Raw genomic sequence first — 115,343 nt, 5'->3', positions numbered from 1 at the left:
CATATTGATAGAGCCAGTCGGTGCGCTACGTCCATAGTCGGTACCGGAAGGACCTTTGATTACTTCCACCTGTTCGGTATTGAAGGTGTCGCGCGTGACGCTGCCAATATCACGGATACCGTCGATATAAATACTGTTCGAGGTATCCGCACCACGCATGTAAACCGCGTCACCGGTGCTGGAGTTACCGTTCTCACCGGCGAAAAATGCGCCAACGCCCGGGACGTTTTTCAGCGCGTCGGTCAGATTTGTTGCGCCTTGATCCTTAATCACCTGCTCAGAAATCACCGTCATGGTGCGGGTTGTATCCGCCACCGGACGGGAGAATTTCGGGTCGGCAGACTGTGTTGGGGCGTACAGCGAAGGTTTGGCCGCTTCAACGACCAGAGTGTCTTCTTGTTTTTTATCCTGGTCGTCCGCAGCGACAGCCTGAGCTATAGGGGACAGGCCAATGCACAGACCGGCAAAAAAAGTCAGTGAGTGAAAGCTACTGGACGGCAAGTTGCGATTTTTATCCATGTTAATGAGTGACTTATTATTTTTTGAGTGGACGGTTTCACTCGCGCGAAGGGACATCTCTATGGATGTTATACCCTGCAGGTCTCGCGGAAATGAATGTGTAATTGATAATGATTTTGATAAGCATTACTAATCAGTGCGACGTTTTAGCATTCATTAATTCAAAAATAAATACATTTATTTACATTGGATTCAAAATGCCAACATATTGATTACAAATTGAACTGCAATGAAGTGAACAGCGCGCAGAAAACTGCATTCGGGATGAATGCAGTTGGGCTGAGAAGGGGTTACTTATAGATGGTTGCGGTGCCGTACATCTGATTTTTACCGCCTGCAGAATTAACGACAAAGCCTTTTGCGCCTTGCTCTTTCGCTTTCTCCGCCAGCTTGTCTTCCAGGTCGCTCAGATTAGAGGCGCCGGTAGCGGATACGGTGCCGGAAGCATGTAGCTGACCGGTTGCAGGGCTAGTGTTGGGCTGTGCAGCAAAGGAGGCAAATGTCATGCCGGAAAGTACGGTAGCAGCAAGTAATGTGAGGCATTTCTTCATGGTGATGTCCTCTGAAAAACAACAGGTGTGCCTGATAAGTTTAGGTCGTCAGCGGATGACATTTACCGCAAAAAATTGGTGATGAACTGTCTGTTTTTTGAACAATCAGCAAGGCGTCAAACAGGTGTAAAAAATCAAATTTCCTTGTTGTGTGTGTTTACCGCGTGGCGTTATGCGGGTATCTTACGCCGCTGTTAAAAGGAGAATGCTATGTCCGCCCAGAAACCGGGATTACACCCACGCAACCGCCACAATGGCCGTTATGATCTTGCGACTTTATGCCAGGTTACGCCCGAGCTGACGCAATTTCTCACCCTCACGCCAGGCGGCGAGCAGAGTGTTGATTTCGCGAATCCGCAGGCAGTAAAGGCGCTCAATAAAGCACTGCTGGCGCATTTTTATGCGGTGAAAAACTGGGATATTCCAGATGGTTTTCTGTGCCCGCCGGTGCCTGGTCGTGCTGACTACATACACCATTTGGCCGACCTGTTGGGTGAAACCAGCGGAACCATTCCGGCAAATGCGAGCGTGCTGGACGTGGGAGTGGGGGCAAACTGTATTTATCCACTGATCGGCGTGCATGAATATGGCTGGCGATTCACGGGTAGTGAAACCAGTAGCGAAGCGTTTAACAGCGCTCAGGCGATCGTCAACGCCAATCCGGGATTAACCCGTGCTATTCGTCTGCGTCGCCAGAAAGATGCAATGGCAATCTTCAACGGCATCATTCACAAAAATGAGCAGTATGAAGCCACATTATGTAACCCGCCATTCCATGATTCTGCGGCCTCAGCCCGTGCCGGAAGCGAGCGCAAACGCCGTAATCTGGGACAGGACAAAGACGATGCGCTGAACTTTGGCGGACAGCAGCAGGAGCTGTGGTGTGAAGGCGGTGAAGTGGCGTTCATCAAGAAAATGATTGCTGAAAGCCAGGCCTTTGGTCGCCAGGTGATGTGGTTCACCACGCTGGTGTCGCGCGGTGAGAACTTGCCTCCGCTGTACCATGCATTAACGGATGCGGGCGCGGTGAAAGTGGTCAAGAAAGAGATGGCCCAGGGACAAAAGCAGAGTCGCTTTATTGCCTGGACCTTTATGGATAACGATCAGCGTCGTCGTTTTATGGCGCGTAAACGCTAAAGCGTTGGCTCGGTTGGCGGTAGCGGTTCGCTTGCCGCCGACGCAGGGCCATTCCCTGGTGCAGGTAACACTTGATACGTCTGTACCGGGGCGCGTATGTTGGCCAGATCGAAGTATTTCTTCACCTGGCTGTCGAGCGCAAAACGTACCGTCCACTGCTTCAGCGGCAAGGTGGTAAACGAGACCCGTAGCGTGAATGCCGTATTGGTTAATCCTACAATCCCGGCAAACGACGGCTCGCCGATAATCAGCCCGCGAATATCATCTTTTTCCATCACCGCAGCAACCGCGTCTTTCAACGCCTGATTTGCTTTATCCGCATCCTCATGGCGGTCTACGTCGTAATTGGCGACGACCGATCCAATTCCACGCACAAAGTTGGCGAAGGTCGTTATTGATGACCAGGGAATGATATGGTACGCCCCGGTGTCCTGACGCACGCCCACAGAACGAATGGACATTCGTTCAACCGTACCGGTGAGTGGACCGATGGTCACCAGGTCGCCGGTGTTCATGCCATTTTCAAACTGAATAAAAATCCCGGTAATAATATCTTTTACCAGCGTTTGCGAGCCGAAAGAGATTGCCAGCCCCAGCGCCCCGGCCCCGGCCAGCAATGGGGCGATATTAACGCCAATTTCCGACAGCACAATCATGATGGTGATCGTGCTGATGATCACCGCCAGCGCGTTGCGAAACAGCGTCAACAGGGTGCGGGTACGAGCGCTGGGTAGCGGGCGTCCGTGAATATCGGAAGCCAGACGATTTTCAATCAGGCTGGCAAGGATCGTCCAGCCGATGGCGGAGAAGAATAAAATCAGCGCGATACGGATCAGAATATCCACCGTTTTTTCTCCTGCGCCGTAATGCAGCCAGTTCCAGAAGTCGAACAGTCCCCAGGCATTCAATAGCAGCATCACCGCAACGCACACCGTCAGGATCCTTGCCACGCTTAACGCCGTCGACAGCCAGCCATTCAGCCGCTTTTGGAGTTCCGGATAGCTGCGCTGGGTGTGTGGCGAAAGGGTAATAGTTTTGGCTATCCAGCGGGAAAACATGCCGGAAACAAAGGCGGCAATTCCAATGATTACCAGGCTGCGCAGCGTAGCGCCCATCATGAATTTCAGGCTGTTGCCCGGATCAAACAGCGAAAAGAAAAACAGCACAATGAAGTAGGCACTGGCCAGCCAGTGCCATACCAACGCAAAGGCGCGGATAAACAGGCTGAAAAAAGCTAACGATCTTTCTGCCAGATTCTGTAAATGCAGCGTTATCTCTTTCTTATTTCTGAAAATCAGGTACAGCGCCCATAGCGTGATACACAGCATGATGATGACGTTGGCCATCGCGCCGACCTGCACATTGACCTGATTGGAGATAATGGGAACGGCAACTATAAGCCCGTAACCAATCAAACTGCTTAATGAACTCAAACGCCGATTCCAGTAGCGCGCACCGGTATCCTGAATGTTAAACGGACGCAGTTCGGCCACCGTTGGGCAAAATATCAGACGCAGAATGGCTTTGAAGAATTCAATCAGGGCAAAGGCATTGAGAAACAGGCTTTGCTGAAAGGCGATGGTGCGACTGCCGGCGTTCATTCTGTCGCTCAGTATCTGCCCGACAAACAATGTCAGCGCCAGCAGAAGCAAATCAATAATGAATGCGCCAACGATCATCGCCGGAAGCTGCAGCCAGTTGCTGCGTTCGCGGTTTTTCCGCCGCGCCCATTGCCCCATTTTGCGATACAGCGGCAGCGCGCACAGGCGGATCAGCCAGTAAAACCCGAACACTGACGCCGCCAGCATTAAAAAATGAGTCAGGGCATTGGTGAATGTTTGCGGGTTAAAGGTCTTGTGCGGTGCATCGGTAATATTGCGATAAAGCTGGGCAAAGCGGCTGGAGAGCGCCTCACCGTAGTGCCGGGTGACATCGGTGACGTTTTCCAGCACCGTTTTTTCTTCCGTTAACGTGGGTGGGACGATCGTGGGCACCGGTTCGGCTGGAGGGGTTGTCGCTACTTTGCGTAATTGATCGATCAGTTCCTTCCGCGAGGTGTCATTTTCCAGCACATCAGCCAGTGCGCCGTAGGCCGCTTTCTTCTGTTCAACATCTGGCTCCTTTGCCGGGGCGGTTTGTGCGTTGGTTGACGTTGGCGTGGTGACGCCAGGTATCGTCACTGCCTGAGTCGGAAGACTCAACAGACAAACAAAGATGAACAGGATCCAGCGCATGACTCCTCCCATGAGAAAATAAATTCAAAAGGATAAGTATAGATGTCAGGGCGGGAGGGAATTGAAATGAGAGGATTCTGGTGAAAAACCTCCCTTCGGGCGAAGGGAGGTTGAGCTATCAGGAAACGTGCTGCAAGAATTCCTGTAAGCGTTGGCTGGGTGGATTTTCAATCAGGGCCTGCGGATTACCGTCTTCGGCAATTCGTCCCTTATCAATGAAAATCAGGCGTGAAGCCACTTTTTCGGCAAAGCCAATTTCGTGGGTCACAATCACCATGGTCATCCCTTCTTCCGCCAGGTCCTGCATAACTTTCAGAACTTCATGGCGCAGTTCCGGGTCGAGTGCTGAGGTTGGTTCATCAAACAGCATCATTTTCGGTTTTACTGCCAGCGCACGGGCGATAGCCACACGCTGTTGTTGACCGCCGGACAGTTCAGAAGGGTAGTGATGTGCACGTTCGGCCAGACCCACTTTTGCCAGCAGCTCTTTCGCCAGTTTCTCGGCCTGTTCTTTATTCGCCCCGCGTACGCGCTGCGGTCCGAACATGACGTTTTCCAGTGCCGTCAGATGTGGGAACAGGTAGAACTGCTGAAACACCATTCCGGCTTCCTGACGGATTAAGCGCTCGTCTACCTTCGGATCGTTTACTTTCAGACCATCGACGATCAGATCGCCGGAGGTTATCTCTTCCAGCTTGTTAATGCAGCGCAGCAGGGTAGATTTACCGGATCCTGACGGCCCGATAATCACCACGACTTCACCCTGCTGAATGTTCAGGTCAATATTGTGCAGCACCTGGGTTGGACCAAAGTGCTTAGAAACGTTTTTAAATTCAATCACAGGATTTTCATCCTTCTTTCCAGACGACGCAGAATGAAGCTCAGCACCAGCGTAATGATCAGATAGAACACCGCAACGGCGCTCCAGATTTCCAGTGCGCGGAAGTTACCGGCAATGATTTCCTGGCCCTGACGGGTCAGTTCAGCGACGCCAATGACAATAAACAGCGAGGTATCTTTAATGCTGATGATCCACTGGTTGCCCAGCGGCGGCAGCATACGACGCAGTGCGAGAGGTAAAATAACGTGGCGGATAGTCTCTGTGCGTGAAAGTCCAAGCGCCAAACCGGCTTCGCTGAACCCTTTATGGATTGAGAGCACGGCACCGCGGGTGATTTCCGCAATATAGGCCCCGGAGTTGATCATGATGGTGACAACGGCGGCGCTAAAGGGGTCAATGCGTAAATCGTTAAATGCCATTGGCAGAGCGAAGTAAATAAACATTACCTGCACAACGATTGGCGTACCGCGAATGACTTCGATAAACACCAGCGCAACGTGGTTGGCGATCCAACCGCCGAAAGTTCGCGCAAACCCTGCTGCAAGTCCGATTATCAGACCGCCAGCCAGACCGAGGACCGAGATCCACAGGGTCATTTTGGCGCCTTCAATCAAAAGCGGGATGGCGGGCCAGATGGCACTCCAGTCAAACTGCATATGTCGTTCCTGTTACCGTGGTGTAAATATTCAAATGCCCGTTTTGCCGGATGTGCTGTGCTTATCCGGCCTACAGGTCTCAAAAATCCAGGCGTAGGCCCGGTAAGCATCACGCTACCGGGCAACGCTGCCGGTTATTATTTAGGTTCAGTACCGAACCATTTTTTGTAGATTTCGTTGTAAGTACCGTTCTCTTTCAGCGTTTTCAGCGCGCCGTTCACTTTCTCACGCAGGTCGTCGCTGCCTTTCGGGAAGGCGATACCGTACTGCTGGGCTTCCAGCGATTCGCCTACAGCTTTGAACTGACCATTGCCTGCTGTTTTGATGAAGTAAAGAATGTTTGGTGTGTCGTGCAGTACAGCGTCTGCGCGGTTGGTGCCCAGTTCCATATATGCGTTATCGATATTCGGGAACTGACGCAGGTCTTTGGTTTTGATATTCGCTTTCGCGTAATCAACGGAACCGGTGCCGCTCTTAACTGCAACGACTTTACCATCCAGATCTTTTACGCTTTTGACGTCGTTGTTATTCGCTTTCACCATCACTAACAGACCGCTTTTGTAGTAGCCGTCGGAGAAGTCGATCGCTTTTTTACGCTCATCGGTGATGGTGATACCTGCCAGTGCCAGGTCGATATTTTTGGTTTGCAGAGCCGGGATGATGCCGCTGAAATCCATCGGTTTCAGTTCATAATCCAGTTTCAGTTCTTTGGCCACGGCAGCCCACAGATCCACATCAAAACCAACGTATTTGTCACCCTGTTTGAATTCAAACGGTACAAACGCGGTGTCGGTTGCGACAACCAGTTTTTTGTCTGCGGCATGGGAGGACACCGCAAAAGCCAGGGTAAGTGCAGCCAGTGAAACTTTTAATACAGACTTCATAGGATTTCCTTTTATATCCACGGGGCGATCCCCTGCGAGAACATATGGCTTAATGAAAAAATCGTGCCAATTTTGCAACTCATTGTTTTAACAAGAGGGTGTCTCGTTTCTCTGCACAATAAGTAGGGCATAGCGAATAATCTGCACTGTTTTGGGGCACTCATTTGGTGCGAACCAGTCACGGTGCAAACGGTATGACTATTTAGCGTAAAAATTGTTGATAAAACAATCTTTCGTTAACGATTGTGTGAGGTGATTATTACAAATAATTTACTTTGGAGTGACGAATGATCAATGTTATGCACCATAGATGTGCAAAACCCCCGCCGGAGCGAGGGTTATATAGGTAATTCTTATGTCTGCTGTTACTCAATGTTGGCTTCGATAAACCACAGGAATTTATCGAGGTCGCGAGAAGCTGCGGTAAAGATATCCGCGGTATCTTCGTCTTTTGCTTCGCTGATAGCTTTACGTACGCTGTTTGCAACTACGGCATAACGTTCGGCCAGCTCTTTTAAGTGGTCCTGTACGCTATGGATATCCAGCGGGTAACTTTTCAGAGGCGTTTTGCTGTTAATAACCTGAGTTGTGCCCAGTGCCACACCGCCCAACTGTACGGCGCGTTCAGCCATGGTGTCGAGGTGATCGGTCAGAGCTGTACGGAAGCCATCCAGCATTTCATGTACTGCAATGAAGTTTGCACCGCGCATGTTCCAGTGAGCCTGTTTGGTGATCAATGACAGGTCAATGAACTGGATTACTTGCTGATTCAGCAGTTCTACGGTCGCTTTCTTTTCGCTATCAGACACATCGTTGCGGGTATAAAGGAGGGCGGATGCTTTTGTTTTTACCAGTTTCGCGGTACTCATATTTTCATATCCTCTTGATATTTATGTCCCAACTCTTCAACGGAATTAAGTATAGCGCTAAATTTGGATTTTTGTTTCCGGTGTTGCCTATCACTTTAATAGCGAAGACGAGGGTGAATATAAAATATCAAATAAAATCAATGTGATGAGTGTTTTGTTACTTGCGTGGTGTTATTTTTATGTTAATTTTAAGATTAAATGAAATATGCGGATGAGAAAATTATATTTATTAGAATTATTATCACGCAGATTTACAATTGGATATTCTGCATGATTATGCAAACCATGCAGAATATTACGTGGTTAATTCACGTCGACTTGTTTTATTTGTGGCTCTTTACGAATAGTGAGCGTAGAGCCCATTGATGCGACAATAATGGCGCCCAGAGCGAGCGTCTGGATAAGCGTCAACGTTTCACCGAGGAAGATCATTCCGGAAACCGCTGCCAGCGCGGGTTCCATGCTCATCAATGTACCGAAAGTACGCGTAGGCAGGCGCGTCAACGCAATCATCTCCAGCGAATAGGGAAGCGCAGTAGAGAGGACTGCAATGGCCAGACCTAACGGCAGAATGGACCAGTGCCACAGGGCATCTCCGGCCTGGAGTGTGCCGATTGGTACAAATACCAGAGCTGCAATGAATGACCCTACTGCGACGGTCGCAGGACCGTGTTCCGCGCCGGCTCGCTGCCCGGTAAGAATATAGATGGCCCAGCAGGCGCCAGCCCCCAGTGCCAGCGCTGCGCCGGTTAAATCTACGTGAGAAACGTCCTGACCCAGAGGCAGCAGGAACCAGAGCCCGAGTACTGCCAACGCAACCCAAATGAAATCCACCGGGCGTCGGGATGAAAACAGCGCTACCGCGAGCGGGCCGGTAAATTCCAGCGCCACGGCGATTCCCAGTGGGACGGTTTGGATAGACAGGTAGAAAAGATAGTTCATCCCGCCCAGAGACAGGCCATAAAACAGTAGCGGCAGGCGTTGTTCTTTGGCGAATCGTAAACGCCAGGGCTTAAAGAAAGCGATAAGGATGAGCGTGCCCAGCGCAAGGCGCAGCGCGGTAACGCCCGGCGCACCGACGAGTGGGAACAAAGATTTTGCCAGTGATGCTCCGCTTTGAATGGAGGACATAGCAATAAGCAAAACCAAAATAGGCAACCAGACTGGCGCTTTACGTGACAACCCCGGCATCCTTTCTCCTGTCAAATGATGATTACACGTCTCCATCTGTGCCACGCTTCAGCATTGTTCCGACGCAGATGATTTTATGTATAGAAAAGTAAAACAGCGAGTGTAATGGAATTACGCTCAACTGGTTGAGTATTCGTTGAAAAAAAAATTGCTCAGTTCCGTACAATGGCATGAAAATGATGGATTAATAATCTGTGTGATTAGGAATGTTCTGGATGAATGTGCCATATTGTGCGCGCAATAATGGTATTTTCAGTTGAAAAAGTGATGTTAATTGAAAGAGATAGCGGGTTTTTGAAATGTTCTGTTACATGAAAGACCCCGTTAGACATCGCGAATCGCAAAGAGTTTCCCATCAATTTTTGGTATATTTAAAACTTAAGATTTACTTGAAGCACATTTGAGGTGGTTATGAAAAAAATTGCATGTCTTTCAGCACTGGCCGCTGTTCTGGCTTTCTCCGCAGGTACTGCTGTAGCTGCTACTTCTACCGTTACCGGTGGTTACGCTCAGAGCGATGCTCAGGGCGCAGCGAACAAAATGAACGGTTTCAACCTGAAGTATCGCTACGAGCAGGACAACAACCCGCTGGGTGTTATCGGTTCCTTCACTTACACTGAAAAAGATCGTACCGATGCTTCTGGCGACTACAACAAAACCCAGTACTACGGCATCACTGCTGGTCCGGCTTACCGTCTGAACGACTGGGCAAGCATCTACGGTGTAGTGGGTGTTGGTTACGGTAAATTCCAGAACGCAGCATCTCCGGCTGACAACCACAGCACCAGCGACTACGGTTTCTCTTACGGTGCTGGTCTGCAGTTCAACCCGATCGAAAACGTTGCTCTGGACTTCTCCTACGAGCAGAGCCGTATTCGTAGCGTTGACGTTGGCACCTGGATTGCTGGCGTGGGTTACCGCTTCTAATCACTTCGGTGATATGAAAAATCCGCCTCTTGGGGCGGATTTTTTTTGCGTGTAATGCAGGAAGGAATGTCGTTGTAGGCCTGATAAGCGCAGCGCATCAGGCATCGGTAGCAAAATGCCTTATCCGGCCGACAACGTATTATTTGGTTGAGAAAATATCGGTACCCAGATGGTTGTAATCCACCTTCTGCAGTTTGAAGTTGGTGATGTACACCGGCCCGGCTTTTTTCTCTGAGATAAAGCGGTAGTTGTTGGTGATTTCTTTTGCGCTTATCCCCGTCCACTGCGAGAAAAAGCTGAGGAAATCATTGGCGGAGCGACGGGCTTTAATCACCCGATGCGCTTTATCATCGCTCGACAGCACCATGAAAGGCACCTGGAAATTCTGCTGGAACTGATCGTCATGCGCCAGGTACTGCACCTCTTTTCCCCGCTCTTTAAACGCGAGGCCATGATCGGAGAAATAGACCATCGAGAAGCTATTACCGCTGTTACGTAACTGCTCGTAAAGCTGGCGCAGCAGGTCATCCGTTTGCGTCATGGTGTACAGATAACAAGATGTCTCTTTTGACTGGACGAAAGTCTCGTATTTACCCTGCGTTCGGTCACAGGCCTGCGGATGCGAGCCCATTAAATGCAGCACGATGAGCTGTGGCTGGGTGCGCTCGGTTGCCAGCACCTGGGCAGTCATCTTCAACAGCGCTTCGTCACGGGTGTTTTTATCCGCTTCGAAGTCACCGCTTTTGAGGAACTGAACCTCATCAGCGCGCTTCGCAATGCTGGCGATGGCCGTATCGTATTCACCAATCTGTCCCTGATTGGAAAACCACCATGTCTGAAAGCCCGCGCGGTTAGCCAGGGTGACAAAGTTATCCTGGAACTGGGGTTTATTATCCACTACCCGATTAAGCGTTAAGCCGAGCGATTTTTGCGTTGAACCGCTGGCAGCAATGTAATCCGCAAAGATATAGCCGTTAACGGAGCTGGCAAACGGGGTGTTATCCCAGTGACCGCCAAACGCGCCTAACGCATCGCGGCGGGCGCTTTCACCGATTACCACGACGTAGGTGTGATACTTCGGTTTAACGGCGGTTACCGTCCAGCTGTCTTTTACGCTCGACAGTTTCGCCATACGCTCTTGTTCGTCGAGCACTTCGTTGTTATTGACGATAACGTCCTTGGCGAAACGGAAAACCGGATAGCCAGTGTCTTTCAGCTTGAACACGCCGCCCCAGGCCAGGTTTTGTACCGGGGTAACAAAGAATGCGACAACGCTAAACAGCAAACAAATGCTGTCGAACTTATTCCAGCTGCGCTGCTGCACATCTTTTTTACGGCGTACGGCGATAACGCCAAGGGCAAAAATAAACACTCCAACCAGATAACTGTACCAGGGGAAGATGGTCAGGATCTCGGTTGACTCTTCCATATTGGTTGAGTGCAGCGCCAGCAAGGTGTTGAAGTTCGGTGAGCCGTAAGCCTGGCCGAACGGAAAGTACATTGCTGCAATGAGTGAGCAAATGCCAATCAGTGCTTTCTGCGCGCGCGGCGCGCTACGCCACAGCAGCATCAATATACAGGTGAAAGCAACGCTATAGAGCAGGCTAAGCGGATAGCCCAGAGCAAGGTTTATTAGCAGAGACTGTAAGAAATAGAGGCCAGTCCACGGACTAATTGCCCGGCTACGAGCAATGATTGAATCTTTGAGGGTTAAATTCATATGCCACTGTTACAAAAACGCCATGTGCTTACCCTGGCGCTAAGGGTCATTGCCTGCCTGAGAGAGCGAGAAGAGGGATAGGGTCCGCATCCGCGAGCCGCAATATACGCAGGGCTGCGAAAAGATAGAGTGTGCGCAAGAGAAGGTCAACTACTACAAAGAAATTGTTTTGCGAGGGACGTGGCAAAACTGACAAAAAGAAGGGTTATTGAGACGAAAACCACCACCGTACCCGAATGACGGCAGGAAAATGAAGCGGCGTACCGCGACGCCGCATTATTTTTCTGAAGGTTTATCCTGCTCTGGTTTGCTGTTAATCATGTCACACAGCATAGAGATCAGCATCAACCGTACTTTAAAGGGAGAGTGACTAAACACGCGTATACACCTCTTAAATTCATTCATGTAAACCTCCTGACTTCACAATCCCATCAGTCCTTGAGGGATGTCTTTATTATATACAGATATAGCACAGGCTATATTATATAGCTATTGCTAAAACGTTAATTTTTTGTGCCCACGCAACTCTGGTTTACAATGAGCGCTCTCTAATCAGATGCCGTTAACGCGTCACAGTAACGAGGAAGCAGAATGAGTCGTCGCGCAGGTATGCCAACAACAAAAAAAGTGACGCAATTGGTGAATGTCGAAGAACACGTTGAAGGATTTCGTCAGGTCCGGGAGGCGCATCGCCGCGAACTGATTGATGACTACGTAGAGCTGATTTCCGATCTCATTATTGAGGTGGGTGAAGCGCGCCAGGTGGATATGGCCGCGCGACTTGGGGTTTCCCAGCCGACGGTTGCTAAAATGCTTAAGCGCCTTGCTTCAGTCGGATTGATTGAAATGATCCCGTGGCGTGGGGTGTTTTTAACCGCAGAAGGTGAACGACTAGCCCAGGAGAGCCGGGAACGTCATCAGATTGTGGAAAATTTCCTGTTGATGTTAGGCATCAGCCCGGAAATTGCCCGTCGCGACGCGGAGGGGATGGAGCATCACGTCAGTAAGGAAACGCTGGAGGCTTTTAGCCGGTTTACGCAACAGCAAGGAACTGGCTCTGAATGAGTTTTCCTTTATTACGTGCCTTACAGCGCGATCGCTTTTTCCAGCTGTTAATCATCGTTGGGGTTGTACTGAGTCTGTTCACGCCATTTACGCCCCGGTCCTGGCCAGGGGCAATTGACTGGCACACGATTATCACGCTTAGCGGGCTGATGTTACTGACCAAAGGCGTGGAGCTAAGCGGTTATTTCGATGTGTTAGGGCGCAAGATGACCCGCCGCTTCAAAACAGAGCGCCAGCTGGCGATATTTATGGTGCTGGCGGCGGCGTTGTTGTCGACGTTTCTGACCAACGACGTTGCATTGTTTATTGTTGTTCCGCTGACCATCACCCTGAAAAAATTATGTGCCATTCCGGTGAATCGCCTGATTATCTTTGAGGCGCTGGCGGTAAACGCCGGATCGTTGCTCACGCCAATAGGTAATCCGCAAAACATTCTGATGTGGGGACGCTCAGGCTTATCGTTTACCGCGTTTACCTGGCAAATGGCGCCGCTTGCGGGGGCCATGATGCTGACGCTGGTGGTGCTGTGCTGGTTCAGTTTCCCGCATAAAGCGTTGCACTATCATACCGGTACGCGCGCGTCTGACTGGCAACCACGCCTGGTATGGAGCTGTCTGGCGCTGTATATCATCTTCCTGGCGGCGCTGGAGTTAAAGCAAGAGCTGTGGGGTTTGGCGATTGTGGCGACAGGGTTCATGGTACTGGCGCGTCGCGTGATCCTCAGCGTGGACTGGACGTTGCTGTTAGTGTTTATGGCGATGTTCATTGATGTGCATTTGTTGACGCAGCTCCCGGCCTTGCAGGGGATTACCCACCAGATTGGCACGCTCTCAGCGTCGGGACTTTGGTTGACGGCTATTGGCCTGTCGCAGTTTATCAGTAATGTGCCCAGTACGATTTTGCTGCTGAACTATGTCCCGCCGACGCTGTTGCTGGCCTGGGCGGTTAATGTGGGCGGCTTTGGTTTGTTGCCGGGATCGCTGGCGAATCTCATTGCGTTACGGATGGCAAACGACCGACGGATCTGGTGGCGTTTTCATTGGTATTCGGTACCGATGCTGATATGGGCGGCGCTGGTGGGGTATGGTTTGCTGCTGTTGATGTAATTGATGTGATGTGCCGGATGGCGGCTGGCGCCTAATCCGGCCTACTGCGTTGGTAGGCCCGATAAGCGTAGCGCCATCGGGCATATATAGCAGATTAGTTCAAACGAACCGGCATACCTGAACGGTTCTGTACCGCCTGCTCAACGACGGCCTGATCGACGTCAGACTGACCGGTGATGCTGGTAATGCTCTTGGTCAGGGTAATCGGTACGATTTCTCCGCCTTCGAACTGTGCTTCAGTCGTAGACAGTGGGTTATGTACTTCGATGTAACGGCTGCCGTCTGGTTCGGTAGTGGCTTTTACCGGCTCATCGATAAACTGTACGCGGGTGCCGACTGGCACATTTTCAAACAGGAATTTGATGTCGTCGTTACGCAGACGCACGCAACCGTGGCTGACGCGTAAGCCTACGCCGAAGTTAGCATTGGTGCCGTGGATAGCATACAGGCGACCGATATACAGCGCGTACAGTCCCATCGGGTTATCCGGACCTGCCGGAACAACGGCTGGCAGCGGTTCGCCCGCAGCGCGGTATTCCGCATGCATTTTCGCCGTTGGCGTCCAGGTTGGGCCCGCTTTTTTACGTTCTACTTTGGTGGTCCAGTTGATTGGCGTGTCTTTGCCCAGCTGGCCGATACCGATCGGCAGAACAATTACGGTGTTGGTGCCTTTCGGGTAGTAGTACAGACGCATTTCAGCGCTGTTGATAACAATACCTTCATGCACGGTATCCGGCAGGATCAACTGCTGAGGAATGTTCAGCACGGTGCCGCCTTTCGGCAGGAAGGTATCCACGCCCGGGTTGGCTTCCAGCATGTTAGACAAACCCATCTGATACTCTGCCGCAAAATACTCCAGCGGTTGGGTGTTGCCTTCAGGAATAGTAATGACCTGGTTTTGGCCAATCAAACGGCTACCATCAGTCGGCAGCGGGTACGTGACGGCTGAAGCGGTATTACAAAAACCAACTATTGCGAGTGCCGCCGCGAAAAGCGTTGTTAATTTCATATTCATATTCATGTATGCGAGATTCAGTGCCAGGCAGGCTAGTGGGTTGAGATTTATGTAGTGTTGGGCACGCATTATATGTGCAATCTGAGCAACAAGGAATTCGGATGTGTACTAAATCACATTTTTTTCCTTTTGGTTTCACTTTTTCCCTTCCGCATGAAGACGCGATCTTCTTGCAGACTTATGGCATAATAAGCGGTTTGTCACATATTTCTTTCTCTTTCAGGATACGCCAGTGTTAGTTTCCAGCAACGTCACCATGCAGTTCGGCAGTAAGCCGCTGTTTGAAAATATTTCCGTCAAATTTGGCGGCGGCAACCGTTACGGCCTGATTGGCGCGAACGGTAGCGGTAAATCCACTTTTATGAAAATTCTCGGCGGCGATCTCGAACCGACGCTGGGCAACGTTTCCCTCGATCCTAACGAGCGCATTGGTAAGCTGCGCCAGGATCAGTTCGCCTTTGAAGAGTTCACCGTGCTCGACACCGTGATCATGGGTCACGCTGAACTGTGGGAAGTGAAGCAGGAGCGCGATCGCATATACGCTCTGGCCGAGATGAGCGAAGAAGACGGCTATAAAGTTGCTGACCTCGAAGTTCAGTATGGCGAAATGGACGGCTACTCTGCGGAAGCGCGTGCGGGTGAACTGCTGCTGGGCGTAGGTATTCCGGTAGAACAGCATTACGGCCCGATGAGCGAAGTCGCACCCGGCTGGAAGCTGCGTGTGCTTCTGGCACAGGCGCTGTTCTCTAACCCGGACATTCTGCTGCTCGACGAACCAACGAACAACCTGGATATCGACACCATCCGCTGGCTGGAGCAGACGCTGAACGAGCGTGACAGCACCATGATCATCATTTCGCACGACCGTCACTTCCTGAACATGGTCTGTACGCACATGGCGGATCTGGACTACGGCGAACTGCGTGTTTATCCGGGTAACTACGACGAATACATGACGGCGGCAACCCAGGCGCGTGAACGTCTGCTGGCCGATAACGCCAAGAAGAAAGCACAGATTGCCGATCTGCAATCTTTCGTCAGCCGCTTTAGCGCCAACGCGTCTAAATCTCGACAGGCGACTTCTCGTGCGCGTCAGATTGATAAGATTAAGCTCGACGAAGTGAAGGCATCCAGCCGTCAGAACCCGTTTATCCGCTTCGAACAGGATAAGAAACTGTTCCGTAACGCGCTGGAAGTGGAAGCGCTGGCGAAAGGTTTTGATGAAGGCCCGCTGTTTAAAAACTTCAACCTGCTGCTGGAAGTAGGGGAGAAGGTTGCCATCATTGGTGCCAACGGCGTGGGTAAATCCACCATGCTGAAAACGTTGGTTGGCGACTTGCAGCCGGACAACGGTACCGTTAAGTGGTCTGAAAACGCCCAGGTCGGTTACTACGCGCAGGATCATGAATACGAGTTCGAAAACGATCTGACCGTTTTCGAATGGATGAGTCAGTGGAAGCAGGAAGGCGATGATGAGCAGGTAGTACGTAGCTTCCTTGGCCGTCTGCTGTTCAGCCAGGACGATATCAAGAAACCTGCGAAAGTGCTCTCTGGTGGTGAAAAAGGACGCATGCTGTTCGGTAAGCTGATGATGCAGAAACCGAATATCCTGGTTATGGATGAACCGACCAACCACTTGGATATGGAATCTATCGAATCGCTGAACATGGCGCTGGAAATGTACCAGGGCACGCTGATCTTCGTTTCTCACGACCGTGAGTTCGTCAGCTCGCTGGCAACCCGCGTGATTGAAATTACGCCGGAACGCGTAATCGACTTCACCGGTAACTACGAAGATTACCTGCGTAGTAAAGGCGTCGAATAATTATCCCGTCGTTCTCGTGTTACAGGTGTGATGGTTGCACCTGTAACACGGGATACTTAGGGATAAGGGTATATAAAATTAAACAATCCCCAGCGCGCGTTTGCCGTGGATATTCAAATCCTCCAGCGTGAAGCGTCCTTCCCAGTTAGTTTCATAATCCTCCCGTGGAAAATCACCCGGCGACGCACCTTTTTCCAGCGCGGCCTTCACTTTGTGGGCGTAGGCCAGATTCTTTTCGCACATCGGTGCGGCAGGAATGTACATCACGTTACCCCAACCCTGCTGATTTTCCACCGGTGCGACGGAGTGAATCACATCACAATGCCACCAGACGGAGTCTCCGGCGTCCAGTTGTGGAATGCTGGTTAACGCTTCAATCAGCAGAGGATGCCATTGCGTGGAAATCGGCAGCACCCGGCCGGGCGCAACGCCGCAAAGTTCATCTTCTGGCACATCGTCAAGCAATGGGCGTAACAGCACATACGCCATCGCTTCAGGGATAGGGACCACATGCAACAATCCCTGACCTGGCAGCATATCGGACAGTGCAGTCCAGCCCTGGAAGGTACGGAATACCGAACATTTGGTGGTGTTATCCACCGTGTACTCTTCTACCTCAGTGCGATGCGCCGCCTGCCACGGATCGTAATCTTCCAGCTTGCCATTGAAAACATGAGCAAAGACCTGCTGATATGCCGGAAGAAGCCAGCGTTCCAGCGCGCCGGAATCCGTATGCGCGCCCAGCCCTTTAGACGTGGTTCCCGGCGGTCGACGGCGAATGCGGTCAGGGTAAATAACGCTGATATCCGGGTTAAACCATTGTTTACCTTCGCTTGTAAAGGTCCACAAACGATTGAGGAACGACTGTGCATTGGCCATTTCTTCACTCTGGCGGGCCTGCATCTGCGCCTGGGACCAGTAGATGGGGTAGATTTCAGGCCGTGATGCGCTCAGAGTACCGAAGAAATTATCGCCGGGTCCTTTATAGACGTCGTCAAAGTGGTTGCGGTCCAGATAGTCCAGCATTGAGCTGTCCCATCCGAGAGCCTGTTCGCGAGGGAAATGACCTTTAATGACTGCGCATCCGCGACGCTTAATTTCTTCACGCTGCTCTGCACTTACGTGGCCCGCTTTGATATCTGCATAAGATATCACCGGCCACACCGGGGCACCTTGCGCTTTGAGGGCGTTGATTTCCGCCACGCGGGTGGTGATAGCATCGCTCAACTGATTGAAGATTAACTGAACATCCCCAAGCTGTGCCCGCAGTTGCTGTTTCATCTGCCGGATTGCCGCTTTGTGATCGGCGGGTAGCGTGTCGCTGGTAAAAGTAAAAGCCATATCCACCTCGCATTAACTTTCATTCGAAACTTAACTAACTTACAAATGATAATATAAGTTAAAATTTAGTTAACGCAAGTTTAAAACTTGATGGAGTGAGCAAAATAGAAAAAGGGTGAAAACCGGGATGAGGGATACCCCGGTTGGCAGGATTAGACGTTAAAAGGGGAGGTGTTATCTAGCACAGCCTGAATTACGTTCAGCGCGCCCTGATGGTTATTGTCGTCGGTCTGATAGCGAGCAATCGCTTTGATATTCTCTGCCGCGTTGGCCATGGCGAAAGAGTAGTGCGCCATTTTCAGCATTTCCGCGTCGTTTCCGCTATCGCCAATGGCGACTACGTTTTGCGGTGACAGGTTCCAGCGTTTAAGCAGGCGGCTGATCCCGTTGGCTTTATGTAGGCCCGGAATGATCAGATCGATAAACCCGAAGCCGCTGGTGACGGGCTTCATGATGCCGTCCAGCGCAGCATGCAGGTGATCGATAACCAATGGGATTTGTTGGTCCGGTAAATTTAGCGAGAACTTGAACAGCACATCGTCGATATCCTGATAATCCTTTACGGGTTTCAGGCGATGGTAGTGTTTTGACATCAATGCGACAAAGGACTCCGGCGCATTTTCGCTAACGTAAGCGCTTTGCAGCCCGCAAGCCACAAAGTTGAGCTGCTTATCTTTTAGCAGTTCACCAATGACAATACGGGATTCGTGGCGGGTAAGCTCGCCGTGAAACAGCTGCTTGCCATGCTCATAAACCAGCGCGCCATTCTCAGGGACAAACGATATTTCGTCTTTAAGCTCCGGGAAAAAGGAGATCAACTGGTAATACTGGTTGCCGCTGGCCACGACAAATTCGATATTTCGTTTTTTCAGTTCCTGATACTGCGCCATAAAACGTGCACGATCGTATTTCTTGGCGTCGTCGAGAAAAGTTCCGTCCATATCGGTGACGATAACTTTGATGGTCATAAAGATAGGCTCCTGGCGATTACTGCAACCAGAAACATTCTAATAACAATGTGACCTGTAGCACAAATTTAATTTCGAATGAAAGTAAAAAGCCGGGTAGTAGCTTCGCCTTACCCGGCTACGGGGAGAATCGTTGTAGGCCGGATAAGCGTCAGCGCATCCGGCAATGGGGAGGTTAGCGTGCCGGATGGCGGTGTGGAATCTCATCCGGCCGACAATATTGTTTACAGCATATGCTCAGTACGCGCGATGATGTCGTCTTGCGCATCCGGAGAAAGCGCAGTGAAGAAGGCGGAATAACCTGCTACACGGACCACCAGGTCACGATATTGATCCGGGTGTTTTTTGGCTTCCAGCAGCGTTTCACGGGAGACAATGTTGTACTGAATATGCCAGCCTTTGTGCTCTTCGAAGAAGGTACGCAGCAGGATCATCAGCTTTTGCTTATCGGATTCATTTTCCAGCGTGGCCGGGTTGAGCTTCTGATTTAACAGCACGCCGCCGAGAATCGAACCGGTCGGCAGTTTACCCACCGAACCAATTACCGCCGTTGGGCCGAGATGGTCCGTACCGGAAGCCGGGCTTGCGCCTTCTGCCAGCGGAGTGTGTGCTTTACGGCCATCCGGCGTTGCCATCGTTGCTGCGCCGAACGGCACGTTTGCCGAAATAGATGAGGTCCCGGCGTAGTAATTGCCGCCAACCGGGCCACGTCCGTAACGCGGATTATGATACTGTTTCAGTTCATCGATATAGGTCTGATAAGCGCGGGCCAGCAGCGTATCAACGCTATCGTCATCGTTGCCGTATTTCGGCGCGCCGTTGATCAGTCGTTGGCGTAACTGCTCATGGGTCAGACCGTCAAAATCATCGGCCAGCGCGGCGGCCAGCTGTTGTTGACCAATAGCGCCCTGTTCAAAGACCAGTTTCTTCACTGCTGCCAGGCTGTTACCGAGGTTGGCAATACCCACCTGCAAACCCGATACCCAGTCATACTTCGCGCCGCCTTGCTTAATGCTTTTCGCCCGTTCAATGCAGTCGTCTACCAGCGCGGAACACAGAATATCGTGCACGTTCTCTTCCAGCATGGTGTCGACGACATACTCAATTTCTATGGATTTACGCGTGTAGTAGCGGATCTGCGTATCCCAGGCATCCATCACTTCGTCGAAATTGTTGAAGTTACCAGCCGAGAGCGCTTTTTCCTGTGGCAGAAAGACTTTGCCACTGGTGGCATCGCGCCCACCTTCCAGTGCCGCCAGCATCACGCGGGCAAAGTTAATAAAGCTCATGCCGGTGCAACGGTAGCCCCATTTCCCGCCAACGGCGGTTTCGATACACCCAATGGCCGCATAGTCATAGGCATCCTGCGGTTCAATGCCCAACTTAATGAATTCCGATATGACGATTTCATCGTTGTTAAAGGCTGGCATCCCGAAACCGCAGCGGATCACCTGCACGCAGGCATCAAGGAAGTCATTACTCATCCCCGCGTGATAACGCACGCTCAGGTTTGGCTGCGTAGAACGCAGACGGCCGCAGGACTCCAGAATCGCGTAGGAGAGCGGGTTGACGGCATCCATCGGCTGGCCGTTGACCAGGTTTTGACCACCAATGGTCACGTTCTGATACAGCGGGCTACCCGCTGAGGCTTTCGAATGGGAGCCGGAACGGATTTTGTTCACTTCCAGCAGTTTCAACCAGCAGCTGTGCAACAGTTCAATAGCGTGCTCACGATCAAGACTCTGGTTCAGTTCAACGTCACGACGATAGAACGGATAGAGGTATTGATCCATACGACCGAACGACACCGAGTGACCGTTTGATTCAATTTGCAGGATCAGCTGGATGAAATAGCATAACTGCAATGCCTGCCAGAACGTTTTTGGCGGTTCATGGGCGATCACATCGCAGTTTTCCGCCATGGTCAGCAGTTCATCTCGACGGCTGGTGCGGGTTTCCATGGATGCCATTTTACGTGCCAGCGCGGCAAAGCGCTCGATGTGCAGACTGACGGCTTCCAGCACGATATCAATCGCTTTCAGGAACTGATCGCCATGGAGGTCTTCCAGACATGTCAGATTGATGCGGGAGCGACGTTCATCGACTTTGTGACGCAGGCCGTCGAGACCTTTTTCCAGCAGCAGCGGGAAGTTTACCGCCAGGTGTGCGTCGCCGGAGGTCATGTTACCTTCGGCTTTGATAATACCGGTTTCCAGCAGCCCTTTCTGCTCATCAGTGAACATCCCGTAGCAGCGATCCTGCACGGTTTGACCACGCCACCATGGGCACACCTCATGCAATACACGTTTGTTCTCTTCGCTTACCGCAAAGCCTGCGCCCGGTCTGTCGGCGAGGTCGTCGATCTCTTTTTCAATCCACGAGACGGTGTATTCCGGGAAGATAGGCGCGGCACGCACTTCGCTTGCCTGGTTACCAATGATCAGTTCGTCATGTTTGATCCAGATGGTGCGTTCCGCCAGATGATGGGCTAGCGCCAGTGCGCGACGTACCGGGATAGGCTTATCCAGGTGTTGCTGATACATCTCGGTATAGTGCTGGGCGCGCTCGGTACAAACCGGTGGTTTCACGATGTGGATCAGGGCCGTTTTATGCGCTTTGATACGGTCGCTGAGTGTGTCCAGTTTCAGAGTGGTCATGGCGATTATCCTCGTAGGGTCGCGGTTAAACCTTTAAGGCTGGCGTACTGCTGGGCAAATTCGAGCAGTGCTGGCGCATCAAGCGGTTTATCCGGTGCGTTGTAGGGTTGACTGAGTAAGTGGTATTTGTTGATGCCAAGGGTGTGGTAGGGCAAAAAATGGATCTCACCGACGTGAAGCTCATCGGCGGCAAAATCGGTAATGGCCTGAATAGCGGCTTCGTCTGCGTTGAATCCCTGAATCAGCGGTACGCGGATAATCATTTTTTTACCGGCGGCAGCCAGTTTTTTTAGATTTTCCAGTACGCGAGAGGCACGCCCATCGGTCCATTGTTTAAACGGCGCATCTGCAACGTGTTTTAGATCTGCCAGAAACAGATCGACGTCAGGTAATGATGGTTCAATATACTTCCACGGGACATGCAGACAGGTTTCCACTGCGGTATGAATGCCTGCGTCGTGGCTGGCTTTGAGCAAAGCAGCTGCCAGCTCTGGCTGCATAAACGGTTCACCGCCGGACAGGGTGAGGCCTCCGCCACTGCGGTCGTAAAACGGTTTATCTCGCAATACGGTCGCCATGATATCGTCCACGCTTTTTACCTCTCCGCAGACGGTTAACGCCTGAGTCGGACAGCAGTCGGTCAGTACGGTGAGAGCGTCATCGGTCAGTTTTTCGCGATGAATAAGTAATCCGCCCAGCGCCCGTTCAATCACCGCGGGTGCAGCCTGAGCACAGAGATCGCAACCGTCGAGGCACAAACGCGCGTCATATAGCAGGTCCTGCGTGCGGGCGCGGCTTTCCGGATTCTGGCACCACCGACAGCCCAGGGAGCATCCCTTAAGGAACACCACGGTACGAATACCGGGGCCATCATGCGTGGAGTAGCGCTGGATATTGAAAATCATAAGCGACCTCTTTTCTTTCGTATAAAGATTAAATTACTTTCGAATGAAAGTTATATTGACATGCGTCAACTAACCGTGAGGTTTCGCCGTGCTACCTTTTATTCATGCTAATTATTCGTTTGAGGAAAGGTTATGGAACTCTATTTAGATACGTCTGATGTTGATGCGGTAAAAGCTCTGGCGCGCATTTTCCCGCTGGCAGGGGTGACCACTAACCCGAGCATTGTGGCGGCAGGGAACCAGACGCTGGAAGTACTACTGCCGCAACTGCAGGAAGCGATGGGAGGGCAAGGGCGTCTGTTTGCTCAGGTGATGGCGACGACCGCCGAAGGTATGGTCAGCGATGCGCGTAAACTGCGGACAATCATTGCGGATATCGTGGTCAAAGTACCAGTGACGGCAGAAGGTCTGGCGGCGATTAAGCTTCTAAAAGAAGAAGGGATCCCGACGCTGGGTACCGCGGTATACGGTGCTGCTCAAGGGTTATTGGCTGCTCTGGCGGGTGCGGAATACGTTGCGCCATACGTTAACCGCGTGGATGCGCAAGGAGGGGATGGCATTCAGACGGTGGCCGACCTGCAGACGTTACTGAAAATGCATGCCCCGCACGCCAAAGTACTGGCAGCCAGTTTTAAAACACCGCGTCAGGCACTGGATTGTCTGCTGGCGGGCTGCGAGTCCATCACGCTACCGCTGGACGTTGCTCAGCAGATGATTAGCTCTCCGGCGGTTGATGCTGCCGTCGCGAAGTTTGAGCACGACTGGCAGAGCGCATTCGGTCGCACGTCGATCTGATGCTGTTGCCGGGTGGTGCTAACGCTTACCCGGCCTACGTTGGAGCCGTTGTAGGTCGGGTAAGCGTTAGCGCCACCCGACTTTTTTACTGCCCGCAAACCTCACACCCCGGGTTGCGCATCAGCTTCATTTCGCGAAACTGGCAGGTCATGGCATCGTACATGACGATTTTTCCGGATGCCGGTTTACCGTAGTTTGCCAGTAGCTTAATGGCTTCCATCGCCTGTAACGATCCGATCACGCCGATCAGCGGGGCCATCACTCCGGCTTCTACGCAGGTCAGGGCATTTTCACCGAACAGACGACTCAGGCAACGGTAGCAGGGCTCACCGTCCTGGTATGTAAATACGGTAATTTGTCCTTCCATGCGAATAGCTGCACCGGAAACCAGCGGGACTCTGGCGGCAAAACATCCGGCATTCAGCTGATTGCGGATGCTGACGTTATCCGTACAGTCCAGCACCAAATCGTGTTCGGTAATAAGCGCGTGAATCTCGCTATCGTCAAGCAGCGCATTCACCGGCGTAATGGCGATATAAGGGTTAATCCGCGCTAGCGCGTCACGGGCGGATAGCACTTTGGGTTGCCCGACGGTTGCATCGCTGTGCAGCGTCTGGCGTTGGAGGTTCGACACGGAGACCGTGTCAAAGTCGAGCAGGGTTAAATGCCCGACGCCAGCGCCCGCAAGGTACTGGGTTGCTGCGCATCCCAGTCCCCCCAGACCAACGACCAGTACCCGCGCATCTTTGAGCGCTTCCTGACCTTCGAAATCGAAGCCGCGCAGAATGATTTGCCGGTTATAGCGCATCATCTCCTGGTCGCTGAGTTCCGCCATTACAGGCCTCCAAACAGTGCGTTAAACGGCTCGACCTCAACCCATTCTCCGGCCTCAACGTTACCACGATCGCGCTCCAGCACGATAAAGCAGTTGCCCTGGCTAAAGGAGCTAAAAATATGCGAGCCCTGGTGTCCGGTGGTGGTGACTTCCAGTTCGCCTTCCGCGGTACGCTGCAATACACCACGTTGAAAATCCAGACGCCCTGGCGTTTTCTTCAGGCGTGAGGCTGTGCGCACGCGCTGGCGCGGAGGTAACCCACAGGCGGTGTTGCCGCTGAGTTTCGCCAGCAGCGGTTGCACCAGCTGATAAAAGGTGAGGGCCGCAGAAACCGGATTACCCGGCAGGCCGCAAAACCAGCTGTTGCTCAGTTTACCAAACGCGAACGGTTTACCGGGTTTGATGGCCAGCTTCCAGAAGGCAATTTCTCCCAGCTCTTCCAGAATGGTTTTGGTGTAATCCGCTTCGCCTACCGAAACGCCGCCAGAGCTGATGACGACGTCGGCCTGGCTGTCGGCTTCGATAAATGCGGCTCGCAGCGCGTTTGGATCGTCGCGAATAATTCCTAAGTTGATCACTTCGCAGCCCAGCTGCTGCAGCATCAGGTGAACGGTCAGACGGTTTGTGTCATAAATCTGCCCGTCGCCCAGCGGTTGACCCGGCAGTTGCAGCTCATCACCGGTGGAGAACAACGCCACGCGAACTTTGCGAACGACCGGTACTTCGGCAATGCCGAGCGAGGCCAGAACAGGAAGCTCGGCGGTTGTCAGACGAGTTCCGGTAGGGAATACCACCGCGCCGTTTGCTATATCTTCACCGCGCAGACGAATATTTTGTCCGCTGCGGACCTCGGCGGTAAAACGCACACCGTCGTCAGTTTGTTCTGTTTGCTCCTGCATCACCACCGCTTCACAACCGGCAGGCACCGGGGCACCGGTCATAATGCGGATGCAGGTTCCCGCAGGCCACTCGCCGTGGAATGGTTGACCAGCAAAGGCTTTGCCAGCCACCGCAAGAGGCTGGTCTGATTGTAAATCGGCTAATCGCACCGCATAGCCATCCATTGCCGAGTTATCGAATCCCGGCACATCAATCGGGGAGATGACGTCGGTGGCCAGAATGCGGCCAAAGCATTGAACCAGCGGCAGCGTTTCGACGGCGGTGAGTGGGGTAATACGCGAAAGCATCTGAGAGAGAGCCGTTTCAAGCGGCATCAGTCCGGCGGTAAATTCCATGAGAAGACTCCTGCGGGGCAAAATCGAATCCGCTCATTATGTCAGAAAATGGACGCGGACAGTATGCTACCTCAGGCTTAGGATCCGATCTGAGACAGGTTTTCTGCCAGAGAATAGCGCTACAGGAAAAATGCAGTATAGACTCATTATTTCTGCTTTTTTCCAGGAGGCTAAATGGCTGCGACTATCCCGAATTCAATTCGACAACAGGTGAATGCCGCCAGTGCACTGATTGCGCGGATTATAGAGGGCGACCTGGTTGCTGTTCATTTGTATGGCTCTGCTGTTGAAGGTGGCTTAAAGCCCCAAAGCGATATCGATTTACTGGTTACCATTAGGCTGCCACTGAATACCCGGCAAAGAAAAGATCTGATGCAGGGGTTTCTGGAAATATCAGCACCGCCTGGCAGCGTTGATAGCTATCGGGCGCTGGAAGTGACCATCGTGGTCTATTCACAACTTATGCCGTGGCAATTCCCACCGTCAAGAGAAATGCAATTTGGCGAATGGTTGCGTGACGATATTCGCGCGGGAATTGTTGAACCGAGACAGGTGGATCCTGATCTTTCGATCCTGCTGACCCAGGCCCGGCGCGTCAGCGTAGCGTTGTTCGGTGAACCCGCTGAGACGTTATTCAACGTCATCCCTTTTAGCGATGTCGTGCAAACGTTTCGGCATATCCTTGATATGTGGCAGAAACCGGGCGATTTAGAGGGTGACGAGCGAAATATCATCCTTACTCTGGCGCGTATTTGGTACAGCGTAGTTACGGGCAATATTGTCGCTAAAGATGAAGCCGCCTCCTGGCTTATACCGCAATTACCCGATGAGTATGCTGATACGCTGCAAGCCGCACGTGCAGAATACCTGGGGTTAACCAAAAAGAACTGGGCTGCGTCTATGCCATCTGTTGAACGCTTTGTGTTTTATGCAAAAAAACAGATTGCCGATCGGCTTGAATAATATATTCAACGATGTTGGAAGAAACTCTTTCTGTTTAACTCATCTAAATAACCTGATGGGATGGGGCGTGAGGTACGGGCCTTAACCTTTACATGACGTCTGCATCTTTCTATATTCAAAAATCGAATCAATAAGTCACAGAAATTCTGATATTTATAACCCCGGTACCTGCCACCTAATGGACGAAAAAAATGGGTAAAGCAGTCATTGCAATTCACGGCGGCGCAGGGGCTATCACCCGTTCGCAGCTGAGCCAGGAGCAAGAGTTGCGTTATATACAGGCGCTGTCGGATATCGTTGAAACCGGCCAGCGGATGCTTGAAGACGGTCGTAGCGCACTGGATGTGGTGACCGAAGCCGTGCGCTTACTGGAAGAGTGTCCGTTGTTTAATGCCGGAATTGGCGCGGTGTATACCCGTGATGAAACTCATGAACTGGATGCCTGCGTGATGGACGGTAACACGCTTAATGCGGGAGCCGTCGCCGGAGTCAGCCATTTACGCAATCCGATTCTCGCGGCGCGCCTGGTAATGGAACACAGCCCACACGTCATGATGATCGGTGAAGGGGCTGAAAACTTTGCCATTGCGCAGGGTATGGAGCGCGTATCAGCGGATATTTTCTCGACGCCAGAACGCTACGCTCAACTACTGGCGGCGCGAACAGCGGGTGAAACGGTACTGGACCATAGCGCGAGCCCGCTGGATGAAAACAACAAAATGGGTACCGTGGGGGCGGTCGCGTTAGATATGTTTGGCAATCTGGCGGCCGCAACATCGACCGGGGGGATGACCAACAAATTTCCAGGTCGGGTGGGGGACAGTCCGTTGGTCGGCGCAGGCTGTTATGCCAATAACGCAAGTGTGGCAGTCTCCTGCACCGGAACCGGGGAAGTCTTTATTCGTGCGCTGGCGGCCTATGACATTGCGGCGTTGATGGACTATGGCGGCCTGAGTTTATCCGAAGCGTGTGAACGCGTAGTGATGGAAAAATTACCGGCGCTTGGCGGCAGTGGCGGTTTAATTGCTATCGATCATGAGGGCAATGTCGCCTTGCCGTTTAATAGCGAAGGCATGTACCGCGCCTGGGGATATGCAGGCGATACGCCAACCACCGGTATTTATCGGGAAAAAGGAGATAGCGTTGCCACACAGTGATGAGCTTGATGCCAGCGACGTGCTGGCAGTCAGCAATCTGAATATTGCCTTTGAACAGGAACAGCAACGTGTCAGCGCAGTGCGTAATCTGTCATTTCGCCTGAAGCGTGGCGAAACGCTGGCGATTGTTGGTGAGTCCGGTTCAGGAAAGTCGGTAACGGCCTTGTCGCTGATGCATCTGATTGAACAAGCAGGCGGCGAGGTAAGCTGCGATGAAATGCTGCTGCGACGCCGCAACCGGCAGGTTATTGAGCTGGGTGAACAGAGCGCATCACAAATGCGTCACGTGCGCGGTGCGGATATCGCGATGATCTTCCAGGAGCCTATGACATCGCTCAATCCGGTGTTTACCGTGGGCGAGCAAATTGCCGAGTCTATACGCTTGCACCAGGGTGCCAGCCATGAAGAGGCGATGGTAGAAGCGAAGCGGATGCTCGATCAGGTGCGTATCCCCGAGGCGAAGGCGATTTTATCGCGTTATCCACACCAGCTTTCCGGCGGTATGCGCCAGCGGGTGATGATTGCCATGGCACTGTCGTGTCGCCCTGCGGTTTTAATTGCCGATGAGCCGACGACCGCGCTGGATGTCACCATTCAGGCGCAGATCCTGCAACTGATAAAAGTGTTGCAGCAGGATATGTCGATGGGAGTGATCTTCATAACCCACGATATGGGCGTTGTGGCGGATATTGCAGACCGCGTGCTGGTGATGTATCAGGGCGAGGCGGTAGAAACCGGCAGCGTTGAACAAATTTTTCACGCTCCCCAGCATCCCTATACCAAAGCGCTGTTGGCAGCCGTGCCGCAGCTTGGGGCGATGAACGGGCATGAGCTTCCGCGCCGTTTCCCGCTCATTTCATTGCACGATCCCAGTCATGTAGAACCGCAGACCGAGCAGGACACCGTGGTTGAAGGCGAGCCTATCCTACGGGTACGCAATCTGGTGACGCGTTTTCCTCTGCGCAGCGGTATTCTAAATCGCGTGACTCGCGAGGTGCATGCAGTGGAAAACGTCAGTTTTGACCTGTGGCCAGGAGAAACGCTCTCGCTGGTGGGGGAGTCGGGCTGCGGGAAATCCACCACCGGGCGGGCGCTGCTGCGCCTGGTTGAGTCTCAGCGTGGGGAAATCATTTTCAACGGACAGCGTATTGATACCCTTGCTGCCAGCAAGTTGCAGCCGCTGCGTCGGGATATTCAGTTTATCTTCCAGGATCCGTATGCCTCGCTCGATCCGCGCCAGACCGTGGGATATTCCATTCTGGAGCCGCTACGGGTACATGGGTTATTGCAGGGCGATGCGGGATCAAAACGGGTTGCATGGTTGTTGGAACGTGTAGGCTTGCTACCTGAGCATGCCTGGCGCTATCCGCACGAGTTTTCCGGCGGTCAGCGTCAACGTATCTGTATTGCACGGGCATTGGCGCTCAATCCCAAAGTGATTATTGCCGATGAATCTGTCTCGGCGCTGGATGTTTCAATTCGTGGGCAAATCATCAACCTGATGCTCGACCTACAGCGAGAATTGGGTATCGCATACCTGTTTATTTCCCACGATATGGCGGTGGTGGAACGGATCAGTCACCGTGTGGCGGTGATGTATCTTGGGCAGATCGTTGAGATAGGCACCCGGCGGGCGGTGTTTGAAAATCCGCAACATCCGTACACTCGCAAGCTGATGGCGGCAGTTCCGGTCGCCGATCCATCCCATCACCGGCCCCAGCGTGTGCTGTTGTCGGACGATATCCCCAGCAATATTCGTAAACGTGGCGAAGAGATTTCCCCCGTATCACTCCAGTTAGTTGGTCCGGGGCATTATGTTGCGCGTCCGCTACCAGAAAATGCGCTTTCGCGTTTATAACAGGCAGGCAGGGTTTAAGGAGAATAACATGACAAAAATTGTTGCTCGAAAATGGCTGGTTGCTGTGGGAGTGGTCTCTGCACTGGCCGCATCGCCTGGCTGGGCCGCCAAAGATGTGGTGGTAGCCGTGGGGTCCAATTTCACGACGCTCGACCCCTATGACGCGAATGACACGTTGTCACAGGCGGTAGCGAAGTCGTTTTATCAGGGGTTGTTTGGCCTTGATAAAGAGATGAAACTGAAAAATGTGCTCGCGGAGAGTTATACGGTTTCTGATGATGGGCTGACCTATACCCTTAAGCTGCGCCAGGGGGTGAAGTTTCAGGATGGAACCGACTTCAATGCCGATGCGGTAAAAGCTAACCTCGATCGGGCCAGTAACCCGGAAAACCATCTGAAACGTTACAACCTGTATAAGAATATCGATAAAACCGAAGTCGTCGATCCGTCGACGGTGAAGATTACGCTGAAACAGCCGTTCTCTGCCTTTATCAATATTCTGGCGCACCCGGCAACGGCGATGATTTCTCCCGCTGCGCTGGAGAAATACGGTAAGGAGATCGGTTTCCATCCTGTGGGGACCGGGCCGTACCAGCTTGATACCTGGAATCAGACGGATTTTGTGAAGGTTAAGAAGTTCGCGGGCTACTGGCAGCAAGGGCTGCCAAAGCTGGATACGATTACCTGGCGTCCGGTGACCGACAACAACACGCGTGCGGCCATGCTGCAAACTGGGGAAGCGCAGTTTGCCTTCCCGATCCCATACGAGCAGGCGTCGCTGTTGGCGAAGAACAAAAACCTGGAACTGGTGGCCAGTCCGTCTATTATGCAGCGTTACATCAGCATGAACGTCACGCAAAAACCGTTCGACAACCCAAAAGTGCGTGAGGCGCTGAATTATGCCATCAACCGCCAGGCGCTGGTGAAAGTGGCTTTTGCTGGTTACGCAACGCCGGCAACCGGCGTTCTCCCCCCGTCGATAGCCTATGCGCAAAGCTATACGCCGTGGCCCTACGACCCGGCGAAAGCGCGCGAACTGCTGAAAGAAGCAGGTTATTCGAACGGTTTTACCACTACGCTATGGTCTTCGCATAACCACAGTACCGCGCAGAAAGTGCTGCAATTTACCCAGCAGCAGCTGGCGCAGGTGGGCATTAAGGCTCAGGTTACAGCGATGGATGCCGGTCAGCGCGCCGCGGAAGTTGAAGGGAAAGCGCAGAAAGAGAGCGGGGTACGGATGTTCTACACCGGCTGGTCTGCTTCTACGGGTGAAGCTGACTGGGCGCTGTCACCGCTGTTTGCATCACAAAACTGGCCGCCGACACTGTTTAATACGGCGTTCTACAGCAATAAGCAGGTGGACAGTGATTTAGCGGCAGCGTTGCAAACTAACGATCCGGCGCAGAAAGCGAAGCTGTACAAAGACGCGCAGGATATTATCTGGAAAGAATCGCCGTGGATCCCGCTGGTGGTGGAAAAACTGATTTCGGCGCACAGTACCCGGTTGACCGGGTTCTGGATTATGCCGGATACCGGATTTAGTTTTGATGATGCGGATTTAAAATAAGCTATGCATTCGGCCCCGCAGCCCAGGGGCCGACGAAGGGAGCCTGATGCTTAACTATGTTTTCAAGCGCCTGCTGGGGTTGATTCCAACTCTGTTGATTGTTGCGGTGCTGGTATTTTTATTTGTTCACCTGCTACCCGGCGATCCGGCCCGGCTGATTGCCGGACCGGAAGCTGACGCCGAGGTTATTGAACTGGTGCGCAAGCAGCTGGGTCTGGACCAGCCGCTGCATGTTCAGTTCTGGCATTACATGACTAACGTGTTGCAAGGCGATTTTGGCACCTCGATGGTTTCTCGTCGCCCGGTATCTGAAGAGATAGCCAGTCGTTTTATGCCATCACTATGGCTGACTATTGCCAGTATGGCGTGGGCGGTATTGTTTGGTATGACGGCGGGGATCATTGCTGCCGTATGGCGAAATCGCTGGCCGGATAGATTAAGCATGACGCTGGCGGTCACCGGGATCTCGTTCCCGGCGTTTGCGCTTGGCATGCTGCTGATGCAGATATTCTCCGTTGAACTCGGTTGGTTGCCTACCGTGGGCGCAGACACCTGGCTTCACTACATCCTCCCGTCTATTACGCTGGGCGCGGCGGTGGCTGCGGTGTTAGCCCGATTTACTCGCGCCTCGTTTGTTGATGTGCTTAGCGAAGATTATATGCGCACCGCGCGGGCTAAAGGGGTGAGTGAAACCTGGGTGGTGTTAAAACATGGTCTGCGTAATGCGATGATCCCGGTGGTCACCATGATGGGACTACAGTTTGGCTTTTTGCTTGGTGGATCAATCGTGGTTGAGAAGGTGTTCAACTGGCCCGGGCTTGGGCGACTGTTGGTGGACTCCGTCGAAATGCGCGACTACCCGGTGATTCAGGCCGAGGTGCTGTTGTTTTCTCTGGAATTTATTCTTATTAACTTAGTGGTGGATGTGCTCTACGCTGCCATTAATCCGGCTATCAGGTACAAGTAAGGATGCGATTTTTTAACTGGCGCCGACAGGCGATTTTAAATGCGATGCCCCTTGTTAAGCCAGAGCAGATACGCACACCGTGGCATGAGTTCTGGCGTCGGTTCCGTCGACAGCACATGGCGATGGTCGCTGGGCTGTTTGTATTGCTCCTGATCATGGTAGCGATTTTTGCCCGCTGGCTGACGCCATTTGATGCCGAGAATTACTTCGATTATGACCGTTTGAATGATGGGCCGTCGATGCTGCACTGGTTTGGCGTTGACTCACTGGGACGGGATATCTTTAGCCGCGTGCTGGTTGGTGCGCAAATCTCGCTGGCGGCAGGAGTCTTTGCCGTATTTATTGGCGCGGCGATTGGTACGGTACTGGGTCTGCTGGCGGGATACTACGAAGGCTGGTGGGATCGACTGATCATGCGAATCTGCGATGTGCTGTTCGCCTTTCCGGGGATATTGCTGGCGATAGCCGTGGTCGCTGTGCTGGGCAGCGGTATTGCTAACGTGATCATTGCCGTGGCCATTTTCTCCATTCCAGCCTTCGCGCGCCTGGTGCGTGGGAATACGCTGGTGCTGAAGCAACAGACGTTTATTGAGTCTGCGCGCAGTATTGGTGCCAGCGATGCGACCATCATCTTCAACCATATTCTGCCTGGAACGGTCTCATCGATCGTAGTCTTTTTTACCATGCGAATTGGCACGTCGATCATCTCTGCCGCAAGCCTGTCATTTCTGGGATTAGGCGCACAGCCGCCGACGCCGGAGTGGGGGGCAATGCTTAATGAAGCGCGCGCTGATATGGTGATCGCGCCGCACGTGGCGATTTTCCCGGCGGTAGCGATATTCCTGACGGTGCTGGCGTTTAACTTACTGGGAGATGGTCTGCGCGACGCGCTGGACCCGAAGATAAAAGGATAAACCGTAGGCCTGATAAGACGCTTCAGCGTCGCCATCAGGCATTGCCGGATGCGGCATAAATGCCTTATCCGGCCTACGTTGGGTTACGCTAATTAAACGCGGGTGCCCCACAGATCGTATTCATCTGCGTTTTCGACCTTCACGCGGATGATATCGCCAGGTTTCACCTTGGTTTCACCATTCAGGTATACCGCGCCGTCGATTTCTGGAGCATCAGCCATGCTACGACCAATTGCGCCTTCTTCGTCAACTTCATCAACGATAACCAGAATCTCGCGGCCCACTTTCTCTTGCAAACGTTCAGCAGAGATCTGCTGCTGCAATTGCATAAAGCGGTTCCAGCGTTCTTCTTTCACCTCTTCCGGGATTTGATCCGGCAGGTCATTAGCGCCAGCGCCTTCTACCGGGCTGTATTTAAAGCAGCCCACGCGATCCAGACGCGCTTCCTTCAGGAAGTCGAGCAACATCTGGAAGTCTTCTTCCGTTTCACCCGGGAAACCAACAATGAAAGTGGATCGCAACGTCAGTTCAGGGCAGATTTCACGCCACTGCTTGATGCGCGCCAGCTGTCTGTCCACGGAGCCCGGGCGTTTCATCAGTTTAAGAATACGCGGGCTGGCATGCTGTAACGGAATGTCCAGATACGGCAGGATTTTCCCTTCCGCCATCAGCGGGATCACATCATCAACGTGCGGGTAAGGGTAGACGTAATGCAGGCGCGTCCAGATCCCCAGTTTTGATAACTGTTCGCACAGATCAACCATGCTGGTTTTGACCGGCTCGCCGTTATGGAAACCGGTACGATGCTTCACATCTACACCGTACGCTGAGGTATCCTGAGAGATTACCAGAATCTCTTTCACGCCCGCATCGACCAGACGCTTGGCTTCGCTAAGGACGTCGCCAATCGGACGGCTCACCAGATCGCCACGCATGGAGGGAATAATGCAGAACGTGCAGCGGTGGTTACAGCCCTCGGAAATCTTCAGATAGGCGTAATGGCGAGGAGTCAGCTTAACGCCCTGCTCAGGAACCAGACTCTGGAACGGGTTGTGTTTTGGTTTTGGCACATAGTGGTGAACGTGCTCCAGAACCTGTTCATAGCTATGCGGCCCGGTGATTTCCAGTACCTTCGGGTGGACTTCACGGATCTGATCGACTTTCGCGCCCAGACAGCCGGTGACGATCACCTTACCGTTCTCGTTCAGCGCTTCGCCAATTGCTTCCAGGGACTCCTGAACCGCACTGTCGATAAAGCCGCAGGTATTAACGATAACCATATCCGCGTCGTCGTAGCTTGGCACAACATCATAGCCTTCGGTACGAAGTTCGGTCAGGATGCGCTCAGAATCGACGAGGTTTTTCGGACAACCTAGTGATATAAAACCAATTTTTGCCATTTTCTTATACTGTACATTGCTCGTAATCGGGGGATTATACAGATGCCTTCACGGTACATCTATATCTGATCAGCATAAGACGGAGAGAATAAAGAGCGATACCTATAAAGAGTAGATCGGTTAGTGAAAGGTGTTTAGTGAGTCTAATTCCGGCTTTAAGTGCCGCTTCTTGGCTATAGACACTCATTATCGTAAATTTTATCTCGTCGAGCGTTACTAATGAGGTTAAATTTGAAAGATATTGTTTTGAAGTCGAAACTTGAAATGGCTAAAACTCTTTATGCTAATGGTGTGAGTTTATATTATATCTCACTTGCCACAGGCTTAAGTTGGCGTGTATTAATGACAGAATTAACGTTCATCGCCAGTCATGAAAATATTCGACAAAAAGCTAACGCTCACGTACCCAAACTTTAAATAATTCACCTGTCTATTACCATCCTACAAAATTTGAAAGGTAACGTTAATATGTATATTTCGCCACTTCCGGTCGCCACGGACTCTGATGTTGATAAACTTAGAGATGATATTGCTAATAAACTTTTATTCACTATTGGCAAAGATCCCGCAATCGCCACGAAACGGGAGTGGCTTAATGCGACGTTATATGCGGTACGCGATCGGATGGTCGAGCGCTGGCACCGTTCTAATCGGGCGCAATTCTCTCAGGATGCGCGCCAGGTATATTATCTGTCGATGGAATTTTTAATTGGTCGTACGCTATCCAATGCGTTGCTCTCTTTAGGTATTTATGACGAAGTCAGAAGCGCGCTGGAGGCAATGGGGCTTGAACTGGAAGAACTGATTGACGAAGAAAACGATCCCGGGTTAGGTAATGGTGGTCTCGGTCGTCTGGCGGCCTGCTTCCTTGATTCACTGGCGACGCTTGGGTTGCCGGGATGTGGATACGGTATTCGTTATAACTACGGTATGTTCAAACAAAATATCGTTAACGGTGTACAAAAAGAGTCGCTTGATTATTGGCTGGAATACGGTAATCCGTGGGAGTTCAAACGTCATAATACGCATTATAAAGTACGTTTTGGCGGGCGTGTTCAACAGGAAGGGAATAAAACCCGCTGGCTTGAAACCGAGGATATTCTGGCCGTGGCACATGATCAAATTATTCCAGGTTATGCGACGGACACGACTAATACGTTACGCTTGTGGAACGTGCAGGTGAATAGCGAAGTTAATGCGGGCAAACTGAATCAGCAGGCCGACTTTGCTACTGAAGTGGAAAACAAATACCACTTCGATCGTATCTCGCGGGTTTTGTACCCTGATGATTCCACCGATGCGGGGCGTGAATTGCGTTTACGCCAGGCCTATTTCCTGGCCTCGGCGACGATCCAGGATATTCTGAGTCGTCATTATCAGTTGCACAAAACATACGACAATCTGGCCGATAAAATTGCGATTCACCTTAATGATACGCATCCGGTACTGGCGATCCCTGAGTTGATGCGTTTATTGGTTGATCATCATCAGTTTAGCTGGGATAACGCGTTTGACGTGACCTGTCAGATTTTTTCTTATACCAACCATACGTTGATGAGTGAGGCGCTGGAGACCTGGCCAGTAGAAATGCTAAGTCGAATTTTGCCGCGCCATTTGCAGATTATTTTTGAGATTAACGATCGTTTTCTGAAGACCTTACAGGAACGTTATCGTAATGACAGCGATCTACTGAAACGTGTGTCGTTAATTGATGAGTCCAATGGTCGTGTGGTGCGTATGGCCTGGCTGGCGGTAGTTGTCAGTCATAAGGTAAACGGCGTGTCGGCATTGCATTCAAAACTGATGACCGAATCACTGTTTGCAGACTTCGCGCGTATATTTCCCTTGCGTTTCACCAACGTAACCAATGGTGTGACTGCACGTCGTTGGCTGGCGCTGGCGAATCCACCGCTTGCCAAAGTGCTGGACGAAAATATCGGTGACAGCTGGCGGACTAAATTAATGCAGTTGGGCGAGCTGAAGCAGTTTATAGATTATCCGTCGGTGAATGAGGCTGTGCATCGTGCGAAACGTGAAAATAAGCAGCGGCTGGCGCACCATATTGCCACCCACTATGGCGTGGTGGTGAATCCTGATGCGCTGTTTGATGTGCAGGTGAAACGCATCCACGAGTACAAGCGGCAACTCATGAATGTGCTCCACGTTATTACACGCTATAACCGGATTAAAGCCGCGCCGGATGCCAACTGGGTACCGCGAGTGAATATCTTTGCCGGAAAAGCGGCCTCCTCTTATCACATGGCAAAACAAATTATTCGCTTGATTAACGATGTGGCGCAGTTAGTCAATAACGATCCGCTGATTGGCGGCAAACTGAAAGTAGTATTTATTCCGGATTACAGCGTCAGTCTCGCTCAGCTAATTATTCCGGCAGCCGATCTGTCAGAGCAAATTTCCCTGGCCGGGACGGAAGCCTCCGGGACCAGCAATATGAAATTCGGTATGAATGGTGCGCTCACTATCGGTACGCTCGACGGTGCGAATATCGAAATGCGCGAATACGTTGGGGAAGATAACATCTTTATCTTTGGCAATACGGCTAATCAGGTTGAAACTCTGCGACGTGATGGCTATGACCCGAGGCACATCTTTGAAAAGGATGAGGAACTTCATCAGGTGCTGACGCAAATCGGTACAGGGGTGTTCAGTCCGCAGGAGCCAGGGCGTTATAGAGACGTGTTGGATTCATTGATTAACTTCGGCGACTACTATCAGGTATTGGCAGATTATCGCAGCTATGTAGATTGTCAGGATGCGGTGGATGAGTTGTATCGTACTCCCCGGGAGTGGACGACAAAAACCATGCATAATATTGCTAACATGGGGTATTTCTCGTCGGACAGAACGGTTCAGGAATATGCCGACCATATCTGGCGCATAGCAAAAATACGCGTGTAGCCAGTATTTCTAACGCTCAGCCTCTCTGGTTTTCATAACAGGGAGGCTGTTTGCAAATCAGCCAGAATAGGTGAGAGGATTTTGTGGGTATTGCTTTCTTTGCGCGATGAGGCAAACACGCTAAATTGTGGCAAGGGAAACGGAGTGTTTATTTTTTTTAGTCCATACAGCTGAGCGTGTGTTTCAAATACCTTTTCCGGGATCACCCCTAAACAATGGGTATTGGACACAATCGTCAGAATCGCCGTAAACGATGAGGTAAGCAGGCAGCGTTCTCCGGTTCTGAATTTTTTATCCACAATACTGCGATGATAAATGATTTTCTCATTCTTAGTATTGTAACCGACCAGGTTAGCGTTTCTGAATTGCGCTTCACTGATGGTGTTACCATATAAAGAATTATTCTGCGAGGCCGCCAGTACCAGGCGCATATCGCATATTTTCTGGCATGAAAGACTTGCTGACTCTACGGCAAAGGTAGAAAAAACGGCATCTGCCTGACGCATATTCAGCAGTTCAATAATACTCTGTTCATTCAGGTCGGCGGTAAGGTGCAGGAGGCTGATATCGGCGTCAGTCTCGATTATTCTGGCGGTGACATCTGGAATAACGATAGAGGAAATAAAAGATTCCGTATAAAGCGTTAACCTTTTTTTGGCGGCAGGCGTGGAAAGCGGCATCAGCGTTGATAGCTTATCGATAATTGGGATTGTATTATCATACAGTTCATCAGAATAGACTGTCGGTAACAGTGCATTCCCGCTACGGACAAAAAGATTATCACCCATCATTTCGCGCAGTTTTCTTAATGACTGGCTGACGGCGGAAGGTGAGATGTTCAGCATGTCAGCGACTCTGGAAATGCTACCCACGCTATAGATCAAACAGAAAATGGTCAGCAGATTGAGATCTATTTTTGATAGTGTGCGTATTTTTTCTGCATCATTTGCTTTCGACATAGACCCCTCATCATCAACACCATGGCAGTAACCACATCAGGTATAGCAAAAAAAGTCAGGCGAGTCAGACACAGAGCGCCTTCGATAAGCGTACAGAATGAAGTTGTAACATTGTAAATTATGTTAATCAATTGGGCTTTATTGATGTAGGACATCTATTTGTTCAAAAAACAACCATACTATTAAGTTGCACCATAGTTGGAAAGAGGAGGAACAAAGTATGGTTGTTGACAGACTGAGAACCGATCTTCTCAACAAATTGATAAACGCCCGTATCGAACTTGCCGCTTATCTGCAGTTGAGAAAAGCGAAAGGCTACATGTCAGTTAGCGAGAGCGATCGCCTGCGTGATGTTTTTTTTGCACTGAATCGCGAATTGCACGAGCAATCACAGCTTCACGGTATGCATCTTGATCAGGAAGAGTGGAATGCCCTTCATCGTGCTGAAGGGGCGTTAGCCGCCGCCGCTGTTTGTCTTATGAGTGGACATCACGATTGTCCAACGTTTATCGCCGTTAACGCAGAGAAACTGGAAAACTGCCTGACAACGCTGACGCTAAGTATCCAGAGTTTGCAATCTTACCCAACGCTGGAACACGTCTGAATCAGGGGGAGGGCGCTCCCCCTTTTCGTCAAGGTTATGTAAATGTAGCGGGATAATTCCCCTTGCTGGCTACGCTTTATGCAGAGCCATTAAGGAGGTGTTATGCGTCGACTCTTTCTCTGTGCTATTCCACTTGCGCTATTTTCCACTTATGCCGCCGCGGTAAAAGTGGAAGTGCTGCAAACTAAACTCGATCACCCATGGTCACTGGCTTTTTTACCCGATAACCGCGGTATGCTCATTACGCTCAAAGGTGGACAGCTTCGACTCTGGCAGCCTGAGAAAGGGCTTTCCGACCCGCTGACCGGCGTACCCAAAGTTTGGGCAAATGGTCAGGGAGGACTGCTTGATGTGGCGTTAGCACCGGATTTTGCACAATCTCGCCGGGTATGGCTAAGCTTCGCTGAAGCCGACCGCGAAGGCAAAGCGGGCACCGCGGTAGGCTACGGGCGATTGAGTGACGATCTCAAACAACTGCAAGGATTTCAGACCGTTTTTCGCCAACAGCCTAAGCTTTCCACCGGGAACCATTTTGGTGGACGTCTGGTTTTTGATGGTAACGGTTATCTGTTTATTGGCCTGGGGGAGAATAATCAACGCGCTACCGCCCAGGACCTGGATAAATTGCAGGGTAAATTAGTCCGACTGACCGACGAGGGAAAAATTCCGCCGGATAATCCGTTTGTGAACATGGCGGGAGCGCGGGCAGAGATTTGGTCGTATGGCATCCGCAACCCGCAGGGGATGGCGATGAATCCGTGGAGTGATGTGCTGTGGCTCAATGAGCATGGTCCACGCGGAGGCGATGAAATCAATATCCCCGAGAAAGGGAAAAACTACGGCTGGCCTATCGCGACCTGGGGTGTTAACTACAGTGGTTTGAAAATTCCCGAAGCAAAAGGTCAAATTGTTGCAGGCACGGAACAACCCATCTTTTACTGGGAAAAGTCGCCGGCGGTTAGTGGAATGGCTTTTTACAATAGCGATACCTTCCCGCAGTGGCGGCAGAAGTTGTTCATCGGCGCGTTGAAAGATAAAGAAGTGATCGTGCTGAGCGTTAAGGGGAATACGGTCACTGAGGATGGTCGTCTGTTGCAGGAAAGGGGGCAGCGGATCCGTGATGTGCGCGTCGGACCAGACGGTTATTTGTACGTGCTAACCGACGAGTCCGACGGGGAATTACTGAAAGTGAGTCCCTGATTTGGTTAGCTGACCGGGATCATCACGATTTTTTGAAACGCCGGTCGCTCGGTCAGTTGTTGATACCAGCGTTCCAGATGCGGGCGCGGGGTCCAGCTCAGACCAACGTTGAACAGGTTATAGATGAACGGTGCAACAGCGATATCCGCTGTGCCAAATTCAGCCCCGGAGAACCATGGCTGGTCTGCCAGCGCGTTATCCAGAATGGCAAACAGGTTATCGCAAACTTGCTTACTTGCCTCAATGGCCGCCATATCGCGCTGATCGGCAGGTGTTCTGACCAGACCAAATAAGATAACCCGATGCGCAGGGCTTAGCGTCTGATTTGCCCAGTCCATCCATTTTTCACCGACGGCGCGCGCGGCCGGGGCGTCAATCCACAAACGTTTTTGTCCGTACTGAGCGGCCAGATAGCGGACAATGGTATTGGATTCCCACAGGACAACGTCTGTTTCATCATCGCGTAGCAGCGGGACCAGTCCGTTCGGGTTCAGTGCCAGATAGTCGGCATCGCGGTTACCGCCATGCTGCCCGCCCGCCAGAATTTGGTTATACGGCAGTTCCAGTTCCTCGAGCGTCCACAATACTTTTTTTACGTTGGTCGAGTTATTGCGACCCCACAGTGTAATCATAGTAACCCCGCAAATTAATTGAGCAGCTTTATGGCTGCAGATGCCATCTGACTAGCTCACATGGTGGGGTAAACCTAATATTTACGCAACAAAGTCTAAAAAAATCGTGCCAGGAGCAGCGCAGCGCGGCGTTATTGCATAAACTTTAAAAACTTTACCAACTTACGGTTTCTTTAAGCTCGTTAGTGCGTTATTACTCACCGCACTTATTTTACACGTCATCCATCAGACTTTTTCTGCATGGGTTGGTCGAGGTCGCTTGGCCGGTTTTGTGTAAACACGGTGTGGTATGACGTGGTTTTTTGGAATGGATACTCGGGTGGCATTTATGACGCAATACTTCTCTTCACTTCGCAGCTTTGCTGCAGGTTCTGCACTCTTAATCCTTTTGGCGCCGACCGTACAGGCGGCGGAGCAACCGACGGCCCCGCCGAGCGTGGACGCGCGTGCGTGGATTCTGATGGATTACGCCAGTGGTAAGGTGCTGGCGGAAGGTAATGCTGATGAGAAACTGGATCCTGCCAGTCTGACCAAAATCATGACCAGCTATGTGGTTGGGCAGGCGCTGAAGGCCGGAAAAATTAACCTCAACGACATGGTCACCGTGGGCAAAGACGCCTGGGCGACCGGTAATCCAGCCCTGCGCGGTTCGTCGGTCATGTTCCTCAAGCCCGGGGATCAGGTCGCGGTGTCCGATCTGAATAAAGGCGTTATCATTCAGTCAGGTAACGATGCCTGTATTGCACTCGCTGATTACGTTGCCGGTAGCCAGGAATCCTTTATTGGTCTGATGAACGGCTATGCGAAAAAACTGGGGCTGACAAACACGACTTTCCAGACGGTACACGGCCTGGATGCGGCAGGACAGTTCAGTACCGCGCGTGATATGGCGTTGCTCGGGAAGGCGTTAATCCACGATGTGCCGGAAGAGTACGCTATTCACAAAGAGAAAGAATTTACCTTCAATAAAATCCGCCAGCCAAACCGCAACCGTCTGTTGTGGAGCACCAACCTGAACGTGGACGGTATGAAAACCGGGACCACTGCCGGGGCGGGATACAACCTGGTGGCCTCCGCGACCCAGGGCGATATGCGCCTGATCTCCGTGGTGCTGGGAGCAAAAACCGACCGCATTCGTTTCAATGAGTCAGAAAAGCTGCTGACCTGGGGCTTCCGTTTCTTTGAAACCGTTACGCCGATCAAGCCAGATGCGACTTTCGTCACCCAGCGCGTCTGGTTTGGCGATAAGAGTGAAGTGAATTTGGGCGCTGGAGAAGCGGGTTCGGTGACTATCCCGCGTGGTCAGCTCAAAAATCTGAAGGCCAGCTTTACCCTGACTGAACCACAGCTAACCGCGCCGTTGAAGAAAGGTCAGGTTGTGGGCACTATCGACTTCCAGTTGAACGGAAAATCCATTGAGCAGCGTCCGTTGATGGTGATGGAAGATGTGGAAGAGGGTGGTTTCTTTAGCCGCATGTGGGACTTTGTGATGATGAAATTCCACCAGTGGTTTGGTGGTTGGTTCTCTTAATCTTATCTATTGCCGGATGGCGCAATCGCCGTCCGGCAGTATCTGTTAGTACTTCAGCGTGATACGTTGTGCTTTAGCGTACTCAACAAATGCCTCGTCAGGACGGCTGTCGCTGATGATGGTATCAAAGCGTTTCAATTCCCCCATCCTCGCAGGGCGCACCTTGCCAAACTTGCTGTGATCGACCACCAAAACGTGATGCTGCGCCATCGACATAGCCCAGTGCTTCACCGGCAGTTCTTCCAGATTAAAACAGGTCGCGCCTTTTTCGATGTGAACACCTGCTGCGGAATAAAAGGCGATATCCGGACAGAGGTTGTTCAGCGTTTCCTGAAAATCGAGCGGTTTAAAAATCGCGTTACTGGCATGGAATTCACCACCACACAGAATGACGCGGCACTGCGGTTTTTCCTGCAGCACCAGAAACGTATTCAACGAGTAGCAGATTGCGGTGAAGGGCAGTTCATTGTCGATCGCTTCAATGATCCACGGCGTGGTCGTACCGCAATCGAAAAAGATGGTCTGATGCGCCTGCACGAGACTCGCCGCCTGCTGGGCAGCGCGACGCTTTTCATCAACCAGACGGGATTTTTGATCGCTGATTAAATAGTGGTTAGCGCTGCGGGGTTCCAGAACAATATAGCCCCCGAGCAGCACGACGGGAGCATCATGATTATTCAGGTCGCGACGAATGGTCATCTCAGATACGCCCAGCAACGTCGCGGCTTCTTTGAGGTGTAATTTATCGCTGCGTTTCAGCGCCTGCAGTAATTGACCAATACGCTCGTCGCGTCGAGTTTCCATAGTTCCCCTGGAGAATAGAATAAGTGCTTAGTTTCGCGCTTAATACTACTCTTTTTACCGCGGGTTAGTCACGTACCCAACCTTTACGGATGGGGAGAGCGAAGCAGGTGCGATAGCACGTCTGCAGGCCGAGGTACAAGGTTGTGCCGAACCGTTGCCAGATCATCTGGGCGCTCAGACAGCCGATCAACCCGGCCAGTAATCCGCCCAGCATATCCAGCGGCCAGTGAACGCCAAGGTAAACTCGTGACCAGGCAATCGCCACGGCGACAACCATCAGCAGAGCACCCGTCCACAAGCGATGCCAGAACAGGAAGGCCAGAGCAAAGGTAAAGATAACCGTACCGTGGTCGCTCGGGAAAGAGTCATCTGCCGCATGGTGCAGGAAGTTATAGCCGATGTGGTTAACGAACGGACGATCGTGGGGGAAAAGATGCCCCATCAGCCAGGAAATCGTCAGACCGACTACCAACGCAATGGCCATTTTGATGACCAACTGGCGCTGGAGCGTAACCTGACCACGAGGTCCCCAAAGCCAGAGCACAACGGCTAACAGCGGCACAATGCTGATCAGATCTTTGGCAATGAAAATGGCGAGCGAAATTGCCCATTGCGCAGAGTCGGGTGTTGCATTGATCAAGTAAAAAAGCGAATTGTTCAGATTTTCCAGCATAACGTCCAGACTCAGTGTAATCGTTAAATAGACCCATTTGGGGAGAGCATAAAATTGCTTTCACGGGATAAAAAGCGGTCTTGTCTTATTTGCCTGTTAAATGACGATTTTTAAGACAATTAATGAGACTTATTGAGCATGATAGCGGTCTCAACTTAAATTAACCTTAAAGCAAAATGTTCTTGAGCAAATGAGTGTAAAAATGTGCGCATTTTGCTTTCAAATCACATAATTCACTATCACCAGTACGGCGCATTTATTACACTTTGCGCGATTTTTCTATAGTTAAGAGATTGCATGCAGAACCGTTTATCTTCAGGCGTCCGTTTGGGGCGTCAGGCATTACTTTTCCCGCTCTGTCTGGTGCTTTACGAATTCTCCACTTATATCGGCAACGATATGATCCAGCCCGGAATGTTGGCGGTGGTGGCGCAATATAACGCCGGATTAGATTGGGTACCTACGTCCATGACCGCCTATCTGGCAGGCGGCATGTTTTTGCAGTGGTTGTTAGGACCGCTGTCGGACCGTATTGGTCGTCGTCCGGTAATGTTAACCGGTGTGATCTGGTTCATCGTTACCTGCCTTGCAACCCTGCTTACACAGAATATTGAGCAATTTACCTTCCTGCGTTTTTTACAGGGGATAAGCCTGTGCTTTATTGGTGCAGTGGGTTACGCCGCCATTCAGGAATCCTTTGAAGAAGCGGTCTGCATAAAAATTACCGCGCTGATGGCAAACGTGGCGCTGATTGCGCCACTGCTGGGTCCGTTGGTAGGCGCAGCCTGGGTACATGTTCTGCCGTGGGAAGGGATGTTTATCCTGTTTGCTGCTCTGGCGGCCATCTCCTTTTTTGGTCTGCAACGCGCGATGCCGGAAACGGCAACCCGGCTTGGTGAAAAGCTGTCCATTAAAGAGCTGGGCAAGGATTATAAGCTGGTGCTGAGGAACGTACGTTTCGTTGCAGGCGCACTGGCGTTGGGTTTTGTCAGCCTGCCGTTACTGGCGTGGATTGCGCAGTCCCCGATTATTATCATCAGTGGTGAACATCTCAGCAGCTACGAATATGGTCTGTTGCAGGTGCCGATTTTTGGCGCGTTGATTGCCGGTAACCTGGTGCTGGCGCGTCTGACTTCGCGAAAAACCGTGCGTTCGCTAATTATCATGGGCGGCTGGCCAATCGCCGTTGGCCTGATTATTGCCGCTGCGGCCACGGTGGTGTCATCCCATGCATATCTATGGATGACGGCGGGTTTGAGTATCTATGCGTTTGGCATTGGCGTGGCGAATGCGGGGCTGGTGCGCCTGACGCTGTTTGCCAGCGAAATGAGTAAGGGTACTGTTTCTGCCGCAATGGGTATGTTGCAGATGCTGATTTTTACCGTCGGTATTGAGCTGAGTAAACACGCGTATCTGCTGGGAGGGAACGGCTTGTTCAGCCTGTTCAATCTGGCAAGCGGCGTACTGTGGCTGATTTTGATGGTTATCTTCCTGAAAGATAAACGGGTAGGGAATTCCCGGGAAGGTTAAGGTCCGGATTTCCGCAATCCAGCGCAGATAAGCATAATGACGCCGATAAATTCATCATTATGTTGATAATAGAATCACGCTGTAGGCCGGATAAGCGAAGCGCCATCCGGCCTACAGCAAATTGCCGGATGGTGGCGTAAACGCCTTATCCGGCCTACCGCTCACCAAAGATCTTAACTGACCAGTATTACGGTTGTCTGGGCCTGGCGACAACTTAGTGGTGGTCGTCAATCTGATGTTCGATAACCATCCCTTCACCGACGCTTGCCACATGTCGCGCATAAGGATGTGCGCGATAGACAGGGGCCGGAGCAGGCGCTGGAGCAACATATACCGTTTGTGGTGCGGTCGTTACGCTGACCGCCTGCGGGACGCTGACGGAAGAGGGCACTACCACCACTTTATAACCGCTGGGGACATCAACGGTAACGCTCTGTGCAAATGTGGTCCCCGCAAAGCCCAGCAACAATGTCGCCATTAGTACACTTTTCTTCATGATCCGCTCGCCTGAAATATTCACTGGAAGTAATAATCCAGCGGGTTAATTTGAGGCGGATTATGAATAGATCATGCCATCATTTTGTTGCCGTCTGTGCTGAGCCGTTAATGCGTAAACGGTGCTTCATTCCTTAACACGCGGTCAATAATATCCAGAACGCCCTCTTCGTTGTTCGAGCCTGCGCGATATTTTGCCGCCTCGATCACCGGCTCATGGGCGTTGGCCATTGCAAAACTAAATCCTGCCTGGCGCAGCATCTCAATATCATTTCCGCCATCGCCAAATACAACAACTTCATTGTCGTTAATATTCCAGCGTTGTTGCAGCAGGCGCAGACCGTTAGCTTTATGCACGCCGGGAATTATTAAGTCGATGCTGCCGTAGCCGGTATGCACTGGTACCATAATATCGCCAATCGCCTCGTGGAGATCGGCCTGTACCTTTGGAATTCGGTCGTCGGAAATATTCAGCCCGAACTTGAAGAAAACGTCGTTGAGGTTGTCAAAATCATCTACAAATTCAAGACGATGATAATACATGGCGGAAACGTTCTTATGCTCATCGCTGTACTGTTTCAACGTATAGGCGCTGTTTTTACCACAGGCAATAATGTCGATATCGGCGCGGGTCAGCAGATGCTCTACGATGGCATGGAAATCGTCTTTAGCCAGTTCGCCGTTAAAGACATCTTCTCCTTCACTGACCACCCAACCACCGTTTTCGGCGACAAATGAGATTTCATTGGCCAGTTCGGGGAAAAAGGAAATCAACTGATAATATTGGTTGCCGCTGGCGACTACAAAGCGGATCCCTTGTTCTTTCATCTGGCGATATTGCGCCATAAAGCGCTCACGGTTATAGGTTTTTTGGTCGCTTAAAAATGTGCCGTCCATGTCGACCGCAATTAGTTTGATACTCATTAGCTGTTCTCCATCACCGTGGTATTTTTGAGATCCGGTTTCGCTACCGCTTTCGCGACGACGGCGGCGACAAGCACCAGCGCCAGCACCACTAACATAGCGCTGCGCAGGCCATAGTGTTCACCCAGATAGCCCAGAAGCGGCGGTCCAACAAGGAACGCCAGGTAACCGGTGGTCGCCACGACGCTGACGCGGGTTGGGGCATCGGGGCCGGTGTCGCTGGCGGCTGAAATGGTCAGCGGGAAGCCGAGCGATGCGCCGAGTCCCCACAGAATAACGGACACACCCGCCACCCAGGAGCTGTCGACAAAAATAATCAGGCTAATCCCGAGAGCGCCCATCAGCGCACTGGCGCGCACCACCGCAACGCGGCTGTAACGGTCGATGAACCAGCCGCCGGTAAATCGCCCAACGGTCATACCCAGCGTAAAACCGGCATAAATCAGCGAGCCTGATGTCGGGCTAAATCCATGTCCGTCCACCATTAACAGTGGAAGCCAGTCGTTGGCGGAACCTTCAGCAAATGCCATCGCCAGCACAACAACACCGATCAGCAATAGCTGGATATCACGATAAAAAGGCAGTCCTTTTTCACCGGAGTGAGAACCATCAGCAGCATTTTTGCCCGTGCCGTCAGGAATAGCTTTGATGGCGATGAAAATTGGTGTGATAGCAACCATCGCTGCCAGCAGAATATGCGCGGTAGCCGGGACGCTGAAGGCGGTAAGCATCATTCCAACTCCAGCCCCTGCCAACGTTCCCAGGCTGTAAAAACCGTGCATCATCGGCAGCACGGTTTTGTTCATTTCGCGCTCAACTGCCGCACCTTCGACGTTGATGGCAACTTCTGCCGCACCAAAGCTGGCGCCAAATACGCCCAGGCCAAACGCGAAAAGCCATGCGGAATGCAGCCAGAGCGCTACGCTGAGGATCGCCATTCCGAGGACTGCACAAGACATGGTGGTGCGAATCACCTTACGCGTGCCAAATCGTTTCACCAGCCAGGCCGAACAAAGTATGCCACTCATCGAACCAATAGAGAGCCCAAACAACACCGCACCCATTTCGGCAGTGGAGATGGAGAGGATATCTCTGATGGCAGGGGTACGCGTTGCCCAGGAGGCCATTAATAATCCTGGTAAAAAGAAGAACGTGAACAGCGCCCAGGTGCGACGTCTTAAGGCTTTGCGTGATGAGATGCCAGTCATGAATTCGAGCCAAAGAAAAGAGGGAAGGAGACAACATTAGCAAGACTGTGTACATTTGTACACAAATGCAAGAAGAGGAAATGTAGTGCGACGTGCAAACGATCCGCAGCGGCGGGAAAAAATAGTTCAGGCGACTCTGGATGCAGTAATAGCCCATGGTATTCATGGGGTTACACACCGTAAAATCGCTATGATTGCCGAGGTACCACTGGGTTCTATGACCTATTACTTTTCGGGAATCGATGAGCTTTTGATGGAGGCATTTGGCCGTTTTACTGACAGGATGATGCTGCAGTATCAGGACTTTTTTGCCGATGTTAAGGATGCGTCGCAGGCTTGCCATGCCATTACCGATATGATTTACGGCTCTCAGGTCACAACGCCTGATAATATGGAGCTCATGTATCAGCTGTATGCTTTTGCCAGCCGTAAACCAGCGTTGAAAACGGTGATGCAGAACTGGATGCTACGCAGCCAACAAACGCTGGAGCAGTGGTTTGACCCGGTTACGGCGCGGGCGCTGGATGCGTTTATTGAAGGAATGACGCTGCATTTTGTCACGGACAAAAAACCGCTGCAGCGAGAAGATATCTTGCTGATGGTGGAGCGTATTGCAGGGATACCCGCGACAGTCAGCTGTGCGTAGCGCCTCCGGTAATATTCACCACCGTCGCGGTCATGGCGCTGGCATGGTCTGAAGCAAGAAAGGTCATGACCTCAGCGATTTGTGCAAGCGTAGGCAGGCGCGCGAGCATGGTACTTTGCGCCGCCCCCCCTAACCATTGATCGACGGTTAAACCCATTGACTGTGCTTTGGCGGAGAAAATTTCTCCGGTATAGGAGCCAGCTGCAACAGCATCCACAATCGCATGCGAGCGCACGCCGACGACCCGGATATTTGCCGGTCCTACCTCGCTGGCGAGCGCTTTAATAAAAGCCTCTGTTCCTGCACAACCAACAATATGACCCAGATGACCAGGCATCGCCATCGGGGCCGCGGGGGCAACAACGCTGAGAATGACGCCCGCACGATTGCCGCCCATGTGCGGCGTTACGGCTTTAGCGATATTGAACTGCGCCGAGAGGAAAGGGGTGATGCCGCTCATAAACTCAGAGAGGGATAATGCGTTAATGCGTTTGCCCTGTTCGTGCATAAATCCCGTTGCGTTAACCACCACATCTATTCCACCGGTTTGCTCTACAAGGCGGGTAACTTCCTTCGATGCGTTGTGCTCGTCGAGTACATCGGTGATAAAGGTTTCGACTGTACCTCCTGCCATTCGGATAATACTGGCCGTCCGATCAAGCTTTTCCTGGCTGCGAGCACCCAAACACACATGGGCTCCTTCGCGCGCCATGGCCTGCGCAACCGTACTACCAATAGCCCCGCTGCCACCAAAAATTACTGCGACTTTGCCAGTAAGCAACATGACTAACCCCCATCCCCGATAAAGCACCGTTTTAAAGTATGTGCCATAACCGGCATGCTGCAAATTAGAGGGGCGTTTCAGAGGTGGCAGGCGATGAACGCGAATTTCAGGCAACAAAAAACCCATCAACCTTGAACCAAAACGGCGGGGTTGATGGGCTCCACAAATTGGGGACATCAAAGAAAAGCAGTGGCAATAGTTATGACTGACGCCTTGAAGAAAAGTTCTGCTTACCTGCAAAAAATTTTTCAATTAAAGGAAAATTTCAGCGCTAACCAAGGCCAGGCCAGACAATGACGATGAGTGTCCCCGCTAATGTCAGCAGAACGTTGGCAATCGCGTAGGTCCCGGCATAACCTAACGCAGGGATGTTGCTGCGTGCGGTGTCGCTGATGATTTCCATTGCCGGAGCACAGGTACGTGCGCCCATCATGGCACCAAACAGCAGGGCACGGTTCATGCGCAATACGTAAGCACCAAACAAGAAACAGATGACAACCGGAACCAGGCTGACTACCAGACCGGCAATCAACATTTGACCACCGACCGCGCCCAGGCCATTGCCAATGCCGCTGCCCGCGCTTAAACCGACGCCTGCCATGAATACCATCAGGCCAAACTCTTTCACCATATTCAGCGCACCCTGTGGGATATAGCCAAATGTGGGGTGGTTGGCTCGCAGGAAGCCCAGCATGATCCCGGCGAACAGCAGTCCAGCCGCATTCCCAATGCCGAAGCTGAAATTACTGAACTGGAAGGTGATCATCCCGATCATCAGACCGATGATAAAGAAGGCGCAGAAGGCCAGCAGATCGGTCACCTGACTGTGAATGGAAATGAAGCCGATACGATCGGCAATGGTTTTCACGCGACGAGCATCACCGCTGACCTGCAACACGTCGCCTTTATTGAGTACGACGTTGTCATCAATAGGCATTTCAATCTGGCTACGGATCACGCGGTTCAGGAAACAACCATGGTCGGTTAGTTTCAACTGGGCCAGGCGACGACCAACGGCATTGTGGTTTTTCACCACAATTTCTTCAGTGACGATGCGCATATCGAGCAGATCGCGATCGAACACCTCTTTACCGTTACGGAAGCTGGGATCGAGGCGAGCATGGGCGTCCGGATAACCCACCAGGGCTATCTCATCGCCCATTTGCAACACCGCATCACCATCCGGGTTGGCCAGAATGCCGTTGCGACGGATGCGTTCAATGTAACAACCGGTCTGGCGATAAATACCCAGTTCGCGCAGATTTTTACCATCGGCCCATGCCACCAACTCAGGGCCAACGCGATAGGCGCGGATCACCGGGAGGTACACTTTACGGTTGGCGTCGGTGTCCAGACCTCGTTCACGCGCGATTTGTTGGGCGCTGGTTTGCAGGTCCTGATGCTGGAGTTTCGGCAAATAGCGCGCACCAACAATCAGACTGACCAGACCAATCAAATAGGTGAGGGCGTAACCCAGGCTCAGGTTATCGAGAGCGCTTGAAAGTTGTGTCCCTGTCATTCCTGAATGGCGCAAGGTATCACCCGCGCCGACCAGCACCGGCGTTGAGGTCATCGAGCCAGCCAGCATACCCGCCGTCAGGCCGATATCCCAGCCAAATAGCTTACCCAGCCCCAGCGCGATCAGCATTGCGCTACCGACCATCACCAGGGCAAGCATTAGATAATTTTTCCCATCGCGAAAAAAAATCGAAAAAAAGTTGGGACCGGCTTCGACGCCGACGCAAAAAATAAACAGCATAAAGCCGAGATTTAATGCATCGGTGTTAATACTAAAGTGCTGCTGACCTAATAATAGGGAGACCACTAAAACGCCAATGGAATTACCGAGTTGGACTGAACCCAGACGTAATTTGCCCAGACACAGGCCCAGAGCCAGGACCACAAATAATAACAGGATGTAATTCCCATTTAACAAATCTGCGACGTTTATATTCACGGAGACTAACTTCTTGTTTACTAGTAAGCTATTGAAAGAAATGGCAATTTACGCTAATGTTTTTGCCAGAAATTAAGGGGCGATAGCATCGTACACAGCCCCGAATAATGCAGCATAACAATATATGCGGTTAGTTTAATCTCATTACGTATCAACGGCTATAAGAATCGTGTGGGTGTGTTTTTGGCATGGAATGCCGAGTTACTTTATCTGACTGGACGCCTGCGGGCGAAAAGAGTGTTCGATAGAGAATGTGTCAGGAGGAACGATTGAAACATAAGCAAAGTTGGGCGAGTGCGGTCTGCTGCTTTGTGCTCTTTATTGTGGTGTGTCTTTCATTAACGCTGAACGTGAAAGGGGCATTCAGAGCGGCAGGGCATCCTGAGGTCGGATTGTTGTTTTTTATCTTACCGGGTGCTGCAGCAAGCTTTTTTTCCCATCGTCGGGAAGTGCTCAAACCCCTGCTTGGTGCAATGTTGGCGGCGCCGTGCTGCCTGTTACTGATGCGGTTCGTTTTTATGCCGACGCGTTCATTGTGGCAAGAGCTGGCGTGGTTGTTTAGTGCGGTGTTTTGGTGCGCGCTTGGCGCATTATGTTTTTTATTTATCAGTAGCTTATTCAATCAGCATCAACGACGGAAAAAGAACTGATGACGCCCTCAAGGTGAGGGCGTAGAAACCGCTATCAGGCGAACAGATTCATGTTCTCTTTTGCCCAAGCTTCAAAATCCGTGCAGCCGCCGATGTGTTTTTGATCGACAAAAATCTGCGGAACGGTTTCAACTGGCTTACCTACCGTCTTTTCCAGATCTGCTTTGGTAATTCCTTCAGCATGGATATCAATGTAGCGGAAGTTAAAATCTTCATGCTCACTGCTTAATTTTTCTGCTAATTCTTTTGCGCGCACGCAATACGGGCACCCTGGGCGACCAAAAATAACGGCAAACATCTCTTTCTCCTCGAACTTATCAGGCCGGATGGCAATAATGGTTATGATGCCGCGATTTGTGACGGATGGAAAGCAGGTTCAGCCTGTTGCTTTGATATCCTCAAGCTATATCTGTTAAACACGGCAAGCCGGAACGTTTTATAATGGAAGCCATTTCGCCGGGAGGCCGCGTATGCGCACAATTGGTGTATTACCCAAAAGCGTATTGATGCTGGAAATAATTGGGATGGTTTTGTTATCGCTGGCGCTGCTATCGCTTAACGATTACCTCACCTTGCCCGCACCGCTTAACAGCCCGTTAGCCTGCGTGGTGATGATATTTCTGGGCGTACTGCTGATGCTCCCTGCTGCGGTGGCGTTGATGTGGCGTGTTGCTCAACTGCTGGCACCGCAACTGATGTCTCGCACACCCGGTGATTCAACTGATTCAGACAGAGACAAAAGAGATGACTCCAACCATTGATTTACTCCGCAGCCACCGTTCCATTCGCCATTTTACTGATGATGCCATTTCGGATGCACAGCGTGAGGCGATTATTGCCGCCGCTCAGGGAACGTCAAGCTCCAGTTTTCTACAGTGCACGACGATCGTTCGCATAACGGATAAATCCTTGCGTGAATCACTGGCTACCTTATCTGGCGGTCAAAAGCATGTGGCACAGGCCGCTGAGTTCTGGGTGTTTTGCGCTGATTTTAACCGTCATTTGCAGATTTGCCCTGACGCGCAACTTGGGCTGGCGGAACAGCTGCTGCTGGGTGTGGTTGATACTGCAATGATGGCGCAAAATGCATTGACGGCGGCAGAGTCGCTGGGACTTGGCGGCGTGTTTATTGGCGGTTTGCGTAACAATATTGAGCCGGTCACCGAACTGCTGAAGCTTCCGCAACATGTTCTGCTGCTCTTTGGATTGTGCCTCGGCTGGCCTGCGGATAACCCGGATATCAAGCCGCGCCTGCCCGCGTCGCTTGTGGTGCAAGAAAACCAATACCAGCCACTCAACAGTGATGTGTTGGCGCAATATGATGAGCAGCTCGCGCAGTACTATCTGACCCGAGGCAGCAATACCCGCCGCGACACCTGGAGCGATCATATTCGCCGTACCATCATTAAAGAAAGTCGCCCCTTTATCCTGGAATATTTGCATAAACAGGGATGGGCTACGCGCTAAAGATTTTAACCCAGTGTATGATACGCCAGCTTTTACCAGGTCATTCAGAGAGGTGCAGGGTGAAAATTGCCATTTTGTCCCGGGACGGAACGCTCTATTCTTGTAAACGCCTGCGTGAAGCGGCGATGCAGCGCGGTCACCTGGTTGAAGTTATCGATCCCCTTTCTTGCTATATGAACATCAGCCCGGCGGCATCCTCTATTCATTACAAGGGCCGTCAGCTTCCTCATTTCGATGCGGTGATCCCGCGGATTGGTTCCGCGATTACCTTTTATGGGACGGCGGCGCTGCGCCAGTTTGAGATGCTGGGTAGCTATCCGTTGAATGAATCGGTAGCGATTACGCGAGCGCGCGATAAGCTGCGTTCGCTACAGCTGCTGGCGCGTCAGGGAATTGATTTACCCATTACCGGAATTGCTCACTCTCCGGACGATACCAGCGACATGATTGACATGGTTGGCGGTGCGCCGTTGGTGGTGAAACTGGTTGAAGGCACCCAGGGTATTGGCGTGGTGCTGGCGGAAACGCGGCAGGCTGCAGAAAGCGTGGTAGATGCCTTTCGTGGGGTGAATGCCCATATCCTGGTTCAGGAATATATCAAAGAAGCGAAGGGTCGCGATATCCGCTGTTTCGTGGTGGGCGATGAAGTAGTGGCCGCCATTGAACGACGGGCTAAAGAGGGCGATTTTCGTTCTAATCTCCATCGCGGTGGGGTGGCGACTATTGCGAGTATCACGCCGCGCGAAAGAGAAATTGCGCTCAAAGCCGCCCGGACGATGGGCCTGGACGTTGCAGGCGTTGATATTCTGCGTGCTGATCGAGGGCCACTGGTCATGGAGGTCAACGCGTCTCCGGGGCTGGAAGGCGTGGAGAAAACCACCGGAATAGACATTGCCGCGAAAATGATCCAGTGGATCGAGCGCCATGCTACGCCTGAATTTTGTCTTAAAATCGGCGGCTAAGCGCAATATCGATTGCGATCGTGGTATGACACGCTCTTTTTGCGTAAGCTGTGCCGGTATTTTTTTCATCAATAGAGGTCGCACATTATTATGACATCACTGGTCGTTCCCACTCTGGATACGTTGCGTCAATGGCTCGACGACCTGGGCATGAGTTTTTTTGAATGCGATACCTGTCAGGCGCTGCACTTGCCACACATGCAGAATTTTGACGGCATCTTTGATGCAAAAGTTGATTTGGTCGATAACGTCATTCTGTTTTCTGCGATGGCGGAAGTCAGACCTTCTGCATTGCTGCCACTGGCAGCCGATCTGTCTGCGATCAATGCCAGTTCACTGACGGTGAAAGCTTTTCTGGATATGCAGGATGATAATCTGCCAAAGCTGGTGGTTTGCCAGTCTTTATCCGTTACGCCGGGCGTAACGTTTGAGCAGTTTGAATATTTTGTTCGCCAGAGCGAAGAGCAAATATCGATGGTGATCCTCGAAGCCGGAGCGCATCAGCTGTTATTTAATGCTGAAGAAGATGCGCAAAACAGCACCGCTGAAATTCATTTCCTCCATTAATTCTTCCTGAATCTGGACATATATCGCGCAGCCGCTGCCAGAGCGGTTGCGTATTGCCTGTTTTTATTCTGCATTTAACCTTTCATTAAAGAATTATTCACCTCGATTCAGCGCCTTCCGCTTTATGTCATAGACAATTCCTGCATAAAAAATTGATAAAAGACGTTTTTTAATCTGGGCTATATCCACAATTCCTGGCTAAAGTTATTCTTGCGAAGCTTACCAACGTCATCATTTAAACAACCCCTTGTGACCTGACCTGTGGCCACAATGTGTGTTGAATGCATCGGCGGATGCCAGCGAGCAACAGCGGCATGAGGAGAGGTCTCTCTTTTCATCGGTGCCGCATGAAAGAATATGCACGTTTCTTGCATATCATTAGAGTGTGACATTTTTGTTCGTTTGTTAACGAACTTTCAGAAGGAAAGAGATTATGACCGCCTTAAATAAAAAATGGTTATCAGGCCTGGTTGCGGGTGCTCTGATGGCCATCTCTGCCGGCACGCTCGCTGCTGAACAAAAAACGCTGCATATATATAACTGGTCTGATTATATCGCCCCGGACACGGTGGCTAATTTTGAAAAAGAGACCGGAATTAAAGTTATCTATGACGTATTTGATTCCAATGAAGTACTGGAAGGTAAGCTCATGGCTGGCAGCACCGGCTTTGATCTTGTCGTTCCTTCTGCCAGCTTCCTTGAGCGTCAACTGACTGCGGGCGTATTCCAGCCGCTGGATAAGAGCAAATTGCCGGGCTGGAAAAATCTTGATCCTGAACTGCTGAAGTTGGTGGGTAAACACGATCCGGACAACAAGTTCGCGATGCCGTATATGTGGGCTACGACCGGTATTGGCTATAACGTGGATAAAGTCAAAGCGGTGCTGGGGCCGGATGCGCCGGTTGATAGCTGGGATTTGATCCTCAAGCCAGAAAATCTGGAAAAACTCAAAAGCTGCGGCGTCTCTTTCCTCGATGCGCCCGAAGAGGTGTTTGCCACGGTGCTGAACTATTTGGGTAAAGACCCAAACAGTACCAAAGCGGATGATTACACCGGGCCAGCAACCGATCTGCTGTTGAAGCTGCGCCCAAATATTCGCTACTTCCACTCTTCGCAATATATCAACGACCTGGCAAACGGTGATACCTGCGTCGCGATTGGCTGGGCAGGGGACGTATGGCAAGCGGCAAACCGTGCGAAAGAAGCGAAAAATGGCGTCAATATCTCCTTCTCAATTCCTAAAGAAGGTGCAATGGCGTTCTTTGACGTATTCGCGATGCCTGCCGATGCGAAAAACAAAGATGAAGCCTATCAGTTCCTCAATTACCTGCTGCGCCCTGATGTGATTGCGCATATCTCCGACCACGTGTTTTATGCCAATGCCAACAAAGAAGCGACGGCTCTGGTCAGCCCTGAAGTTCGTGACAACCCGGGCATTTACCCGCCTGCGGATGTTCGCGCCAAGCTGTTCACACTGAAAGTACAGGATCCGAAGATCGATCGTGTACGTACCCGCGCATGGACGAAGGTAAAAAGCGGGAAATAAACCGATGTTTGGGACATGACCCGGCAGGATTTTTGCCTGCCGGGCAGCGTTGAGCCCGGACACATATAACCCGGCAATACGCACCTTTATGGTGCGTTATTTGCACCGTTTCTTTGTTTTATGCCGGAGAGCACCTGAGTGAATGATGCAACCCCACGCCCACAAGCGAAAATCCGCAAAGCGCTCACCCCGCTGCTTGAAATTCGCAATCTGACCAAGTCATTTGACGGTCAGCACGCCGTTGATGACGTCAATCTTACTATCTACAAAGGTGAAATATTTGCTCTGCTCGGCGCGTCCGGCTGTGGCAAATCGACTCTGCTACGGATGCTGGCGGGATTTGAACTGCCGACTACTGGGCAAATCATGCTTGATGGCGTCGATTTAGCGCATGTCCCGCCTTATCTGCGTCCGATTAATATGATGTTTCAGTCCTATGCTCTGTTTCCGCACATGACTGTCGAGCAGAACATTGCCTTTGGCCTCAAGCAGGACAAACTGCCGAAGGCTGAAATCGCCAGTCGGGTGAATGAGATGCTGGGACTCGTGCATATGCAGGAGTTCGCCAAACGCAAGCCGCATCAGCTTTCTGGCGGCCAGCGTCAGCGTGTGGCACTGGCGCGTAGTCTGGCGAAACGGCCAAAACTGCTGCTGCTGGATGAGCCGATGGGAGCGCTGGATAAAAAACTCCGAGACCGCATGCAACTGGAAGTGGTGGATATCCTTGAACGCGTCGGCGTGACCTGCGTGATGGTGACACACGATCAGGAAGAAGCCATGACGATGGCGGGCCGTATTGCGATCATGAACCGTGGCAAATTTGTCCAGATTGGCGAGCCGGAAGAGATCTATGAGCATCCGACTACGCGTTACAGCGCAGAGTTTATCGGTTCGGTAAACGTTTTTGAGGGACTGCTAAAAGAACGCCAGGAAGATGGTCTGGTGATTGAGTCTCCTGGTCTGGTGCATCCGCTGAAAGTGGACGCCGATGCTTCTGTTGTCGATAACGTCCCGGTGTATGTTGCGCTGCGTCCGGAAAAAATCATGCTCTGCGAAGCCCCTCCGCCAGAGGGTTATAACTTCGCGGTAGGCGAAGTGGTGCACATTGCCTATCTGGGTGATTTGTCGGTGTACCATGTACGTTTGAAAAGCGGCCAGATGCTTAGCGCTCAGCTACAAAATGAACATCGTTATCGTAAGGGATTACCAACCTGGGGTGACGAAGTTCGTTTGTGTTGGGATGCGGACAGCTGTGTGGTGTTGACGGTTTAAGGAGCGAAGATGAGTACACTTGAACCTCCAGCACGCGTGGATAAAGCGGGGCGATTCACGCTGTTTATGTCGCGGCTGCAAATGAAGCACGGGCGCAAGCTGGTGATCGCGCTGCCGTATGTGTGGCTATTGCTCCTGTTCCTGCTGCCGTTTCTGATCGTCTTCAAAATCAGTTTGGCTGAAATGGCGCGCGCTATTCCACCGTATACCGACCTCGTTTCATGGGCTGATGGTCAGCTCTCCATCACGCTCAACTTAGGAAATTTCCTGCAACTGACGGACGATCCGCTCTATTTTGATGCGTACCTGCAATCGTTGCAGGTGGCGGGAGTTTCGACTGTCTGTTGCCTGCTGCTGGGGTATCCGCTGGCATGGGCGGTCGCGCACAGCAAGCCCTCGACGCGCAATATTCTGTTGCTGCTGGTGATCCTGCCGTCCTGGACGTCGTTTTTGATTCGTGTTTACGCCTGGATGGGGATCCTGAAAAATAACGGCGTGTTGAACAACTTCCTGATGTGGCTGGGTGTTATCGACCAGCCGTTGACGATCCTGCACACCAATCTGGCGGTCTACATCGGTATTGTTTACGCCTATTTGCCCTTTATGGTGCTGCCGATTTATACCGCGCTGACCCGTATCGATTACTCGCTGGTGGAAGCGGCGCTGGATTTAGGTGCCCGGCCGCTTAAGACCTTCTTTAGCGTGATTGTGCCGTTGACCAAGGGTGGGATTATCGCCGGGTCAATGCTGGTATTTATTCCGGCTGTTGGCGAGTTTGTGATCCCGGAACTGTTGGGCGGACCGGATAGCATCATGATTGGCCGTGTGCTTTGGCAAGAGTTTTTCAATAACCGAGACTGGCCGGTGGCTTCTGCTGTCGCCATTATTATGCTGCTGCTACTGATTGTGCCGATCATGTGGTTCCACAAATATCAGCAAAAAAGCGTGGGGGAACACGGATGAATAACTTACCGGTCGTTCGCTCGCCGTGGCGTATTTTTATCCTGGTAGTGGGCTTTACCTTCCTGTACGCGCCGATGCTGATGTTGGTTATCTATTCGTTTAACAGCTCGAAGCTGGTGACGGTCTGGGCGGGGTGGTCAACACGTTGGTATGGCGAGCTTTTCCACGATAGCGCGATGATAAGCGCCGTCGGCATGAGTTTAACGATTGCTGCGGGTGCTGCGACGATGGCGGCAATCCTTGGCACCATCGCCGCCGTGGTAATGGTGCGCTTTGGTCGTTTTCGTGGTTCGAATGGTTTCGCTTTTATGATCACCGCGCCGCTGGTTATGCCAGATGTCATTACCGGTTTGTCGCTGCTGCTGCTGTTTGTAGCGTTGGCTCACGCCATCGGCTGGCCAGCGGATCGCGGTATGTTGACCATATGGCTGGCGCACGTCACTTTCTGTACGGCATATGTGGCGGTGGTGATTTCTTCACGTTTGCGCGAACTGGATCACTCCATTGAGGAAGCGGCGATGGATCTCGGCGCCACGCCGCTGAAGGTCTTTTTCGTCATCACCCTGCCGATGATTATGCCGGCGGTGATTTCCGGTTGGCTATTAGCCTTCACGCTGTCACTCGATGATCTGGTTATTGCCAGCTTTGTCTCTGGTCCTGGCGCCACAACGTTACCGATGCTGGTGTTCTCCAGCGTACGTATGGGGGTGAACCCGGAGATCAACGCGCTGGCGACGCTGATCCTTGGTGTGGTAGGAATTATCGGATTTATCGCGTGGTATCTGATGGCGCGAACAGAAAAACAACGGATCCGCGATATCCAACGTGCAAGACGCGGCTGAAAAAACTAAAATCTGCCAACCTGTCTATACGGCGCAGCTGTGGTGGTTGCGCCGTTTTCATGGAAGACGACGCGTTGGGATTTTTTAAGAAATCATCCACATCACATGCTCGCTTAAACGTCCCTGCTTTGGTGCAGGTGGCGGCGCTGGCTATTATCATGATCCGCTGTCTCGATCTGTTGATGATTTTTAATACGCTTGGGTTTCGTGGAACCAGTGAGTTTATTCATCGCAGTGTGCAGACCTGGAATTTGACGCTGGTGTTTCTGGGCAGTCTGGTGCTGCTATTTATCGAAATTTACTGCGCATTTTCGCTGGTAAAAGGACGGAACTGGGCACGCTGGATCTATCTGTTGACCCAGATTATCGCCAGCGTCTATCTGTGGGCGGCTTCGCTGGGCTACGGATATCCCGAACTGTTCAGCATTGCGGGGGAGTCCAGACGCGAAATCCTGCATACTCTGGTAATGCAAAAACTGCCGGATATGCTGGTATTGCTGCTGCTGTTTGTTCCTGCGTCCAGCAGGCGGTTCTTCCGTTTGCAATAACGTGTATAATCTTGGCCCCCGGTTAATTTGTAGGTCTTTGTATGCAGTGCGCACTATATGACGCCGAACGCTGCCGCTCCTGTCAGTGGATAACACAGCCTGTCGCCGATCAACTCTTCGAAAAAACAGCCGATCTGCAGAATCTGCTGGCCGAGTATCCGGTCGGAGAATGGTGCGCGCCGGTCAGTGGTCCGGAAAGCGCGTTTCGTAATAAAGCCAAAATGGTAGTCAGCGGCAGCGTGGAAAAACCGCTTCTGGGAATGCTGCATCGTGACGGTACGCCTGAGGATTTGTGCGACTGTCCGCTCTATCCTGAGTCTTTTGCGCCCGTATTTGCCGCGCTTAAGCCGTTTATCGCTCGGGCGGGGCTGACGCCCTATAACGTGGCGCGCAAACGCGGGGAGCTGAAATATCTGCTGTTAACGGAAAGCAGATTCGATGGCGGTATGATGCTGCGTTTTGTCCTGCGTTCTGACGCAAAACTGGCACAGCTGCGCGCGGCGCTACCCTGGTTGCAGGCACAACTCCCACAGTTAAAAGTGATCACTGCCAATATTCAGCCGGTGCATATGGCGATCATGGAAGGGGAGACAGAAATCTTCCTGACGGAACAACAGGCGCTGGCGGAACGCTTTAACGATGTGCCGTTGTGGATCCGCCCGCAGAGTTTCTTCCAGACCAATCCGGTGGTAGCGGGGCAATTATATGCCACGGCGCGTGACTGGGTGCGTCAGCTTCCGGTTAATCACATGTGGGATTTGTTTTGCGGCGTCGGGGGTTTTGGTCTGCACTGTGCTACACCGCAAATGAAACTGACGGGGATTGAAATCGCGCCAGAAGCGATTACCTGCGCGAAGCAGTCAGCGCAGGAGCTTGGGTTGCAGAATCTGCATTTTCAGGCGCTGGATTCAACCCAGTTTGCTACCGCTCAGGGCGAAGTACCTGACCTGGTGCTGGTGAATCCGCCGCGTCGCGGGATTGGAAAGCCGCTGTGCGATTTTCTCTCCCGCATGGCACCGCGTTATATCGTTTATTCCAGCTGTAATGCGCAAACCATGGCGAAGGATATTCGTGAGTTGCCCGGGTATCGCATTGAACGCGTCCAACTTTTCGATATGTTCCCACACACCGCGCACTATGAAGTGCTAACGCTGCTCAGCCGACAATAACTGCCATGCCTGATGGCGCTTCGCTTATCAGGCCTACGGAGATATTCAGGGCTGTAGCAATGTAGGCCGGATAAGGCGCTTGCGCCGCATCCGGCAAATGCAACATGCGAAAAAAAAGCCCGTACTTTCGTACGAGCTCTTCTTAAAATATGGCGGTGAGGCGGGGATTCGAACCCCGGATACGTTGCCGTATACACACTTTCCAGGCGTGCTCCTTCAGCCACTCGGACACCTCACCATATTGTATTGCTGCCTGACCGCTTGGGGGGCAACGGGGCGCTACTATAGGGAGTTGCGCTAAAACGGTCAAGCAGAATTTACGTGTTAACTCTCGTTTGGTTACGCAATATACATATTCCTCCGCCCAGGCAGGCGCGGAGGAAAGGATTAGCGCTGAGAGTCCAGTTTTTCGCCGCTGGTCACGACTTCCTGAGCTTTGCTGTAGCTTTCGATCAGCAACTGATAAGCCGGGAAGACTTTGGTATACACCTCCGCCCATTCGGCGGCGTCTTCACGGTTCCAAGTGCCCTGAATTTCAGAAGCGACTGCGGCGGTATCCATCGGCACGACGCCAGCCTGAACAACACGAGCCAGGGTGATTTCCTGCGCCATTTTGCTGTAAGTACCGGAAGCGTCGATCACAGCGAAAACCTTATAGCCTTCCGCAACCGCGCTGATAGCCGGGAAAGCCATGCACACGCTGGTAATTGTACCGGCGATAATCAGCGTTTTACGACCCGTTGCTTTGACCGCTTTCACGAAGTCTTCGTTATCCCAGGCGTTGATTTCGCCTTTACGCGCCACGTATTGGGCATGCGGCGCATTGGCGTGGATCTCAGGGATCAGCGGGCCGTTAGGTCCCTGCGGTACGGATGCCGTGGTAATCACCGGCATCTTCGCCAGAGTCGCCATTTTAGCCAGCGCGGCGGCACGCGCACGCAGTTCTGGCATTGGCATGTCGCCGACGGTCTGGAACAGCCCGCTCTGATGATCGATAAGCAGCATGACGGAATCATTCACATCGATGACCGGACGTGAACCATTAAAGTTTGCAGGACTGGACATATTCTTCTCCTTCGATTCAGATTTGGCCAAAGCGGCCGGTGTTAAAATCGCGTACGGCTTCAGCGATTTCTTGTTTCGTGTTCATTACAAACGGACCGTAACCTACAATCGGCTCGTTCAACGGTTCTCCAGAAAGCAGCAGCACGCTGGCGTCGCTGGAGGCTTCAATATGCAGCGTTTTCCCCTGCTGGCTCAGCACCACCAGTTGCGCTTCGCTGGCAGACGTAGTGCCGTTTACGGTGATATTCCCTTTCAATACCACCAGGGCAGTGCTCCATCCTTCCGGCTGGGACAACGTGAGCTGATGATTACGTTGCACACGCATATCCCAGACGTTCAGCGGCGAGAAGGTATGTGCCGGGCCTTTTGTATCCTGATAGCTGCCCGCAATCACACGAACGCTCCCTGCTTCATCTGACAGAGTGACAGTGGGGATCACATCGCTGCTGATGCCCTGGTAACCCGGAACGGCCATTTTGTCTTTTGCTGGCAGATTGACCCACAGCTGTACCATTTCCAGTTCGCCACCCTGACGGGTAAATTCAGGTGAATGGAACTCTTCGTGTAATATTCCTGCTCCTGCGGTCATCCACTGCACGTCACCGGGGCCGATAATGCCGCCGCGACCGGTTGAATCACGGTGTTCAACTTCGCCGCTGTAAACGATGGTCACCGTCTCAAAACCACGGTGAGGGTGTTCACCTACGCCGCGTTTTTCGTTACCCGGCGTAAACGTATGTGGGCCGGCGTAATCCAGCAGCAGGAACGGACTTAGCTGTTCAGCATGAGACTGGTAAGAAAACATCGAGCGAACCGGAAATCCATCGCCAACCCAGTGTGGGCGAGGTGCGGTGTAGACGCCTGTTACTTGTTTCATATGTGTCTCCTCTGTGGCGTTATCTTGATGTGAATAAGCTTATATTCATGACAGCGAGCTGAGTAGTAGCTAAAATAGTCCTCACTGTCTCATAAATAGGACAATTAGATGACAAAGCCGGATCTCAATGATTTTGCATGGTTTGTACATGTTGTAGAGGAAGGGGGATTCGCGGCGGCGGGTCGGGCGCTTGATGAACCGAAATCAAAACTAAGCCGACGGATAGCACAACTGGAAGAGACGCTGGGAGTTCGACTGATTCAGCGAACCACCCGCCAGTTTAACGTGACGGAAGTTGGGCAAACCTTTTACGAACACTGTAAGGCGATGCTGGTGGAAGCGCAGGCAGCGCAGGATGCGATTGCCGCGTTACAGGTTGAACCGCGTGGCGTGGTGAAGTTGACGTGTCCGGTCACGCTGCTGCATGTGCATATCGGGCCAATGCTTGCCCGTTTTATGGCGCGTTATCCTGACGTATCAGTGCAACTGGAGGCCACTAACCGCCGCGTGGACGTGGTTGGAGAGGGTTTGGACGTGGCGATTCGCGTCAGGCCCCGACCATTTGAGGATAGTGACCTGGTGATGCGTGTGCTGGCGGACAGGGGACATCGTTTGTATGCCAGCCCGCAGTTAATCGAGCAAATGGGAACGCTACATTCTCCGGCGGAGCTGACGCGTTGGCCGGGCCTGAGTCTGGCGACGGGTAAACATGTGCATCGTTGGGAGTTATTCGGGCCGCAGGGCGCACGTGCGGAGGTGCATTTCACGCCGCGTATGATCACCACCGATATGCTGGCGTTACGTGAAGCCGCAGTTGCCGGTGTGGGGGTAGTTCAACTTCCACAGCTGATGGTAAAAGATCAAGTAGCCGCGGGTGAACTGGTGGCATTGCTCGACGGCTGGGAACCGAAGCGAGAAATAATTCACGCAGTCTTTCCATCACGCAGGGGATTATTGCCGTCAGTACGCACATTAGTGGATTTCTTAACAGAAGAATATGCGCGGATGATTGAGGATTAAATACCTGACCTTGGCCCACAAAAAAGGCCGGTTAAACCGACCTTTTATTATCTGGACGCCATTCGGGCGTTAAAAACAATCAGCGACTACGGAAGACAATGCGGCCTTTGCTCAGGTCGTACGGGGTCAGCTCAACAGTCACTTTGTCGCCCGTCAGGATGCGGATATAGTTTTTACGCATTTTACCGGAGATGTGTGCAGTAACCACGTGACCGTTTTCTAACTCTACGCGGAACATGGTATTAGGTAACGTATCGAGAACGGTACCCTGCATTTCAATATTGTCTTCTTTGGCCATCTAATCCTCTGGGGTATCACTACCGTAATTTGAACCGGCAAGATAATGCCGAAGTTCTTTTAATAAGTAAAGATTTGTGCGTTTAAAACACAGCAAATCGGGTTTGGCGCATTACTCTAACCACACACGGCAAAGCCGCACTTAAAGCGCAACGTGTAAGGGAACGAGGAGATAAACGATAGGCGTTGCCTGACGCGAACTGTTCCTTAACGGCGGCGGGGTAATGGGCTAAACCAACTCTGCGCGACAATTATAACACCCCGACAAAAAATGTGCCGAAAACATTCACCTCTGAGGCGAAAATAACGTCCTGGGAACCCAGAAATGGCTCGGTAGCCGCTGCTGGCGCAGTCTGCTCAGGTGTTCAAGGTACTCCCGACGTGGGGTTTCGACGGCGCCCAGCGAAGCTGTGTGGCTATTTAATACCTGGCAGTCGATTAATTTTCCGCCCTGACGGATAAATTCAGCGCAAAAAACAAGCAGTGCGGTTTTGGACGCATTTTCCTGACGGCTGAACATTGATTCGCCACAAAATAGCGTACCTTGCGCCACGCCATACATACCGCCCACTAATTCATTTTGTCGCCATACTTCAATGGAGTGCGCATGGCCCAGCTCGTGCAGGCGATGGTAGGCGTCCACTACATCATGCGTTATCCAGGTGCCTTCTTCCCGGTCGTTCGCGCAGCCTTCAATCACCTGACCGAACGCGTAATTGAGCGTCACGCGATAAGGCGAGTTTTTATGAAAACGTTTCATGCTGCGGCTGAGATGAAATTTCTCGGGCCAAAGAATGGCGCGTGGATCGGGCGACCACCAAAGGATGGGGTCGCCAGGTGAAAACCACGGGAAAATTCCGCGCTGGTAGGCCATTAACAGTCGAGCTGGACTGAGATCGCCGCCAAGCGCCAACAAACCGTTAGGCTCGCGTAAAGCGCCTTCCGGTGAAGGGAAGGCTATAGAATGGCGGGACAATTGCACCAGGCGCATGACAGCGAAACTCCACTACGCGAGTTTGATCGTTCAATAATAGCTTACAGACGTTGCTTAAACTGGTAATAACGCCCCTGCCGGGCTAACAAATCTGCGTGATTACCTTGCTCAATAATGTGTCCGTTGTCCATCACTATTATTTGATCAAAACGTGACAAGCCGCGCAGACGATGTGTCACCATCAGTACGGTTTTATCGCGCATGACATCGCCAATTAATTCAAGCATTTGGCTTTCTGTTGTGGCATCAAGCCCTTCAGTCGGTTCATCCAGCAGCATCAGTGGGGCATCGTGCAATAAGGCGCGAGCGATAGCCAGACGACGGAGTTCGCCGCCAGAAAGCTGACGACCGCCTTCGCCTAACCAGGCATTGAGTCCATCACCCTCTAGCAGTTTGTCCAGACCGACGCGGCACAGCATTGCGGATAATGTGTCATCACTGGCGTGCGGTGCTGCCAGCAGCAGGTTATCGCGAAGCGTCGCGCTGAACAGGTGCACGCGCTGTGGCACGACGCTGATGCTCTGGCGCAGCGCGGCTTCACTGAGGGCTGAAATCGGCTGCTCATTAATCAGAATTTCGCCGTGCTGCGGATCCCATGCGCGGGTCAGCAATTGTAGTAACGTTGACTTACCGCAGCCGGTGCGACCGAGAATCGCAATGTGTTCACCGGGCTGAGCCTGCAGCGAAAGGGTGTCGAGTGCTTTTTGTGTTTGCCCCGGATAGCTGAATGAAACATCGTGTAGCGTGAGAGTGACCTGCTCAGAAACTGGAGAACCGGCATCCGGGAAGGTGACTTCTGGCTGTTGTTCGGTCAGTTCGGTGATGCGCAGCGCAGAGGCAATAACCTGTCCGAGATGCTGAAACGCCCCGGTGACGGGTGCCAAAGCTTCAAACGCGGCCAGCGCACAGAAGACAAACAGCGCGATCAGTGCGCCAGGCTGGGTATTGCCACCCACGCCGCCTGAGGCCATCCATAACATTACAACCACTGCCAGTGCGCCGACTAACAGCATGACCGCCTGTGATAGCGCCGTTAATTCAGACTGACGTCGTTGGGCTTCATGCCACTGCAACTCGGTGGCTTCCATTTGGGCGCGGTAACGTTCACTGGCGCCAAAGATGGTCAGTTCAGCCTGGCCCTGCAGCCAGGATGTTAACTGCTGACGATACTGCCCACGTAAATGCGTCAAGCTTTGCCCGGTGCTTTTACCTGCCTGATAAAAGAGTGGGGGTAGGATAAATAAGGTCAGCAGCATAATACCGCCGAGAGTGATAGCCAGCGTGAAATCGAGAACGCTTAGCCCCAGCGTGACCACCATGATGACGACAAAAGCGCCCACAAGCGGGGAGAGCACGCGCAAATAGAGATGATCGAGCGTGTCGACATCCGCCACCACGCGGTTAAGCAATTCACCTTGTCCATAACGGGACAGGCCAGCAGGGGAGAGCGGCAGCAGTTTGCTGAAGGTATAAATACGCAAATGTTGCAGCACGCGGAACGTCGCGTCGTGGCTGACCAGCCGCTCGAAATAGCGGCCCGCGGTTCGGGTGATTGCCGCACCGCGTACCCCAGCAGCAGGGAGCATATAGTTAAAACTGTAAATCCCAGTGACACCCACCACAGCAGAAGCCGACAGGAACCAGCCGGAAAGCGTCAGCAAACCAATACTTGCCAGCAGTGTGACGATCGCCAGAACGATCCCCAGGGTTAACATCCATTTGTGACGTTTATACAGCGTCAGATAAGGTAGCAAAGCGCGCATTTAAATGTCCTCCTGACGATGAGCCAGTAATGTCGCAAACGCCCCGTTGGCTGCGCTAAGTTCGGCATAAGTGCCTTGTTCAACGATCTGTCCGTCCTGCATCACCCAGATAACGTCCCAGTCGGCAAGATCTTCAAGTTGGTGTGTCACCATCAGCGTGGTCTGGCGGCGTGAAGCTGCTTTCAACGCCTGCATCACGCGTTGTTCGCTGTGTGCATCAAGGCTGGCGGCGGGCTCGTCAAGCAGCAACAACTGACATGGATTGAGTAAGGCGCGAGCCACGGCAACGCGCTGCGCTTGTCCGACAGAAAGTCGAGCAGCCTGATCGCCTACTGGTGTATCCACACCCTGTGGCAGAAGTGGTAAAAACTCACTGACCCAGGCGCTGTCGAGTGCGGCTTGCAGCTGTTCTTCGCTGGCATCGGGGCGAGCGAGCAGCACGTTATCGCGTAACGTGGCGGCAGGGAGCTGCGGATTTTGTCCAACCCAGGACAGCTGTTTGCGCCAGCAATCAGGCGACAGGTCGCGCAGCTCAAAGCCGTTAATCCGCAGCGATCCCTGATAAGAGAGAAAACCGGACAGGACATTGAGCAACGAACTTTTGCCGGAGCCGCTGCGGCCAACCAGCACCGCGCGTTGGCCCGCTGGCAGGGTAAAGTTGAGCGGACCTGCAAGCACTTTACCTTCCGGCGAGGTGATGACCAGATCTTCTGCTTCAATTGAAACTGCGTCTTTTGTAGTCAGCTCAATATCGCCACGCTCAGGATGTGCAAGCGGGGTTTCCATGAAGGTTTTCAGACTGTCTGCTGCACCAACGGCTTGTGCTTTGGCGTGATAAAACGTGCCCAGATCGCGCAGGGGTTGGAAAAATTCCGGCGCCAGAATGAGCGCCAGGAAGCCAGCTGCCAATGTGACGCCAGTCCCGTAGTGGCCAAAATCGAGTTCACCGAGGTAGGAAAAACCGAAGTAAACCGCGACCAGTGCGATGGACAGGGAGGTAAAGAACTCAAGGACACCGGATGACAGAAACGCCAGGCGCAGGACTTCCATGGTGCGCTGGCGGAAATCCTGTGACGCTGCGCGGATGCTTTCTGTTTCAGCTTCACCGCGGCCAAAGATTCTTAGCGTTTCCATGCCCCGCAGGCGATCGAGGAAATGGCCACTGAGGCGAGCAAGAGCCTGAAAGTTGCGGCGGTTAGCATCGGCTGCACCCATACCAACCATCGCCATAAATAACGGGATCAACGGGGCAGTTCCAAGCAGAATAAGGGCGGCTACCCAGTTTGACGGGAATACCGCCGCCACGATCAATAAAGGGACGCATACAGCCAGCGCCATTTGCGGCAGATAACGTGCATAGTAATCATGCATGTCATCAATCTGTTCCAGGATTAGCGTAGCCCAGCTCCCGGCTGGTTTGCCTTGTATCCAGGCGGGACCTGCTTGTTGCAGACGGTCAAGCACCTGGCGGCGAATCTCAAAGCGGATATGTTGGCCAGCATGAAACCCGACGCGTTCGCGTAACCAGACGACCCATGCCCGCAGGATGAAAATCAATACCAGCACAATGAAAGGGAGCAGAAGCGCCTCTCTGGGGATATTGTCCATGATCATATGGTCGAGAATTCGGGCCATGAGCCAGGCCTGAGCGACAATTAACAGGCCGCTCACGAACCCCAACAGGCGTGAAATGTTCAGCCATCGTTGGGAAATTACACTTTGCTGTTTTAACCAGCGGGTCAGCTCTTTTTGACGGGTTTTATTCATTGCACGCTTAGCAGGTGAGTTATTGGAATTTTTGGGCAGGACAATGTTACAACGAGGCAAAAATAAAGGCGACTTATAGTCGCCTTTTTTACTTTTGTTACTGATTTGTAAAACTTATTTGCAAGCGTCTGCCAGACCGTCGAGATAACGCTCTGCGTCAAGCGCAGCCATACAACCGGTGCCTGCTGAAGTGATCGCCTGGCGATAAATATGGTCCATCACATCACCGGCGGCGAATACACCCGGAATGCTGGTTTGGGTGGCGTTACCATGAATACCGGACTGAACTTTGATGTAGCCATTTTCCAGTTCAAGCTGACCGTCAAAAATGGCGGTATTCGGGCTGTGGCCGATAGCGACAAACAAGCCTGCAACGTCAAGTGACTCGACGTTGTCAGTGTTTTGCGTATCGCGCAGGCGCAGTCCGGTTACGCCCATTTGATCGCCGGTCACTTCTTCCAGTGTGCGGTGGGTATGCAGCACGATGTTGCCGTTTTCGACTTTATCCATCAAACGCTTGATCAGGATTTTCTCGGCGCGGAAGCTGTCGCGACGGTGAATCAAATGCACTTCAGATGCGATATTCGCCAGGTACAGCGCTTCTTCAACAGCGGTGTTGCCGCCGCCGATCACCGCAACTTTTTGGTTACGGTAGAAGAAACCGTCGCAGGTCGCGCAGGCGGAAACGCCACGGCCTTTGAAGGCTTCTTCTGAAGGCAGACCCAGGTAGCGTGCTGACGCACCGGTGGCGATGATCAGTGCGTCACAGGTGTATTCACCGCTGTCACCGGTCAGACGGAAAGGGCGGTTTTGCAGATCAACTTTGCTGATATGATCAAAAATAATTTCAGTTTCAAATTTGGTCGCATGTTCGTGCATGCGTTCCATCAGCAATGGGCCTGTGAGATCGTGCGGATCGCCAGGCCAGTTCTCCACTTCTGTTGTTGTGGTCAACTGACCACCTTTTTCCATACCGGTAATCAGTACCGGTTGCAGGTTCGCGCGTGCAGCGTAGACCGCAGCGGTATACCCCGCAGGGCCAGAGCCCAGAATAAGAAGTTTACTGTGTTTGGTTGCGCCCATGAGATCCCCATAGTTGTTAGCAGGCAATGAGCAGGATTGTAGGGAATTTACAGGCGTAAAAAAAGAGTATGGCGATTTTGTTAACAATATGTGTAATAGCGGGAACCGATGAACGGCAGAATTAGTCGTAATACTATAACGATTTCTACTTAAAATCGGTCAGTTATAAGGTGATAAAATGACGATTTTCCATCACTGCGAATGAATAACTGGCATGTTGTACTAAAAATCGATGTTTTGCTTTGACAATCCCCTGCTGTTTTGCGAAAACATTCAAGGAAGAAAAAAACTGTGTCATGTATGTGCTGCATAATCATGCATGTAGATACCATGTTTACCGTGTTAGCGAAATCTACGCATGGTGTGGACAGATGCCATTCGTGATGTCGATAGCCGCCGACAGGCAACGGTCTTCTCACCATAAACCCAGACATTGCGAACCGAAAATCCCTCTGGGTTGCGGTTTATTTTGATGGGTAGCGACTCTGAACAGTGATGTTGGTAGAGTCAGGCAGGAGTAGGGAAGGAATACAGAGAGACAATAATAATGGTAGATAGTAAGAAGCGCCCTGGCAAAGATCTCGACCGTATCGATCGTAACATTCTTAATGAGCTGCAAAAGGATGGGCGTATTTCTAACGTCGAGCTTTCTAAACGTGTGGGACTTTCACCAACGCCCTGCCTTGAGCGTGTGCGTCGGTTGGAAAGACAGGGTTTTATTCAGGGCTATACAGCGCTGTTAAACCCGCATTATCTGGATGCATCACTTCTGGTTTTTGTTGAGATTACTCTGAATCGTGGCGCCCCGGATGTGTTTGAACAATTTAACTCTGCAGTACAAAAACTTGAAGAAATTCAAGAGTGTCATTTGGTTTCCGGTGATTTCGACTATTTGCTGAAAACACGCGTACCGGATATGTCGGCATACCGTAAGCTGTTGGGGGAAACCCTGCTGCGTCTGCCTGGCGTGAATGACACACGTACTTATGTAGTAATGGAAGAAGTCAAACAGAGCAATCGTCTGGTAATTAAGACGCGCTAACACGGAACAGGTGCAAAATCGACGCAGTTTGATTACACTCCTGTTAATCCATACAGCAACAGTGCCGGGGCAACCCGGTGCTGTTGTCCGTTTTAGCATCGGGCAGGAAAAGCCCGAAACCTGGAGAGCCGTTTTTGAGCCAGGAATACACTGAAGACAAAGACGTCACATTGACGAAGTTAAGCAGCGGGCGCCGACTTCTGGAAGCGCTACTGATCCTTATTGCCCTTTTTGCCGTCTGGTTGATGGCTGCCTTACTCAGCTTTAACCCTTCGGATCCCAGTTGGTCGCAAACCGCGTGGCATGAGCCTATCCATAATCTGGGTGGAATACCTGGAGCATGGCTGGCGGATACGCTGTTCTTTATTTTTGGCGTCATGGCCTACACCATCCCCGTCATCATTGTCGGTGGCTGCTGGTTTGCCTGGCGACATCAGGCCAGCGACGAATACGTCGATTATTTTGCCGTCTCGCTGCGCATTATTGGCGTTCTGGCGCTGATTCTCACTTCCTGCGGGCTGGCCGCAATTAACGCCGATGACATCTGGTATTTCGCCTCTGGCGGCGTGATCGGCAGTCTGCTCAGCACCACGCTACAACCATTGCTGCACAGCAGCGGCGGCACGCTGACGTTGTTGTGCATTTGGGCAGCGGGATTAACACTGTTCACCGGTTGGTCATGGGTGAGCATTGCGGAAAAACTGGGCGGCTGGTTACTCAATATCCTGACGTTTGCCAGCAACCGTACCCGCCGCGACGATACCTGGGTCGATGACGAAGAATATGAAGACGAAGAAGAGTCTGTCGACGCCGCTGATGGCAAACCCCATGAATCGCGCCGAGCTCGTATCCTGCGCGGTGCGTTAGCGCGCCGTAAACGTCTGGCGGAGAAATTTACCAACCCGCTTGGTCGTCATACCGATGCGGCGCTGTTTTCCGGCAAACGCATGGATGATGAAGACGAAATTGAATACAGCGCCCGTGGCGTGGTTGCCGATCCTAATGATGTGCTGTTTTCCGGTAATCGCGCGACGCTGCCTGAATATGACGAACTTGATCCACTGCTTAACGGCCACTCGGTGACCGAGCCTGTGGCTGCAGCAGCTGCAGCTACAACAGCCGCTCAGGCCTGGAGCGCACCGGTCGATCCGTTACTGCAAACGTCACCCGTGACCAACACTGTTATGGAGCAACCGGTCCCAACTGTGGCCTGGCAACCCGTGCCTGGCCCGCAAACCGGTGATGCCGCAATTGCACCAGCGCCTGAAGGTTATCCGCAGCCAGCCCAGTACGCGCAACCTCCGGTGCAGCAGCCGTATGAGCCATGGCAACAACCGGTTGTGGAGCAGAGTCCGCAGCCGCAATATTACGCACAGCAGCCCGTTGAACCTGTTTATACGCAGCCTGTCGCGCCGCAGCCGGAAGCTGTTTATCAGCCGGAGCCCGTGCTGCAACCTGTCTATCAACAGGATCCGACCTCTCAACAGAACACCGCATTCCAGCAGCCTGGTTATCAGCCGGAGCCTGTGCAGCAACCTGTTTATCAGCAGGATCCAACTTTTCAACAGAGCACTACGTTCCAGCAGCCTGTGGTTGAACAACCAACAGTGGTGGAACCTGAGCCGGTGGTTGAAGAAGTTAAACCGACTCGTCCGCCGCTCTATTACTTTGAAGAAGTCGAAGAGAAACGTGCGCGTGAGCGTGAGCAACTGGCCGCATGGTATCAGCCGATTCCAGAACCTGCTCAGGAGCCTGAGCGTGTTAAGCCGTCTACGCCATCTATGCCGACGCCTGCATCCATACCACCCGTTGAGTCTGTTGCTGCCGTTGCACCGCTGGCCGCTGGCGTAAAAAGCGCCGCGTTAGGGGCAGGTGCCGCTGCCGCAGCACCTGTCTTTAGCCTTGCAGGCAGCGGTACGCCGCGTCCGCAGGTGAAAGAGGGCATTGGCCCGCAGTTGCCGCGTCCGAATCGTGTGCGCGTGCCTACTCGTCGTGAACTGGCTTCATATGGCATAAAACTGCCGTCACAGCGTATGGCTGAAGAGAAAGCGCGCGAAGAGCAGCTTGATACAGATGCGTATAGTGACGATGAAATGGATGCAATGCAGCAGGACGAGCTGGCACGTCAGTTCGCTCAGTCGCAGCAGCATCGTTATGGCGAAGAGTATCAGGACGATACCCACCAGATTGATGACGAAGATTCAGCCGCAGAAGCGGAACTGGCGCGCCAGTTTGCTTCTTCTCAGCAGCAGCGTTATTCCGGTGAACAGCCTGCCGGAGCGAATCCGTTCTCCCTCGATGACTTTGAATTTTCGCCAATGAAAACGCTGGTAGATGAGGGGCCGCATGAGCCGCTGTTTACGCCTGGCGTAATGCCGGAGACTGCGCCGCAGTACCAGGAACCAGTTGCACCGCAGCAGCACTATCAGCAACCGGCACAGCCTGTTGCACCACAGCAGCATTATCAGCAACCAGCGCAGCCTGTTGCACCGCAGCAGCACTACCAGCAACCGGTGCAGCCAGTTGCATCGCAGCAGCATTATCAACAGCCAGCGCAGCCAGTTGCACCGCAGCAGCATTATCAACAGCCAGCGCAGCCAGTTGCACCGCAGCAGCATTATCAGCAGCCAGCGCAGCCTGCTACACCACCGCCGCAGGATAGTCTGATCCATCCGCTGCTGATGCGTAATGGGGATAGTCGTCCGGCGCACCGTCCAAGCACGCCGCTGCCATCGTTAGATCTGCTCACGCCGCCGCCGAGCGAAGTTGAGCCGATAGATACGTTCGCACTGGAACAAATGGCACGTCTGGTGGAAGCGCGTCTGGCGGATTTCCGCATTAAAGCCGATGTGGTGAACTATTCTCCTGGCCCGGTGATTACCCGCTTTGAGCTTAATCTGGCTCCAGGGGTTAAAGCAGCGCGTATTTCTAACCTGTCACGAGATCTGGCGCGTTCATTGTCGACCGCGGCGGTACGTGTGGTCGAGGTTATTCCAGGCAAACCGTATGTCGGACTGGAGTTACCGAACAAAAAACGTCAAACCGTCTATCTGCGAGAAGTGCTGGATAACGCTAAATTCCGTGATAACTCATCTCCGCTGACTGTGGTGCTGGGCAAAGATATTGCGGGCGAACCGGTGGTGGCCGATCTGGCTAAAATGCCGCACCTGCTGGTGGCAGGGACAACCGGTTCCGGTAAGTCTGTTGGGGTGAACGCCATGATCCTCAGCATGCTGTACAAAGCGCAGCCGGAAGACGTTCGCTTTATCATGATTGACCCGAAAATGCTGGAACTTTCTGTTTATGAAGGTATTCCACATCTGCTGACTGAAGTTGTGACCGACATGAAAGATGCCGCCAATGCCTTGCGTTGGAGCGTCAATGAAATGGAACGTCGCTACAAACTGATGTCGGCGCTTGGCGTGCGTAACCTTGCCGGTTATAACGATAAGATTGCTGAAGCCGCCCGTATGGGACGTCCGATTCCAGACCCATACTGGAAGCCGGGCGACAGCATGGATGTTCAGCATCCGGTGCTGGAAAAACTGCCGTATATCGTGGTGTTGGTGGATGAATTCGCTGACCTGATGATGACCGTTGGCAAAAAGGTGGAAGAACTAATCGCTCGTCTGGCGCAAAAAGCGCGTGCGGCGGGTATCCACCTGGTGCTGGCAACCCAGCGACCGTCAGTTGACGTTATCACTGGTCTGATTAAAGCGAACATCCCGACGCGTATCGCCTTTACAGTGTCCAGTAAAATTGACTCGCGTACCATCCTTGACCAGGGCGGAGCGGAATCGCTGTTGGGTATGGGTGACATGCTTTATTCTGCACCAAACTCGACGATCCCTGTGCGTGTACACGGCGCCTTTGTACGCGATGAAGAAGTTCACGCGGTAGTTCAGGACTGGAAAGCGCGCGGCCGTCCACAATACGTTGATGGCATTACCTCTGACAGCGAAAGCGAAGGCGGCGGTGGCGGCTTTGATGGTGGCGAAGAACTGGATCCGCTGTTCGATCAGGCGGTGAACTTTGTTACTCAGAAACGCAAAGCCTCAATCTCCGGCGTCCAGCGTCAGTTCCGTATCGGTTACAACCGAGCGGCGCGCATCATCGAACAGATGGAAGCGCAGGGAATAGTCAGCGAACAAGGGCATAATGGTAATCGTGAAGTGCTGGCTCCGCCGCCCTTCGAATGATTGCAAAGTTAAGTAATTCAGTATTTTCTACTTTCCTCATGCTGATTTTTGGCCTGAAATGGATAGCAGAGGGATCTCCCCATTGGGAGTGACGTATTTTGAGGAATAACGATGAAAAGAATCGCAATCACCTGTGCATTACTGTCTAGCTTTGTGGTGAGCAGCGTCTGGGCTGATGCTGCCAGCGACCTGAAAAGCCGTCTGGATAAAGTCAGTAGCTTCCATGCCAGCTTTACTCAGAAGGTCACGGACGGTAGCGGCGCGGCGGTGCAGGAAGGTCAGGGCGACTTATGGGTTAAACGCCCTAATCTGTTTAACTGGCATATGACGCAGCCTGACGAGAGCATCCTGGTTTCCGATGGTAAAACGCTGTGGTTCTTTAACCCGTTTGTTGAGCAGGCGACTGCGACCTGGTTGAAAGACGCCACGGGCAACACGCCGTTCATGCTGATTGCGCGTAACCAGGCCAGCGACTGGCAACAGTACAACATTAAGCAAAACGGCGACGATTTCGTACTGACGCCAAAAACCAGCAGCGGTAATCTGAAGCAGTTTACTATCAATGTTGGGCGGGACGGGACGATCCATCAGTTCAGTGCCGTTGAGCAAGACGATCAGCGCAGCAGCTATCAGCTGAAATCTCAGCAGAATGGTGCGATTGAACCTTCGAAATTCACCTTTACCCCGCCGCAAGGTGTAACGGTTGACGATCAACGTAAGTAGAGGCGTGTGAGTGAGCAATCTGTCGCTCGACTTTTCTGATAATACCTTTCAGCCACTGGCCGCACGTATGCGGCCAGAAAATTTAGCGCAGTACATCGGCCAGCAGCATCTGCTGGCTGCGGGTAAACCCTTGCCGCGCGCCATCGAGGCCGGGCACCTGCACTCTATGATTTTATGGGGGCCGCCGGGGACGGGGAAAACCACGCTAGCCGAAGTTATTGCCCGTTACGCTAACGCCGATGTTGAACGAATTTCGGCGGTCACGTCTGGTGTAAAAGAAATTCGTGAAGCGATTGAGCGGGCGCGTCAGAATCGTAACGCGGGTCGACGTACGATCCTGTTCGTGGACGAAGTTCACCGTTTTAATAAAAGCCAACAGGATGCGTTTTTACCGCATATTGAAGACGGTACCATCACGTTTATTGGCGCCACCACTGAAAATCCCTCGTTTGAACTGAACTCGGCACTGTTGTCGCGGGCGCGTGTTTATTTACTGAAATCGTTAACCACCGACGATATTGAACAGGTGCTGGACCAGGCGATGTCAGATAATGCCCGTGGTTACGGTGGTCAGGATATCGTACTGCCACCAGAGACGCGTCGGGCGATTGCCGAACTGGTGAATGGCGACGCGCGGCGAGCGCTGAATACGCTGGAAATGATGGCCGATATGGCCGAAGTTGATGATTCCGGTAAGCGCGTATTGAAACCAGAATTGCTCACTGAAATTGCCGGTGAACGCAGCGCACGCTTCGATAATAAAGGCGATCGTTTTTACGATCTCATCTCCGCATTACACAAATCGGTTCGCGGCAGCGCCCCGGATGCGGCACTTTATTGGTATGCGCGCATCATTAGTGCAGGCGGTGACCCGCTGTATGTTGCCCGTCGCTGTCTGGCCATTGCCTCTGAAGATGTCGGCAATGCCGATCCTCGCGCCATGCAGGTGGCAATTTCCGCATGGGACTGCTTTACCCGCGTGGGACCCGCGGAAGGTGAACGAGCGATTGCTCAGGCAATTGTTTATCTGGCCTGCGCGCCGAAAAGTAATGCGGTTTACACCGCCTTCAAAGCCGCGCTGGCTGATGCCCGTGAACGTCCGGATTACGACGTGCCGGTCCACCTGCGCAATGCGCCAACTAAGCTGATGAAAGAAATGGGCTATGGTCAGGAGTATCGTTACGCCCATGATGAACCAAATGCCTATGCCGCCGGAGAAGAGTACTTCCCGCAGGAAATGGCACAAACGCGCTATTATCACCCCACAAACAGAGGTCTTGAAGGCAAGATTGGCGAAAAGCTCGCCTGGCTCGCCGGACAGGATCAAAATAGCCCTATAAAACGCTACCGTTAGTGTTATCGTTGCGGTAATGTTGTCTCTGTATCCCTGTGACCGCAGGCTGTGGTCACTTTCTCCTATTTTAATTCGATAAGCACAGGATAAGCATGCTCGATCCCAATCTGCTGCGTAATGAGCCAGACGCAGTCGCAGAAAAACTGGCAAGCCGGGGCTTTAAGCTGGATGTAGATAAGCTGCGCGCTCTTGAAGAGCGTCGTAAAGTTCTGCAGGTACAAACTGAAAACCTGCAGGCAGAGCGTAACTCTCGATCGAAATCCATCGGCCAGGCAAAAGCGCGCGGGGAAGATATCGAGTCTTTACGTCTGGAAGTGAACAAACTGGGCGAAGAGCTGGATGCCGCGAAAGCTGAACTTGATACCTTACAGGCCGAGATCCGCGACATTGCGCTGACCATTCCTAACCTGCCAGCGGACGACGTTCCGGTGGGTAAAGATGAAAATGACAACGTTGAAGTCAGCCGTTGGGGTACGCCGCGTGAGTTTGATTTCGAAGTGCGCGATCACGTTACCCTGGGTGAAATGCACACGGGTCTTGATTTTGCCGCTGCGGTTAAGCTAACCGGCTCTCGTTTCGTCGTGATGAAAGGGCAGATCGCGCGCATGCACCGTGCGCTGTCTCAGTTCATGCTGGATCTGCATACCGAACAGCATGGTTACAGCGAAAACTACGTTCCGTATCTGGTTAACCATGACACGCTGTACGGAACAGGGCAACTGCCGAAATTTGCTGGCGATCTGTTCCACACCCGTCCGCTGGATGAAGAAGCTGACAGCAGCAACTATGCGCTGATCCCAACGGCAGAAGTTCCGCTGACCAACCTGGTTCGCGACGAAATCATTGACGAAGATGCGCTGCCGATCAAAATGACCGCGCATACGCCGTGCTTCCGTTCTGAAGCAGGTTCTTACGGTCGTGATACCCGTGGTCTGATCCGTATGCACCAGTTCGATAAAGTTGAAATGGTGCAGATCGTTCGCCCAGAAGACTCTATGGACGCGCTGGAAGAGATGACCGGCCATGCCGAGAAGGTTCTTCAGCTGCTGGGCCTGCCGTACCGTAAGATCGTCCTGTGCACAGGCGACATGGGCTTCGGCGCATGCAAAACGTACGATCTGGAAGTGTGGATCCCGGCGCAGAACACCTATCGCGAAATCTCCTCTTGCTCTAACGTGTGGGATTTCCAGGCTCGTCGTATGCAGGCGCGTTGCCGCAGCAAATCCGACAAAAAGACCCGTTTAGTACATACGCTGAACGGTTCTGGTCTGGCGGTTGGACGTACGCTGGTTGCGGTGATGGAAAACTATCAGCAGGCTGATGGCCGTATTCAGGTTCCGGAAGTGTTACGTCCGTACATGAATGGCCTGGAGTTTATCGGCTAAGCTACCTTTCTTTGCTAAAAAAGCGCCTCAGGGCGCTTTTTTTATGCCCGTTTGACGTCGGACAATAACGCCTACCTCCATAGGAGTAATACTGCCTTCGAATGAAAGTCAGTATTTATCTCTGTCTTTTCGCAAATTCGGTATATACCAGTCTGTATATCGATATTAACGCTATATAAAAATCCATATAACGAGTATTTCTCTTTTGTTTATTGTGAGCAGCAGAGTGAGCCACTATGAAAACTAAGATCCCCGATGCCATGCTGGCAGCTGAGGTTAGTCGCCGAGGTTTGGTGAAAACGACGGCGATAGGCGGACTGGCGGTGGCCAGTAGCGCGTTTACCCTGCCATTTACCCGTATTGCAAATGCTGCAGAAGCCCTTAATCCGACACAGGCCAATGAGAAAGTCATCTGGAGCGCGTGTACGGTGAACTGTGGTAGCCGCTGTCCTCTGCGTATGCACGTGGTAGACGGTGAAATAAAGTATGTTGAAACCGACAACACCGGTGATGACAACTATGACGGCTTGCACCAGGTACGCGCCTGTCTGCGTGGTCGCTCCATGCGTCGTCGCGTTTATAATCCCGACCGTCTGAAATACCCGATGAAACGTGTCGGTAAACGTGGCGAAGGGAAATTTGAGCGTATCAGCTGGGATGAAGCCTACGACATCATTGCCAGCAATATGCAGCGTCTTATCAAAGACTACGGCAACGAGTCTATCTACCTGAACTACGGCACAGGTACGCTGGGCGGCACCCTGACACGCTCCTGGCCGCCAGGCAAAACGCTGGTAGCACGTCTGATGAACTGCTGTGGCGGCTACCTGAACCACTACGGTGACTACTCTTCAGCACAAATCGCTGCCGGGTTGAACTACACCTACGGCGGCTGGGCAGACGGTAACAGCCCGTCCGACATTGAAAATAGCAAGCTGGTGGTTCTGTTCGGGAATAACCCAGGTGAAACCCGTATGAGCGGGGGTGGGGTAACCTATTACCTTGAGCAGGCGCGACAGAAATCCAATGCCCGCATGATCATTATCGATCCTCGCTACACGGATACCGGCGCGGGTCGTGAAGATGAATGGATCCCGATCCGCCCAGGTACCGATGCGGCGCTGGTTAATGGTCTGGCGTATGTGCTGATCACCGAAAACATGGTCGATCAACCGTTCCTTGATAAATACTGCGTGGGTTACGACGAGAAAACCTTACCGGCCGACGCACCGAAAAACGGTCACTATAAGGCGTATATTCTTGGGCAGGGCAAAGACGGTATCGCCAAGACCCCGGAATGGGCAGCGCAAATTACCGGTATTCCTGCTGATCGAATCGTCAAACTGGCACGTGAAATCGGTAGCGCTAAACCGGCATATATCAGTCAGGGGTGGGGACCGCAGCGCCATGCTAACGGTGAAATAGCGACTCGTGCCATTTCTATGCTGGCAATCCTTACCGGTAACGTTGGGATTAACGGCGGCAACAGCGGGGCGCGTGAGGGCTCATACAGTTTGCCGTTTGAACGTATGCCTACGCTGGAAAACCCAGTCGAAACCAGCATCTCTATGTTTATGTGGACGGACGCCATTGAGCGAGGTCCGGAGATGACGGCGCTGCGTGACGGTGTTCGTGGCAAAGATAAGCTTGATGTTCCGATTAAGATGATCTGGAACTATGCCGGTAACTGTCTGATTAACCAGCACTCTGATATCAACCGCACACATGAAATCCTACAGGATGATAAGAATTGCGAGATGATCGTTGTCATCGACTGTCATATGACCTCCTCGGCGAAATACGCGGATATTTTGCTGCCGGACTGCACCGCTTCGGAGCAGATGGACTTCGCACTGGATGCCTCCTGCGGAAATATGTCGTATGTGATTTTCACCGATCAGGCGATCAAACCACGCTTCGAATGCAAGACTATCTACCAGATGACCAGCGAGCTGGCGAAACGCCTTGGTGTTGAGCAGCAGTTTACAGAAGGTCGTACTCAGGAAGAGTGGATGCGTCATCTGTACGAGCAGTCGCGCAAAGCCATTCCTGAACTGCCAACGTTTGAAGAATTCCGCAAGCAGGGGATCTTTAAACAGCGCGACCCGCAGGGACATCACGTGGCCTACAAGGCGTTCCGTGAGGATCCTAACGCCAATCCGCTGACCACGCCGTCAGGTAAGATCGAAATTTATTCGCAGCAGCTTGCCGAGATCGCGTCAACCTGGGAGCTGCCGGAAGGTGATGTGATTGATCCACTGCCGATTTATACCCCAGGCTTTGAGAGCTTAAACGATCCGCTGGTGGAGAAATTCCCTCTGCAGTTGACCGGCTTCCACTATAAGTCTCGCGTTCACTCGACCTATGGCAACGTGGATGTTCTGAAAGCATCCTGCCGTCAGGAAATGTGGATCAACCCGATGGATGCACAGCGACGCGGCATTAACAACGGCGACAAGGTGCGCATCTTTAACGATCGTGGTGAAGTGCACATTGAGGCGAAAGTAACGCCGCGTATGATGCCTGGCGTGGTGGCATTGGGCGAAGGGGCGTGGTATGACCCGGACGCAAAACGCGTGGACCAGGGCGGTTGTATTAACGTCCTGACGACCCAGCGTCCGTCTCCTCTCGCGAAGGGGAACCCATCACACACGAACCTTGTTCAGGTTGAAAAGGTGTAAGGAGTAACCGATGACAACCCAGTATGGATTTTTTATTGATTCCAGCCGTTGCACCGGTTGCAAAACCTGCGAACTGGCTTGCAAAGATTTCAAAAATTTAACCCCTGAAGTCAGCTTCCGCCGCATTTATGAGTACGCGGGAGGTGACTGGCAGGAAGACAACGGCGTCTGGCATCAGAACGTCTTTGCCTATTACCTCTCCATTGCGTGTAACCACTGTGAAGACCCGGCCTGTACCAAAGTGTGTCCGAGCGGTGCGATGCACAAACGTGAAGATGGCTTTGTCGTTGTCGATGAAGATGTGTGCATCGGCTGCCGCTATTGCCACATGGCCTGTCCTTACGGCGCACCACAGTACAATGCTGACAAAGGGCACATGACCAAATGCGATGGCTGCCATGAGCGCGTCGCTGAAGGTAAGAAACCTATTTGCGTCGAGTCCTGTCCACTGCGTGCGCTGGATTTTGGCCCAATTGATGAACTGCGCAAAAAACACGGTACTTTGGCTGCGGTTGCGCCACTGCCGGGTGCGCACTTTACCAAACCGAGCATTGTCATCAAACCTAACGCCAATAGCCGCCCGACCGGGGATACCACAGGTTATCTGGCTAATCCGAAGGAGGTGTAAGATGGGAAGTGGATGGCATGAATGGCCGCTGATGATCTTCACGGTCTTCGGACAGTGTGTGGTTGGCGGTTTTATTGTTCTGGCGCTGGCGTTGATGAAAGGGGGCTTACGCCCAGAATCGCAGCAACGCGTAATTACCTGCATGTTTGGGCTGTGGGTATTAATGGGCATTGGTTTTATTGCTTCCATGCTCCACCTGGGCTCACCGATGCGCGCCTTTAACTCACTCAATCGCGTTGGGTCATCTGCGTTGAGTAACGAAATTGCCAGCGGCTCACTCTTCTTTGCCGTTGGCGGTATCGGCTGGCTGCTGGCTATGTTGAAGAAAATGTCGCCCGCATTACGCAATCTGTGGTTAGTTGTCACCATGATGCTGGGTGTGGTTTTTGTCTGGATGATGGTGCGCGTGTATAACACCATCGATACCGTACCGACCTGGTACAGCGTCTGGACACCGCTGGGCTTCTTCCTGACGATGTTTATGGGCGGTCCGCTGCTGGGATATCTGTTACTGAGAATTGCTGGCGTGGATGGTTGGGCGATGCGCCTGCTGCCGGCTATATCAGTGCTTGCTCTGGTCGTGAGTGCCATCATGTCGGTAATGCAGGGGACTGAACTGGCGACAATCCACAGTTCGATTCAACAGGCCTCTGCGCTGGTTCCGGATTACGGTTCGCTGATGGCGTGGCGGATCGTGGCGCTGGCGTTAGCGTTGTGCTGCTGGATAGTACCGCAAGTGAAGGGTTACCAGCCTGCCGTTCCGTTGCTTTCCGTCGCGTTTATTCTGCTGTTAGTCGGCGAGCTGATTGGTCGTGGCGTGTTCTACGGGCTGCATATGACCGTCGGTATGGCGGTGGCGAGTTAATCCATAATATGCCGGATGGCGCCTCGTGCTTTATCAAGCCTACAATATCCGTAGGTCTTCAAGCTGCGCGCTATCCGGCTACATGTCAGGCCAGGGTTTTGCCCCAGTCTTTATTTCTGCTTAGTTAACGTGTCATAGCTGGTCATCAGATTGCGATAATCCGGAATGTGATTAGAGAACAACGTCGCCAGACCTTCGATATCGTTGCGCCAGTCGCGGTGCAGTTCGCATGCTACTCCGAACCATGTCATCAATTGAGCGCCTGCTTGAGACATCCGATCCCATGCTGAATGGCGGGTAATTTCATTAAACGTGCCTGAAGCATCGGTGACAACAAAGACGTCAAAACCTTCTTCAATAGCCGAGAGCGCTGGGAAAGCGACGCAAACTTCCGTCACGACACCAGCGATAATCAGCTGCTTTTTGCCGGTCGCTTTTACTGCTTTCACGAAATCTTCGTTATCCCATGCGTTAATGTTTCCTGGGCGAGCAATGTAGGGCGCATCCGGAAATTGAGCTTTCAGTTCCGGTACCAGCGGTCCGTTTGGTCCTGTCTCAAAACTGGTTGTCAGAATGGTTGGGAGGTTGAAGTATTTTGCTAAGTCACCGAGCGCAAGCACGTTGTTTTTAAATTTATCGGGATCGATATCCCGAACCAGAGAGAGCAGGCCAGCCTGATGGTCGACCAGCAGTACTGCCGCATTGTCTTTATCAAGTCTTACGTAAGGTTTAGTCATGGTATTTCTCCTGTTCAGTATCAGTGGGGGAAATTTGATGAGTTTAAGTCTACGAAAAGAACGATATTTGGATTAGATAGATAAATAAGAACTCACTGTTCTATTTTGAAGACAATGCAGCTCAGCATCCCGCATAGAGTTTAGTAAGAAATAAAAGTAAGGGGAGTCCATGAAATTTTTCGACTGAACGTAACGCGAGATTTTTGTTTTAGATCAATAAAAACAAGCAGATGTGTTTTTGTATTTTTTATCTATTCACATTAAGAATCAGTAATGCAAATCGATCGACCAGAAAGCGCCTCAGCCCTCTGATTCCGCCGATTGACAATGTTTTTAGCAGTGGCATGATGCGCATGAAATTTGAACTTCCTCACGGTTTTTATTCATGTCCACCTATACCCGTCCCGTCATGCTATTGCTGTGCGGGCTACTTCTGTTGACCCTGGCGATCGCCGTGTTAAACACGCTCGTCCCGCTTTGGCTCGCCCATGAAAATCTGCCTACCTGGCAGGTAGGCGTGGTGAGCTCGTCTTACTTTACCGGTAATCTGGTAGGGACGTTGCTGACAGGGTATTTAATAAAACACCTTGGTTTTAACCGCAGCTATTACATCGCCTCGCTTATTTTTGCCGCGGGCTGTGTCGGGCTGGGGATTATGGTGGGATTCTGGAGCTGGATGACATGGCGTTTTATCGCCGGTGTTGGCTGCGCCATGATCTGGGTGGTCGTGGAAAGCGCGCTGATGTGCAGCGGGACGTCACGTAATCGCGGACGGTTACTTGCCGCCTATATGATGATCTATTACGTGGGAACGTTTTTAGGCCAACTGCTGGTTAGTAAAGTATCAACAGAATTGATGAACGTCCTGCCGTGGGTGACGGGTACTATCCTGGCGGGTGTTTTGCCACTGCTCTTTACGCGCATTGCTAATCAGCAGGGCGATGAACAGCAGTCTACGCCTATTGTCTCCATGCTGAGGTTGCGTCAGGCGCGCCTGGGCGTTAATGGCTGCATTATTTCCGGGATCGTGCTGGGGTCTTTGTATGGCCTGATGCCGCTGTATCTCAACCATCAGGGGGTGAGCAACGCCAGCATTGGTTTCTGGATGGCGGTTCTGGTAAGCGCCGGTATTCTGGGGCAATGGCCGATTGGCCGTCTGGCGGATAAGCTGGGACGTCTGCTGGTTTTACGCGTCCAGGTCTTCGTGGTGATCGTCGGGAGTATCGCCATGCTGAACCAGGCGGCGATGGCGCCCGCGTTGTTTATGTTGGGTGCGGCAGGCTTTACCCTCTATCCGGTCGCGATGGCCTGGGCCTGTGAAAAGGTGGAACATCATCAGCTGGTCGCCATGAATCAGGCATTGCTATTGAGCTATACCGTAGGCAGTCTGCTGGGACCTTCGTTTACTGCGATGCTGATGCAGAATTATTCAGATAGCTTGCTGTTTATCATGATCGCCAGCGTATCGTTTATTTATTTACTAATGCTGCTGCGTAAGACGGGCCATACGCCCAATTCTATTGCGCACATTTGACCTGATTTAACAGAATATGAACAGGTTCCCATACATACTGTTTATGTATGCTTTATGGGAACCTGCATTATTTAATCGCACACGTCTGTCCTGAAAATAAAGTGTGCAGAAGGTTATAGTTTTACATCCTGCCGTTTCCGCTCGCTCATTTTACCGCGCATAATCCCACGCCTCATATATTGATAATCAAAAAGCTTCCACAAAGGATTGCGTATGGCTGGTGTGCAGGAAAAACAATTGCGATGGTACAACATTGCATTAATGTCATTTATTACCGTCTGGGGTTTTGGCAACGTCGTTAACAACTATGCTAATCAGGGATTGGTTGTTGTCTCCTCCTGGATATTTATTTTCGCGCTCTATTTTATTCCTTATGCGTTGATCGTCGGGCAGCTTGGCTCAACCTTTAAAGAGGGTAAAGGCGGCGTCAGTACCTGGATTAAACATACCATGGGGCCAGGGTTGGCCTATCTTGCTGCCTGGACCTATTGGGTTGTTCATATACCTTATCTGGCGCAAAAACCGCAGGCTATTCTGATTGCGCTGGGATGGGCGCTGAAGGGCGATGGTTCGTTGATTAAAGAGTACACCGTCGTGGCGTTGCAGGGGCTGACGCTGGCGCTGTTTGTCTTTTTCATGTGGGTTGCGTCCCGTGGCATGAAGTCACTGAAAATTGTTGGGTCAGTTGCAGGCATCGCGATGTTTGTGATGTCCATTTTGTATGTCGTGATGGCGGTAACCGCGCCTGCAATTACGGATGTGCAAATAGCGACAACCAATATCACCTGGGAATCGTTTATCCCGCACATCGATTTTACCTACATTACTACGATCTCCATGCTGGTATTTGCCGTGGGCGGTGCGGAGAAAATTTCGCCATACGTTAATCAGACACGTAATCCGGGCAAAGAATTTCCAAAAGGGATGCTCGTTCTGGCTGTTATGGTAGCGGTATGCGCGATTCTCGGGTCGCTGGCTATGGGAATGATGTTTGACTCCCGGCATATTCCAGATGACCTGATGACGAATGGTCAATATTACGCCTTCCAGAAATTGGGTGAGTATTATGGTATGGGTAATTCGCTGATGGTTATTTACGCGATTGCCAATACGCTGGGACAGATTGCGGCATTGGTATTTTCTATTGATGCACCGCTTAAAGTTCTGCTGGGGGATGCTGATCGTAAATATATTCCCGAGAGCCTGTGTAAAACCAACGCTTCCGGTACGCCGGTAAATGGTTATATTCTGACGCTGGTGCTGGTGGCGATTTTGATTATGTTGCCAACACTGGGAATTGGCGACATGAACAACCTGTATAAATGGCTATTGAATCTTAACTCTGTCGTGATGCCATTGCGTTATTTATGGGTGTTTGTGGCGTTCATTGCCGTTATTCGCCTGGCGCAAAAATATAAATCGGAATATGTCTTTATTCGCAACCGCTCGCTTGCGATGACCGTGGGGATCTGGTGCTTTGCCTTTACCGCATTTGCCTGTCTGACCGGGATTTTCCCGAAAATGGAAGCCTTTACCCCTGAGTGGACATTCCAGCTCACGCTGAATATCGTGACGCCATTTGTGCTGGTTGGACTGGGATTGATTTTCCCGCTACTGGCGAGAAGAGGACGCTAAAGACAAGTGTGGCAGAAGAGCAGGAGATAGTGATGCTATCTCCTGCTTTGCCTCTCAAAACAACGGGGACAGTTCTTTTGGGATGGCATACTGTTTGCCATCATAACGCAGTACCCAACTGGCTTTCCCCGGTTTATCCTTTGATGCGCATTGCTCGTTGGCGTCTGTATAGGCCGTTGATTCCACGTTTTTCTCGTTTACCCGAATATCGAAGTATCCATTATGTGAATCAGGCGCAAGGGCAAGGGTGCGTTTAATATCGTGGAATGTTCCCACACAGTTCCCGTCCCATTCACCGGTGCTATTCTCAAGTACGATTCCGTTTAATACCGCCCGTAGTTGATTATTTTCAATAACAAACAGCGATAGCGCATCTTCACTAAAAGGATTTACACGGGAACTGCCGGTGCGGGCGACTCGTAAGCCAAATGCGGTCTGATCTGGGGTAACTTTCCAGCGCGCAGTATCCAACGCCAGACCGGTAATTTGAATGGCATCGTCATTCATACGTTCGGGCAGGCGTAGCCGCTGTTTTACGTCGAGGTTTGTGGAATCCAGTACCAGAAGCTCCAGATCGCCAATGCGATCGTAATCGCTATATTGTTGTGCCATCAGCGGAATCGCCGCTAGGGTCAGTTCCGGGTGGGCTGGCCAGACACGGCAAATTGCGCTTTGCGGTGAGTTACCTGTGATATCGATAACCTGATTATGTTGTGTGAGTAGCTTGCCTTCCGCTGTCGGTTTTGCATCTGGCCACGCATGTTGCACAATGGCGTTGATATCACAGTTGCTGGCGGCATTTACGTATTGGGCAGATAACAGCAACATGCCAGAAATGAATAACCGCATGGCGTCCTTTCCTTTAATTCGAGTGGTTGTCGCTTAGATAGCAAAACGGCTGCCGTTCAGGGCAGCCGTTTCGTGGTGGCTAAAACTCAATACATCACTTTATGTCCATATTGCTCGAGAATGCCCTTCACGCGCTCCATGGTCTCTTTCTTCGGTGGTTTGACGCCATCCAGTTTGTACTCTTCGCCCATTGCCACCCATTTGTGTTTGCCCAGCTCGTGGTAAGGCAGCAGCTCGATTTTTTCAACGTTACCCATATCGCGGGTAAATTCGCCGAGGCGGTGTGCGGAGTCATCGTCATCAGACCAGCCAGGTACGACAACATAGCGGATCCACACTTTGATGTCTTTATTTGACAGGTAACGCGCGAACTCCAGCGTACGATGGTTAGATACGCCGACCAGATTCTGATGGATTTCATCGTTCATCTGTTTGAGATCGAGCATGACCAGATCGGTGACTTCCAGCAGCTCATCGATCACCGGATCGTAGCGGCGAACAAAACCGTTGGTATCCAGACAGGTATGAATACCTTCTTTTTTACAGGCGCGGAACCAGTCACGTACGAATTCAGCTTGCAGGATAGCTTCGCCGCCAGACGCCGTCACGCCGCCGCCGGATGCGTTCATAAAGTGGCGATAGGTCACCACCTCTTTCATTAATTCGTCGACGGTGACTTCTTTACCGCCGTGTGTATCCCACGTGTCACGGTTATGGCAATACAGGCAGCGCATCAGGCAGCCCTGAAAGAAGGTAATAAAGCGGATGCCCGGGCCATCAACAGTGCCACAGGATTCAAAGGAGTGAATGCGACCAATAACTGACATTGCGGTGTTTCTCCAGGTGTGGCCCATCCGGGGCCAGTGTTAGTGCACAGTTATTAACTGTGTCGAGTCTGTTTTGGCTGCTATCCATACTTTTCGTCTTTCAAGATGCATCTTTGTTAGCTTCCTTCGCTCACCCCAGTCACGTACTTCTGTACGCTCCAGGGGATTCACTCCGTTGCCGCCTCAATGCAACTCGAAATCCATCGAGTATATAAGTATAGATAGCTGACAAAGCAGGCTATTAAAAAGGCCCCACTTACGTGGAGCCTTTATTGTACGCTTTTTAAAGTACGATTTCAGTCAAAACCAATTACATGGTCTGAGTGAAGGTACGAGTAATAACGTCCTGCTGCTGTTCTTTAGTCAGGGAGTTAAAACGTACTGCGTAGCCAGAAACGCGGATGGTCAGCTGCGGATATTTTTCCGGATGTTCCATCGCATCCAGTAGCATTTCGCGGTTCATGACGTTCACGTTCAGGTGCTGACCACCTTCGATGGACGCTTCGTGGTGGAAGTAACCATCCATCAGACCAGCCAGGTTGGTCTTACGAACTTCGTCGTCTTTACCCAGTGCGTTCGGAACGATAGAGAAGGTGTAAGAAATACCATCTTTAGCGTAAGCAAACGGCAGTTTAGCAACGGAGGTCAGAGAGGCAACAGCACCTTTCTGGTCACGACCGTGCATTGGGTTAGCACCCGGTCCGAACGGCGCGCCAGCACGACGACCATCTGGGGTGTTACCAGTTTTCTTACCATAAACCACGTTAGAGGTGATGGTCAGAACAGACTGAGTCGGGATAGCGTTACGATAAGTAGTCAGTTTCTGAATTTTCTTCATGAAACGTTCTACCAGGTCAACCGCCATGTCATCAACGCGAGAGTCGTTGTTACCAAACTGCGGGTATTCGCCTTCGATTTCGAAGTCGATAGCCAGACCGTCTTCGTCACGAATCGGTTTAACTTTCGCATATTTGATTGCAGACAGGGAGTCAGCAGCAACGGACAGACCAGCGATACCACACGCCATGGTGCGGATAACGTCACGGTCGTGCAGCGCCATCAGAGAGGCTTCGTAGCTGTACTTGTCGTGCATGTAGTGGATAACGTTCAGCGCGGTGACGTACTGTTTAGCCAGCCAATCCATGAAGTGATCCATGCGATCCATAACTTCGTCGAAGTTCAGAACGTCGCCTTTGATCGGTTCAGATTTAGGACCAACCTGCATTTTCAGTTTTTCATCAACGCCACCGTTGATTGCGTACAGCATGGTTTTCGCCAGGTTTGCACGCGCACCGAAGAACTGCATTTGTTTACCAACAACCATCGGGCTTACGCAGCAAGCGATAGCGTAGTCGTCGTTGTTGAAGTCCGGACGCATCAGGTCATCGTTCTCGTACTGCAGAGAAGAGGTGTCGATGGACACTTTAGCGGCGAATTTCTTGAAGTTCAGAGGCAGTTTTTCAGACCACAGAACAGTGATGTTCGGCTCCGGAGAAGGACCCATGGTGTACAGGGTGTTCAGGAAGCGGAAGCTGTTTTTGGTAACCAGAGTACGGCCATCAACGCCCATACCACCGATTGATTCAGTTGCCCAAATCGGGTCACCGGAGAACAGTTCATCATATTCAGGAGTACGCAGGAAGCGAACCATACGCAGTTTCATGACCAGGTGGTCGATCATTTCCTGTGCGTCTTGCTCGGTAATTTTGCCTGCTTTCAGGTCACGTTCGATGTAAGCATCCAGGAAGGTGGATACGCGACCGAAGGACATTGCTGCACCGTTCTGAGATTTAACTGCGGCCAGGTAGCCGAAGTAAGTCCACTGGATAGCTTCCTGAGCGTTGGTAGCCGGACCAGAGATATCGCAGCCATATTTAGCAGCCATTTCTTTGATCTGACCCAGAGCGCGGTGCTGTTCAGCGATTTCTTCACGCAGACGGATAGTTGCTTCCAGGTTTACGCCGTTTTCCAGATCGGACTGCAGAGAGACGAACTGAGCGTATTTGTCTTTCATCAGGTAGTCGATACCGTACAGCGCAACGCGACGGTAGTCACCGATGATACGGCCACGGCCATACGCATCTGGCAGACCAGTCAGAACACCGGATTTACGGCAGTTCAGAATGTCTTTGGTGTAAACATCGAATACGCCCTGGTTGTGGGTTTTGCGGTATTCGGTGAAGATTTTTTTCAGCATCGGGTCCAGTTCGCGATTGTACGCTTTGCAGGAACCTTCAACCATTTTGATGCCGCCAAACGGAATGATCGCACGTTTCAGCGGAGCTTCAGTCTGCAGACCAACAATCTTCTCGAGCGCTTTGTTGATGTAGCCAGCGTCGTGAGAAGTGATGGTAGAAGCAACGGAGGTGTCAAAGTCAACAGGCGCGTGAGTGCGGTTTTCCTGTTTAACGCCTTCCATAACGCTGTCCCACAGTGCAGTGGTCGCATCAGTTGCGCCAGCCAGGAAGGACTCGTCACCCTCATACGGAGTGTAGTTTTTCTGAATGAAGTCACGTACGTTTACTTCATTCTGCCAATCACCTTTGGTAAAACCTTCCCAGGCTGTGGCTAACTTTTCATTAAGCTCGGACATGTAACACCTACCTTCTTAAGTGGATTTTTTATTTACTGCGTGTAATGGGCATCAACAGATTAATGATGATCGTTACCACGCAGATAAATGACCCAGTATGTCAACCCGACCAACAAACCGCCGCCGATAATGTTACCGATCGTAACCGGAATCAGGTTATCGGTGATGAAATTCATCACGGTCAGGTGAGAAAAATTCTCCGGAGAAGACCCAACTGCGGTCCAGAATTCCGGGGTGGCGAAATCGCGTATTACAATACCCATAGGGATCATAAACATGTTTGCGATACTGTGCTCAAAACCGCTGGCAACAAACATTGCGACCGGTAATACCATGATAAACGCTTTGTCCATCAGGCTGCGGCCTGAGTAGCTCATCCATACGGCCAGACACACCATCAGGTTAGCCAGGATACCAAGGCTCACTGCCTCAACAAAAGTATGGTGCACTTTGTGGTCGGCTGTTTGCAGAACGTTGAGCCCCCATGCGCCGTTGGCGGTCATATACTCGCCAGAAAGCCACATGAGTAACACAAAGATCAGGGCGCCAATCAGGTTGCCGACATAAACGTTAAGCCAGTTTTTCGCTAACTGACCCCAGGTAATACGACCACTGGCTTTAGCAACGACGATCAGTACGGTTGAAGTGAAGAGGTCTGCACCGCAGACAACACAAAGGATCAGCCCCAGGGAAAAGCAGATACCACCTACTAATTTCGCCATGCCGAAAGGCATAGTACCAGTGCCGGTTGTGGCGGTGATATAGAAAACAAAGGCAATTGAAATGAATACACCGGCAGTAATTGCCAGATAGAACGTCTTAAGCGGATGTTTCGTTGCTTTATAGACGCCTGCTTCTTCGGCAACTTTGGCCATTGCAGCAGGTAGAATAAGATCAAAAGGGTTGTCAGCTTTCACACTAACTCTCTCTTTATTAAGTCGGCGACGAGATACTAACAAAGCATTATAGATGAGAATTTGATATAGATCATATCTCGCCTGGCTTATAGGCCCGTAAGACGCATGGTTTTTATGCGATTACGGTGTAACATGTTGATTATCCATATAAAAATAAATTTTAAAAATTATAAAGTGAGTTGAATTTTTTCTTTCAGCCTCCTATGGGATGGTTAATTAAAATGGAGTAATTGAGATAAAAAACCACATTAATAAGCTAATTTTTTTAATATCAACTACTAATATTTAACCTTGCTTTTACATTTATTTTTTGGTCTGACCAAAATAAAAAACGGGGCGCTTTAAGCGCCCCGTAATATAGCTCAGACAATACATTTAGCCTACTCGAGGCAAGTTGTTTGTCACTATTTTGACCAGTGTGCCGCTTTCGCGCGTTGCAATTTCTCATAGGCTTTCAGCAGAGACTGATGTGCCGGGAATGCGTGCAGATCGCTGTCTACTGGCTGAAGTCCATAAAACGGCGCTTCACCACTCAGTGCCGCACTTGCCGCTTCAACCGCCTCAGCGCCGTACATGCGGACGAATGCGTTCAGATACTGCAGCGGCTGACGGTCTTCTTCCTGAGACAGTAGCAACAATGTTTGCAGGCAGCGATAGTAGTTTGCACGTTCCGCGCTAAAGACGGAGGCGTTAAATTCCATCGTCCATTCGGTCCACACCAGGGCCTGCTCCAGATCGCCACCGGCCAGCGCCAGCATCACTTTAAGCTCGCCAATACGCAGGGTGTACCAACCGTTATCCGCACCGGTCGCCAGACCGAGCAGCTCGCGCACGCGGGTGAAGTCGTCAAAACCTTCTTCATCCAACTGTTCAATCAGATTGAGGTAGTCTTCTTTATCCCACTCACTGCCTGGCAGAGAGAGAATGGTGTCACGCAGATGGGTGCCCATAGCGTTGTTGGCTAACCACAGATCTTCTGCCGGATAGATGTCAGACATTCCCGGAACAATAATGCGGCACGCGTAAACGCCCAGGTGCTCATAGTCAGCGATATACACTTCTTTATCTTCAGCATTGAAGATGGCCATCAGGGTGGCGAACTCTTCTTCCGTGGTGCCGGAGAAATTCCAGTCAACGAACGGATAGTCGGCATCCTGCTTGAACAGATCCCAGGAGATCAGACCGCTGGAATCGATGAAGTGAGTTTCAAGGTTGGTATGTTCTGCCACTTCCTCATCGTCGAAGGTCGGTGGGGTGAAGACATCAAGATCCTTCAGACCACGGCCCTGCAGCAGTTCAGTCACGGTACGCTCCAGCGCAACGCCGAAATCCGGGTGTGCGCCGAAGGAGGCAAAGCAGGTACCGTTGGCCGGGTTGAACAGGACAACGCAAATCACCGGATACTTGCCGCCCAGCGAGCCATCGTAGGCAAAAATTGGGAAACCTTCTGCTTCCAGTGTGGCGATGGACTCCACCACTGCCGGATAGCGCGCCATCACCTCGGCCGGGATTTCTGGCAGGCTGATGCTTTCGGCGATAATACGGTTCTTCACATGGCGCTCAAAGACTTCAGACAGGCCCTGAACGCGAGCTTCGTTAGGTGTGTTACCCGCAGACATGCCGTTAGAAACATACAGGTTGCCGATAATATTCATCGGAATGTAGACGGTCTGGTTATCAGACTGGCGGGTAAACGGCAGGCCACAGACGCCACGCTCTTCATTACCAGACTGTAGATCGATAAGCATGCTGCCGGTCAGTTCGTTATCTGGATCGTAAAATGCACGCAGACGCGCATCCAGTAAACCTTCTGGAACATCGTCTTCTTCAGTCAGCGGGAACCATTTTTCGTTCGGGTAATGTACGAACGGGCCATTGGCGATAGTTTCGCCCAGCCAGAAATCTGCAAAGAAGTAGTTAGTCGACAGACGCTCAAAGTATTCGCCCAGCGCAGAAGCCAGCGCCGCTTTTTTTGTCGCGCCTTTACCGTTGGTGAAGCACAGCGCGCATTCTTTGTCGCGAATATGTACAGACCAGACGTTAGGGACGGGATTCAACCACGAAGCTTCTTCAATTTGAAAACCGAGGTCGAGCAATTTTTGCTGGAAGCGAGCGATGGAGTCTTCCAGAGCGGCATCTTTGCCGGGGATAAATGTTTGCGTCATGAAAATCACTTTTGTCGTACGGAAAGCGCGCAATGATACGGGTTTTCAATGAACGGCGCTATCGTCGCCGGAGCCCATGCGTAAATAAAAGCATTGGCTATGCTTTCTTACAGCCAATCACGTTTAGAGCATATTAATGAAAGCTTTCGATTTACACCGTATGGCGCTTGATAAGGTGCCCATGGATTTTCTGGGGGAAGTTGCGCTACGCAGCCTTTACACCTTTATATTGGTTTTTCTGTTTTTAAAAATCACCGGACGTCGTGGCGTACGCCAGATGTCGCTTTTTGAAGTCCTTATCATCCTTACGCTGGGTTCCGCCGCGGGAGACGTGGCGTTTTATGACGATGTTCCGATGCTGCCGGTGCTGGTGGTCTTTATTACTCTTGCTGTGCTGTATCGGCTGGTAATGTGGCTAATGGCGCATAGTGAAAAAATGGAGGACCTGCTGGAGGGCAAACCCGTCGTGATCATTGAAGACGGCGAGCTGGCATGGTCAAAGCTCAATAGCGCCAATATGACGGAATTTGAATTCTTTATGGAACTGCGTTTGAACGGCGTGGAGCAATTGGGACAAGTGAAACTGGCTATTCTGGAGACGAATGGGCAAATCAGCGTCTACTTCTTTGCCGATGAAGACGTAAAGCCGGGGCTCAGTATTTTGCCTAAACGTTGTACGCAACGATTTAAAGTAATACCTGAAGCAGGGGACTATGCCTGCATACGTTGTAGCGAAGTGGTGCAAATGAAGGCCGGAGATCATCAATTATGTCCGCGCTGTGCAAATCCAGAATGGTCGAAGGCCAGTCGGGCAAAACGGGTTACCTGACAGCAAAAATCTCGGTTTTTACCCGTCAATCCGATAGATTCTGTTGTGTGACCGATGACACATTTTTACCCTTGCCAGTTTTACCCATTGCGGCGCGTGTCACTGAATGATAAAACCGATATCCACAGGAATAACTTATACCAATGTCTGTCACCGGATTATCGTCAATGACAGGATGTTGATTGGACAACAACACAACGTGGTGAGGGGAAATGGCTCAGGTCTTCAATTTTAGTTCAGGTCCGGCAATGTTACCGGCAGAAGTACTTAAACTGGCTCAACAGGATCTTTGTGACTGGAACGGTCTTGGCACGTCAGTGATGGAAATTAGCCACCGTGGCAAAGAATTCATCCAGGTCGCAGAGGAAGCGGAGCAGGATTTTCGCGATCTTCTCAGCATCCCCTCCAACTATAAAGTGTTGTTCTGCCATGGCGGTGGTCGCGGGCAGTTCGCGGGTATCCCGTTAAATATTCTGGGCGATAAAACCACCGCGGATTACGTCGATGCCGGTTATTGGGCCGCCAGCGCAATTAAAGAAGCGAAAAAATACTGCACGCCAAACGTTATTGATGCCAAAGTCACCGTGGACGGCCTGCGTGCTGTTAAGCCGATGAGTGAATGGCAACTTTCTGATAACGCGGCATACCTGCACTATTGCCCGAACGAAACCATCGATGGCATTGCGATCGATGAAACGCCGAATTTTGCCAGCAACGTTGTGGTCACGGCGGATCTGTCCTCTACCATTCTTTCCGCACCGCTTGACGTTAGTCGTTATGGCGTAATTTATGCCGGGGCACAGAAAAATATCGGCCCGGCCGGTCTGACGATTGTCATCGTCCGTGAAGATTTGCTGGGTAAAGCTCATGTCTCATGCCCGTCAATCCTCGACTATACCGTGCTGAATGACAACGATTCCATGTTCAATACGCCGCCAACCTTTGCCTGGTATCTGTCTGGCCTGGTCTTTAAATGGCTGAAAAAGCAGGGCGGTGTTAATGCGATGGATAAAATTAACCAGCAAAAAGCGGAATTGCTCTACGGCGTAATCGATAACAGCGATTTCTACCGTAACGATGTGGCGAAATCTAACCGTTCACGCATGAACGTACCGTTCCAGCTGGCTGATAGCGCATTGGATAAACTGTTCCTGGAAGAGTCTTTTGCTGCGGGCCTGCACGCGCTGAAAGGGCATCGTGTAGTCGGCGGTATGCGTGCGTCCATCTACAATGCCATGCCGCTTGAAGGTGTTAAAGCACTGACCGATTTCATGGTCGATTTCGAACGCCGCCGCGGCTAATCTGCTGTACTTTTCATCCCCACAGCCCGTCTGTGGGGTTTTTATGTCTGTTTTTGAGAGTCTAGTTTCATGGAATCCCTGACGTTACAACCCATTGCGCGGGTGGATGGCACCATCAATCTGCCTGGATCCAAAAGTGTTTCTAACCGCGCTTTGCTGCTGGCTGCATTAGCCAATGGCACCACTGTCCTGACCAATCTGCTGGACAGCGATGATGTTCGCCATATGCTCAATGCTCTGAATGCGTTAGGGATTAGCTATACCCTTTCTGCCGATCGTACCCGCTGCGAGATAATTGGCAATGGCGGTGCGTTGCACGCAGAAGGTGCAGTTGAGCTGTTCCTTGGCAACGCCGGAACCGCAATGCGCCCGCTGGCCGCAGCGCTATGTCTGGGCAGCAATGACATCGTGCTGACGGGCGAACCGCGCATGAAAGAGCGCCCGATTGGCCATCTGGTTGATGCGCTGCGCCAGGGCGGAGCCAAAATTGACTATCTGGAGCAGGAAAACTATCCACCTTTACGTCTGCGCGGTGGCTTTACCGGAGGCCAGGTTGAGGTAGACGGTAGCGTTTCCAGCCAGTTCCTCACTGCGTTGCTGATGACTGCGCCGCTGGCGCCGCAGGATACGACGATCGCAATTAAAGGTGACCTGGTATCCAAACCTTACATTGATATCACACTGAACCTGATGAAAACGTTTGGTGTTGAAATTGAAAATCAAAACTACCAGCGCTTTGTCGTGAAGGGGCAGCAGCAGTATCAGTCACCGGGTGCATATCTGGTTGAAGGTGATGCTTCTTCCGCTTCCTATTTCCTTGCGGCGGGTGCTATTAAAGGCGGTACGGTAAAAGTTACCGGGATTGGCCGCAACAGCATGCAGGGTGATATTCGTTTTGCCGATGTACTGGAGAAAATGGGTGCAACCATTACATGGGGCGACGATTTTATTGCCTGTACTCACGGCGAGTTGAACGCAGTGGATATGGATATGAACCATATTCCTGATGCGGCGATGACCATTGCAACGGCGGCGCTGTTCGCTAAAGGCACCACGACATTACGTAATATCTACAACTGGCGCGTCAAAGAGACCGATCGTCTGTTCGCGATGGCGACGGAGTTACGCAAAGTGGGCGCGGAAGTGGAAGAGGGGCATGACTTTATCCGCATCACCCCGCCTGCAACATTGCAATTTGCGGACATCGCGACCTACAACGATCACCGCATGGCGATGTGTTTCTCGCTGGTGGCGCTGTCTGACACGCCGGTGACCATTCTTGACCCAAAATGTACCGCCAAAACCTTCCCGGATTATTTCGAACAGTTGGCTCGTATTAGTACATCTGCCTGATTTTATTGCCGCACTTTCGGGTGCGGCACATTCTGACATCTCCGATTGCCTATTTATTCTACACTCAGCTTCAATGATTCTGCATTTTTCACACAAAGATAACGATCGTTGGCGTTGGCGCGTATAATGCGCGGCGTTCACGTTAATGTACGCCCTTTTAAGGAGAAAAAGATGACGGCAATTGCCCCGGTTATTACCATTGATGGCCCAAGTGGTGCAGGTAAAGGCACCTTGTGCAAGGCAATGGCGGAAGCATTGCAGTGGCATCTGTTAGATTCAGGCGCGATCTACCGCGTACTGGCGCTCGCAGCGTTACATCACCATGTTGATGTAACATCTGAAGATGCTCTGGTACCGCTTGCCTCACACCTTGATGTGCGTTTTATCTCAACAGACGGCAACCTGGAAGTCATTCTTGAAGGTGAAGATGTCAGCGGTGAAATACGTACTCAGGAAGTAGCGAATGCCGCCTCTCAGGTTGCGGCGTTTCCCCGCGTGCGTGAAGCGTTATTACGTCGTCAACGCGCATTTCGCGAATCCCCAGGTCTGATTGCTGATGGACGTGATATGGGCACCGTGGTGTTCCCGGATGCGCCGGTGAAAATTTTTCTGGACGCCTCCTCGCAAGAACGTGCGCATAGACGTATGCTACAGTTGCAGGAGAAGGGCTTTAGTGTTAACTTTGAACGCCTTTTGGCCGAGATCGAAGAACGCGATTATCGCGATCGTAATCGTGCTGTAGCGCCGCTGGTTCCCGCTGCTGATGCTTTAGTTTTGGATTCAACCCGATTAAGCATTGAGCAAGTGATTGAAAAAGCGTTACAATACGCGCGCCAAAAACTGGCTCTCGCTTAAGTGCGACCGAATTTGCAGTACCCCCGTTGCAATGGATTGACAGCGGGTATGTTAAACAACCCCATCCGGCATGGAGCCAGGTGGACGTTAAATATGAAACCTGAAGATTAAACATGACTGAATCTTTTGCTCAACTGTTTGAAGAATCCTTAAAAGAAATCGAAACCCGTCCGGGTTCCATCGTTCGTGGTGTTGTTGTTGCTATCGACAAAGACGTAGTACTGGTTGACGCTGGTCTGAAATCTGAGTCCGCCATTCCGGCAGAGCAGTTCAAAAACGCCCAGGGCGAGCTGGAAATCCAGGTTGGTGACGAAGTTGACGTTGCTCTGGATGCAGTAGAAGACGGCTTCGGTGAAACCCTGCTGTCCCGTGAAAAAGCTAAACGTCACGAAGCTTGGATCACGCTGGAAAAAGCTTACGAAGAAGCTGCAACCGTTACTGGTGTTATCAATGGCAAAGTCAAGGGTGGCTTCACTGTTGAGCTGAATGGTATTCGCGCGTTCCTGCCGGGTTCCCTGGTAGACGTTCGTCCGGTCCGCGACACGCTGCACCTGGAAGGCAAAGAGCTTGAATTCAAAGTAATCAAGCTGGATCAGAAGCGTAACAACGTTGTTGTTTCCCGTCGTGCCGTTATCGAATCCGAAAACAGCGCAGAACGCGATCAGCTGCTGGAAAACCTGCAGGAAGGCATGGAAGTTAAAGGTATCGTTAAGAACCTCACTGACTACGGTGCATTCGTTGATCTGGGTGGCGTTGACGGCCTGCTGCACATCACCGACATGGCATGGAAACGCGTTAAGCATCCGAGCGAAATCGTAAACGTTGGCGACGAAATCACTGTTAAAGTGCTGAAGTTCGACCGCGAGCGTACTCGTGTATCTCTGGGCCTGAAACAGCTGGGCGAAGATCCATGGGTAGCTATCGCTAAGCGTTATCCGGAAGGTACCAAACTGACTGGTCGCGTGACCAACCTGACCGACTACGGCTGCTTCGTTGAAATCGAAGAAGGCGTTGAAGGCCTGGTTCACGTTTCCGAAATGGATTGGACCAACAAAAACATCCACCCGTCCAAAGTTGTTAACGTTGGCGATGTAGTGGAAGTTATGGTTCTGGATATCGACGAAGAACGTCGTCGTATCTCCCTGGGTCTGAAGCAGTGCAAAAACAACCCATGGCAGCAGTTCGCGGAAACCCACAACAAGGGTGACCGTGTTGAAGGTAAAATCAAGTCTATCACTGACTTCGGTATCTTCATCGGCCTGGACGGCGGCATCGACGGCCTGGTTCACCTGTCTGACATCTCCTGGAACGTTGCAGGCGAAGAAGCAGTTCGTGAATACAAAAAAGGCGACGAAATCGCAGCAGTTGTTCTGCAGGTTGACGCAGAGCGTGAGCGTATCTCTCTGGGCGTTAAACAGCTCGCAGAAGATCCGTTCAACAACTGGGTTGCACTGAACAAGAAAGGCGCAATCGTAAACGGTAAAGTCACTGCAGTTGACGCTAAAGGCGCAACCGTAGAACTGGCTGACGGCGTTGAAGGTTACCTGCGCGCTTCTGAAGCTTCACGTGACCGCGTTGAAGATGCAACTCTGGTTCTGAGCGTAGGCGACGACGTTGAAGCTAAATTCACCGGCGTTGATCGTAAGAACCGTGCAATCAGCCTGTCTGTTCGTGCTAAAGACGAAGCTGATGAGAAAGATGCAATCGCAACTGTTAACAAACAGGAAGATGCTAACTTCTCTAACAACGCAATGGCTGAAGCTTTCAAAGCAGCTAAAGGCGAGTAATATCGAGTGCTCTAAATCCTTTGTGCTGTTAACGGCACAAAGGGTGACGAGTAGCTTGACAGATTACAGGATTCGTCCTGTAATCAATGACAAAGGGCGGCTACGGCCGCCCTTAATCAATGCAGCAGCTAATTATGCCTTTAAGGAACCGGAGGAATCATGACCAAGTCAGAATTGATTGAAAGACTTGCAACCCAGCAACCTCATATTCCCGCGAAAGCGGTTGAAGATGCAGTTAAAGAGATGCTGGAACATATGGCCTCGACTCTTGCGCAAGGCGAGCGTATTGAAATCCGCGGTTTCGGCAGCTTCTCTTTGCATTACCGCGCACCACGTACCGGACGTAATCCGAAGACCGGCGATAAAGTGGATCTGGAAGGGAAATACGTTCCGCACTTTAAACCAGGTAAAGAATTGCGCGATCGCGCCAATATTTACGGTTAAGTTTTTAGCGAGACTTAACGCCGAGAAAAGCACCCAAATGGGTGCTTTTTTCATTTCTGTCCACCTATCCTGGAATCCTCATCCCAGTTAATTTGTACGTTACAACCATCACTAAATGTCTGCGGAACTCAGGTCGTATAACGATAAATTGATGCCAGACAACCGTCGAAGAGTACTGCACACTCCCTGTAACAGGGAGGTGATTGATGAAAATAACAACGGTGAGTACCTGCGCATTACTCGGCATTCTCCCACTCATGCTATTACCTATGCTGCCAGGCATGTTGTGTATCGGCATTGTATTTTGTCTGGCATGTCTGCTCTGTTTTCTCCCCTACAAATATATGCGTTCCGCCGGACTAACCCTGCTGTTTTTTCTTTGGGGAATCCTGGCCGCGAAAGAGGCTATGTGGGCCGGTAATACGCTGCCTGCGAAAACCCAGCAAGCCATTGTGCGGATAACCGGAACTGACAATATGACAACGCACTACGGCCAGATCACTCACCTTCAGGGGAAACGAATCTTTCCTGCGCAAGGAATCGTCTTGTACGGGCAGTATTTACCCGGTGATGTTTGTGCGGGTCAGACATGGGCGATGACGTTGAAAGTCCGCGCTGTACACGGTCAATTAAACGAAGGCGGATTTGATAGCCAGCGTTACGCATTGGCGCAGCATCAACCGCTGACGGGACGATTCTTGCAGGCTTCGGTAATCACACCACAATGCAGTTTGCGTTCGCGGTATCTCGCCTCGCTGAAAACGGCACTCACCGACTATCCCTGGCAGCAGGTCATACTGGGTCTGGGAATGGGGGAGCGCTTGTCTGTGTCACAAGAGGTGAAAACGATTATGCGTGATACCGGCACGGCACATTTGATGGCTATCTCCGGGCTGCATATTGCGTTTGCTGCATTACTGGCCGCAGGATTGATACGTGCTGGACAATTTTTTATGCCAACAAGGTGGATTTGCTGGCAGATGCCATTAGTGGGTGGGATTGTCTGCGCCACATTTTATGCCTGGCTGACGGGGCTGCAACCCCCGGCATTACGAACGGTTGTTGCGCTGCTAGTCTGGGGGGCGCTGAGACTTAGCGGCAGGCAGTGGAGTGGATGGTCGGTCTGGATCTGCTGTCTGGCAGCCATCGTGGTGGTGGATCCTGTTGCTGTTCTTTCGCAAAGCCTATGGTTGTCTGCATCCGCCGTTGCGGCACTGCTGTTCTGGTACCAATGGGTACCGCTCCCGGACTGGCCGCTGTCGCGTGCTGGACGTCAATTTCTGGCGCTGGCTCATCTGCAATTGGGTATTACGCTTCTGCTTTTTCCCGTGCAAATCGCAATGTTTCACGGTTTTAGTCTGACCTCGTTTCTGGCTAATTTGTTTGCCGTCCCTTTGGTCACGTTTGTTTCCGTACCCTTGATATTAGCAGGCATGATCGTGCATTTAGCCGGGACGGTGATGGTTGAATCAAGCCTGTGGTATCTAGCGGATCGTTCTCTGGCGCTGCTATTTTGGGGGCTCAGAAGTCTGCCTGAAGGGTGGATCAATATTGATGCGCGCTGGCAATGGCTGGCATTTTTACCCGGAATGATGATTATCGCATGGCGACTAAATATCTTGCGTACGCTACCGGTGATCTGTTTCTCTGTGCTCCTTTTGCTGAGTGGGCCGCTTTGGCGTGCACCGCGTACTGATGTGTGGCAAGTGCATATGCTGGATGTCGGGCAGGGGCTGGCAATGGTGATCGCGCGAAATGGGAAAGCGCTGCTTTACGATACCGGTCTGGCATGGCCTGAAGGCGATAGCGCACAACAGCTGATTATTCCCTGGTTGCGTTGGCATAATCTGGAGCCAGAAGGAATTATTTTAAGCCATGAGCACATGGATCACCGCGGCGGGTTGCACTCCTTACAACAAGCCTGGCCGTCGCTATGGGTAAGAAGTCCGCTGAGCTGGAAAGGTCATCTCCCGTGTTTTCGCGGAGAGCATTGGCAATGGCAAGGGTTAACCTTCAGTGCGCACTGGCCTGTGCGTGGAAATACAGACCAGGGGAATAACCACTCCTGCGTGGTTAAGGTCGATGACGGATATCAGAGTATTCTGCTGACCGGTGATATCGAATCTCCTGCTGAACAAAAAATGCTAAGTCACTATTGGCAGCACCTACAGTCGACGGTGATGCAGGTTCCACATCATGGCAGCAATACTTCATCATCGCTGGCACTCATTCAGCGGGTTGACGGGCAGGTCGCACTCGCCTCTGCATCCCGTTACAACGCCTGGCGTCTGCCGTCCTGGAAAGTGAAGCAACGTTATCGGCAACAAAATTATCAATGGCTGGATACCCCCCATCAGGGACAGATTACGCTGGATTTTTATCAAAAAAACTGGCGCATACGCAGCATGCGGGATCAGATTTTACCTCGTTGGTATCATCAGTGGTTTGGCGTGTCGGAGGATAACGGGTAGAATATGCGGCTATTCTAACAAATGCTGGTTTTTTGAATGCATAACGATAAAGATCTCTCTACGTGGCAGACGTTTCGCCGACTATGGCCAACCATAGCGCCTTTTAAATCGGGTCTGATCGTGGCGGGTATAGCGTTAGTCCTTAACGCGGCCAGCGATACCTTCATGTTATCGCTCCTTAAACCATTACTGGATGATGGTTTTGGTAAAACGGATCGCTCGGTGCTGCTGTGGATGCCGCTGGTGGTCATTGGGCTGATGATAGTTCGTGGCTTAACCAGCTATGTCTCCAGCTACTGTATCTCATGGGTGTCAGGCAAAGTGGTCATGACCATGCGCCGCCGCCTGTTTGGCCATATGATGGGCATGCCCGTCTCCTTTTTTGATAAACAGTCTACAGGGACATTGTTATCGCGTATTACCTATGATTCAGAACAGGTTGCGTCATCGTCTTCCGGCGCGCTGATTACCGTGGTGCGTGAAGGGGCCTCAATTATTGGCCTGTTTATCATGATGTTCTATTACAGCTGGCAGCTGTCACTGATCCTGATTGTACTGGCGCCAATTGTGTCAGTGGCAATCCGTGTGGTTTCCAAGCGCTTTCGTAGCATCAGTAAAAACATGCAAAACACCATGGGTCAGGTTACGACCAGTGCGGAGCAGATGCTGAAAGGCCACAAAGAAGTTCTGATTTTTGGTGGTCAGGAAGTCGAAACCAAGCGCTTTGATAAGGTCAGCAACAAGATGCGTTTGCAGGGTATGAAGATGGTTTCCGCTTCTTCTATCTCCGACCCTATCATCCAGCTGATTGCGTCTTTGGCACTGGCCTTCGTGTTATATGCGGCTAGCTTCCCAAGCGTAATGGAAAACCTGACAGCAGGGACAATTACGGTTGTCTTCTCCTCAATGATCGCATTAATGCGTCCGTTGAAATCGCTGACCAACGTCAACGCGCAGTTCCAGCGCGGTATGGCGGCATGCCAGACCTTATTTACGATTCTGGATAGTGAACAGGAGAAAGATGAAGGTAAACGTGTGATCGAGCGTGCTACCGGCGATCTCGAGTTCCGCAACGTGACTTTCACTTATCCGGGACGTGAAGTACCGGCTCTGCGTAACATCAACCTGAATATTCCCGCGGGTAAAACTGTTGCTCTGGTCGGCCGTTCTGGCTCAGGGAAATCCACCATCGCCAGCCTGATTACGCGCTTCTACGATATTGATGAAGGGCAGATTCTGATGGACGGACACGATCTGCGCGAATATACCCTGGCATCACTGCGCGATCAGGTTGCGTTGGTTTCGCAGAATGTGCACTTGTTTAACGATACGGTTGCCAACAACATCGCCTACGCTCGTACCGATATGTACAGCCGTGAGCAGATCGAAAAAGCGGCACAGATGGCCTACGCCATGGATTTCATCAACAAGATGGATAATGGCCTGGATACTGTGATTGGTGAAAACGGCGTCCTGCTTTCCGGCGGACAACGTCAGCGTATCGCTATCGCCCGTGCCTTGTTGCGTGACAGCCCAATTCTGATCCTTGATGAAGCAACATCGGCTCTTGATACTGAATCTGAACGCGCGATTCAGTCTGCGCTGGATGAGCTACAGAAAAACCGTACTTCTCTGGTCATTGCTCACCGTCTTTCAACCATTGAACAAGCCGACGAAATCATCGTGGTGGAGGATGGTCTGATTGTCGAACGCGGAACCCATAGCGAGCTGATTGAGCAGCGCGGGGTGTATGCGCAATTACACAAAATGCAATTTGGTCAATGATCGCACGTATCTGGTCTGGTGAATCGCCGCTGTGGCGATTGTTACTTCCACTCTCCTGGCTGTATGGCCTGGTGAGTGGCGCGATCCGCTTATGCTACAAGTTGGGGCTTAAACGCGCATGGCGCGCGCCAGTCCCGGTAGTGGTGGTCGGAAACCTTACTGCGGGCGGAAACGGTAAAACGCCGGTGGTGATTTGGTTGGTTGAACAACTGCGACAACGCGGGATTCGCGTGGGTGTGGTATCGCGTGGATATGGCGGGAAAGCGACTGCTTACCCGCTGTTGCTAACAGCTGATACTACTACCGCAGAAGCGGGCGATGAACCTGTGCTGATAGCCCAACGTACCGGCGTGCCGGTAGCGGTATCCCCGGTAAGATCGGATGCGGTAAAAGCCATTTTGGCCCAACACGACGTGCAGATTATTGTGACGGACGATGGACTACAGCACTATCGTCTGGCGCGAGATGTTGAAATCGTAGTCATTGACGGCGAACGTCGGTTTGGCAACGGCTGGTGGCTTCCCGCTGGTCCAATGCGGGAACGCGCAGGTCGCCTTAAATCGGTGGATGCGACTATTGTTAACGGTGGCGTTGCGCAACCTGGGGAAATCCCTATGCGACTTGAACCGGGGCTGGCCGTTAATTTACGTACAGGTGAACGCCGTGATGTGGCGCAATTGTCCAATATTGTCGCCATGGCGGGTATTGGTCATCCACCGCGTTTTTTTGCCACGCTGAAAGCATGTGGTGCCAGCGTGCAAAAAAGCATTGCGCTGGCAGACCATCAGTCTCTGACCTACAGTGACGTCAGTGCGTTTGTAGACGCCGGGCAAACGCTGGTCATGACGGAAAAAGATGCGGTTAAGTGCCGGGCATTTGCCGATGAAAACTGGTGGTATTTACCTGTTGATGCACATTTGTCAGGCGATCGGCCTGATGTATTGCTGAATAGCTTAATCTCGCTGACTCGCTAACTGATTCACGCTGCGGCAGCGAATCATTTATGAGGCCATAAATGTCGTTGCCGCGCCTTTCTCTGACGGATGCCCGTCATCTTCACCTTGCTGCTCAAGGTCTGCTGAAAAAAACACGCCGCCGGGCAACCCCGGCAGATATTCTCGCGACCATTTCGCGCATGTCGTTACTGCAAATCGACACCATCAATATTGTGGCGCGCAGTCCTTACCTGGTGCTGTTTAGTCGTTTAGGCGATTATTCCCCCCAATGGCTGGACGACTCGTTACAGCAGGGCGAACTGATGGAATACTGGGCGCACGAGGCCTGTTTTTTGCCGCGCAGCGATTTTATGCTGATACGTCACCGCATGCTGGCCCCGGAGAATATGGGCTGGAAATATAAAGCGGCGTGGATGAAAGAACATGCGCATGAGATTGAGCAACTGCTCCAGCACATCCAGCATAACGGGCCGGTACGCTCAGCTGATTTTGAGCATCCACGCAAAGGGACCAGCGGCTGGTGGGAATGGAAACCGCAGAAGCGTCATCTTGAAGGGTTGTTCACTGCCGGGAAAGTGATGGTCGTGGAACGGCGTAATTTCCAGCGAGTGTATGATTTAACCCATCGCGTCATGCCGCACTGGGACGATGAACGCGACCCACTTTCGCAAGAAGATGCTGAAAGTGTCATGCTGGATAACAGTGCCCGCAGTCTGGGGATTTTCCGCGAACAATGGCTGGCAGACTACTACCGCCTGAAGCGCCCGGCGCTAAAAAACTGGTGCAACGAACGGGCGGAACAGCGGCAGATTATTCCTGTCGACGTTGAGGGGCTAGGAGCCTTGTGGCTACATAGCCACCTTCAGCCGCTGCTTGAACAGGCGCTGGCGGGCAAATTAACGGCGACTCATAGTGCAGTATTATCACCTTTTGATCCGGTGGTCTGGGATCGTAAACGGGCAGAGCAGCTATTCGATTTTAGCTACCGGCTGGAGTGTTATACGCCAGCACCGAAACGTCAGTATGGTTATTTTGTCTTGCCGTTGCTGCATCGTGGACAGTTGGTTGGGCGGATGGATGCCAAAATGCACCGCAAAACAGGTGTGCTGGACGTTATTTCGCTGTGGTTACAGGATGGGGTTAAGCCTGGAGTGACGTTGCAAAAAGGATTGTTTCAGGCGATTGACGATTTTGCCCGCTGGCAGCAGGCAGCACGCGTGACGCTGGGACGTTATCCTGAAGGTTTATTTGCTGATGCACGCCATGGTTGGGAAATAGACCCAGCCCTTTAAGCGATTATGTTAATATTTACGGATTCACAATCCGGTCCATCTGGAGGAACTATGGATCATCGTCTGCTTGAAATCATTGCCTGCCCGGTATGCAATGGCAAACTCTGGTTTAACCAGGAAAAACAGGAACTGATTTGTAAACTGGATAACCTTGCTTTCCCACTGCGTGATGGCATTCCCGTGTTACTGGAAACCGAAGCCCGCGTTCTGACTGCTGATGAGAGTAAATCATGAGTTTTGTGGTCATTATTCCTGCGCGTTATGCGTCCACTCGTCTGCCGGGTAAGCCGTTGCTGGATATCAACGGTAAACCGATGATCGTGCATGTACTGGAGCGTGCGCGTGAATCTGGCGCTGAACGTATCATCGTTGCTACCGATCACGAGGATGTCGCTCGCGCGGTAGAAGCGGTGGGTGGCGAAGTGTGCATGACTCGCGCCGATCACCAGTCTGGTACGGAGCGCCTGGCGGAAGTCGTCGAGAAATGTGGTTTTAGCGATGATACCGTTATTGTGAACGTACAGGGTGATGAGCCGATGATTCCTGCGGTCATTATTCGCCAGGTGGCTGAGAATCTGGCGCAACGTCAGGTCGGTATGGCGACTCTTGCGGCTCCGATTCACAGTGCGGAAGAGGCATTTAATCCGAATGCGGTAAAAGTCGTGTTGGACGCTGAAGGATATGCTCTCTATTTTTCACGCGCGACCATCCCATGGGATCGCGATCGTTTCGCCAAAAGTCTGGAAACGGTGGGGGACACCTTCCTGCGCCATCTGGGCATTTACGGCTATCGCGCCGGTTTTATTCGCCGCTATGTTAACTGGCAGCCTAGCACGCTTGAGCATATCGAAATGCTGGAGCAGCTGCGAGTGCTGTGGTACGGCGAAAAAATTCACGTTGCCGTCGCAAAAGAAGTCCCGGGTACCGGCGTAGACACTGCCGAAGATCTTGAGCGCGTTCGCGCCGAGATGCATTAGTTTTTCTCACGACACTCCCCCATATTGAGGCGTATTTTTGGGAGGAGTGTCGTATCGTTGCGCTTTCCCTCCACTTTTCTTTTCATCAATTGATCTCATCCGGGTGACATCTGTCTGCACGACGCTCATTATGAAAGCAGTAGCATTTATGAGGGCAATCTGAAATGGAACAGTTGCGTGCCGAACTCAGCCACCTGTTGGGCGAAAAACTCAGTCGCATAGAATGCGTGAATGAAAAAGTGGATACGGCCCTGTGGTCACTGTACGACAGCCAGGGAAATCCGATGCCGCTGATGGCGAGAAGTTTCACCACGCCAGGTATGGCGCAGCAGCTGGCATGGAAAACCTCCATGTTGGCGCGCAGTGGTACGGTGCGAATGCCCGTCATTTACGGGGTCTTAACCCACGAAGAGCATCCCGGTCCTGATGTGCTACTGCTTGAGCGTTTACGCGGTGTGCCGGTGGAAGCGCCAGCCCGAACGCCCGAACGCTGGGAACATTTAAAAGATCAGATCGTAGAAGGTCTGCTGTCATGGCATCGGCAGGATAGCCGTGGCTGCGTGGGAATGGTGGATAACACGCAAGAGAATATCTGGCCATCCTGGTATCGTCAGCGTGTTGAAGTGTTGTGGACCACGTTAAATCAGTTCAACAATACCGGGCTGACGATGCAGGATAAGCGGATCCTGTTTCGTACCCGTGAGTGTTTGCCCACTTTATTTGAAGGATTCAATGATAACTGCGTGCTGATCCACGGTAATTTTAGTTTACGTAGCATGCTCAAAGACGCCCGTAGCGATCAGCTTCTGGCGATGGTCGGACCGGGATTGATGCTGTGGGCACCCAGAGAGTATGAATTGTTCCGTTTAATGGATAATGCGCTGGCGGAAAGTCTGCTTTGGCAATACCTGCAACGCGCGCCCGTGGCGGAGTCCTTCATCTGGCGGCGCTGGCTGTATGTGTTATGGGATGAGGTGGCGCAACTGGTCAACACCGGACGTTTTAACCGCTCCAACTTTGACCTTGCTACGAAATCACTGCTGCCGTGGCTCGCCTGATGAACATGTGAACGCCTTATCCGGCCTACAATTCTGCGCTGAACACGTAGGCCTGATAAGACGCGTTAGTGTCGCCATCAGGCAACATTCCTGTCAATGCTCCGATCCTTTTAGCCACTGCCAGATACGCCCCAACGTTTCGTAACCAGCACGATCGCTATGCATCAACCAGACAGGTGAGGGGATCGCGCGCTCCCACGGATTAAGCGGTGAGTCAATCGCTAACTGGTTGGCTGGCGCGGGCAACGGATGTAGTCCGGCCTGTTGGAAGAAAATCATTGCTCGTGGTAAGTGCGATGCGGAGGTCACCAGCAGGAACGGCGCGCTGCCGATGGCCTGCTTAACCGCTGCGGCTTCTTCTTCGGTGTCTTTAGGTTTATCCAGCGTGATGATATCACCGGGCGGCACACCCAGTGACTGCGCTACGCGGGCTCCCGCTTCTGCAGTACTAACGTTATTGCTCTTTGCCGCAGCGCCGGTAAAGATAAGCTTCGATCCCGGGTTAGCACGCCAAAGGCGAATACCTTCATTCAGACGCGGAAGACTGTTGCTGATCAGGTTTGAACTCGGCGCCCACTGTGGATTCCAGGTATACCCTCCGCCCAGCACCACAATGTATTCCACTTTTTGTGTATCCTGCCAGGTTGGATAGCTATCCTCAATCGGTTTCAGCAGACTGTCGGCGACGGGCTGCAAGCTTAGAAGTAACAGTGCCAGCCAACTCAGGCTAATGCACACTTTCCCTGTTTTTTGAAAGCGGCTAAACCAGAGCAGCGCCAGGCCTATGCCCATGATAATGAGCATTAGCGGAAGTGGCAGCATCATACCGCCAATCACTTTCTTCAGCGTAAAAAGCATCCTTTTTGGTTCCTTTTTTAACCATACAGCAGGGGATCAGCAGGGATATTACACCAGGAAGGTTCATTCTCGGCGTGGGTGTGACAAAATAGCGGTTTTACTTAGTCACCCTAAAGCCAGCATGTGGAGAGCCCGATGCGGGATCGCAATTTTGATGACATTGCAGAGAAGTTTTCCCGTAACATTTACGGCACCACCAAAGGTCAGCTTCGTCAGACGATCCTCTGGCAGGATCTGGACAAACTTCTTGCCGACTACGCGGGCCAAACGTTGCGTGTGCTTGATGCGGGTGGCGGAGAAGGGCAGACAGCCATTCTGATGGCGCAGCGGGGCCATCACGTCACCTTGTGCGATCTTTCTGCTGAGATGGTGGCGCGAGCGCAACGGGCGGCAGAAGAGCAAGGTGTGAGCGACAACATGCATTTTATACATTGTGCCGCTCAGGACATCCCACAGCATTTGGATTCTCAGGTTGATCTGATATTGTTTCATGCTGTGCTGGAATGGGTGGCCGATCCGCAAGCCGTCTTAAAAACATTGTGGTCGATGTTACGCCCGGGCGGTGCTTTATCGCTGATGTTCTACAATGCAAACGGTCTGTTGATGCGTAATGTGTTGGTCGGTAATTTCGGCTATGTACAGCAGGGAATGTATAAAAAGAAACGGCGCACGTTGTCTCCCGATTTTCCGCGCGACCCTCAGCAGGTCTATCGCTGGCTGGAGGAGATTGGCTGGGAGATAACCGGTAAAACGGGCGTGAGGGTGTTTCATGATTATCTGCGTGATAAACAAAAACAGCATGACTGTTTTGATGCTTTAACAGAAATAGAAACACGTTATTGCCGCCAGGAACCGTATATCAGCCTTGGGCGCTATATTCATGTCACCGCGATTAAACGTCCGGCCCGAGCCGCAGATGCAAGGATAACCTATGAGTGAATTTTCCCAGACAGTCCCCGAACTGGTTGCCTGGGCCAGAAAAAATGACTTCTCCATCTCTCTGCCGGTAGACAGACTTTCGTTCCTGCTGGCGGTCGCCACGTTGAACGGTGAGCGACTTGACGGTGAGATGAGTGAAGGTGAACTGGTGGATGCGTTCCGCCATGTGAGTGATGCGTTTGAGCAAACCAGCGAAACCATCGGCGTCCGCGCCAACAACGCGATCAACGATATGGTGCGTCAACGTCTGCTGAACCGCTTTACCAGCGAGCAGGCTGAAGGCAACGCCATTTACCGTTTAACGCCGCTCGGGATTGGCATCACAGATTACTATATTCGTCAGCGCGAATTCTCTACGCTGCGTCTTTCTATGCAGCTGTCAATTGTGGCAGGCGAACTGAAGCGCGCGGCTGATGCGGCAGCGGAAGGTGGTGATGAATTCCACTGGCATCGCAACGTCTATGCGCCATTGAAATACTCGGTGGCGGAGATTTTCGACAGTATCGATCTGACCCAGCGCATCATGGATGAACAGCAGCAGCAGGTAAAAGACGACATCGCACAGTTGCTAAACAAAGACTGGCGGGCGGCGATTTCCAGTTGTGAAATGCTGCTGTCTGAAACATCTGGTACGCTGCGTGAGCTGCAAGATACGCTGGAAGCGGCAGGGGATAAGCTGCAGGCTAACCTGTTACGCATCCAGGACGCCACGATGACGCATGACGATTTGCATTTTGTCGATCGGCTGGTGTTTGATTTACAAAGCAAGCTCGACCGCATTATTAGCTGGGGCCAGCAGTCAATTGACTTGTGGATCGGCTACGATCGTCACGTGCATAAATTTATCCGTACCGCGATCGACATGGATAAAAACCGCGTCTTCGCCCAGCGTCTGCGTCAGTCCGTGCAGACCTACTTTGACGACCCATGGGCGCTGACCTATGCCAACGCCGATCGTCTGCTGGATATGCGTGACGAGGAGATGGTGCTGCGTGACGAAGAGGTCACCGGTGAACTTCCGGAAGACCTGGAATATGAAGAATTTAACGAGATCCGTGAGCAGCTGGCGGCGATCATCGAAGAACAGCTGGCTATCTACAAATCCAGACAAACACCACTGGATCTCGGTTTGGTAGTGCGCGAGTATCTGGCGCAATACCCACGTGCGCGTCATTTCGACGTCGCGCGTATTGTTATCGATCAGGCGGTACGCCTTGGCGTAGCGCAAGCAGACTTCACCGGACTGCCAGCCAAATGGCAGCCGATTAATGATTACGGAGCCAAGGTACAGGCGCATGTCATTGACAAATATTGAACAAGTGATGCCGGTAAAGCTGGCGCAGGCGCTGGCGAATCCGTTATTTCCGGCACTGGATAGTGCCTTACGTTCGGGCCGCCATATCGGTCTGGATGAACTGGATAATCATGCCTTCCTGATGGATTTTCAGGAATATTTTGAAGAGTTTTACAGCCGCTATAACGTGGAATTGATCCGTGCGCCGGAAGGGTTCTTCTACCTTCGTCCGCGTTCAACGACGCTCATTCCGCGTTCGGTCCTGTCTGAACTGGACATGATGGTGGGTAAAATTCTTTGCTATCTCTATCTCAGCCCGGAACGCCTGGCGAACGAAGGGATTTTTACCCAGCAAGAGCTGTACGACGAGCTGCTAACGCTGGCAGATGAAGCGAAGTTACTGAAGCTGGTGAACAACCGTTCAACCGGTTCTGACGTTGACCGCCAGAAGCTACAGGAAAAAGTGCGTTCTTCGCTCAACCGCTTGCGCCGCTTAGGCATGGTGTGGTTTCTGGGCCACGACAGCAGCAAATTCCGTATTACGGAATCTGTCTTCCGCTTTGGTGCGGATGTGCGTAGCGGTGACGATCCGCGTGAAGCACAGCGTCGCTTAATTCGTGATGGTGAAGCGATGGCGGTCGAGAACCGTCTGCAGCTCAACGATGAGCCCGAAGAGAATCAGCCGGACAGTGGAGAAGAAGAATAATGATTGAACGCGGTAAATTTCGCTCACTTACGCTGATTAACTGGAATGGTTTTTTTGCCCGTACGTTTGATCTCGATGAGCTGGTCACCACGCTGTCCGGTGGTAACGGTGCGGGTAAATCCACCACCATGGCGGCATTTGTTACGGCGCTCATTCCGGACTTAACCCTGCTGCATTTCCGTAACACCACCGAAGCCGGTGCAACCAGCGGTTCACGTGATAAAGGCCTGCACGGTAAGCTGAAAGCAGGGGTTTGTTATTCAATGCTCGACGTCCTCAACTCGCGTCATCAGCGCGTGGTCGTGGGGGTGCGTCTGCAACAGGTTGCTGGTCGCGATCGCAAAGTGGATATCAAACCGTTTGCCATTCAGGGGCTGCCGATGTCGGTACAGCCAACCCAACTGGTGACGGAAACGCTGAACGAACGCCAGGCGCGCGTACTGTCTTTACCTGAGCTGAAAGAGAAGCTTGATGAGATGGAAGGCGTGCAGTTTAAGCAGTTCAACTCAATAACCGATTATCACTCATTGATGTTCGATCTGGGCATCATTGCCCGTCGTCTGCGCTCTGCGTCCGATCGTAGTAAATTCTACCGTCTGATTGAAGCCTCGCTGTACGGCGGGATCTCCAGCGCCATTACCCGTTCACTGCGTGACTACCTGCTGCCGGAAAACAGCGGCGTACGTAAAGCGTTCCAGGATATGGAAGCCGCGCTGCGTGAAAACCGTATGACGCTGGAAGCGATTCGCGTAACCCAGTCTGACCGCGACCTGTTTAAGCATTTAATCAGTGAAGCGACCAACTATGTGGCCGCAGATTATATGCGCCACGCCAATGAACGTCGCATCCATCTGGATAAAGCACTGGAATATCGTCGTGAACTGTATACCTCGCGCAAGCAGCTGGCGGCAGAGCAGTACAAACACGTGGATATGGCGCGTGAACTGGGTGAACACAACGGTGCGGAAGGCGATCTGGAAGCTGATTACCAGGCCGCGAGCGATCACCTGAATCTGGTGCAAACCGCGCTGCGTCAGCAGGAAAAAATTGAACGCTACGAGGCGGATCTCGAAGAATTGCAGGTCCGTCTTGAAGAACAAAACGAGGTGGTCGCGGAAGCCGTTGACCGCCAGGATGAAAACGAAGCCCGCGCAGAAGCCGCTGAGCTGGAAGTGGATGAGCTGAAAAGCCAGCTTGCCGATTACCAGCAAGCGCTGGACGTCCAGCAAACGCGAGCCATCCAGTATACCCAGGCGATCCAGGCCCTAAACCGGGCGAAAGAGCTCTGTCACTTACCGGACCTGACAGCCGACAGCGCCGCCGAATGGCTGGAGACTTTCCAGGCCAAAGAGCAGGAAGCCACTGAAAAGCTGCTGACGCTAGAACAAAAAATGAGCGTGGCGCAAACCGCGCATAGCCAGTTCGAACAGGCTTATCAGTTGGTGGCGGCTATCAACGGCCCGCTGGCGCGCGGTGAAGCCTGGAGCGTGGCGCGTGAACTGCTGCGCGAAGGCGTGGAACAGCGCCACCTGGCAGAACAGGTTCAGCCGTTGCGTATGCGACTGAGCGAACTGGAGCAGCGTCTGCGCGAACAGCAGGATGCCGAGCGTCTGCTGGCCGAATTCTGCAAGCGTCAGGGTAAACAGTTCGATATCGATGAGCTGGAAGCGCTGCACCAGGAGCTGGAAGCGCGCATCGCCGCCTTGTCGGACAGCGTCTCGTCTGCCAGCGAACAGCGTATGACGCTGCGTCAGGAGCAGGAACAACTACAATCCCGTATTCAGCATTTGATGAAGCGGGCACCTGTCTGGCTGGCTGCGCAAAATAGCCTGAATCAGCTTAGCGAGCAGTGTGGCGAAGAGTTTACCTCCAGCCAGGAAGTGACTGAGTATCTGCAACAATTGCTGGAGCGCGAGCGTGAGGCCATTGTTGAGCGTGATGAAGTCGGTGCACGTAAAAATGCAGTTGATGAAGAGATTGAACGTTTAAGTCAACCGGGCGGGGCGGAAGATCAGCGTCTGAACGCGCTGGCGGAACGCTTTGGCGGCGTACTGCTGTCAGAAATTTATGATGACGTTAGCCTTGAAGATGCACCGTACTTCTCTGCGCTATACGGTCCTTCGCGTCATGCCATTGTGGTACCGGATCTGTCGCTGATTACCGAACAGCTTGAAGGGCTGACGGATTGCCCGGAAGATCTCTATTTCATCGAAGGGGATCCGCAGTCGTTTGATGACAGCGTCTTCAGCGTTGATGAACTGGAAAATGCGGTGGTGGTGAAAACTGCCGAGCGTCAGTGGCGTTATTCTCGCTTCCCGACGGTGCCTATTTTTGGGCGTGCAGCACGTGAAAGCCGTATCGAAACCCTGCATGCCGAGCGTGAAGGGCTGTCTGAACGTTTCGCCACGCTCTCCTTTGACGTCCAGAAAACCCAACGTCTGCATCAGGCGTTCAGTCGCTTTATCGGCAGCCATCTGTCGGTGG

Annotated in this window: 100 protein-coding genes, 1 tRNA gene and 1 pseudogene (2 of these 102 only partly in view); 58 read left to right on the top strand and 44 right to left on the bottom strand. The window is 51.9% G+C overall.

Translation table 11 applies throughout. The features are described from left to right. Window positions 1–519, bottom strand: the start of a protein-coding gene (locus tag GHC22_RS15795; protein WP_153753468.1) for a catecholate siderophore receptor Fiu. Its footprint begins 1,767 nt before the window's first position; 519 of the gene's 2,286 nt are visible here — the first part of the coding sequence; it begins with the start codon at window positions 517–519; its stop codon lies off the left edge, out of view. Between the two features lie 290 nt (window positions 520–809). Continuing rightward, on the bottom strand, window positions 810–1,070 hold the full coding sequence (gene mcbA, locus GHC22_RS15790) for a DUF1471 family periplasmic protein McbA (protein ID WP_048235782.1): 261 nt from the start codon (window positions 1,068–1,070) through the stop codon (window positions 810–812). Window positions 1,071–1,280: 210 nt separating this feature from the next. Between mcbA and rlmF the strand changes: the two genes are divergently transcribed. Next, the gene (gene rlmF, locus GHC22_RS15785) at window positions 1,281–2,207 is read left to right on the top strand and encodes a 23S rRNA (adenine(1618)-N(6))-methyltransferase RlmF (RefSeq protein WP_153753466.1); all 927 of its coding nucleotides are present in this window, start codon (window positions 1,281–1,283) and stop codon (window positions 2,205–2,207) included. Here rlmF and ybiO read toward each other — a convergent pair. From ybiO to rhtA, 6 genes are all read right to left on the bottom strand, one after another. Then, window positions 2,204–4,441, bottom strand: coding sequence for a mechanosensitive channel protein (gene ybiO / locus GHC22_RS15780; protein WP_048235780.1), 2,238 nt, complete (start codon window positions 4,439–4,441; stop codon window positions 2,204–2,206). The genes rlmF and ybiO overlap by 4 nt on opposite strands. A 118-nt stretch (window positions 4,442–4,559) precedes the next feature. Next, complete coding sequence (gene glnQ / locus GHC22_RS15775) at window positions 4,560–5,282, bottom strand: glutamine ABC transporter ATP-binding protein GlnQ (protein WP_003035246.1); 723 nt, start codon at window positions 5,280–5,282, stop codon at window positions 4,560–4,562. Then, window positions 5,279–5,938 carry a glutamine ABC transporter permease GlnP gene (glnP, locus tag GHC22_RS15770; RefSeq protein WP_003035248.1) on the bottom strand — a complete coding sequence of 220 codons (660 nt, stop codon included), beginning with the start codon at window positions 5,936–5,938 and terminating at the stop codon, window positions 5,279–5,281. The genes glnQ and glnP overlap by 4 nt, the downstream gene beginning before the upstream one ends. A gap of 137 nt (window positions 5,939–6,075) precedes the next feature. Further along, the gene (glnH, locus tag GHC22_RS15765; protein WP_003035251.1) at window positions 6,076–6,822 is read right to left on the bottom strand and encodes a glutamine ABC transporter substrate-binding protein GlnH; all 747 of its coding nucleotides are present in this window, start codon (window positions 6,820–6,822) and stop codon (window positions 6,076–6,078) included. A gap of 365 nt (window positions 6,823–7,187) precedes the next feature. Then, window positions 7,188–7,691, bottom strand: a complete 504-nt coding sequence (dps, locus tag GHC22_RS15760; protein WP_003035253.1) for a DNA starvation/stationary phase protection protein Dps — start codon at window positions 7,689–7,691, stop codon at window positions 7,188–7,190. 303 nt (window positions 7,692–7,994) lie between these two features. Continuing rightward, window positions 7,995–8,882: a threonine/homoserine exporter RhtA gene (rhtA, locus tag GHC22_RS15755; RefSeq protein WP_153753464.1), complete on the bottom strand. Its 888-nt coding sequence runs from the start codon at window positions 8,880–8,882 to the stop codon at window positions 7,995–7,997. Window positions 8,883–9,293: 411 nt separating this feature from the next. Here rhtA and ompX point away from each other — a divergent pair, with 411 nt between their 5' ends. Beyond that, the gene (ompX, locus tag GHC22_RS15750; protein ID WP_048214619.1) at window positions 9,294–9,809 is read left to right on the top strand and encodes an outer membrane protein OmpX; all 516 of its coding nucleotides are present in this window, start codon (window positions 9,294–9,296) and stop codon (window positions 9,807–9,809) included. A gap of 139 nt (window positions 9,810–9,948) precedes the next feature. Here the strand turns inward: ompX and GHC22_RS15745 are convergent, their stop codons facing one another. Next, window positions 9,949–11,529 carry a phosphoethanolamine transferase gene (locus tag GHC22_RS15745; protein WP_048235776.1) on the bottom strand — a complete coding sequence of 527 codons (1,581 nt, stop codon included), beginning with the start codon at window positions 11,527–11,529 and terminating at the stop codon, window positions 9,949–9,951. Window positions 11,530–11,805: 276 nt separating this feature from the next. After that, the gene (gene mntS / locus GHC22_RS15740) at window positions 11,806–11,934 is read right to left on the bottom strand and encodes a manganase accumulation protein MntS (protein WP_003831584.1); all 129 of its coding nucleotides are present in this window, start codon (window positions 11,932–11,934) and stop codon (window positions 11,806–11,808) included. A 186-nt stretch (window positions 11,935–12,120) separates the two neighbouring features. Between mntS and mntR the strand changes: the two genes are divergently transcribed. Then, a complete protein-coding gene (mntR, locus tag GHC22_RS15735; protein WP_003831586.1) occupies window positions 12,121–12,594 on the top strand; it encodes a manganese-binding transcriptional regulator MntR in 474 nt (157 codons plus the stop codon). Next, a complete protein-coding gene (locus tag GHC22_RS15730; protein ID WP_153753462.1) occupies window positions 12,591–13,700 on the top strand; it encodes an anion transporter in 1,110 nt (369 codons plus the stop codon). Before mntR ends, GHC22_RS15730 begins: the two co-directional genes overlap by 4 nt. A 94-nt stretch (window positions 13,701–13,794) precedes the next feature. Here GHC22_RS15730 and ldtB read toward each other — a convergent pair whose 3' ends face one another. Next, window positions 13,795–14,715, bottom strand: a complete 921-nt coding sequence (gene ldtB, locus GHC22_RS15725) for a L,D-transpeptidase (RefSeq protein WP_008784213.1) — start codon at window positions 14,713–14,715, stop codon at window positions 13,795–13,797. Window positions 14,716–14,947: 232 nt separating this feature from the next. Between ldtB and GHC22_RS15720 the strand changes: the two genes are divergently transcribed. Then, a complete protein-coding gene (locus GHC22_RS15720) occupies window positions 14,948–16,540 on the top strand; it encodes an ABC-F family ATPase (RefSeq protein ID WP_008784214.1) in 1,593 nt (530 codons plus the stop codon). Between the two features lie 78 nt (window positions 16,541–16,618). Here the strand turns inward: GHC22_RS15720 and GHC22_RS15715 are convergent, their stop codons facing one another. From GHC22_RS15715 to GHC22_RS15700, 4 genes are all read right to left on the bottom strand, one after another. Next, window positions 16,619–17,881 carry a DUF1479 domain-containing protein gene (locus GHC22_RS15715; protein ID WP_153753460.1) on the bottom strand — a complete coding sequence of 421 codons (1,263 nt, stop codon included), beginning with the start codon at window positions 17,879–17,881 and terminating at the stop codon, window positions 16,619–16,621. A 152-nt stretch (window positions 17,882–18,033) separates the two neighbouring features. Then, entirely contained in the window at window positions 18,034–18,849 is an 816-nt protein-coding gene (locus tag GHC22_RS15710) for a Cof-type HAD-IIB family hydrolase (protein WP_153753458.1), read from the bottom strand. A 224-nt stretch (window positions 18,850–19,073) separates the two neighbouring features. Then, window positions 19,074–21,506, bottom strand: a complete 2,433-nt coding sequence (locus GHC22_RS15705; RefSeq protein ID WP_153753456.1) for a glycyl radical protein — start codon at window positions 21,504–21,506, stop codon at window positions 19,074–19,076. A gap of 5 nt (window positions 21,507–21,511) precedes the next feature. Then, the gene (locus tag GHC22_RS15700; RefSeq protein ID WP_008784219.1) at window positions 21,512–22,411 is read right to left on the bottom strand and encodes a glycyl-radical enzyme activating protein; all 900 of its coding nucleotides are present in this window, start codon (window positions 22,409–22,411) and stop codon (window positions 21,512–21,514) included. A 132-nt stretch (window positions 22,412–22,543) separates the two neighbouring features. Between GHC22_RS15700 and fsa the strand changes: the two genes are divergently transcribed. Beyond that, on the top strand, window positions 22,544–23,206 hold the full coding sequence (gene fsa, locus GHC22_RS15695; protein ID WP_153753454.1) for a fructose-6-phosphate aldolase: 663 nt from the start codon (window positions 22,544–22,546) through the stop codon (window positions 23,204–23,206). 85 nt (window positions 23,207–23,291) lie between these two features. On the opposite strand, the gene moeB is transcribed toward fsa, so the two are convergent. After that, window positions 23,292–24,041, bottom strand: coding sequence for a molybdopterin-synthase adenylyltransferase MoeB (gene moeB / locus GHC22_RS15690; RefSeq protein ID WP_153753452.1), 750 nt, complete (start codon window positions 24,039–24,041; stop codon window positions 23,292–23,294). Continuing rightward, on the bottom strand, window positions 24,041–25,276 hold the full coding sequence (moeA, locus tag GHC22_RS15685) for a molybdopterin molybdotransferase MoeA (RefSeq protein ID WP_008784221.1): 1,236 nt from the start codon (window positions 25,274–25,276) through the stop codon (window positions 24,041–24,043). Before moeA ends, moeB begins: the two co-directional genes overlap by 1 nt. 174 nt (window positions 25,277–25,450) lie before the next feature. On the opposite strand from moeA, the gene GHC22_RS15680 reads away from it, so the two are divergent. The 6 genes from GHC22_RS15680 (at window position 25,451) to gsiD (ending at window position 32,702) form a co-directional block, all read left to right on the top strand. After that, on the top strand, window positions 25,451–26,239 hold the full coding sequence (locus GHC22_RS15680) for an aminoglycoside adenylyltransferase family protein (protein ID WP_153753450.1): 789 nt from the start codon (window positions 25,451–25,453) through the stop codon (window positions 26,237–26,239). A gap of 191 nt (window positions 26,240–26,430) precedes the next feature. After that, window positions 26,431–27,396, top strand: coding sequence for a beta-aspartyl-peptidase (iaaA, locus tag GHC22_RS15675; protein ID WP_153753448.1), 966 nt, complete (start codon window positions 26,431–26,433; stop codon window positions 27,394–27,396). Then, window positions 27,383–29,254 (top strand): glutathione ABC transporter ATP-binding protein GsiA, encoded by a 1,872-nt coding sequence (gsiA, locus tag GHC22_RS15670; protein WP_057067350.1) that lies wholly within the window; start codon window positions 27,383–27,385, stop codon window positions 29,252–29,254. Before iaaA ends, gsiA begins: the two co-directional genes overlap by 14 nt. A 28-nt stretch (window positions 29,255–29,282) precedes the next feature. Beyond that, window positions 29,283–30,821, top strand: coding sequence for a glutathione ABC transporter substrate-binding protein GsiB (gene gsiB, locus GHC22_RS15665; RefSeq protein ID WP_153753446.1), 1,539 nt, complete (start codon window positions 29,283–29,285; stop codon window positions 30,819–30,821). A gap of 46 nt (window positions 30,822–30,867) precedes the next feature. Then, window positions 30,868–31,788, top strand: a complete 921-nt coding sequence (gene gsiC, locus GHC22_RS15660; protein WP_032942797.1) for a glutathione ABC transporter permease GsiC — start codon at window positions 30,868–30,870, stop codon at window positions 31,786–31,788. A 2-nt stretch (window positions 31,789–31,790) separates the two neighbouring features. Then, entirely contained in the window at window positions 31,791–32,702 is a 912-nt protein-coding gene (gene gsiD, locus GHC22_RS15655; RefSeq protein WP_003831612.1) for a glutathione ABC transporter permease GsiD, read from the top strand. Between the two features lie 92 nt (window positions 32,703–32,794). On the opposite strand, the gene rimO is transcribed toward gsiD, so the two are convergent. Beyond that, window positions 32,795–34,102 (bottom strand): 30S ribosomal protein S12 methylthiotransferase RimO, encoded by a 1,308-nt coding sequence (gene rimO / locus GHC22_RS15650; RefSeq protein ID WP_003831616.1) that lies wholly within the window; start codon window positions 34,100–34,102, stop codon window positions 32,795–32,797. Window positions 34,103–34,333: 231 nt separating this feature from the next. Between rimO and GHC22_RS15645 the strand changes: the two genes are divergently transcribed. Together GHC22_RS15645 and glgP are read left to right on the top strand one after the other, a co-directional pair. Next, window positions 34,334–34,519 (top strand): glycine cleavage system protein T, encoded by a 186-nt coding sequence (locus GHC22_RS15645; RefSeq protein ID WP_223240755.1) that lies wholly within the window; start codon window positions 34,334–34,336, stop codon window positions 34,517–34,519. Between the two features lie 51 nt (window positions 34,520–34,570). Continuing rightward, window positions 34,571–37,021: a glycogen phosphorylase gene (glgP, locus tag GHC22_RS15640; protein WP_057067352.1), complete on the top strand. Its 2,451-nt coding sequence runs from the start codon at window positions 34,571–34,573 to the stop codon at window positions 37,019–37,021. Between the two features lie 32 nt (window positions 37,022–37,053). Here the strand turns inward: glgP and GHC22_RS15635 are convergent, their stop codons facing one another. Continuing rightward, a complete protein-coding gene (locus GHC22_RS15635; RefSeq protein WP_153753445.1) occupies window positions 37,054–37,980 on the bottom strand; it encodes a LysR family transcriptional regulator in 927 nt (308 codons plus the stop codon). Window positions 37,981–38,200: 220 nt separating this feature from the next. Between GHC22_RS15635 and bssR the strand changes: the two genes are divergently transcribed. Then, window positions 38,201–38,584, top strand: a complete 384-nt coding sequence (gene bssR, locus GHC22_RS15630; RefSeq protein ID WP_008784229.1) for a biofilm formation regulator BssR — start codon at window positions 38,201–38,203, stop codon at window positions 38,582–38,584. Window positions 38,585–38,686: 102 nt separating this feature from the next. Beyond that, window positions 38,687–39,784 (top strand): PQQ-dependent sugar dehydrogenase, encoded by a 1,098-nt coding sequence (locus GHC22_RS15625; protein WP_153753443.1) that lies wholly within the window; start codon window positions 38,687–38,689, stop codon window positions 39,782–39,784. Window positions 39,785–39,789: 5 nt separating this feature from the next. Here the strand turns inward: GHC22_RS15625 and GHC22_RS15620 are convergent, their stop codons facing one another. Beyond that, window positions 39,790–40,416: a glutathione S-transferase family protein gene (locus GHC22_RS15620; protein ID WP_003831628.1), complete on the bottom strand. Its 627-nt coding sequence runs from the start codon at window positions 40,414–40,416 to the stop codon at window positions 39,790–39,792. 328 nt (window positions 40,417–40,744) lie between these two features. On the opposite strand from GHC22_RS15620, the gene dacC reads away from it, so the two are divergent. Next, entirely contained in the window at window positions 40,745–41,947 is a 1,203-nt protein-coding gene (gene dacC / locus GHC22_RS15615) for a serine-type D-Ala-D-Ala carboxypeptidase (protein WP_032944358.1), read from the top strand. A 45-nt stretch (window positions 41,948–41,992) separates the two neighbouring features. On the opposite strand, the gene deoR is transcribed toward dacC, so the two are convergent. Together deoR and ybjG are read right to left on the bottom strand one after the other, a co-directional pair. Beyond that, window positions 41,993–42,751: a DNA-binding transcriptional repressor DeoR gene (deoR, locus tag GHC22_RS15610; RefSeq protein WP_032942805.1), complete on the bottom strand. Its 759-nt coding sequence runs from the start codon at window positions 42,749–42,751 to the stop codon at window positions 41,993–41,995. Window positions 42,752–42,815: 64 nt separating this feature from the next. Further along, entirely contained in the window at window positions 42,816–43,424 is a 609-nt protein-coding gene (gene ybjG / locus GHC22_RS15605; RefSeq protein ID WP_003831635.1) for an undecaprenyl-diphosphate phosphatase, read from the bottom strand. Window positions 43,425–43,721: 297 nt separating this feature from the next. Here ybjG and GHC22_RS15600 point away from each other — a divergent pair, with 297 nt between their 5' ends. Then, window positions 43,722–44,954, top strand: a complete 1,233-nt coding sequence (locus GHC22_RS15600) for an MFS transporter (protein ID WP_153753441.1) — start codon at window positions 43,722–43,724, stop codon at window positions 44,952–44,954. A 214-nt stretch (window positions 44,955–45,168) separates the two neighbouring features. On the opposite strand, the gene GHC22_RS15595 is transcribed toward GHC22_RS15600, so the two are convergent. The 3 genes from GHC22_RS15595 to GHC22_RS15585 all read right to left on the bottom strand — a co-directional run bounded on the left by GHC22_RS15595 (window position 45,169) and on the right by GHC22_RS15585 (window position 47,581). After that, window positions 45,169–45,450: a hypothetical protein gene (locus GHC22_RS15595; RefSeq protein ID WP_003831642.1), complete on the bottom strand. Its 282-nt coding sequence runs from the start codon at window positions 45,448–45,450 to the stop codon at window positions 45,169–45,171. Window positions 45,451–45,557: 107 nt separating this feature from the next. After that, complete coding sequence (locus GHC22_RS15590) at window positions 45,558–46,373, bottom strand: Cof-type HAD-IIB family hydrolase (RefSeq protein ID WP_153753439.1); 816 nt, start codon at window positions 46,371–46,373, stop codon at window positions 45,558–45,560. Further along, on the bottom strand, window positions 46,373–47,581 hold the full coding sequence (locus GHC22_RS15585) for an MFS transporter (protein ID WP_032934393.1): 1,209 nt from the start codon (window positions 47,579–47,581) through the stop codon (window positions 46,373–46,375). The genes GHC22_RS15590 and GHC22_RS15585 overlap by 1 nt, the downstream gene beginning before the upstream one ends. 85 nt (window positions 47,582–47,666) lie before the next feature. On the opposite strand from GHC22_RS15585, the gene GHC22_RS15580 reads away from it, so the two are divergent. Continuing rightward, on the top strand, window positions 47,667–48,227 hold the full coding sequence (locus tag GHC22_RS15580) for a TetR/AcrR family transcriptional regulator (protein WP_003831648.1): 561 nt from the start codon (window positions 47,667–47,669) through the stop codon (window positions 48,225–48,227). On the opposite strand, the gene GHC22_RS15575 is transcribed toward GHC22_RS15580, so the two are convergent. Together GHC22_RS15575 and GHC22_RS15570 are read right to left on the bottom strand one after the other, a co-directional pair. Then, the gene (locus GHC22_RS15575) at window positions 48,214–49,011 is read right to left on the bottom strand and encodes an SDR family NAD(P)-dependent oxidoreductase (protein WP_153753438.1); all 798 of its coding nucleotides are present in this window, start codon (window positions 49,009–49,011) and stop codon (window positions 48,214–48,216) included. The two genes, GHC22_RS15580 and GHC22_RS15575, sit on opposite strands and share 14 nt — an antisense overlap. A gap of 271 nt (window positions 49,012–49,282) precedes the next feature. After that, complete coding sequence (locus GHC22_RS15570) at window positions 49,283–50,968, bottom strand: aspartate:alanine antiporter (RefSeq protein WP_003831652.1); 1,686 nt, start codon at window positions 50,966–50,968, stop codon at window positions 49,283–49,285. 269 nt (window positions 50,969–51,237) lie between these two features. On the opposite strand from GHC22_RS15570, the gene GHC22_RS15565 reads away from it, so the two are divergent. Beyond that, window positions 51,238–51,618, top strand: a complete 381-nt coding sequence (locus GHC22_RS15565; RefSeq protein WP_003035356.1) for an inner membrane protein YbjM — start codon at window positions 51,238–51,240, stop codon at window positions 51,616–51,618. Between the two features lie 34 nt (window positions 51,619–51,652). On the opposite strand, the gene GHC22_RS15560 is transcribed toward GHC22_RS15565, so the two are convergent. Further along, window positions 51,653–51,916 carry a GrxA family glutaredoxin gene (locus GHC22_RS15560; RefSeq protein WP_008784241.1) on the bottom strand — a complete coding sequence of 88 codons (264 nt, stop codon included), beginning with the start codon at window positions 51,914–51,916 and terminating at the stop codon, window positions 51,653–51,655. 172 nt (window positions 51,917–52,088) lie between these two features. Between GHC22_RS15560 and GHC22_RS15555 the strand changes: the two genes are divergently transcribed. The 10 genes from GHC22_RS15555 to rlmC all read left to right on the top strand — a co-directional run bounded on the left by GHC22_RS15555 (window position 52,089) and on the right by rlmC (window position 60,954). Continuing rightward, window positions 52,089–52,379: a DUF1418 family protein gene (locus tag GHC22_RS15555; RefSeq protein WP_003831656.1), complete on the top strand. Its 291-nt coding sequence runs from the start codon at window positions 52,089–52,091 to the stop codon at window positions 52,377–52,379. After that, window positions 52,363–53,085 (top strand): nitroreductase NfsA, encoded by a 723-nt coding sequence (nfsA, locus tag GHC22_RS15550; RefSeq protein WP_153753436.1) that lies wholly within the window; start codon window positions 52,363–52,365, stop codon window positions 53,083–53,085. The genes GHC22_RS15555 and nfsA overlap by 17 nt, the downstream gene beginning before the upstream one ends. 59 nt (window positions 53,086–53,144) lie before the next feature. After that, complete coding sequence (rimK, locus tag GHC22_RS15545) at window positions 53,145–54,047, top strand: 30S ribosomal protein S6--L-glutamate ligase (RefSeq protein ID WP_003831660.1); 903 nt, start codon at window positions 53,145–53,147, stop codon at window positions 54,045–54,047. A gap of 90 nt (window positions 54,048–54,137) precedes the next feature. Beyond that, a complete protein-coding gene (locus GHC22_RS15540; protein WP_100272709.1) occupies window positions 54,138–54,614 on the top strand; it encodes a YbjN domain-containing protein in 477 nt (158 codons plus the stop codon). Window positions 54,615–55,047: 433 nt separating this feature from the next. Next, on the top strand, window positions 55,048–56,160 hold the full coding sequence (gene potF / locus GHC22_RS15535; protein WP_136391668.1) for a spermidine/putrescine ABC transporter substrate-binding protein PotF: 1,113 nt from the start codon (window positions 55,048–55,050) through the stop codon (window positions 56,158–56,160). 138 nt (window positions 56,161–56,298) lie between these two features. Further along, the gene (gene potG, locus GHC22_RS15530; protein ID WP_003831665.1) at window positions 56,299–57,432 is read left to right on the top strand and encodes a putrescine ABC transporter ATP-binding subunit PotG; all 1,134 of its coding nucleotides are present in this window, start codon (window positions 56,299–56,301) and stop codon (window positions 57,430–57,432) included. Window positions 57,433–57,441: 9 nt separating this feature from the next. After that, window positions 57,442–58,395 carry a putrescine ABC transporter permease PotH gene (gene potH / locus GHC22_RS15525; protein ID WP_043015734.1) on the top strand — a complete coding sequence of 318 codons (954 nt, stop codon included), beginning with the start codon at window positions 57,442–57,444 and terminating at the stop codon, window positions 58,393–58,395. Then, window positions 58,392–59,237 (top strand): putrescine ABC transporter permease PotI, encoded by an 846-nt coding sequence (gene potI, locus GHC22_RS15520; protein WP_008784246.1) that lies wholly within the window; start codon window positions 58,392–58,394, stop codon window positions 59,235–59,237. The genes potH and potI overlap by 4 nt, the downstream gene beginning before the upstream one ends. Before the next feature lie 59 nt (window positions 59,238–59,296). Further along, complete coding sequence (locus GHC22_RS15515; protein WP_003035378.1) at window positions 59,297–59,785, top strand: YbjO family protein; 489 nt, start codon at window positions 59,297–59,299, stop codon at window positions 59,783–59,785. Window positions 59,786–59,826: 41 nt separating this feature from the next. Next, window positions 59,827–60,954, top strand: coding sequence for a 23S rRNA (uracil(747)-C(5))-methyltransferase RlmC (rlmC, locus tag GHC22_RS15510; protein ID WP_032942821.1), 1,128 nt, complete (start codon window positions 59,827–59,829; stop codon window positions 60,952–60,954). Between the two features lie 150 nt (window positions 60,955–61,104). Here the strand turns inward: rlmC and GHC22_RS15505 are convergent. The 3 genes from GHC22_RS15505 to GHC22_RS15495 form a co-directional block, all read right to left on the bottom strand. Further along, window positions 61,105–61,192 (bottom strand) — tRNA-Ser (locus GHC22_RS15505). A gap of 149 nt (window positions 61,193–61,341) precedes the next feature. After that, window positions 61,342–62,019: an isochorismatase family protein gene (locus tag GHC22_RS15500; RefSeq protein ID WP_003831673.1), complete on the bottom strand. Its 678-nt coding sequence runs from the start codon at window positions 62,017–62,019 to the stop codon at window positions 61,342–61,344. 16 nt (window positions 62,020–62,035) lie between these two features. After that, window positions 62,036–62,896, bottom strand: coding sequence for a pirin family protein (locus GHC22_RS15495; RefSeq protein ID WP_153753434.1), 861 nt, complete (start codon window positions 62,894–62,896; stop codon window positions 62,036–62,038). Window positions 62,897–63,004: 108 nt separating this feature from the next. Between GHC22_RS15495 and GHC22_RS15490 the strand changes: the two genes are divergently transcribed. Continuing rightward, window positions 63,005–63,916 carry a LysR family transcriptional regulator gene (locus GHC22_RS15490; protein WP_003831675.1) on the top strand — a complete coding sequence of 304 codons (912 nt, stop codon included), beginning with the start codon at window positions 63,005–63,007 and terminating at the stop codon, window positions 63,914–63,916. A gap of 79 nt (window positions 63,917–63,995) precedes the next feature. Here GHC22_RS15490 and infA read toward each other — a convergent pair whose 3' ends face one another. The 6 genes and pseudogenes from infA to trxB all read right to left on the bottom strand — a co-directional run bounded on the left by infA (window position 63,996) and on the right by trxB (window position 69,820). Next, window positions 63,996–64,214 carry a translation initiation factor IF-1 gene (infA, locus tag GHC22_RS15485; RefSeq protein ID WP_002211347.1) on the bottom strand — a complete coding sequence of 73 codons (219 nt, stop codon included), beginning with the start codon at window positions 64,212–64,214 and terminating at the stop codon, window positions 63,996–63,998. Next, window positions 64,142–64,499: pseudogene (locus tag GHC22_RS15480) on the bottom strand (hypothetical protein). Before GHC22_RS15480 ends, infA begins: the two are co-directional and overlap by 73 nt. Then, entirely contained in the window at window positions 64,500–65,204 is a 705-nt protein-coding gene (aat, locus tag GHC22_RS15475) for a leucyl/phenylalanyl-tRNA--protein transferase (protein ID WP_048235731.1), read from the bottom strand. A gap of 44 nt (window positions 65,205–65,248) precedes the next feature. Further along, window positions 65,249–66,970, bottom strand: coding sequence for a cysteine/glutathione ABC transporter ATP-binding protein/permease CydC (cydC, locus tag GHC22_RS15470; protein WP_153753432.1), 1,722 nt, complete (start codon window positions 66,968–66,970; stop codon window positions 65,249–65,251). Next, window positions 66,971–68,737, bottom strand: a complete 1,767-nt coding sequence (cydD, locus tag GHC22_RS15465) for a cysteine/glutathione ABC transporter permease/ATP-binding protein CydD (RefSeq protein WP_003831887.1) — start codon at window positions 68,735–68,737, stop codon at window positions 66,971–66,973. Between the two features lie 114 nt (window positions 68,738–68,851). Beyond that, window positions 68,852–69,820 carry a thioredoxin-disulfide reductase gene (trxB, locus tag GHC22_RS15460; protein WP_003831889.1) on the bottom strand — a complete coding sequence of 323 codons (969 nt, stop codon included), beginning with the start codon at window positions 69,818–69,820 and terminating at the stop codon, window positions 68,852–68,854. A gap of 547 nt (window positions 69,821–70,367) precedes the next feature. On the opposite strand from trxB, the gene lrp reads away from it, so the two are divergent. The 8 genes from lrp (at window position 70,368) to GHC22_RS15420 (ending at window position 82,697) form a co-directional block, all read left to right on the top strand. Next, window positions 70,368–70,862 carry a leucine-responsive transcriptional regulator Lrp gene (gene lrp / locus GHC22_RS15455; RefSeq protein ID WP_002439523.1) on the top strand — a complete coding sequence of 165 codons (495 nt, stop codon included), beginning with the start codon at window positions 70,368–70,370 and terminating at the stop codon, window positions 70,860–70,862. 134 nt (window positions 70,863–70,996) lie between these two features. Next, window positions 70,997–75,061: a DNA translocase FtsK gene (ftsK, locus tag GHC22_RS15450; protein WP_153753430.1), complete on the top strand. Its 4,065-nt coding sequence runs from the start codon at window positions 70,997–70,999 to the stop codon at window positions 75,059–75,061. Between the two features lie 111 nt (window positions 75,062–75,172). After that, a complete protein-coding gene (gene lolA, locus GHC22_RS15445; RefSeq protein WP_003831898.1) occupies window positions 75,173–75,784 on the top strand; it encodes an outer membrane lipoprotein chaperone LolA in 612 nt (203 codons plus the stop codon). 10 nt (window positions 75,785–75,794) lie between these two features. Beyond that, window positions 75,795–77,138, top strand: a complete 1,344-nt coding sequence (gene rarA / locus GHC22_RS15440) for a replication-associated recombination protein RarA (RefSeq protein ID WP_048214581.1) — start codon at window positions 75,795–75,797, stop codon at window positions 77,136–77,138. Between the two features lie 92 nt (window positions 77,139–77,230). Next, the gene (serS, locus tag GHC22_RS15435) at window positions 77,231–78,523 is read left to right on the top strand and encodes a serine--tRNA ligase (protein WP_048214580.1); all 1,293 of its coding nucleotides are present in this window, start codon (window positions 77,231–77,233) and stop codon (window positions 78,521–78,523) included. Window positions 78,524–78,759: 236 nt separating this feature from the next. Then, entirely contained in the window at window positions 78,760–81,204 is a 2,445-nt protein-coding gene (gene dmsA, locus GHC22_RS15430) for a dimethylsulfoxide reductase subunit A (RefSeq protein WP_153753429.1), read from the top strand. A gap of 10 nt (window positions 81,205–81,214) precedes the next feature. Continuing rightward, on the top strand, window positions 81,215–81,832 hold the full coding sequence (gene dmsB / locus GHC22_RS15425) for a dimethylsulfoxide reductase iron-sulfur subunit DmsB (RefSeq protein WP_003831905.1): 618 nt from the start codon (window positions 81,215–81,217) through the stop codon (window positions 81,830–81,832). 1 nt (window position 81,833) lies between these two features. Continuing rightward, window positions 81,834–82,697, top strand: a complete 864-nt coding sequence (locus GHC22_RS15420) for a dimethyl sulfoxide reductase anchor subunit family protein (protein ID WP_153753427.1) — start codon at window positions 81,834–81,836, stop codon at window positions 82,695–82,697. Window positions 82,698–82,807: 110 nt separating this feature from the next. Here GHC22_RS15420 and ycaC read toward each other — a convergent pair whose 3' ends face one another. Then, entirely contained in the window at window positions 82,808–83,434 is a 627-nt protein-coding gene (gene ycaC, locus GHC22_RS15415; RefSeq protein ID WP_003035746.1) for an isochorismate family cysteine hydrolase YcaC, read from the bottom strand. A 385-nt stretch (window positions 83,435–83,819) separates the two neighbouring features. On the opposite strand from ycaC, the gene GHC22_RS15410 reads away from it, so the two are divergent. After that, window positions 83,820–84,968 carry an MFS transporter gene (locus GHC22_RS15410; protein ID WP_003831907.1) on the top strand — a complete coding sequence of 383 codons (1,149 nt, stop codon included), beginning with the start codon at window positions 83,820–83,822 and terminating at the stop codon, window positions 84,966–84,968. A 213-nt stretch (window positions 84,969–85,181) separates the two neighbouring features. Then, window positions 85,182–86,603 (top strand): amino acid permease, encoded by a 1,422-nt coding sequence (locus GHC22_RS15405; RefSeq protein ID WP_003035749.1) that lies wholly within the window; start codon window positions 85,182–85,184, stop codon window positions 86,601–86,603. Between the two features lie 54 nt (window positions 86,604–86,657). Here the strand turns inward: GHC22_RS15405 and GHC22_RS15400 are convergent, their stop codons facing one another. The 5 genes from GHC22_RS15400 to ycaO form a co-directional block, all read right to left on the bottom strand. Further along, window positions 86,658–87,452 carry a hypothetical protein gene (locus GHC22_RS15400; RefSeq protein ID WP_060682474.1) on the bottom strand — a complete coding sequence of 265 codons (795 nt, stop codon included), beginning with the start codon at window positions 87,450–87,452 and terminating at the stop codon, window positions 86,658–86,660. 86 nt (window positions 87,453–87,538) lie between these two features. Continuing rightward, complete coding sequence (gene pflA, locus GHC22_RS15395; RefSeq protein WP_003035751.1) at window positions 87,539–88,279, bottom strand: pyruvate formate lyase 1-activating protein; 741 nt, start codon at window positions 88,277–88,279, stop codon at window positions 87,539–87,541. Between the two features lie 310 nt (window positions 88,280–88,589). Beyond that, window positions 88,590–90,872, bottom strand: coding sequence for a formate C-acetyltransferase (gene pflB / locus GHC22_RS15390; RefSeq protein WP_003035753.1), 2,283 nt, complete (start codon window positions 90,870–90,872; stop codon window positions 88,590–88,592). Between the two features lie 59 nt (window positions 90,873–90,931). Further along, window positions 90,932–91,789: a formate transporter FocA gene (focA, locus tag GHC22_RS15385; protein WP_003831909.1), complete on the bottom strand. Its 858-nt coding sequence runs from the start codon at window positions 91,787–91,789 to the stop codon at window positions 90,932–90,934. Between the two features lie 404 nt (window positions 91,790–92,193). Further along, on the bottom strand, window positions 92,194–93,954 hold the full coding sequence (ycaO, locus tag GHC22_RS15380) for a 30S ribosomal protein S12 methylthiotransferase accessory factor YcaO (protein ID WP_020996515.1): 1,761 nt from the start codon (window positions 93,952–93,954) through the stop codon (window positions 92,194–92,196). Window positions 93,955–94,090: 136 nt separating this feature from the next. Here ycaO and GHC22_RS15375 point away from each other — a divergent pair, with 136 nt between their 5' ends. The 13 genes from GHC22_RS15375 (at window position 94,091) to GHC22_RS15315 (ending at window position 109,062) form a co-directional block, all read left to right on the top strand. Next, a complete protein-coding gene (locus tag GHC22_RS15375) occupies window positions 94,091–94,783 on the top strand; it encodes a DUF421 domain-containing protein (RefSeq protein WP_008784261.1) in 693 nt (230 codons plus the stop codon). 212 nt (window positions 94,784–94,995) lie between these two features. Then, entirely contained in the window at window positions 94,996–96,084 is a 1,089-nt protein-coding gene (serC, locus tag GHC22_RS15370; RefSeq protein WP_032942886.1) for a 3-phosphoserine/phosphohydroxythreonine transaminase, read from the top strand. A gap of 69 nt (window positions 96,085–96,153) precedes the next feature. Further along, window positions 96,154–97,437, top strand: a complete 1,284-nt coding sequence (gene aroA / locus GHC22_RS15365; protein ID WP_060682472.1) for a 3-phosphoshikimate 1-carboxyvinyltransferase — start codon at window positions 96,154–96,156, stop codon at window positions 97,435–97,437. A 171-nt stretch (window positions 97,438–97,608) separates the two neighbouring features. Then, entirely contained in the window at window positions 97,609–98,292 is a 684-nt protein-coding gene (gene cmk, locus GHC22_RS15360) for a (d)CMP kinase (RefSeq protein WP_003831921.1), read from the top strand. 113 nt (window positions 98,293–98,405) lie between these two features. Beyond that, window positions 98,406–100,079 carry a 30S ribosomal protein S1 gene (gene rpsA, locus GHC22_RS15355; RefSeq protein WP_003035776.1) on the top strand — a complete coding sequence of 558 codons (1,674 nt, stop codon included), beginning with the start codon at window positions 98,406–98,408 and terminating at the stop codon, window positions 100,077–100,079. A 159-nt stretch (window positions 100,080–100,238) separates the two neighbouring features. Continuing rightward, window positions 100,239–100,523 (top strand): integration host factor subunit beta, encoded by a 285-nt coding sequence (gene ihfB, locus GHC22_RS15350; RefSeq protein WP_003035780.1) that lies wholly within the window; start codon window positions 100,239–100,241, stop codon window positions 100,521–100,523. A 206-nt stretch (window positions 100,524–100,729) separates the two neighbouring features. Further along, the gene (locus GHC22_RS15345) at window positions 100,730–102,994 is read left to right on the top strand and encodes a ComEC family protein (protein ID WP_153753425.1); all 2,265 of its coding nucleotides are present in this window, start codon (window positions 100,730–100,732) and stop codon (window positions 102,992–102,994) included. Window positions 102,995–103,030: 36 nt separating this feature from the next. Continuing rightward, on the top strand, window positions 103,031–104,779 hold the full coding sequence (gene msbA / locus GHC22_RS15340) for a lipid A ABC transporter ATP-binding protein/permease MsbA (RefSeq protein ID WP_048214571.1): 1,749 nt from the start codon (window positions 103,031–103,033) through the stop codon (window positions 104,777–104,779). After that, window positions 104,776–105,753, top strand: a complete 978-nt coding sequence (gene lpxK / locus GHC22_RS15335) for a tetraacyldisaccharide 4'-kinase (RefSeq protein WP_032942888.1) — start codon at window positions 104,776–104,778, stop codon at window positions 105,751–105,753. Before msbA ends, lpxK begins: the two co-directional genes overlap by 4 nt. 41 nt (window positions 105,754–105,794) lie before the next feature. Further along, the gene (locus GHC22_RS15330) at window positions 105,795–107,027 is read left to right on the top strand and encodes a winged helix-turn-helix domain-containing protein (protein WP_137377326.1); all 1,233 of its coding nucleotides are present in this window, start codon (window positions 105,795–105,797) and stop codon (window positions 107,025–107,027) included. Window positions 107,028–107,078: 51 nt separating this feature from the next. Beyond that, complete coding sequence (ycaR, locus tag GHC22_RS15325) at window positions 107,079–107,261, top strand: protein YcaR (RefSeq protein ID WP_003035793.1); 183 nt, start codon at window positions 107,079–107,081, stop codon at window positions 107,259–107,261. Continuing rightward, entirely contained in the window at window positions 107,258–108,004 is a 747-nt protein-coding gene (gene kdsB / locus GHC22_RS15320) for a 3-deoxy-manno-octulosonate cytidylyltransferase (RefSeq protein WP_153753423.1), read from the top strand. The genes ycaR and kdsB overlap by 4 nt, the downstream gene beginning before the upstream one ends. A 164-nt stretch (window positions 108,005–108,168) precedes the next feature. After that, a complete protein-coding gene (locus tag GHC22_RS15315; protein WP_153753422.1) occupies window positions 108,169–109,062 on the top strand; it encodes a YcbJ family phosphotransferase in 894 nt (297 codons plus the stop codon). 93 nt (window positions 109,063–109,155) lie between these two features. Here GHC22_RS15315 and elyC read toward each other — a convergent pair whose 3' ends face one another. Further along, window positions 109,156–109,920 carry an envelope biogenesis factor ElyC gene (gene elyC, locus GHC22_RS15310; protein WP_060682467.1) on the bottom strand — a complete coding sequence of 255 codons (765 nt, stop codon included), beginning with the start codon at window positions 109,918–109,920 and terminating at the stop codon, window positions 109,156–109,158. 135 nt (window positions 109,921–110,055) lie between these two features. On the opposite strand from elyC, the gene cmoM reads away from it, so the two are divergent. The 4 genes in view from cmoM to mukB are tightly spaced (each overlapping or abutting the next) and all read left to right on the top strand, a layout consistent with a single transcriptional unit that may run on beyond the window. Next, complete coding sequence (gene cmoM, locus GHC22_RS15305; RefSeq protein WP_153753420.1) at window positions 110,056–110,859, top strand: tRNA uridine 5-oxyacetic acid(34) methyltransferase CmoM; 804 nt, start codon at window positions 110,056–110,058, stop codon at window positions 110,857–110,859. Further along, entirely contained in the window at window positions 110,852–112,174 is a 1,323-nt protein-coding gene (mukF, locus tag GHC22_RS15300; RefSeq protein ID WP_003831939.1) for a chromosome partition protein MukF, read from the top strand. The genes cmoM and mukF overlap by 8 nt, the downstream gene beginning before the upstream one ends. Next, window positions 112,155–112,859, top strand: a complete 705-nt coding sequence (gene mukE / locus GHC22_RS15295) for a chromosome partition protein MukE (RefSeq protein WP_003035809.1) — start codon at window positions 112,155–112,157, stop codon at window positions 112,857–112,859. Before mukF ends, mukE begins: the two co-directional genes overlap by 20 nt. Next, a protein-coding gene (mukB, locus tag GHC22_RS15290) for a chromosome partition protein MukB (RefSeq protein ID WP_153753419.1) crosses the window boundary here: on the top strand, window positions 112,859–115,343 show its 5' portion. 1,976 nt of this gene lie beyond the right edge of the window; the window shows 2,485 of its 4,461 coding nt (coding positions 1–2,485); it begins with the start codon at window positions 112,859–112,861; the stop codon falls past the right edge of the window. The genes mukE and mukB overlap by 1 nt, the downstream gene beginning before the upstream one ends.

Source organism: Citrobacter sp. H12-3-2, from assembly GCF_009649895.1.
GTDB lineage: Bacteria > Pseudomonadota > Gammaproteobacteria > Enterobacterales > Enterobacteriaceae > Citrobacter > Citrobacter portucalensis.
The sequence above is the reverse complement of the archived record's forward strand: the minus strand, read 5'-3'. Positions and strand labels throughout refer to the sequence as shown.

Excerpts from the sequence above, each read along its gene's own strand:
- mcbA (WP_048235782.1), bottom strand. The coding sequence starts at position 1,070 with ATGAAGAAATGCCTCACATTACTTGCTGCTACCGTACTTTCCGGCATG.
- rlmF (WP_153753466.1), top strand. The coding sequence starts at position 1,281 with ATGTCCGCCCAGAAACCGGGATTACACCCACGCAACCGCCACAATGGC.
- ybiO (WP_048235780.1), bottom strand. The coding sequence starts at position 4,441 with ATGCGCTGGATCCTGTTCATCTTTGTTTGTCTGTTGAGTCTTCCGACT.
- glnP (WP_003035248.1), bottom strand. The coding sequence starts at position 5,938 with ATGCAGTTTGACTGGAGTGCCATCTGGCCCGCCATCCCGCTTTTGATT.
- glnH (WP_003035251.1), bottom strand. The coding sequence starts at position 6,822 with ATGAAGTCTGTATTAAAAGTTTCACTGGCTGCACTTACCCTGGCTTTT.
- dps (WP_003035253.1), bottom strand. The coding sequence starts at position 7,691 with ATGAGTACCGCGAAACTGGTAAAAACAAAAGCATCCGCCCTCCTTTAT.
- rhtA (WP_153753464.1), bottom strand. The coding sequence starts at position 8,882 with ATGCCGGGGTTGTCACGTAAAGCGCCAGTCTGGTTGCCTATTTTGGTT.
- ompX (WP_048214619.1), top strand. The coding sequence starts at position 9,294 with ATGAAAAAAATTGCATGTCTTTCAGCACTGGCCGCTGTTCTGGCTTTC.
- GHC22_RS15745 (WP_048235776.1), bottom strand. The coding sequence starts at position 11,529 with ATGAATTTAACCCTCAAAGATTCAATCATTGCTCGTAGCCGGGCAATT.
- mntS (WP_003831584.1), bottom strand. The coding sequence starts at position 11,934 with ATGAATGAATTTAAGAGGTGTATACGCGTGTTTAGTCACTCTCCCTTT.
- mntR (WP_003831586.1), top strand. The coding sequence starts at position 12,121 with ATGAGTCGTCGCGCAGGTATGCCAACAACAAAAAAAGTGACGCAATTG.
- GHC22_RS15730 (WP_153753462.1), top strand. The coding sequence starts at position 12,591 with ATGAGTTTTCCTTTATTACGTGCCTTACAGCGCGATCGCTTTTTCCAG.
- ldtB (WP_008784213.1), bottom strand. The coding sequence starts at position 14,715 with ATGAATATGAAATTAACAACGCTTTTCGCGGCGGCACTCGCAATAGTT.
- GHC22_RS15715 (WP_153753460.1), bottom strand. The coding sequence starts at position 17,881 with ATGGCTTTTACTTTTACCAGCGACACGCTACCCGCCGATCACAAAGCG.
- GHC22_RS15710 (WP_153753458.1), bottom strand. The coding sequence starts at position 18,849 with ATGACCATCAAAGTTATCGTCACCGATATGGACGGAACTTTTCTCGAC.
- GHC22_RS15705 (WP_153753456.1), bottom strand. The coding sequence starts at position 21,506 with ATGACCACTCTGAAACTGGACACACTCAGCGACCGTATCAAAGCGCAT.
- GHC22_RS15700 (WP_008784219.1), bottom strand. The coding sequence starts at position 22,411 with ATGATTTTCAATATCCAGCGCTACTCCACGCATGATGGCCCCGGTATT.
- fsa (WP_153753454.1), top strand. The coding sequence starts at position 22,544 with ATGGAACTCTATTTAGATACGTCTGATGTTGATGCGGTAAAAGCTCTG.
- moeB (WP_153753452.1), bottom strand. The coding sequence starts at position 24,041 with ATGGCGGAACTCAGCGACCAGGAGATGATGCGCTATAACCGGCAAATC.
- moeA (WP_008784221.1), bottom strand. The coding sequence starts at position 25,276 with ATGGAATTTACCGCCGGACTGATGCCGCTTGAAACGGCTCTCTCTCAG.
- GHC22_RS15680 (WP_153753450.1), top strand. The coding sequence starts at position 25,451 with ATGGCTGCGACTATCCCGAATTCAATTCGACAACAGGTGAATGCCGCC.
- iaaA (WP_153753448.1), top strand. The coding sequence starts at position 26,431 with ATGGGTAAAGCAGTCATTGCAATTCACGGCGGCGCAGGGGCTATCACC.
- gsiB (WP_153753446.1), top strand. The coding sequence starts at position 29,283 with ATGACAAAAATTGTTGCTCGAAAATGGCTGGTTGCTGTGGGAGTGGTC.
- gsiC (WP_032942797.1), top strand. The coding sequence starts at position 30,868 with ATGCTTAACTATGTTTTCAAGCGCCTGCTGGGGTTGATTCCAACTCTG.
- gsiD (WP_003831612.1), top strand. The coding sequence starts at position 31,791 with ATGCGATTTTTTAACTGGCGCCGACAGGCGATTTTAAATGCGATGCCC.
- rimO (WP_003831616.1), bottom strand. The coding sequence starts at position 34,102 with ATGGCAAAAATTGGTTTTATATCACTAGGTTGTCCGAAAAACCTCGTC.
- glgP (WP_057067352.1), top strand. The coding sequence starts at position 34,571 with ATGTATATTTCGCCACTTCCGGTCGCCACGGACTCTGATGTTGATAAA.
- GHC22_RS15635 (WP_153753445.1), bottom strand. The coding sequence starts at position 37,980 with ATGTCGAAAGCAAATGATGCAGAAAAAATACGCACACTATCAAAAATA.
- bssR (WP_008784229.1), top strand. The coding sequence starts at position 38,201 with ATGGTTGTTGACAGACTGAGAACCGATCTTCTCAACAAATTGATAAAC.
- GHC22_RS15625 (WP_153753443.1), top strand. The coding sequence starts at position 38,687 with ATGCGTCGACTCTTTCTCTGTGCTATTCCACTTGCGCTATTTTCCACT.
- GHC22_RS15620 (WP_003831628.1), bottom strand. The coding sequence starts at position 40,416 with ATGATTACACTGTGGGGTCGCAATAACTCGACCAACGTAAAAAAAGTA.
- dacC (WP_032944358.1), top strand. The coding sequence starts at position 40,745 with ATGACGCAATACTTCTCTTCACTTCGCAGCTTTGCTGCAGGTTCTGCA.
- deoR (WP_032942805.1), bottom strand. The coding sequence starts at position 42,751 with ATGGAAACTCGACGCGACGAGCGTATTGGTCAATTACTGCAGGCGCTG.
- ybjG (WP_003831635.1), bottom strand. The coding sequence starts at position 43,424 with ATGCTGGAAAATCTGAACAATTCGCTTTTTTACTTGATCAATGCAACA.
- GHC22_RS15600 (WP_153753441.1), top strand. The coding sequence starts at position 43,722 with ATGCAGAACCGTTTATCTTCAGGCGTCCGTTTGGGGCGTCAGGCATTA.
- GHC22_RS15595 (WP_003831642.1), bottom strand. The coding sequence starts at position 45,450 with ATGAAGAAAAGTGTACTAATGGCGACATTGTTGCTGGGCTTTGCGGGG.
- GHC22_RS15590 (WP_153753439.1), bottom strand. The coding sequence starts at position 46,373 with ATGAGTATCAAACTAATTGCGGTCGACATGGACGGCACATTTTTAAGC.
- GHC22_RS15585 (WP_032934393.1), bottom strand. The coding sequence starts at position 47,581 with ATGACTGGCATCTCATCACGCAAAGCCTTAAGACGTCGCACCTGGGCG.
- GHC22_RS15575 (WP_153753438.1), bottom strand. The coding sequence starts at position 49,011 with ATGTTGCTTACTGGCAAAGTCGCAGTAATTTTTGGTGGCAGCGGGGCT.
- GHC22_RS15560 (WP_008784241.1), bottom strand. The coding sequence starts at position 51,916 with ATGTTTGCCGTTATTTTTGGTCGCCCAGGGTGCCCGTATTGCGTGCGC.
- GHC22_RS15555 (WP_003831656.1), top strand. The coding sequence starts at position 52,089 with ATGCGCACAATTGGTGTATTACCCAAAAGCGTATTGATGCTGGAAATA.
- nfsA (WP_153753436.1), top strand. The coding sequence starts at position 52,363 with ATGACTCCAACCATTGATTTACTCCGCAGCCACCGTTCCATTCGCCAT.
- GHC22_RS15540 (WP_100272709.1), top strand. The coding sequence starts at position 54,138 with ATGACATCACTGGTCGTTCCCACTCTGGATACGTTGCGTCAATGGCTC.
- potF (WP_136391668.1), top strand. The coding sequence starts at position 55,048 with ATGACCGCCTTAAATAAAAAATGGTTATCAGGCCTGGTTGCGGGTGCT.
- potH (WP_043015734.1), top strand. The coding sequence starts at position 57,442 with ATGAGTACACTTGAACCTCCAGCACGCGTGGATAAAGCGGGGCGATTC.
- potI (WP_008784246.1), top strand. The coding sequence starts at position 58,392 with ATGAATAACTTACCGGTCGTTCGCTCGCCGTGGCGTATTTTTATCCTG.
- GHC22_RS15515 (WP_003035378.1), top strand. The coding sequence starts at position 59,297 with ATGGAAGACGACGCGTTGGGATTTTTTAAGAAATCATCCACATCACAT.
- rlmC (WP_032942821.1), top strand. The coding sequence starts at position 59,827 with ATGCAGTGCGCACTATATGACGCCGAACGCTGCCGCTCCTGTCAGTGG.
- GHC22_RS15500 (WP_003831673.1), bottom strand. The coding sequence starts at position 62,019 with ATGTCCAGTCCTGCAAACTTTAATGGTTCACGTCCGGTCATCGATGTG.
- GHC22_RS15495 (WP_153753434.1), bottom strand. The coding sequence starts at position 62,896 with ATGAAACAAGTAACAGGCGTCTACACCGCACCTCGCCCACACTGGGTT.
- GHC22_RS15490 (WP_003831675.1), top strand. The coding sequence starts at position 63,005 with ATGACAAAGCCGGATCTCAATGATTTTGCATGGTTTGTACATGTTGTA.
- infA (WP_002211347.1), bottom strand. The coding sequence starts at position 64,214 with ATGGCCAAAGAAGACAATATTGAAATGCAGGGTACCGTTCTCGATACG.
- aat (WP_048235731.1), bottom strand. The coding sequence starts at position 65,204 with ATGCGCCTGGTGCAATTGTCCCGCCATTCTATAGCCTTCCCTTCACCG.
- cydC (WP_153753432.1), bottom strand. The coding sequence starts at position 66,970 with ATGCGCGCTTTGCTACCTTATCTGACGCTGTATAAACGTCACAAATGG.
- cydD (WP_003831887.1), bottom strand. The coding sequence starts at position 68,737 with ATGAATAAAACCCGTCAAAAAGAGCTGACCCGCTGGTTAAAACAGCAA.
- trxB (WP_003831889.1), bottom strand. The coding sequence starts at position 69,820 with ATGGGCGCAACCAAACACAGTAAACTTCTTATTCTGGGCTCTGGCCCT.
- lrp (WP_002439523.1), top strand. The coding sequence starts at position 70,368 with ATGGTAGATAGTAAGAAGCGCCCTGGCAAAGATCTCGACCGTATCGAT.
- lolA (WP_003831898.1), top strand. The coding sequence starts at position 75,173 with ATGAAAAGAATCGCAATCACCTGTGCATTACTGTCTAGCTTTGTGGTG.
- serS (WP_048214580.1), top strand. The coding sequence starts at position 77,231 with ATGCTCGATCCCAATCTGCTGCGTAATGAGCCAGACGCAGTCGCAGAA.
- dmsA (WP_153753429.1), top strand. The coding sequence starts at position 78,760 with ATGAAAACTAAGATCCCCGATGCCATGCTGGCAGCTGAGGTTAGTCGC.
- dmsB (WP_003831905.1), top strand. The coding sequence starts at position 81,215 with ATGACAACCCAGTATGGATTTTTTATTGATTCCAGCCGTTGCACCGGT.
- GHC22_RS15420 (WP_153753427.1), top strand. The coding sequence starts at position 81,834 with ATGGGAAGTGGATGGCATGAATGGCCGCTGATGATCTTCACGGTCTTC.
- ycaC (WP_003035746.1), bottom strand. The coding sequence starts at position 83,434 with ATGACTAAACCTTACGTAAGACTTGATAAAGACAATGCGGCAGTACTG.
- GHC22_RS15410 (WP_003831907.1), top strand. The coding sequence starts at position 83,820 with ATGTCCACCTATACCCGTCCCGTCATGCTATTGCTGTGCGGGCTACTT.
- GHC22_RS15405 (WP_003035749.1), top strand. The coding sequence starts at position 85,182 with ATGGCTGGTGTGCAGGAAAAACAATTGCGATGGTACAACATTGCATTA.
- GHC22_RS15400 (WP_060682474.1), bottom strand. The coding sequence starts at position 87,452 with ATGCGGTTATTCATTTCTGGCATGTTGCTGTTATCTGCCCAATACGTA.
- pflA (WP_003035751.1), bottom strand. The coding sequence starts at position 88,279 with ATGTCAGTTATTGGTCGCATTCACTCCTTTGAATCCTGTGGCACTGTT.
- pflB (WP_003035753.1), bottom strand. The coding sequence starts at position 90,872 with ATGTCCGAGCTTAATGAAAAGTTAGCCACAGCCTGGGAAGGTTTTACC.
- ycaO (WP_020996515.1), bottom strand. The coding sequence starts at position 93,954 with ATGACGCAAACATTTATCCCCGGCAAAGATGCCGCTCTGGAAGACTCC.
- GHC22_RS15375 (WP_008784261.1), top strand. The coding sequence starts at position 94,091 with ATGAAAGCTTTCGATTTACACCGTATGGCGCTTGATAAGGTGCCCATG.
- serC (WP_032942886.1), top strand. The coding sequence starts at position 94,996 with ATGGCTCAGGTCTTCAATTTTAGTTCAGGTCCGGCAATGTTACCGGCA.
- aroA (WP_060682472.1), top strand. The coding sequence starts at position 96,154 with ATGGAATCCCTGACGTTACAACCCATTGCGCGGGTGGATGGCACCATC.
- cmk (WP_003831921.1), top strand. The coding sequence starts at position 97,609 with ATGACGGCAATTGCCCCGGTTATTACCATTGATGGCCCAAGTGGTGCA.
- rpsA (WP_003035776.1), top strand. The coding sequence starts at position 98,406 with ATGACTGAATCTTTTGCTCAACTGTTTGAAGAATCCTTAAAAGAAATC.
- ihfB (WP_003035780.1), top strand. The coding sequence starts at position 100,239 with ATGACCAAGTCAGAATTGATTGAAAGACTTGCAACCCAGCAACCTCAT.
- GHC22_RS15345 (WP_153753425.1), top strand. The coding sequence starts at position 100,730 with ATGAAAATAACAACGGTGAGTACCTGCGCATTACTCGGCATTCTCCCA.
- msbA (WP_048214571.1), top strand. The coding sequence starts at position 103,031 with ATGCATAACGATAAAGATCTCTCTACGTGGCAGACGTTTCGCCGACTA.
- lpxK (WP_032942888.1), top strand. The coding sequence starts at position 104,776 with ATGATCGCACGTATCTGGTCTGGTGAATCGCCGCTGTGGCGATTGTTA.
- GHC22_RS15330 (WP_137377326.1), top strand. The coding sequence starts at position 105,795 with ATGTCGTTGCCGCGCCTTTCTCTGACGGATGCCCGTCATCTTCACCTT.
- ycaR (WP_003035793.1), top strand. The coding sequence starts at position 107,079 with ATGGATCATCGTCTGCTTGAAATCATTGCCTGCCCGGTATGCAATGGC.
- kdsB (WP_153753423.1), top strand. The coding sequence starts at position 107,258 with ATGAGTTTTGTGGTCATTATTCCTGCGCGTTATGCGTCCACTCGTCTG.
- GHC22_RS15315 (WP_153753422.1), top strand. The coding sequence starts at position 108,169 with ATGGAACAGTTGCGTGCCGAACTCAGCCACCTGTTGGGCGAAAAACTC.
- elyC (WP_060682467.1), bottom strand. The coding sequence starts at position 109,920 with ATGCTTTTTACGCTGAAGAAAGTGATTGGCGGTATGATGCTGCCACTT.
- cmoM (WP_153753420.1), top strand. The coding sequence starts at position 110,056 with ATGCGGGATCGCAATTTTGATGACATTGCAGAGAAGTTTTCCCGTAAC.
- mukF (WP_003831939.1), top strand. The coding sequence starts at position 110,852 with ATGAGTGAATTTTCCCAGACAGTCCCCGAACTGGTTGCCTGGGCCAGA.
- mukE (WP_003035809.1), top strand. The coding sequence starts at position 112,155 with ATGTCATTGACAAATATTGAACAAGTGATGCCGGTAAAGCTGGCGCAG.